Source organism: Streptomyces sp. KL116D, assembly GCF_030766975.1.
Taxonomy (GTDB): Bacteria; Actinomycetota; Actinomycetes; order Streptomycetales; family Streptomycetaceae; genus Streptomyces; species Streptomyces longispororuber_A.
The window spans coordinates 1-114,960 of sequence record NZ_JASERH010000126.1 but is presented as its reverse complement, the minus strand read 5'-3'; the positions used below and the strand labels follow the sequence as shown (position 1 = coordinate 114,960).

The 114,960-nt window shown below is 72.9% G+C and carries 91 protein-coding genes, 1 tRNA gene and 1 riboswitch (1 of these 93 only partly in view); of the genes, 51 read left to right on the top strand and 41 right to left on the bottom strand.

The genetic code is table 11. The features are described from left to right. Both RBJ77_RS46590 and RBJ77_RS46585 read left to right on the top strand, forming a co-directional pair. Positions 1-821, top strand: the 3' portion of a protein-coding gene (locus tag RBJ77_RS46590) for a LuxR C-terminal-related transcriptional regulator (RefSeq protein WP_372350509.1). Its footprint begins 127 nt before the window's first position; the window shows 821 of its 948 coding nt (coding positions 128-948); the start codon falls outside the window, past its left edge; its stop codon occupies positions 819-821. Between the two features lie 47 nt (positions 822-868). Further along, positions 869-1,774 (top strand): helix-turn-helix transcriptional regulator, encoded by a 906-nt coding sequence (locus RBJ77_RS46585; RefSeq protein ID WP_372350508.1) that lies wholly within the window; start codon positions 869-871, stop codon positions 1,772-1,774. Between the two features lie 93 nt (positions 1,775-1,867). Here the strand turns inward: RBJ77_RS46585 and RBJ77_RS46580 are convergent, their stop codons facing one another. The 3 genes from RBJ77_RS46580 to RBJ77_RS46570 all read right to left on the bottom strand — a co-directional run bounded on the left by RBJ77_RS46580 (position 1,868) and on the right by RBJ77_RS46570 (position 4,208). Then, positions 1,868-2,992, bottom strand: coding sequence for a sugar ABC transporter substrate-binding protein (locus RBJ77_RS46580; RefSeq protein ID WP_372350507.1), 1,125 nt, complete (start codon positions 2,990-2,992; stop codon positions 1,868-1,870). Between the two features lie 179 nt (positions 2,993-3,171). Next, the gene (locus RBJ77_RS46575) at positions 3,172-3,552 is read right to left on the bottom strand and encodes a nuclear transport factor 2 family protein (RefSeq protein WP_372350506.1); all 381 of its coding nucleotides are present in this window, start codon (positions 3,550-3,552) and stop codon (positions 3,172-3,174) included. A gap of 209 nt (positions 3,553-3,761) precedes the next feature. Continuing rightward, the gene (locus tag RBJ77_RS46570) at positions 3,762-4,208 is read right to left on the bottom strand and encodes an ATP-binding protein (RefSeq protein WP_372350505.1); all 447 of its coding nucleotides are present in this window, start codon (positions 4,206-4,208) and stop codon (positions 3,762-3,764) included. A 166-nt stretch (positions 4,209-4,374) separates the two neighbouring features. Between RBJ77_RS46570 and RBJ77_RS46565 the strand changes: the two genes are divergently transcribed. Together RBJ77_RS46565 and RBJ77_RS46560 are read left to right on the top strand one after the other, a co-directional pair. Beyond that, on the top strand, positions 4,375-5,226 hold the full coding sequence (locus RBJ77_RS46565) for a helix-turn-helix domain-containing protein (protein ID WP_372350504.1): 852 nt from the start codon (positions 4,375-4,377) through the stop codon (positions 5,224-5,226). Beyond that, positions 5,223-5,417 (top strand): DUF397 domain-containing protein, encoded by a 195-nt coding sequence (locus RBJ77_RS46560; protein ID WP_372350503.1) that lies wholly within the window; start codon positions 5,223-5,225, stop codon positions 5,415-5,417. Before RBJ77_RS46565 ends, RBJ77_RS46560 begins: the two co-directional genes overlap by 4 nt. A 1-nt stretch (position 5,418) precedes the next feature. Here RBJ77_RS46560 and RBJ77_RS46555 read toward each other — a convergent pair whose 3' ends face one another. From RBJ77_RS46555 to dnaK, 5 genes are all read right to left on the bottom strand, one after another. Further along, complete coding sequence (locus tag RBJ77_RS46555; RefSeq protein WP_372350502.1) at positions 5,419-5,937, bottom strand: GNAT family N-acetyltransferase; 519 nt, start codon at positions 5,935-5,937, stop codon at positions 5,419-5,421. A 107-nt stretch (positions 5,938-6,044) separates the two neighbouring features. Next, positions 6,045-6,494, bottom strand: a complete 450-nt coding sequence (locus RBJ77_RS46550; protein WP_255978107.1) for a heat shock protein transcriptional repressor HspR — start codon at positions 6,492-6,494, stop codon at positions 6,045-6,047. Between the two features lie 5 nt (positions 6,495-6,499). Beyond that, on the bottom strand, positions 6,500-7,684 hold the full coding sequence (gene dnaJ / locus RBJ77_RS46545; RefSeq protein WP_255978105.1) for a molecular chaperone DnaJ: 1,185 nt from the start codon (positions 7,682-7,684) through the stop codon (positions 6,500-6,502). 48 nt (positions 7,685-7,732) lie between these two features. Continuing rightward, positions 7,733-8,428, bottom strand: coding sequence for a nucleotide exchange factor GrpE (gene grpE / locus RBJ77_RS46540; RefSeq protein ID WP_255978103.1), 696 nt, complete (start codon positions 8,426-8,428; stop codon positions 7,733-7,735). Next, complete coding sequence (dnaK, locus tag RBJ77_RS46535; RefSeq protein WP_372350501.1) at positions 8,425-10,278, bottom strand: molecular chaperone DnaK; 1,854 nt, start codon at positions 10,276-10,278, stop codon at positions 8,425-8,427. Before dnaK ends, grpE begins: the two co-directional genes overlap by 4 nt. Positions 10,279-10,693: 415 nt before the next feature. Here dnaK and RBJ77_RS46530 point away from each other — a divergent pair, with 415 nt between their 5' ends. Beyond that, entirely contained in the window at positions 10,694-11,545 is an 852-nt protein-coding gene (locus tag RBJ77_RS46530; RefSeq protein ID WP_372350500.1) for a glycosyltransferase family 2 protein, read from the top strand. A 22-nt stretch (positions 11,546-11,567) separates the two neighbouring features. Here the strand turns inward: RBJ77_RS46530 and RBJ77_RS46525 are convergent, their stop codons facing one another. The 5 genes from RBJ77_RS46525 to RBJ77_RS46505 form a co-directional block, all read right to left on the bottom strand. Continuing rightward, positions 11,568-12,611 (bottom strand): LCP family protein, encoded by a 1,044-nt coding sequence (locus RBJ77_RS46525; protein WP_372350499.1) that lies wholly within the window; start codon positions 12,609-12,611, stop codon positions 11,568-11,570. Further along, the gene (locus tag RBJ77_RS46520) at positions 12,598-13,770 is read right to left on the bottom strand and encodes a glycosyltransferase family 4 protein (RefSeq protein ID WP_372350498.1); all 1,173 of its coding nucleotides are present in this window, start codon (positions 13,768-13,770) and stop codon (positions 12,598-12,600) included. The genes RBJ77_RS46525 and RBJ77_RS46520 overlap by 14 nt, the downstream gene beginning before the upstream one ends. After that, positions 13,767-14,171: a hypothetical protein gene (locus RBJ77_RS46515; protein ID WP_372350497.1), complete on the bottom strand. Its 405-nt coding sequence runs from the start codon at positions 14,169-14,171 to the stop codon at positions 13,767-13,769. The genes RBJ77_RS46520 and RBJ77_RS46515 overlap by 4 nt, the downstream gene beginning before the upstream one ends. A gap of 153 nt (positions 14,172-14,324) precedes the next feature. Then, a complete protein-coding gene (locus RBJ77_RS46510; RefSeq protein WP_372350496.1) occupies positions 14,325-15,374 on the bottom strand; it encodes an MraY family glycosyltransferase in 1,050 nt (349 codons plus the stop codon). 1 nt (position 15,375) lies between these two features. After that, complete coding sequence (locus tag RBJ77_RS46505; RefSeq protein ID WP_372350495.1) at positions 15,376-16,302, bottom strand: NAD-dependent epimerase/dehydratase family protein; 927 nt, start codon at positions 16,300-16,302, stop codon at positions 15,376-15,378. Positions 16,303-16,620: 318 nt separating this feature from the next. Here RBJ77_RS46505 and RBJ77_RS46500 point away from each other — a divergent pair, with 318 nt between their 5' ends. The 9 genes from RBJ77_RS46500 to RBJ77_RS46460 all read left to right on the top strand — a co-directional run bounded on the left by RBJ77_RS46500 (position 16,621) and on the right by RBJ77_RS46460 (position 30,756). Continuing rightward, the gene (locus RBJ77_RS46500; RefSeq protein ID WP_372350494.1) at positions 16,621-18,903 is read left to right on the top strand and encodes a (Fe-S)-binding protein; all 2,283 of its coding nucleotides are present in this window, start codon (positions 16,621-16,623) and stop codon (positions 18,901-18,903) included. A gap of 177 nt (positions 18,904-19,080) precedes the next feature. Continuing rightward, positions 19,081-20,637, top strand: a complete 1,557-nt coding sequence (locus RBJ77_RS46495; protein WP_372350493.1) for an esterase — start codon at positions 19,081-19,083, stop codon at positions 20,635-20,637. Positions 20,638-20,999: 362 nt separating this feature from the next. Continuing rightward, a complete protein-coding gene (locus tag RBJ77_RS46490; protein WP_372350492.1) occupies positions 21,000-22,391 on the top strand; it encodes an FG-GAP-like repeat-containing protein in 1,392 nt (463 codons plus the stop codon). A 134-nt stretch (positions 22,392-22,525) separates the two neighbouring features. Further along, on the top strand, positions 22,526-23,803 hold the full coding sequence (locus tag RBJ77_RS46485; RefSeq protein WP_372350491.1) for an FG-GAP repeat domain-containing protein: 1,278 nt from the start codon (positions 22,526-22,528) through the stop codon (positions 23,801-23,803). A gap of 84 nt (positions 23,804-23,887) precedes the next feature. Next, complete coding sequence (locus tag RBJ77_RS46480) at positions 23,888-25,306, top strand: FG-GAP and VCBS repeat-containing protein (protein ID WP_372350490.1); 1,419 nt, start codon at positions 23,888-23,890, stop codon at positions 25,304-25,306. A 182-nt stretch (positions 25,307-25,488) separates the two neighbouring features. Next, positions 25,489-26,979 (top strand): FG-GAP repeat protein, encoded by a 1,491-nt coding sequence (locus tag RBJ77_RS46475; RefSeq protein WP_372350489.1) that lies wholly within the window; start codon positions 25,489-25,491, stop codon positions 26,977-26,979. 88 nt (positions 26,980-27,067) lie between these two features. Then, positions 27,068-28,546 carry an FG-GAP-like repeat-containing protein gene (locus RBJ77_RS46470; RefSeq protein WP_372350488.1) on the top strand — a complete coding sequence of 493 codons (1,479 nt, stop codon included), beginning with the start codon at positions 27,068-27,070 and terminating at the stop codon, positions 28,544-28,546. Positions 28,547-28,634: 88 nt separating this feature from the next. Continuing rightward, entirely contained in the window at positions 28,635-29,771 is a 1,137-nt protein-coding gene (locus RBJ77_RS46465) for a VCBS repeat-containing protein (RefSeq protein WP_372350487.1), read from the top strand. A gap of 136 nt (positions 29,772-29,907) precedes the next feature. Continuing rightward, a complete protein-coding gene (locus RBJ77_RS46460; RefSeq protein WP_372350486.1) occupies positions 29,908-30,756 on the top strand; it encodes a Yip1 family protein in 849 nt (282 codons plus the stop codon). A 75-nt stretch (positions 30,757-30,831) separates the two neighbouring features. Here RBJ77_RS46460 and RBJ77_RS46455 read toward each other — a convergent pair whose 3' ends face one another. Further along, the gene (locus RBJ77_RS46455; RefSeq protein WP_372350485.1) at positions 30,832-31,338 is read right to left on the bottom strand and encodes a phosphoribosyltransferase; all 507 of its coding nucleotides are present in this window, start codon (positions 31,336-31,338) and stop codon (positions 30,832-30,834) included. 11 nt (positions 31,339-31,349) lie between these two features. Further along, complete coding sequence (gene dcd / locus RBJ77_RS46450) at positions 31,350-31,925, bottom strand: dCTP deaminase (RefSeq protein WP_255970835.1); 576 nt, start codon at positions 31,923-31,925, stop codon at positions 31,350-31,352. A gap of 514 nt (positions 31,926-32,439) precedes the next feature. On the opposite strand from dcd, the gene RBJ77_RS46445 reads away from it, so the two are divergent. Continuing rightward, positions 32,440-32,513: transfer RNA gene (locus tag RBJ77_RS46445), tRNA-Gly, on the top strand. Positions 32,514-32,533: 20 nt separating this feature from the next. On the opposite strand, the gene RBJ77_RS46440 is transcribed toward RBJ77_RS46445, so the two are convergent. The 4 genes from RBJ77_RS46440 to RBJ77_RS46425 form a co-directional block, all read right to left on the bottom strand. Next, the gene (locus tag RBJ77_RS46440; protein WP_372350484.1) at positions 32,534-33,109 is read right to left on the bottom strand and encodes a GNAT family N-acetyltransferase; all 576 of its coding nucleotides are present in this window, start codon (positions 33,107-33,109) and stop codon (positions 32,534-32,536) included. 101 nt (positions 33,110-33,210) lie between these two features. Beyond that, positions 33,211-38,310, bottom strand: a complete 5,100-nt coding sequence (locus tag RBJ77_RS46435) for a DUF5979 domain-containing protein (protein ID WP_372350483.1) — start codon at positions 38,308-38,310, stop codon at positions 33,211-33,213. Positions 38,311-38,404: 94 nt separating this feature from the next. Further along, positions 38,405-42,220: a GEVED domain-containing protein gene (locus tag RBJ77_RS46430; protein ID WP_372350482.1), complete on the bottom strand. Its 3,816-nt coding sequence runs from the start codon at positions 42,218-42,220 to the stop codon at positions 38,405-38,407. A 133-nt stretch (positions 42,221-42,353) separates the two neighbouring features. Continuing rightward, the gene (locus tag RBJ77_RS46425) at positions 42,354-42,965 is read right to left on the bottom strand and encodes a hypothetical protein (protein ID WP_372350481.1); all 612 of its coding nucleotides are present in this window, start codon (positions 42,963-42,965) and stop codon (positions 42,354-42,356) included. Positions 42,966-43,283: 318 nt separating this feature from the next. Here RBJ77_RS46425 and RBJ77_RS46420 point away from each other — a divergent pair, with 318 nt between their 5' ends. Next, positions 43,284-43,868: a DUF1062 domain-containing protein gene (locus RBJ77_RS46420; RefSeq protein WP_372350480.1), complete on the top strand. Its 585-nt coding sequence runs from the start codon at positions 43,284-43,286 to the stop codon at positions 43,866-43,868. 86 nt (positions 43,869-43,954) lie between these two features. Here the strand turns inward: RBJ77_RS46420 and RBJ77_RS46415 are convergent, their stop codons facing one another. Next, positions 43,955-46,303 (bottom strand): LuxR C-terminal-related transcriptional regulator, encoded by a 2,349-nt coding sequence (locus tag RBJ77_RS46415; RefSeq protein ID WP_372350479.1) that lies wholly within the window; start codon positions 46,301-46,303, stop codon positions 43,955-43,957. Positions 46,304-46,434: 131 nt separating this feature from the next. On the opposite strand from RBJ77_RS46415, the gene RBJ77_RS46410 reads away from it, so the two are divergent. Both RBJ77_RS46410 and RBJ77_RS46405 read left to right on the top strand, forming a co-directional pair. Then, the gene (locus RBJ77_RS46410) at positions 46,435-47,247 is read left to right on the top strand and encodes a hypothetical protein (protein WP_372350478.1); all 813 of its coding nucleotides are present in this window, start codon (positions 46,435-46,437) and stop codon (positions 47,245-47,247) included. A gap of 139 nt (positions 47,248-47,386) precedes the next feature. Next, a complete protein-coding gene (locus RBJ77_RS46405) occupies positions 47,387-47,767 on the top strand; it encodes a VOC family protein (RefSeq protein WP_372350477.1) in 381 nt (126 codons plus the stop codon). Positions 47,768-47,776: 9 nt separating this feature from the next. On the opposite strand, the gene RBJ77_RS46400 is transcribed toward RBJ77_RS46405, so the two are convergent. After that, positions 47,777-48,469 carry a 2-phosphosulfolactate phosphatase gene (locus RBJ77_RS46400; protein ID WP_372350476.1) on the bottom strand — a complete coding sequence of 231 codons (693 nt, stop codon included), beginning with the start codon at positions 48,467-48,469 and terminating at the stop codon, positions 47,777-47,779. A gap of 77 nt (positions 48,470-48,546) precedes the next feature. Here RBJ77_RS46400 and RBJ77_RS46395 point away from each other — a divergent pair, with 77 nt between their 5' ends. Beyond that, positions 48,547-51,036 (top strand): polysaccharide lyase family 8 super-sandwich domain-containing protein, encoded by a 2,490-nt coding sequence (locus RBJ77_RS46395; protein WP_372350475.1) that lies wholly within the window; start codon positions 48,547-48,549, stop codon positions 51,034-51,036. Between the two features lie 59 nt (positions 51,037-51,095). Here RBJ77_RS46395 and cobN read toward each other — a convergent pair whose 3' ends face one another. Beyond that, positions 51,096-54,773 (bottom strand): cobaltochelatase subunit CobN, encoded by a 3,678-nt coding sequence (gene cobN / locus RBJ77_RS46390; protein WP_372350474.1) that lies wholly within the window; start codon positions 54,771-54,773, stop codon positions 51,096-51,098. A 54-nt stretch (positions 54,774-54,827) separates the two neighbouring features. Further along, positions 54,828-54,897: riboswitch (cobalamin riboswitch) on the bottom strand. 102 nt (positions 54,898-54,999) lie between these two features. Between cobN and RBJ77_RS46385 the strand changes: the two genes are divergently transcribed. From RBJ77_RS46385 to cobJ, 3 genes are read left to right on the top strand one after another with little or no spacing between them, the layout of a single operon-like run. Continuing rightward, complete coding sequence (locus RBJ77_RS46385; protein WP_372350473.1) at positions 55,000-56,244, top strand: cobalamin biosynthesis protein CobG; 1,245 nt, start codon at positions 55,000-55,002, stop codon at positions 56,242-56,244. A 14-nt stretch (positions 56,245-56,258) separates the two neighbouring features. Then, entirely contained in the window at positions 56,259-56,900 is a 642-nt protein-coding gene (locus RBJ77_RS46380) for a precorrin-8X methylmutase (protein WP_372350472.1), read from the top strand. Then, positions 56,897-58,432, top strand: coding sequence for a precorrin-3B C(17)-methyltransferase (gene cobJ / locus RBJ77_RS46375; protein ID WP_372350471.1), 1,536 nt, complete (start codon positions 56,897-56,899; stop codon positions 58,430-58,432). Before RBJ77_RS46380 ends, cobJ begins: the two co-directional genes overlap by 4 nt. Here cobJ and RBJ77_RS46370 read toward each other — a convergent pair. Next, positions 58,412-59,185: a cobalt-precorrin-6A reductase gene (locus tag RBJ77_RS46370; RefSeq protein WP_372350470.1), complete on the bottom strand. Its 774-nt coding sequence runs from the start codon at positions 59,183-59,185 to the stop codon at positions 58,412-58,414. The genes cobJ and RBJ77_RS46370 overlap by 21 nt on opposite strands. Positions 59,186-59,196: 11 nt before the next feature. Here RBJ77_RS46370 and RBJ77_RS46365 point away from each other — a divergent pair, with 11 nt between their 5' ends. Continuing rightward, positions 59,197-60,321 (top strand): cobalt-precorrin-5B (C(1))-methyltransferase, encoded by a 1,125-nt coding sequence (locus RBJ77_RS46365; protein WP_372350469.1) that lies wholly within the window; start codon positions 59,197-59,199, stop codon positions 60,319-60,321. Between the two features lie 12 nt (positions 60,322-60,333). Here RBJ77_RS46365 and cobM read toward each other — a convergent pair whose 3' ends face one another. Both cobM and cbiE read right to left on the bottom strand, forming a co-directional pair. Further along, positions 60,334-61,083 carry a precorrin-4 C(11)-methyltransferase gene (cobM, locus tag RBJ77_RS46360; protein ID WP_372350468.1) on the bottom strand — a complete coding sequence of 250 codons (750 nt, stop codon included), beginning with the start codon at positions 61,081-61,083 and terminating at the stop codon, positions 60,334-60,336. Next, positions 61,080-62,327 carry a precorrin-6y C5,15-methyltransferase (decarboxylating) subunit CbiE gene (gene cbiE, locus RBJ77_RS46355; protein ID WP_372350467.1) on the bottom strand — a complete coding sequence of 416 codons (1,248 nt, stop codon included), beginning with the start codon at positions 62,325-62,327 and terminating at the stop codon, positions 61,080-61,082. Before cbiE ends, cobM begins: the two co-directional genes overlap by 4 nt. 111 nt (positions 62,328-62,438) lie before the next feature. On the opposite strand from cbiE, the gene RBJ77_RS46350 reads away from it, so the two are divergent. Both RBJ77_RS46350 and RBJ77_RS46345 read left to right on the top strand, forming a co-directional pair. Then, positions 62,439-62,849, top strand: coding sequence for a VOC family protein (locus tag RBJ77_RS46350; protein WP_255970896.1), 411 nt, complete (start codon positions 62,439-62,441; stop codon positions 62,847-62,849). A 113-nt stretch (positions 62,850-62,962) separates the two neighbouring features. After that, a complete protein-coding gene (locus RBJ77_RS46345; protein ID WP_372350466.1) occupies positions 62,963-64,831 on the top strand; it encodes a DUF6049 family protein in 1,869 nt (622 codons plus the stop codon). On the opposite strand, the gene RBJ77_RS46340 is transcribed toward RBJ77_RS46345, so the two are convergent. From RBJ77_RS46340 to RBJ77_RS46330, 3 genes are all read right to left on the bottom strand, one after another. Next, positions 64,822-65,262 carry a hypothetical protein gene (locus tag RBJ77_RS46340; protein ID WP_372350465.1) on the bottom strand — a complete coding sequence of 147 codons (441 nt, stop codon included), beginning with the start codon at positions 65,260-65,262 and terminating at the stop codon, positions 64,822-64,824. The two genes, RBJ77_RS46345 and RBJ77_RS46340, sit on opposite strands and share 10 nt — an antisense overlap. Positions 65,263-65,395: 133 nt before the next feature. Then, on the bottom strand, positions 65,396-66,358 hold the full coding sequence (locus RBJ77_RS46335; protein ID WP_372350464.1) for a S8 family peptidase: 963 nt from the start codon (positions 66,356-66,358) through the stop codon (positions 65,396-65,398). Positions 66,359-66,413: 55 nt separating this feature from the next. Next, the gene (locus RBJ77_RS46330; RefSeq protein ID WP_372350463.1) at positions 66,414-67,358 is read right to left on the bottom strand and encodes a LysR family transcriptional regulator; all 945 of its coding nucleotides are present in this window, start codon (positions 67,356-67,358) and stop codon (positions 66,414-66,416) included. An 83-nt stretch (positions 67,359-67,441) separates the two neighbouring features. Here RBJ77_RS46330 and RBJ77_RS46325 point away from each other — a divergent pair, with 83 nt between their 5' ends. Together RBJ77_RS46325 and RBJ77_RS46320 are read left to right on the top strand one after the other, a co-directional pair. Next, a complete protein-coding gene (locus RBJ77_RS46325; RefSeq protein ID WP_372350462.1) occupies positions 67,442-68,680 on the top strand; it encodes an MFS transporter in 1,239 nt (412 codons plus the stop codon). A 66-nt stretch (positions 68,681-68,746) separates the two neighbouring features. Beyond that, complete coding sequence (locus tag RBJ77_RS46320) at positions 68,747-69,553, top strand: DUF4389 domain-containing protein (protein ID WP_372350461.1); 807 nt, start codon at positions 68,747-68,749, stop codon at positions 69,551-69,553. 342 nt (positions 69,554-69,895) lie between these two features. Here the strand turns inward: RBJ77_RS46320 and RBJ77_RS46315 are convergent, their stop codons facing one another. After that, positions 69,896-71,812 (bottom strand): hypothetical protein, encoded by a 1,917-nt coding sequence (locus RBJ77_RS46315; protein WP_372350460.1) that lies wholly within the window; start codon positions 71,810-71,812, stop codon positions 69,896-69,898. A gap of 147 nt (positions 71,813-71,959) precedes the next feature. Here RBJ77_RS46315 and RBJ77_RS46310 point away from each other — a divergent pair, with 147 nt between their 5' ends. The 5 genes from RBJ77_RS46310 (at position 71,960) to RBJ77_RS46290 (ending at position 77,474) form a co-directional block, all read left to right on the top strand. After that, positions 71,960-73,015, top strand: a complete 1,056-nt coding sequence (locus tag RBJ77_RS46310) for an Lrp/AsnC family transcriptional regulator (protein ID WP_372350459.1) — start codon at positions 71,960-71,962, stop codon at positions 73,013-73,015. Between the two features lie 84 nt (positions 73,016-73,099). After that, positions 73,100-73,861, top strand: a complete 762-nt coding sequence (locus tag RBJ77_RS46305; RefSeq protein WP_372350458.1) for a ParA family protein — start codon at positions 73,100-73,102, stop codon at positions 73,859-73,861. Next, a complete protein-coding gene (locus tag RBJ77_RS46300) occupies positions 73,861-74,667 on the top strand; it encodes a ParB/RepB/Spo0J family partition protein (protein ID WP_372350457.1) in 807 nt (268 codons plus the stop codon). Before RBJ77_RS46305 ends, RBJ77_RS46300 begins: the two co-directional genes overlap by 1 nt. A gap of 28 nt (positions 74,668-74,695) precedes the next feature. Then, positions 74,696-76,102 (top strand): helix-turn-helix domain-containing protein, encoded by a 1,407-nt coding sequence (locus tag RBJ77_RS46295; RefSeq protein WP_372350456.1) that lies wholly within the window; start codon positions 74,696-74,698, stop codon positions 76,100-76,102. 82 nt (positions 76,103-76,184) lie between these two features. Next, complete coding sequence (locus tag RBJ77_RS46290) at positions 76,185-77,474, top strand: PP2C family protein-serine/threonine phosphatase (RefSeq protein WP_372350455.1); 1,290 nt, start codon at positions 76,185-76,187, stop codon at positions 77,472-77,474. Here RBJ77_RS46290 and RBJ77_RS46285 read toward each other — a convergent pair. Next, on the bottom strand, positions 77,402-78,037 hold the full coding sequence (locus tag RBJ77_RS46285) for an NAD(P)-dependent oxidoreductase (RefSeq protein ID WP_372350454.1): 636 nt from the start codon (positions 78,035-78,037) through the stop codon (positions 77,402-77,404). The genes RBJ77_RS46290 and RBJ77_RS46285 overlap by 73 nt on opposite strands. A gap of 114 nt (positions 78,038-78,151) precedes the next feature. On the opposite strand from RBJ77_RS46285, the gene RBJ77_RS46280 reads away from it, so the two are divergent. Next, the gene (locus tag RBJ77_RS46280; protein ID WP_372350453.1) at positions 78,152-78,568 is read left to right on the top strand and encodes a hypothetical protein; all 417 of its coding nucleotides are present in this window, start codon (positions 78,152-78,154) and stop codon (positions 78,566-78,568) included. 29 nt (positions 78,569-78,597) lie between these two features. Here RBJ77_RS46280 and RBJ77_RS46275 read toward each other — a convergent pair whose 3' ends face one another. After that, positions 78,598-79,038 (bottom strand): SH3 domain-containing protein, encoded by a 441-nt coding sequence (locus RBJ77_RS46275; RefSeq protein WP_372350452.1) that lies wholly within the window; start codon positions 79,036-79,038, stop codon positions 78,598-78,600. A gap of 122 nt (positions 79,039-79,160) precedes the next feature. On the opposite strand from RBJ77_RS46275, the gene RBJ77_RS46270 reads away from it, so the two are divergent. The 6 genes from RBJ77_RS46270 (at position 79,161) to RBJ77_RS46245 (ending at position 85,635) form a co-directional block, all read left to right on the top strand. Next, positions 79,161-80,135, top strand: coding sequence for an ATP-binding cassette domain-containing protein (locus RBJ77_RS46270; protein ID WP_372350451.1), 975 nt, complete (start codon positions 79,161-79,163; stop codon positions 80,133-80,135). After that, positions 80,132-80,983 (top strand): ABC transporter permease, encoded by an 852-nt coding sequence (locus RBJ77_RS46265; RefSeq protein WP_255979271.1) that lies wholly within the window; start codon positions 80,132-80,134, stop codon positions 80,981-80,983. Before RBJ77_RS46270 ends, RBJ77_RS46265 begins: the two co-directional genes overlap by 4 nt. A 70-nt stretch (positions 80,984-81,053) precedes the next feature. Then, on the top strand, positions 81,054-81,989 hold the full coding sequence (locus tag RBJ77_RS46260) for a hypothetical protein (protein ID WP_372350450.1): 936 nt from the start codon (positions 81,054-81,056) through the stop codon (positions 81,987-81,989). After that, positions 81,958-82,452, top strand: a complete 495-nt coding sequence (locus tag RBJ77_RS46255) for a hypothetical protein (protein WP_372350449.1) — start codon at positions 81,958-81,960, stop codon at positions 82,450-82,452. The genes RBJ77_RS46260 and RBJ77_RS46255 overlap by 32 nt, the downstream gene beginning before the upstream one ends. Before the next feature lie 81 nt (positions 82,453-82,533). Next, positions 82,534-83,571 carry an endonuclease/exonuclease/phosphatase family protein gene (locus RBJ77_RS46250; protein ID WP_372350448.1) on the top strand — a complete coding sequence of 346 codons (1,038 nt, stop codon included), beginning with the start codon at positions 82,534-82,536 and terminating at the stop codon, positions 83,569-83,571. Between the two features lie 81 nt (positions 83,572-83,652). Beyond that, complete coding sequence (locus RBJ77_RS46245; protein ID WP_372350447.1) at positions 83,653-85,635, top strand: FUSC family protein; 1,983 nt, start codon at positions 83,653-83,655, stop codon at positions 85,633-85,635. A 241-nt stretch (positions 85,636-85,876) separates the two neighbouring features. On the opposite strand, the gene snpA is transcribed toward RBJ77_RS46245, so the two are convergent. After that, positions 85,877-86,548 (bottom strand): snapalysin, encoded by a 672-nt coding sequence (gene snpA, locus RBJ77_RS46240; protein WP_372350446.1) that lies wholly within the window; start codon positions 86,546-86,548, stop codon positions 85,877-85,879. A gap of 148 nt (positions 86,549-86,696) precedes the next feature. On the opposite strand from snpA, the gene RBJ77_RS46235 reads away from it, so the two are divergent. Next, positions 86,697-87,683, top strand: a complete 987-nt coding sequence (locus tag RBJ77_RS46235; RefSeq protein WP_372350445.1) for a LysR family transcriptional regulator — start codon at positions 86,697-86,699, stop codon at positions 87,681-87,683. Positions 87,684-87,861: 178 nt separating this feature from the next. After that, positions 87,862-89,286, top strand: coding sequence for a hypothetical protein (locus RBJ77_RS46230; protein ID WP_372350444.1), 1,425 nt, complete (start codon positions 87,862-87,864; stop codon positions 89,284-89,286). An 85-nt stretch (positions 89,287-89,371) separates the two neighbouring features. On the opposite strand, the gene RBJ77_RS46225 is transcribed toward RBJ77_RS46230, so the two are convergent. Next, entirely contained in the window at positions 89,372-91,447 is a 2,076-nt protein-coding gene (locus RBJ77_RS46225; protein ID WP_372350583.1) for a PhoX family phosphatase, read from the bottom strand. Positions 91,448-91,698: 251 nt separating this feature from the next. On the opposite strand from RBJ77_RS46225, the gene RBJ77_RS46220 reads away from it, so the two are divergent. Together RBJ77_RS46220 and metG are read left to right on the top strand one after the other, a co-directional pair. Continuing rightward, positions 91,699-93,405, top strand: a complete 1,707-nt coding sequence (locus RBJ77_RS46220; RefSeq protein ID WP_372350443.1) for a VWA domain-containing protein — start codon at positions 91,699-91,701, stop codon at positions 93,403-93,405. Between the two features lie 184 nt (positions 93,406-93,589). Beyond that, the gene (metG, locus tag RBJ77_RS46215) at positions 93,590-95,311 is read left to right on the top strand and encodes a methionine--tRNA ligase (RefSeq protein WP_372350442.1); all 1,722 of its coding nucleotides are present in this window, start codon (positions 93,590-93,592) and stop codon (positions 95,309-95,311) included. On the opposite strand, the gene RBJ77_RS46210 is transcribed toward metG, so the two are convergent. The 4 genes from RBJ77_RS46210 to RBJ77_RS46195 form a co-directional block, all read right to left on the bottom strand. Continuing rightward, on the bottom strand, positions 95,304-96,242 hold the full coding sequence (locus tag RBJ77_RS46210; RefSeq protein WP_372350441.1) for an intradiol ring-cleavage dioxygenase: 939 nt from the start codon (positions 96,240-96,242) through the stop codon (positions 95,304-95,306). The genes metG and RBJ77_RS46210 overlap by 8 nt on opposite strands. Positions 96,243-96,346: 104 nt before the next feature. After that, the gene (locus RBJ77_RS46205) at positions 96,347-97,150 is read right to left on the bottom strand and encodes a hypothetical protein (protein WP_372350440.1); all 804 of its coding nucleotides are present in this window, start codon (positions 97,148-97,150) and stop codon (positions 96,347-96,349) included. Next, positions 97,147-98,562, bottom strand: a complete 1,416-nt coding sequence (locus tag RBJ77_RS46200; RefSeq protein WP_372350439.1) for an ABC transporter permease subunit — start codon at positions 98,560-98,562, stop codon at positions 97,147-97,149. Before RBJ77_RS46200 ends, RBJ77_RS46205 begins: the two co-directional genes overlap by 4 nt. Next, positions 98,559-99,488, bottom strand: coding sequence for an ABC transporter ATP-binding protein (locus RBJ77_RS46195; RefSeq protein ID WP_372350438.1), 930 nt, complete (start codon positions 99,486-99,488; stop codon positions 98,559-98,561). The genes RBJ77_RS46200 and RBJ77_RS46195 overlap by 4 nt, the downstream gene beginning before the upstream one ends. Before the next feature lie 189 nt (positions 99,489-99,677). Between RBJ77_RS46195 and RBJ77_RS46190 the strand changes: the two genes are divergently transcribed. Together RBJ77_RS46190 and RBJ77_RS46185 are read left to right on the top strand one after the other, a co-directional pair. Further along, positions 99,678-100,841: a sensor histidine kinase gene (locus RBJ77_RS46190; RefSeq protein WP_372350437.1), complete on the top strand. Its 1,164-nt coding sequence runs from the start codon at positions 99,678-99,680 to the stop codon at positions 100,839-100,841. Continuing rightward, positions 100,838-101,515 (top strand): response regulator, encoded by a 678-nt coding sequence (locus tag RBJ77_RS46185; protein ID WP_372350436.1) that lies wholly within the window; start codon positions 100,838-100,840, stop codon positions 101,513-101,515. The genes RBJ77_RS46190 and RBJ77_RS46185 overlap by 4 nt, the downstream gene beginning before the upstream one ends. Positions 101,516-101,590: 75 nt before the next feature. Here the strand turns inward: RBJ77_RS46185 and aspS are convergent, their stop codons facing one another. Next, entirely contained in the window at positions 101,591-103,357 is a 1,767-nt protein-coding gene (gene aspS / locus RBJ77_RS46180) for an aspartate--tRNA ligase (RefSeq protein WP_255974953.1), read from the bottom strand. 136 nt (positions 103,358-103,493) lie between these two features. Here aspS and RBJ77_RS46175 point away from each other — a divergent pair, with 136 nt between their 5' ends. Further along, positions 103,494-105,701, top strand: coding sequence for a SpoIIE family protein phosphatase (locus RBJ77_RS46175; protein WP_372350435.1), 2,208 nt, complete (start codon positions 103,494-103,496; stop codon positions 105,699-105,701). On the opposite strand, the gene RBJ77_RS46170 is transcribed toward RBJ77_RS46175, so the two are convergent. The 3 genes from RBJ77_RS46170 to RBJ77_RS46160 all read right to left on the bottom strand — a co-directional run bounded on the left by RBJ77_RS46170 (position 105,602) and on the right by RBJ77_RS46160 (position 108,446). Continuing rightward, positions 105,602-106,729, bottom strand: a complete 1,128-nt coding sequence (locus tag RBJ77_RS46170; protein ID WP_372350434.1) for an AI-2E family transporter — start codon at positions 106,727-106,729, stop codon at positions 105,602-105,604. The two genes, RBJ77_RS46175 and RBJ77_RS46170, sit on opposite strands and share 100 nt — an antisense overlap. A gap of 149 nt (positions 106,730-106,878) precedes the next feature. After that, a complete protein-coding gene (locus tag RBJ77_RS46165) occupies positions 106,879-107,844 on the bottom strand; it encodes a pirin family protein (RefSeq protein ID WP_372350433.1) in 966 nt (321 codons plus the stop codon). 137 nt (positions 107,845-107,981) lie between these two features. Further along, positions 107,982-108,446: an SseB family protein gene (locus RBJ77_RS46160; protein ID WP_372350432.1), complete on the bottom strand. Its 465-nt coding sequence runs from the start codon at positions 108,444-108,446 to the stop codon at positions 107,982-107,984. Positions 108,447-108,606: 160 nt separating this feature from the next. Between RBJ77_RS46160 and RBJ77_RS46155 the strand changes: the two genes are divergently transcribed. From RBJ77_RS46155 to RBJ77_RS46135, 5 genes are all read left to right on the top strand, one after another. Continuing rightward, positions 108,607-109,413, top strand: coding sequence for an alpha/beta fold hydrolase (locus RBJ77_RS46155; RefSeq protein WP_372350431.1), 807 nt, complete (start codon positions 108,607-108,609; stop codon positions 109,411-109,413). A 173-nt stretch (positions 109,414-109,586) separates the two neighbouring features. Continuing rightward, complete coding sequence (locus tag RBJ77_RS46150) at positions 109,587-111,425, top strand: acyl-CoA dehydrogenase (RefSeq protein ID WP_255974947.1); 1,839 nt, start codon at positions 109,587-109,589, stop codon at positions 111,423-111,425. 507 nt (positions 111,426-111,932) lie between these two features. Further along, the gene (locus tag RBJ77_RS46145) at positions 111,933-113,231 is read left to right on the top strand and encodes a M18 family aminopeptidase (RefSeq protein WP_372350430.1); all 1,299 of its coding nucleotides are present in this window, start codon (positions 111,933-111,935) and stop codon (positions 113,229-113,231) included. A gap of 90 nt (positions 113,232-113,321) precedes the next feature. Next, the gene (locus RBJ77_RS46140) at positions 113,322-113,543 is read left to right on the top strand and encodes a DUF6458 family protein (RefSeq protein ID WP_372350429.1); all 222 of its coding nucleotides are present in this window, start codon (positions 113,322-113,324) and stop codon (positions 113,541-113,543) included. Positions 113,544-113,649: 106 nt separating this feature from the next. Beyond that, on the top strand, positions 113,650-114,960 hold a 1,311-nt coding region (locus RBJ77_RS46135; RefSeq protein ID WP_372350428.1), incomplete at its 3' end, for a BTAD domain-containing putative transcriptional regulator.

Here is a 114,960-nt window from a genome sequence, read left to right as displayed (position 1 = left end):
TCCCGCCGGCCGTCGCCCTGCCCAAGCTGCTGCGCACGGTCGAGGAGGACATCGCCCTGCGCCGGACCCAGGAGGCGCGACTGGCCGAGTCCTTCGCACCGCTCATGGCGCTGGACGCCGAGCGCGCGGCCATCCCCGACGCCCCGATGATCAGCATCCTGCTCGGCTTCCAGCGCATCAACGACGCGATCGGCGAAGCCATCACCGCATCGTCGGAGGAGCTGCTCACCATCCAGCCCGGCGGCCACCGCCCCGCCCCCCTGCTCGCCTCGGCCCTGCCCCGGGAGCAGGAACTGCTCACCCGCGGCTGCCGGATGCGCACCCTCTACCAGCACACGTCGCGCCACTCGCCGGCCGTCCTCGGCCACTACGAGCAGCTGGACGGCGACGTCCAGGTCCGCACCCTCGACGAGGTCACCGAGCGGCTCATCATGCTCGACCGCACCGTCGCCTTCATCCCGGCGAACCAGGACCGCACGGTCGCCCTGGAGATCCGGCACCCGGCGCTGATCACCTACCTGGCGACCACGTTCGAGCGGCTGTGGCGGCTGGCCACGCCGATGTTTCCGCAGGACGGGAGCGCCGAGCCGACGACCGGCGGGGTCACGACCCGGCAGCGCACCATCGCCACCCTCCTCATCGAGGGCCACACCGACGCCGTCATCGCCGAACGCCTCGGCATGAACATCCGCACCGTCCGCGTCCACATCGCCAAACTCGCGGCCACCCTCGGCAGCGACAGCCGGGCCCAGCTCGGCTATCTCATCGGCCAGTCGGGACTCCTGGCGCAGGACCCCGCGGCCGTCGTAGGAACGGAATGACAGCGTCAACCGTGATGGCCGACCGAAGAATCTGAGGAGACCGCCCCATGCCCGCGCCCCGCGACGTGCAGGACTCCACAGCTCACAGGGACACCGGATTCACGCTGCGGATCCGCTCCCGGCACGACGACCGCGGCGCCGTGCCGGATGCCGATCCGGCGCCGCACCACGATGACGTCGGGGTCATTCTCGTCAAGCAGAAGGCGCCGGATCATCTGGAGCTCACGCTGCCTACCGCCGCGCTGCGGCGTCTCCTGCAGCACGAGACCGATCCGTCGACGACAGCCCCGGCCGCGGTGATAGAGGGCACGGTCCTCGAAGGCCTGGACAAGGTCAGGGAAGCCATCGAGAAGGCGATGGCCGAGGCCACGACGGAGCTCCTGACCGTTCAGCCGGGCGGCAACAGGCCGCCCGAAGCCCTCGTCGAATCCCTCGCCCGGGACCAGGCTCTCCTGGCCAGGGGCGGGCGCATCCGCACCCTCTACCAACACACGTCTCGCCACTCGCTGCCGGTGCTCGCCTACTTCGAGACCCTGGCCGGCGATGCGCAGGCGCGCAGCCTGAACGAAGTCACCGAGCGCCTCGTGGTGATCGACCGGCGGGTGGCGTTCGTTCCCGCGAGCAGCGACCGCAGCCACGCCCTCGAGATACGCAACCAGCCACTGGTCGGCTTCCTCACGACCGTCTTCGACCGGCTGTGGGACCTGGCGACCCCGCTGTACCCCGAAACCGCCCCCCAGCCGTCACTGGGCGGTCTCACCGTCCGCCAGCAGGCCATTGCGAACCTCCTTGTCACGGGCCTCACCGACATGGCCATCGCGGAACGCCTCGGCATGAACATCCGCACCGTCCGCGTCCACATCGCCAAACTCGCCGCGGCCCTCGGCAGCGAGAGCAGGGCTCAGCTCGGCTACCTCATCGGCCGGTCGGGGATTCTGGATTCGGAGCGCTGAGGCGTCAGACCCGGATCCGACCTCCCGAGGAAAGCAACGGGCCGGGTCCGCGGGAGCGCTCCCGCGGACCCGGCCACCAGGACCCGCCCCGAACTAGTGCGTGAGCCCCGCCTCCGCACAAGCCGTCGCGAACTTCGCGGTGCAGATCTCCGAGACCTTGAAGATCTTGTCCTTCACCACGGTCTGCTTGATGTTGTCCCGGGTCAGCGCGACCACGCTCACGCTCGCCGTACGGATCTGCTGCGTCGTCGGGCTGTCCGTGCGGTCCATCGCGAGGGCCTCGAACTCGATGGTGCGGCCCTGCGCGACCCGCACCGCCATCTCGGCGGCCGTCGCGGCCTCCTCCGGGTAGGGCTTGTACACGCTCATGTACTGATCGCCCGCCAGAATGCGCTGGACGGCGGCGAGTTCGGCGTCCTGGCCGGTGATCGGGGGCATCTTCGTGACCCCGGCCTCCTTCAGCGCCTCGATGATGCCGCCCGCCATGCCGTCGTTGGCGGAGTAGACGCCCGCGATGTTGTCCGCGCCGATCGCCGCGATCGCCTGCGCCATGTTGGCCTTGGCGTTCTTCGGCTTCCAGGCCACCGTGTCGTACGACTTCGCGATGGTCACGGAGTCGGCCAGTTCCGCGCGGGCGCCCGCCTTGAAGTCGGCGGCGTTCGGGTCGGTCGGCGAGCCGTTGATCATGACGATCTTGCTGGCCTTGGTCGCCTTGTCGCCGAGGGCCTCGACGAGCTCCTTGCCCTGGGTCTGGCCGACGAGCTCGTTGTCGAACCCGATGTAGGCGTCGACGGGGCCCTGCGCCAGCCGGTCGTAGGCGATGACGTGGATCCCCGCGTCCTTCGCCTTCTGCACCGACGCGGCGATGACCTTGGCGTCGACGGCATCGACCAGCAGCGCGTCGACCTTCTGGTCGATCATCTTCTGCATCTGCTGGTTCTGCAGGTCGGCGTCCTGGTCGGCGTTGGCGTAGAGAAGCTGTCCCTTGCCGTCGGTGAGTTCGGCGATCTTCTGCTTGATGATCGGCCGGTCGAACTTCTCGTAGCGCGCGGTCTCCTTCTCCGGAAGCAGCAGACCGATCTTGACATCGTTGCCCTTGCGCACGGGCGCGCTGCTGTCGCTCTCCCCGCCGGGCAGCACACCACCGCAGGCCGATAGCGAGACCACCAGGACGGATGCGGCACCGGCCATGGTGGCGGATCGCATTCGCGTGTTCATTACGGATACCTCCCTGACGTGGCCGCGACGGTGCGACCGAGGTGGCTCGAAGCCAACTCGGCCGCCCACACGGGGTCAAGAGGTGAAGCAACACCGCAATGAAACCGGGTCCATTACTTCCCTACATGAAGGCAGATACGGCTGATTCCGGACATCCACCCCCGGCCGTCACGGATTCTTCACGCTCCGGCGGGCACCCGGTCCAGGAAACCGTGCACCGCGCTGATCCGCCCGTCCTCGTCGAGCTCGACGACGTCGAACCCGGCGACCGGCGCGGACCCGTCCGCCTCCGACACCAGCTCCCAGCCGAACCGGGCCAGCCGGTGGTGCCCGTCCACCGCGCCGAGCTGCCGGAACGCGAACCCCGGGAACTGCTCGTGCGCCGCACCGATCACGGCCGCGATCCCCTCGTGCCCGGCGACCTCGGCCAGCGGGTCGGTGTACGTGCCCTCCTCGGTCCAGGCCGCGGCGACGGCCTTGGCGCGCTCCTCGGGGGTGCGCGCGTTCCAGGCCTCGAAGTAGCGGGCGACGGCGGCGGCGTGAATGTCGTGTCCGGTCATGGCGATCGGCCTCCAGTCGTGCGTCGTGGACGTGCGTCATGGGATGCGCGTCATGGGATGTGCGTCATCGGACGAAGGGGCCGGAGCCCGGTCGGAGTGCGCCGCCCGGGTTCCGGTGACTTCAGACTGCCGGGCGGCGGGCGGAGGTGCGATTACGCGCGAGGTAATGCGGAGCCCGCGGGCGCCGACCGGGACCGCGGCGGCATCGGCTACCGCGTCCGCCGGCCCTGAGCACGCTCCGGCCGTACGAGGTCGAGTTCGGCCCACACCGTCTTGCGCGGGCTCGGCCCGCCGGTGACGCCCCAGCGGTCGGCGAGAGCCGCCACGACGACGAGCCCCCGCCCCGACTCCCCCTCTCCAGCCCGGACCTGGGGCCGCCGATCGCCCCGGGCGTCGGCGACCTCGATGCGCAGGACGTCCCCGGCGACGTACAGACCCAGCCGGAAGTCACGTCCGGGCAGACGGCCGTGCGTGACGGCGTTCGCGGCGAGTTCCGCCACGACGTACGCCGCATCGTCGAGGACGTACACGAGTCCCCAGGTGCGGAGTTGTTCGACCGCGAGGAGGCGCGCGAGGCGGGCCGCGCGAGGCGTCGGCGACAGCTGTTGCGTGAAGTGGCGTGTGGTGTGCGGGAGTTCGGCGGTTTCCTGGTTCACGTCACTCAGCGTGGCCGGACGCTTCTACGCTCACCAGCGACACGGCCGTCGCGTACGGCGACTGTCCAGCTGCTGTCCAGAGCTGTACAGGCTGTCCAGCGGTACGTACGGGTACGGACGCTGACGGAACGTGGGCGGGGAGTTCGGCGGACTGGAGGTGCGCGGGATGACTGGGGCGGCGACGGACGGTGACGGCTGGGAGATCGAGCCCGGCGACGAGCAGGGGGCCGCGGTGATCGCGCTGGTGGGGCGGTTGCTGCGGGCGCGGCGGGAGGCGGTGGGGATGCGGGTGCCCGAGCTGGCGTCCGCGATGGGGTACGGCGAGGGGATCGTCTACAAGGTCGAGAGCGGGACGCGGATTCCCCGTCCGGAGTTCCTCGACAAGGCGGACGAGGTGCTGGCGGCCGCCGGGCTGTTCAGGGAGATGAAGGCCGACGTGGCGGAGGTGCGGTACCCGAAGAAGGTGCGGGACATCGCGCAGATGGAGGCGAAGGCGGTCGAGCTGACGTCGTACTGGAACCACAACCTGCACGGTCTGTTGCAGACGCCCGAGTACGCGCAGGCGCTGATCTCCATGTGGCGCCCGGCATTGGCAAGCGAACAGATCGAGCGAGGAGTGTCCGCTCGCGCGGCCCGCAAGTCGGTCTTCGAGCGCGACCCCGCGCCCAACCTCAGCTTCGTTCAGGAAGAGGTGACCCTACGGCGCCCGATCGGAGGGAGGATGGTGTTGCGGCGACAGCTCGAACACCTCCTGGAACTCGGCCAGTTGCAGCACGTCGAGATCCAGGTGATGCCGACGAACCGCAGGGACCATGCCGGGATGAGTGGGGAGATGGAGGTGCTGAAGTTCAGGGACGGAACCGCGATCGGACGCTGCCACGGCCTCTACGCCGGACGGCCCGTCTCCGACCCGAAACACCTCCGCGTCATCGAACTCCGGTGTGGCATCATCCGGGCTCAGGCGCTCTCACCTGGAGAGTCGCTGGCCTTCATCGAGCGAGTGCTGGGAGAGGTATGAACCGCGAACCCGAACTGGCCTGGTTCAAGAGCAGCTACAGCAGCGGCAGCGACGACCCCAACTGCGTAGAGGTCGCCCACACCCCCGGCACCACCCACGTCCGCGACTCCAAGCAGGACCCCCGCACCCCCCACCTCACCGTGTCCGGTGCGGCCTGGGCGGACTTCGTGGCGTACGCGGGCGGCAACTGAGCTAGCCCTGGTACTCGGTCAGGTCGATCGCGTACAGCCGGGACCCCCCGGCCTCCCCGGTGAAGTCCATCCCGAGCTTCTCCAGCACCTTCGCCGACGAGGTGTCGCCCTCCGCCGTGACCGCCACGACCCGGTCGATCCCGCGGTCCTGGAGGGCGAACTCCAGGGACGCGTGCGCGGCCTCGGACGCGTAGCCCTGGCCCCAGAACGCGCGGCCGAGCCGCCACTGGATGCCGATGTGGCCCGCCACCGGCGCGGGCGCGTCCGGCACGTACAGGCCGACGGCGCCGATGAGCTCGCCGGGCCCGAGCAGCTCCACGGCGAACAGGCCGAACCCCTCGTCGTCCCACTCCTCCTCCCAGCGCTCGATGTCCTCGGCGGTCTCGTCGAGGGAGCGCGGGTCGCCGTCGCCGACGTAGCGCATGACGGCCGGGTCGGCCTGGATGTCGGCGAGCGGCGCCAGATCGTCGTCGGGCAGCCAGCGGCGCAGGAGGAGGCGAGGGGTGCGGATCTCGGTCATGGGTCCATCCTGCGGCATGCCGTGCGAGGACTCCGCCACGAGGTCGGCTGACGCGCGAAGGGGCCCGGAGTTCGGGAAGAACTCCGGGCCCCTTCGACGACACGACGTCAGTCCTGCGGCCTCTTCGGCCGCCAGACCACGAGCGCGCTCGTCTGCTGGACCTCCTGGTAGGGCACCAGGTCGCGGCGGTACGAGGCGTGCACCGCCGCCTCACGTTGCTGCATGGCCGCGGCGGCTCCCTCCACGGCGGCGGAGAGCTCCGCCACCCGGGACTGCAGCGCCGCCACCTGGTTCTCCAGCTCGATGATGCGCTTGATGCCGGCCAGGTTGATGCCCTCGTCCTGCGACAACTGCTGGACGGTGCGCAGCAGTTCGATGTCGCGGGCGGAGTAGCGCCGGCCCCGGCCCGCGGTGCGGTCGGGGGAGACCAGGCCGAGGCGGTCGTACTGGCGCAGGGTCTGCGGGTGCAGGCCGGACAGTTGAGCCGCCACCGAGATCACGTACACCGGGGTCTCGTCGGTCAGTTCGTACGGGTTGCTTCGTCGACGGCCGTCCATCTGGCTCAGGCTCCCTTCGCGGCCTGGAACAGTTCTGCCCGCACATCGGTGTCCTCAGTCGCCTTGCGGTACGACTCGAGGGCCGAACGGGCTTCGTCGTCAAGGTCCTTGGGAACCGCGACCTCGACGGTGACCAGCAGGTCGCCGCGCGTGCCGTCCTTGCGGACCGCACCCTTGCCACGGGCCCGCATCGTCCGCCCGTTCGGCGTGCCCGGGGGCAGCTTCAGGGTGACCGGCGGACCGCCGAGCGTGGGCACCTTGACCTCGCCGCCGAGCGTCGCCTCCGGGTAGGTGACCGGGACGGTCACCGTGAGGTTGTCGCCCTTGCGGCCGAAGACCGGGTGCGCGTCGACGTGCACGACGACGTACAGGTCGCCCGCGGGGCCGCCCCGTTCGCCGGGAGCGCCCTTGCCGCGCAGGCGGATGCGCTGGCCGTCGGAGACGCCGGCCGGGATGCGCACCTGCATCGTGCGGGAGGACTTGGCGCGGCCGCTGCCCTTGCAGACCTCGCAGGGGGTCTCGGCGATGAGGCCGCGGCCCTTGCAGTCCACGCAGGGATCGGTGAGGGAGAAGCCACCGCCGCCGCCCCGCGAGACCTGGCCGGTGCCGACGCAGGTCGGGCACACGCGCGGCGTGCCGTTCTTGTCGCCGGTGCCGGAGCACGCCTTGCAGGGGGCCTGGGAGGACATCCGGAGCGGGACCGTGGCCCCGTCCACCGCCTCGGTGAAGCTGAGCGTCACCTCGGACTCGATGTCCTGGCCGCGGCGCGGCTGGGTACGGGTGCCCGTGCCCGCGCCGCCCCGGTTGAACAGGCCGCCGAAGACGTCGCCTATGCCGCCGCCGAAGCCGCCCTGGCCGCCCTGGCCCTGGGCGCCGCCGCCGAAGAGGTCGCCCAGGTCGAAGTTGAACGAGCCGCCGCCCGCGCCGCCGGGACCGGGGCGGAAGCCGCCGTTCCCGAAGAGCGCGCGCGCCTCGTCGTACTCCTTGCGCTTCTTGGGGTCGCCGAGGACGTCGTTCGCCTCGGAGATCTCCTTGAAGCGCTCCTCCGCCTTGGGGTTGCCCTTGTTGGCGTCGGGGTGGTTCTCCCGGGCGAGCTTGCGGTACGCCTTCTTGATCTCCGCGTCGGTGGCGTCCTTGGGGACGCCGAGGACCTTGTAGTAGTCCTTCTCGATGAAGTCCTTGGTGCTCATCGGCCTCGACGTCCCTCCTCACTCACATCAGTTGCCGCGTCTGCGATGTCAGCCCTCGTCCGGGCCACCGCTCTCCTTCTCGTCGGCCTCGGTGTCGGCCGACTCGGCGGCGGTCTCCGGCTTGACGGTCTGCGCACCCGGCTGCGGCTCGGCGACCGCCACCCGCGCGGGGCGGATGGTGCGCTCGCCGATCCGGTAACCCGGCTGCAGGATCGCCACGCAGGTCGTCTCGGTGACGTCCGGTGCGTAGCTGTGCATCAGGGCCTCGTGCACGGTCGGGTCGAAGGGCTCGCCCTCCTTGCCGAACTGCTGCAGGCCCATCTTCGCGGCGACCGTCTCCAGGGATTCGGCCACCGACTTGAAGCCGCCGACGAGCTCGCCGTGCTCACGGGCACGGCCGATGTCGTCGAGGACCGGGAGCAGCTCGGTCAGGAGGTTCGCGACGGCGATCTCCTTGACCGTGACACGGTCCCGCTCCACCCGGCGCCGGTAGTTCTGGTACTCGGCCTGCAGGCGCTGGAGGTCCGTGGTGCGCTCGCTGAGTGCGGTGCGCACCTGGTCCAGCTGTGCCGTCAGGGCAATGTCCGATGCGGACTGCGCGGAGGCTGCTGAGTCCCCGGCCGGGGCCGCCCCCTCCCCCTTCTCGGGGGAGGCGGCGGTCTTCGGCTCGGCGTCGTCGGAGGTGGCGCCGGAGGGGACGTCAGGCTCTTCGCTCTCGCTGAAGCCCGGGGTCTCCTCCGTCACGCGGCACCGTCCTTGCGGTCCTCGTCGACGATCTCGGCGTCGACGACGTCGTCGTCAGCGGCCTTGGCGTCGCCCTGCGGGGCACCGCCCTCGGCGCCACCGGCGGCCTGCGCGCCCTGGGCGTCGGCGTACATGGCCTGGCCCAGCTTCTGCGAGACGGCGGCGACCTTCTCGGTGGCGGTGCGGATCTCGGCCGAGTCGTCGCCCTTGAGCTTCTCCTTCAGCTCGGTGACGGCCTCTTCGACCTCGGTCTTCACGTCGCCGGGGACCTTGTCCGCGTTGTCCGCGAGGAACTTCTCCGTCTGGTAGACGAGCTGCTCGCCCTGGTTGCGGGACTCGGCGGCCTCGCGGCGGGCGTGGTCCTCCTCCGCGTACTTCTCGGCCTCTTCGCGCATCCGGTTGACCTCGTCCTTCGGCAGCGAGGAGCCACCGGTGACGGTCATCTTCTGCTCCTTGCCCGTGCCGAGGTCCTTCGCGGTCACGTGCATGATGCCGTTGGCGTCGATGTCGAAGGCGACCTCGATCTGCGGGACACCGCGCGGGGCCGGCGGCAGACCGGTCAGCTCGAACATCCCGAGCTTCTTGTTGTACGCCGCGATCTCGCGCTCGCCCTGGTAGACCTGGATCTGCACGGACGGCTGGTTGTCCTCGGCCGTCGTGAAGATCTCGGAGCGCTTGGTCGGGATGGTCGTGTTGCGCTCGATGAGCTTCGTCATGATGCCGCCCTTGGTCTCGATGCCAAGAGACAGCGGGGTGACGTCGAGCAGCAGGACGTCCTTGACCTCGCCCTTGAGGACACCGGCCTGCAGGGCGGCGCCGATGGCGACGACCTCGTCCGGGTTCACGCCCTTGTTGGCCTCGTTGCCGCCCGTCAGTTCCTTGACGAGCTCGGCGACGGCCGGCATGCGGGTCGAGCCACCGACGAGAACGACGTGGTCGATCTCGGAGAGCTGGATGCCCGCGTCCTTGATGACGTTGTGGAACGGCGTCTTGCAGCGCTCCAGCAGGTCGGACGTGAGCTGCTGGAACTGGGCGCGCGTGAGCTTCTCGTCCAGGTGCAGCGGGCCCTCGGCGGACGCCGTGATGTAGGGCAGGTTGATCGTGGTCTCCGTGGAGGAGGACAGCTCGATCTTGGCCTTCTCGGCCGCCTCGCGCAGGCGCTGGAGCGCCATCTTGTCCTTGCCCAGGTCCACGCCGTGGCCGTTGTTGAACTGCTTGACCAGGTAGTCGACGACGCGCTGGTCCCAGTCGTCACCACCGAGGTGGTTGTCACCGTTGGTGGCCTTCACCTCGACGACGCCGTCGCCGATCTCCAGGAGGGACACGTCGAAGGTGCCGCCACCGAGGTCGAAGACGAGGATCGTCTGGTCGTCCTTGTCGAGGCCGTACGCCAGGGCGGCGGCGGTCGGCTCGTTGACGATGCGCAGGACGTTCAGGCCCGCGATCTCGCCGGCCTCCTTCGTCGCCTGGCGCTCCGAGTCGTTGAAGTACGCGGGGACGGTGATGACCGCGTCGGTCACCTTCTCGCCCAGGTACGACTCGGCGTCGCGCTTCAGCTTCTGCAGGATGAAGGCGCTCATCTGCTGCGGGTTGAAGGTCTTGCCATCCAGGTCGATCTTCCAGTCAGTGCCCATGTGGCGCTTGACGGAGCGGATGGTCCGGTCCACGTTCGTGACCGCCTGGCGCTTGGCGACCTCGCCGACCAGCACCTCGCCGTTCTTCGCGAAGGCGACGACGGACGGCGTGGTCCTGGCGCCCTCCGCGTTCGTGATGACGGTGGGCTCGCCGCCTTCGAGAACGCTGACGACGGAGTTAGTCGTGCCCAGGTCGATGCCGACCGCACGTGCCATTTCAATTCCTCCAGCTGACTACTTGAGTGGATCTGACTCAAGACTGCAACACCACCCCCCTCGCCGTCAACAGACCTGAGTCCCATCCGCTCAACTTTTATCCTGCGCTTATGGGCAGACTTCCAGGAAAACGGCTCTGAGCTGCGGTTTCATCGCGACCCTACGGTCACTTTTCGCCCGCCAGATACGACAGCGCGGGCTTCGCGGGGGAGCGCAGAGCCCGCGGACGGGTCCCCCGACGCCTCGATCGAAACCGGGCGATCAGCCCGAGCGGGATGCGACGGAGATCCATGGGCGCGTCCTGGGTTTCATGGCCGGCCCGACGGAGGACGGCCGGGTCGTTGGGCGGTTCCGCCAGGCCGAGAATAGAGACTTATGCGCTGAATGTCCGTAAAGCGCAACGTAGGGAGGACGCGTGGAAGCACCCCGGGTAGCCGTCCTGATGACCAGTCACAACCGGCGCGCCGACACCCTCGCCGCCCTCGACGCCCTCACCGCGCAGCGCGGCCTGCCGCCCGGCACCCGCGTGCGCGCCCACCTCGTGGACGCGGGCTCGACGGACGGCACCCCCGAAGCGGTCCGCCGCGCCCACCCCGGCACCCAGGTGACGGTCGTCGGACCCGACGTCTACTGGGGCCACGGCATGCGCCTGGCCAGCCGCAACAGCCGCGCCGCCGGCAGCCCCGAACCCAGCCACCAGCTGTGGCTGCACACCGGGGTCCGGCTCGCCCCGGACGCCCTCGCCCAACTCCTCGACACCTCGCGGAAGTTCGCCGACCGCGCGGTGATCGTCGGAGCAGTCCGGCACGACGGCGCCACCACCTACTCCGGCCGGCGCGGCCACTCCCTCGCCCTGGTCGAACCGAGCGGCCGGCCCGAGCCCTGCGACACCTACAACGGGCACGTGGTGCTGCTCCCCTGGGCCGTGCGCGAGCGGGTCGGCGACATCGACAAGGTCTTCGTGCACGGCATGGGCGACTACGACCACGGGTTCCGCGCGCGCCGGGCGGGCGTCGCCGCGCACGTCGCCCCGCGCCACGTCGGCGACTGCCCCGCCGGCCCGGCCGCCGCCCTGCACGGCTCCCGCGAACCGGGCATCGGGGTGCGCGAGGCGCTGCGCCGCCGGACGTCGCCGCGGGAGCTGCCGGTGCGGCCGTGGTGGGTCTACTGCTGGCGGCACACGGGCGTACGGGCGCCGGTGCTGATGGTCTCGCCGTACGTGACGACGGTCGTACGGGCGCTGGCCGCGAGCCGCGCCGCACCGTGACGGCGCGGCGCGCGGCGGCCGGTCACAGCTCGTCGTTCTCCGGGTCGTACGCGTTGTACAGGTGCTTCGGCAGCGGCTCGTCCTCGCGCAGCGCCTCGAACAGCGCCTCCGCCTGGTCCTCGACCGGCGTGTACCGGCCCCAGTAGTCGGGGTGCTCGACGCTCGGCACGGTGACGATGGCGGTGCGGCCCTCGGGGACCTGGCCCGCGCCCTCCGCGAGGCCGTACAGCTCGCTGAGCGAGTCGAGGCCCTTGTCGGCGGTGAGCGAGGACGTGACCGCGTGCAGCGCCGGATACAGCCGGGTGGTGTGCGAGAGCAGGCCCTCGTCCCGCACCCGGTCCATCAGATCGCGCACGAACTCCTTCTGCCGCTCGATGCGCTGGAGGTCGCTGCCGTCGCCGACACCGGTCCTGCCCCGCACGAAGACCAGCGCCTGGGCACCGTCGAGGTGCTGCTCGCCGCGGTCCAGGACGAGGTCGCCGCCCGGCACCCGCATCCGCTCGGGCACCTTCACGTCGACGCCGCCGAGCGCGTCCACCACCTTCTTGAACCCGGTGAAGTCCAGCACGAGGTGGTGGTCGACGCGGACGTCGGTCAGGTCCTCGAAGGTACGGATCGCGCAGGCCGCGCCGCCCCGCTCGAACGCCCAGTTGAACTGCGCGTACTCCGGTTCGCTGCGCTCCCCGTCGGGCAGCCGGCAGTCCGGGATGTCGACCATCAGGTCGCGCGGCACGCTCACCAGCGCGGCCCGCTTCCGGTCGGCCGACAGGTGCAGCAGCATCGTCGTGTCGGAGCGCTGGCTGTCCTTGGTGGCCTCGATGTCCGAGCCCATGATCAGGATGTTCTGCGCACCGGGCCGCAGCGCGGCGGGCCGTCTGCCGTGGTCGGCGTCGAGGGCCTGGTCGGTGGCCTCGTCGGTACGGATGTTGCCGTTCAGCCGGGCGTACGCGAGGGAGCCCGCGCACAACGCCGTCACCAGGAGCACCGCGGCGCCCAGCGCGCTCCGGCGCACCCACCGGCGGGCGAACAGCCTCCTGCGCAGCAGCCGCAGTTCACGCAGTGCCATGGAGCAGCCCTTCCGCGCCGTGCGCCGGCGCCAGCGATGCGTACAGGGCCGTGGTCCGCTCGACCCATGCCTCCTCGCCGTACCGCTTGGCGTAGACGCCCCGGCAGTGCGTGCGCAGCGTGGGGAAGATCCGCTCGGCGGCGGCCAGCGCGGCGGGCAGCGAGGCGTCCCAGCCGGTGACGGTGCCGGTGCCCTCGGCGCGCACCACGCGCGGCAGCAGGGAACCCTCGAAGGCGAGCACGGGCAGCCCCGCCGCCAGCGCCTCCGGATAGCCGAGTGGCACCCCGTCCGGGCGGCGGCCCGGGAGGACCGTCCCCCGGTACCCGGGCAGGGAGCGCCGCAGCGCCGTCCGCTCGACGGACCCGAGGAACCGCACGGACGACGGCGCCGCCGCCCGGCACTCGCCCTCCAGCGGCCCGGTCCCGAGCACGTCGAGGCGCTGTTCCGAGGGCCAGCGGCGCAGCAGGTCGAGGATGCCCCCGTCCTGTGTGAGGCCGCCCGCGAACACCCAGGCGTCACCCGCCTGATCGGGTCCGGCGTCCGGTGCGCCCTCCACGTCGGGAACGAAGTTGGGGACCAGCGCGATCCGCTCCTCGGGCAGCCCGGCGCGCACGTACGTCTCCCGGCTCCGCTCCGACAGGACCACCACCCGGTCGGCCCGCCGCAGCAGCGGGTTCTCCCGCACCCCGCCCCGCGACGACCAGGCGAGCGGCAGGGTCGCGAGCCGCGAGCCCCGGTAGCAGCCGTGCCGCAGCCCCGCCCACCGGTCGCCGTCCAGGCAGCGGGTGCACGGCGCCCCGTCCCGGTACAGGACGGCGGCGGCGCACAGCGGCCGGTAGTTGTGCAGGGTGGCGACCAGCGGTCCGGTCCACTCGGCGGTCCAGGCACGCCCGAAGTTGGGGAACAGGTTGTGGACGTGCACCACGTCGGGCGCGAGGGCGCGCAGCACGGGCAGCGGGCTGCGGCCGTGCCCGGTGGCCACGGTGACCGCGCACCGGGCCGCGTACCAGGGCGCGTGCTGGAGGTCGTCGGTGCGGGCGGCGACGAGGTGCACGTCGTGGCCCGCGCGGGTGAGGGCGGCGGCCTGGTCGAGGACGGACTCGTTCGCGCCGCCGGGCACCGACGAGCCGTGGAAGCTGTGGACGAGCGCGATCCTCATGCGAACGCCGCCCCGGACCGCACGAGGGCCAGATCGGGCCCGAACTCACCCGCTCCCGCGAGGACCTCGGGCAGTTCCGGGGCGTGGTCCACCTGGAGCAGCACCCGCTCGCCGGGCGCCACGACGTCCTCCCACACCTGGTCGAGGCGGCGGGTCCAGGCGCCGTCCCGGTCGCCCAGCGCGTACGGCAGCACCTGCCAGGCCGCGTCGCGGGCGGCGGCCCTGCGGACCCCGGCGCGCACCCCGCCGAACGGCTCGAAGGACACGATCCGCCCGCGGTACCCGGACCGGCGCAGGGCCCGTCCGAAGACACCGTCGTGCGCGCCCGAGGCGAGCACCAGGTCGATCTCGTGCCGGGTGAGTTCACGCACCAGTGCGCGCGTCCGGCCGAAGTTCAGCATGTCTCGCTCCCTTACGAGTACGGCCCTACGAGTACTGCTCCTGCGAATGCGGCTCCTGCGGGGTACGGCCCCTGCGCGGCGGTCCGCCGGGAGCCGGCCCGGCGCCGCGCGCGGTGGTGCGCGGTCGTGCGCGCGGCAGGCGTCGGCGGCGGATCAGCCCCGCGCCAGATCGACGGACTCGGCGGTCCCCGCGGCCCGCACGCCCCTGACCTGTCTGCGGGCGCCGTAGACCGGCACCCGCAGCAGCAGCACGACGGCCACCGAGGCCGCGCCGACCAGCCCCCACACCACCGGCACGCCGACCGCGCCCCGGTGCAGCAGCACGGCCGTCGACGTGCCGACGGCCGCCGCGACGCCGAGGACCACCGCCGCCCCCGGCACGGTCAGGCCGAGCCGGCGCAGCCGGTGCGCGATGTGGTCGGTGCCGCCGCGCAGCAGTCCGCGCCCGGCCCGGCGCCGCGAGACGACGACCAGGACCGTGTCGGCGGTGGCCACGACGGTCACCGCGAACAGGGAGGCGAGCGAGGCGGACGCCTCGTGCTCGACGTTCACCAGCAGCGCCGAGCAGGCCACGAGGAACCCGGTGAACAGCGATCCGCAGCCGCCGAGGACGATCCGCGCCGGATGCCAGTTGTGCATGAGGAAACCGGTGAGCGAGGCGGCGAGCAGCCCCAGGACCACCGCGAGCGGACCGAGCCCCTCCGCCCCGGCACACACGCACAGGCCCAGCGCGGTGACCACGCCGACCACGCCCATCGCCCCGTCGGAGTTGTCGAGCAGGTTGAAGGCGTTCGTCACGAAGACCACCCACAGGACCGCGAGCGCGCCGACGGCGAAGCCCAGGTGGGTGCCGTGCACGACCACGCTCGCGGCGCCCGCCTCGACGATGATCCGGGCCCGCGCCCCCATCGGCCGCAGATCGTCGAGGAAGCCGAGCAGGGCGACCGCGGCGGCCGCGAGCAGCAGCGTCCCCGTGGTGGAGCCGAGCGGTACCAGCCCGGTGGCGGCCCCGGTCGCCGCGACCGCGCCGGTCGCCGCCGCCACGGCCACCCCGCCGAGGTGCGGCGTGGGCCGGCTGTGGGGCCTGCGGCCGCCGGGCCGGTCGACGCCGAAGGAGGTGCGCAGCGCCAGGGCGCGCAGCCCGGCGGTCAGGGCGGCGGCGAGCAGCAGCGCGGTCGCGGCGGCCGCGATCCCGAACAGCACGTCAGGCCCGGGCCGCGGCGGGCGGGAAGGACATCGGGGTGGTGGGCGGGAAAGACGGCTGAGTGGTGGGCGGGAAGGACATCGGGGCGGCCGGTCCCGGGAAGCCGCCGCCCGTGCCGCTCACGTCGACGAGTGCCGCGTCGACCATCTCCTCGATCCCGGCCCGTGGCGCCCAGCCGGTGAGGGCGCGCAGCGCGCGGGTGTCGGGGACGCCGGCCCCGTACGGGACTTCGGCCCCGTCCTCGTCCTCGGCCCCGGTCTCGTACGGGACGAAACGGAGCGGCGACGGTGAGCCGGAGCGCTCGACGACGGTGCGCGCGAGGTCGGCGGCGGTGGTCTCCTCGGAGCGCGCGACGTCGAAGGTGCCGCCGGCCGCGTCCGGACGGGCGAGGAGGCGCAGCAGCGCGTCGACGACGTCGGCGACGTGGGTGAGGCGGTGGCGCCGGCTGCCGTCGCCGTGGACGGTCAGCGGCTGTCCGGCGACGGCCTGCGCGGCGAGCCGCGGCACGAGCGTGCCGTGCGTGGGCGACTCGCGCGGCCCGACGGTGTCGAAGAGGCGGACCACCGTCACCGGCAGGCCGTGCTCCCGGTGGTGGGCGAGCGCGAGCGCCGCGGCGTCGGCCGGTCCTGCGAGCAGCAGCGGGCGGCCGTGCCGCAGGGCGGCGGCGAGGACGGGGCGGACGTCGGCGGCGGCGAGGTGGATCACGTGGTCGCAGCGGCCGGCGAGTTCGTCGACGAGGCGGGCGTCGAGCGCCGAGCCGCGGACGAAGCGGAGCTTGGGGTTGGGCCAGGCGGCGGCGAGGCGGGCCCGGTCGCCGGTGGACAGGTCGTCGAGGACGACGACGGTGTGGCCCTGCGCGAGCAGCGCGTCGGTCAGGTGCGAGCCGATGAAGCCCGCGCCGCCGGTGACCAGATAGGTGGACGACATGTGCGTTCAGGGCCCCTCGGTGAGTGCGGTATCGGGGTGACACCGGCGGGGCACACCCGGCCGGAGCCCTACATAAGTTATTCCCTTATGTCCAAATATGGGGCGAATAACACGATCAGCTTTGGCTCGCCCACCGACGCACCCGGCGGACCACGGCACCGCGCCCTGAGGGTGCCCTCAGCGACACAGATCACGACCCGGGCGACTACATTGCGACCGGGTAAGTGGGTAGTCTCAGACGGACTCCATAAGTTACCGCTTAGTAATCACTAGTACGTCAACGACGAGACCACCCTCGCAGGCCCGAGGAGCCCCCTAATGCAACTCGCCGCGATCATCGTGTCGCTGGTTACGATCGTGGTCGGCGCGGCCCTGTTCGTCCGTGCCCTCCTGCAGATCTACAACTTCATGCGGCTCGGCCAGAACGTGCCCGCAGGCACCCGCACCGACGAACCGGTCCAGCGCACCGTCACCGTGGCCAAGGAGTTCCTCGGCCACACCCGGATGAACCGCTGGGGCATCGTCGGTGTCGCGCACTGGTTCGTGGCAGTGGGCTTCTTCTCGCTGCTGCTGACGATCGTCAACGCCATCGGCCAGCTGTTCCAGGCCGACTGGCTGCTGCCGATCATCGGCGAGTGGGCGCCGTACAACGTCTTCGTCGAGTTCATCGGCACCATGACGGTCCTCGGCATCGTGGTCCTCATCGTGATCCGCCAGCTGAGCAAGCCGAACAAGCCGGGCCGCAAGTCCCGCTTCGCCGGCTCGAACTTCGGCCAGGCGTACTTCGTCGAGGCCGTCATCCTCATCGTCGGCGTCTGCATCTTCATGCTGCACGCCCTCGAAGGCGCCCAGCACCACGTCGACGGCTACGAGGCGTCGTTCTTCATCTCGTACCCCGTGGTGAACGCGCTGGAGGGCCTGGACGTCTCCACGCTCCAGAACCTCACCTACTTCTTCGCCGGCCTGAAGATCGCGACCTCCTTCATCTGGATGATCACGGTCGCCCTGAAGACCGACATGGGCGTCGCCTGGCACCGCTTCCTCGCCTTCCCGAACATCTGGTTCAAGCGCAACGCCGACGGTGATGTCTCGCTGGGCGCGCTGCTGCCGATGACCTCGGGCGGCAAGGAGATCGACTTCGAGGACCCGGGCGAGGACGACGTCTTCGGCGTCTCCCAGGTCGAGCAGTTCTCCTGGAAGGGCCTGCTCGACTTCTCCACCTGCACCGAGTGCGGCCGCTGCCAGTCGCAGTGCCCCGCCTGGAACACCGGCAAGCCGCTCTCGCCGAAGCTCCTGATCATGTCGCTGCGCGACCACGCGCACGCCAAGGCGCCCTACCTGCTCGCCGGTGGCGGCAAGTCAATGGAGGGCGAGGAGAAGGCGACCGAGGAGCAGCTCAAGGACGTGCCCGCCGCCGCCCTCGCGGAGGCCGAGCGCCCGCTCATCGGCACCCTCGAGGAGAACGGCGTCATCGACCCGGACGTCCTGTGGTCCTGCACCACCTGCGGCGCCTGCGTCGAGCAGTGCCCGGTCGACATCGAGCACATCGACCACATCGTCGACATGCGCCGCTACCAGGTGATGATCGAGTCCGCCTTCCCGTCGGAGGCCGGCACGATGCTCAAGAACCTGGAGAAGAAGGGCAACCCCTGGGGCCTGGCGAAGAAGCAGCGCCTGGAGTGGCTCAAGGAGCTCGACTTCGAGGTGCCGGTCGTCGGCAAGGACATCGAGGACCTCACCGAGATCGAGTACCTCTACTGGGTCGGCTGCGCCGGCGCCCTGGAGGACCGCGCCAAGAAGACCACCAAGGCCTTCGCCGAGCTGCTCAACATCGCGGGCGTCAAGTTCGCGATCATGGGCGGCGACGAGAAGTGCACCGGTGACTCCGCCCGCCGCCTCGGCAACGAGCCGCTGTTCCAGCAGCTCGGCCAGGAGAACGTCATGGCGCTGAACATGGCGTTCGGCGAGGAGTACGACGACGACGGCAAGGTCACGGCCGAGTCCAAGAAGCCGAAGACGGTCAAGAAGATCGTCGCGACCTGCCCGCACTGCCTCAACACCATCGGCAACGAGTACCCGCAGCTCGGTGGCGATTACGAAGTGATCCACCACACGCAGCTGCTCCAGCACCTCGTCGACGAGGGCAAGCTCGTCCCGGTCACCCCGGTCGAGGGCATCATCACCTACCACGACCCGTGCTACCTGGGCCGTCACAACAAGATCTACTCCCCGCCGCGCGAGATCATCGCCAACGTGCCGGGCCTGCGCAACGAGGAGATGCACCGCCACAAGGAGCGCGGCTTCTGCTGCGGCGCCGGCGGCGCGCGCATGTGGATGGAGGAGCGGATCGGCAAGCGCATCAACAACGAGCGCGTCGACGAGGCCCTGTCCCTCAACCCGGACATCGTCTCGACGGCCTGCCCGTTCTGCCTCGTCATGCTGACCGACTCGGTCAACGGCAAGAAGAACGACGGCAAGGCCAAGGAGTCCGTCCAGGTCGTCGACGTCGCGCAGCTGCTGCTCGACTCCGTCAAGACGCCGGTCGACCCGGCGGGCGAGGCGGAGACCGAGGACGCGCCGGAGCCGGAGCCGGTGAAGTAACACCCCCCGGCAGACGCCCCGAGGGCACCCCGTCACGACGGGGTGCCCTCTTTGCTTCTCCCGTCCCGTACAACCCTTCCGGATGATCCCGTGTCAAACGGGGCGCCGGACAAGGAACGGGCCCTTTCCGGCCGTCCCCCCGCGCTGCCCGGCCTTCCTTCGCTACAGGAGCCGCACGTGCGCAAGAACCGTTCGGCCGCCCTCGCCGCGGCCTCGTTCCTCCTTCTCACCGGTACGTTCATCGCCGCCGCCCCGTCCGCGTACGCGGGCACCCCGGGCGGCACCCGCGCGAACGACCGCAACACCGACTTCAACGGCGACGGCTACGACGACGTCCTCGTCGGCGCCCCCGGGGCCACCGTGGGCGGCCACGCCGGGGCCGGGATCGTCACCGTCCAGTACGGCGGACCGAGCGGGATGGGCACGTCCCGCTCCGCCGTCTTCAGCCAGAACACGACCGGAGTGCCCGGCGCCGCCGAGGCGGGCGACGCGTTCGGGCAGGCCGTCGCCTCCGGCGACATCGACGGCGACGGCTACGACGACGCGATCGTCGGCTCCCCCGGCGAGGACCTCGGGACCGTGACCGACTCGGGCGGCGGCGTCGTCCTGTGGGGCACCCCCAAGGGGCTCGTCGGCACCGCCAGTACGGGCCTGGAGGCCGACGAGCCCGCCGACGGCGGCCGGTTCGGGTCGGCGCTCGCCGCCGCCCGGTTCTCCGACACGGGCGACGGCGACCAGTTCGCCGTCCTCGACTCGGTCGGCCTCGCGATCTTCCAGTACGAGGCGGCACCCGCCGCGAGATCCACCGCGGGCACCGCCAAGCGGCTGGTCCGCGCCTCCCGGACCGACTTCGCGGGCAAGGCACCGAAGGCGAAGGCCCCGGAGGGCGCGACGCCGAAGGCCGCCACCCGGTCCGCCCTGGCCGCGCCGACCGGCATCCAGCCGCAGTCCCTCACCACCGGCGACTACGACGCCAACGGCTTCGCCGACCTCGTCGTCTCCGGCACCTCCGTCGGCGACGAGCCCGGACACGGCTGGTCGTACGTGCTCCCCGGCACGGCCGCCGACGCCGACCCGCTGCCGGTGCTCACGCTGCGCGGCGGCCCGGTCGTCGCCTCCGGCGACGTCAACGGGGACGGCAAGGACGACGTCGTCACCGGTGAGCCGCACAGCCCCGACGACGGCGGCGAGTGGACGACCGGCGGCATGGTCGGCGTCTACTACGGCTCCGACACGGGTCCTAGCGGCGAACCGCAGTGGTGGACGCAGGACACCGACGGGGTGCCCGGCACCGCCGAGAAGGGCGACGGCTGGGGTGCCGACCTGTCCGTCGGCGACAGTGACGGCGACGGGTACGCCGACGTCGCGATCGGCGCGCCCGGCGAGGACATCGGCACGGTGGCCGACGCGGGCGCGGTGTGGGTGCTGCGCGGCTCGGCCCTCGGGCTGCGGACCACCGGGGTGCGGGACTTCAACCAGGACTCGGCGGACGTGCCCGGGGCGGCGGAGAAGGGGGACAAGTTCGGCGGGCAGGTCTCCTTCACCGACCCGAACGACGACGGCCGCTTCGGGCTCCTCGCGGCGGCGCCCGGCGAGAACACCGACGACGGTGTGGTCTGGGTCTTCTCGGCGGGCTCGACCGGCATCACGGCGACCGGTTCCTGGACGTACGGAGCGGGTTCACTCTCCGCCCCGTCCCTGAACGCCCGCTACGGCGCGGCCGTGGACGACTAGTCGCCGCAGGCCCGACCGGCACACTGTCGAGCCCAGCTGCTCTGTGGCTGGCCGCGCAGTTCCCCGCGCCCCTGAGATGCGCACTACGTGCACCATCTCAGGGGCCCCCGCCAGGGGCGCCCCGTCAGGGGCGCGGGGAACTGCGCGAGCAACCACAACGAGACCCGCACCCGGCGATCAAACAGCCGCAGCCACGGCGCGAAGCCGCGCCTTCAGGGGCGCGGGGAACTGCGCGAGCAACCAGCCACTACCCGCAGTCGCCCACCCCCACCACGAAGTTACGGCGCCCCGGCGTACAACCATTCACCGAACCCCATCCGTCACACCGGTGAACAACTACCCAACCCCACGCTGGAGTTGACGTGCGCCTCAAGAAACTCGCCATAGCCGCCGGGGTCGCCGCCCTGACCGCAGGCGGCCTCACCCTCCCCCTCGCAGGCACCGCATCCGCCGCGACCGCCCTCAAGGACGACTACAACGGCGACGGCTACCGCGACCTGGCCATCGGCACCCCCAAGGCCAACGCCGTGACCATCACGTACGGCTCGGCCTCCGGCGTCACCCCGGCCAGATCCGTGACCGTCACCCAGGAGACCCCCGGCGTCCCGGGCGTCACGGAGGCCGAGGACGAGTTCGGCGAGAACGTCTCCAGCGGCGACGTGAACCACGACGGCTACACCGACCTGATCGTCGGCGCCCCCGGCGAACAGGTCGCCGACTGGGCGAGCGGCTCCGTCACCGTCGTATGGGGCAGCGCCAAGGGCCTGACCACGGGCGCGCAGGTCTACCACGCGCCCACCGAGGACGACGAACGGTTCGGCGAGGGCACCGTCTTCGTCGACCTCGACGGCGACGACTGGGCCCAGCTCTCCGTCGTCAGCGCGAAGAAGTGGTGGTGGTACGGCGACGGCACGCCCGCGTCGGCGTACGCGCCCGAGGTCGAGTTCATCCCCTCCGACGTGACCCTGGAGGGCCAGACCGCCGCCCAGTTCCACGGCACCGGCGTCGGCCGCACCTACACCTACGTCCTGTACGGCAAGCACGCCGACGGCCGCCCGTACATGGGCTGGGTCGACGGCGGCGCGGGCGACATCGGCTACTACTCGGGCCAGATCGACGGCAACTTCACCGGCTCCACCACCGAGGCGGCCGCCACCGGCGACGTCAACGGCGACGGCTACCCCGACCTGGTCACCGGCCAGGCCGAGGACAACTCGATCTGGATCTTCTACGGCGGATCGTCCATCTTCACCGACGAGATGGAGGGCATGCACAAGATCACCCAGGACAGCACCGGGGTGCCCGGGGCCACCGAGACCGAGGACCGGTTCGGCGCGTCCGTCGCCGTCGGCGACCTCGACGCCGACGGCTTCGACGACATCGCGGTCGGCGCTCCCGGCGAGACGGTCTCGGGCGTCAAGGGCACCGGCTCGGTCGTGGTCCTCAAGGGCCGGTCCGGCTACGACCTCGACGGCCGCGCCTACCACCAGGCGACCACCGGGGTGCCCGGGGCCGCCGAGGCGGGCGACCGGTTCGGCTCGTCCGTCCGCTTCAAGGACGTCAACGGCGACGGCCGCGCGGACCTGGCGATCGGCGCGTCCGGCGAGGACATCGGCACCAAGGCCGACGCGGGCGCCGTCACGGTGCTGCGCGGCAGCTCCCCGTACCTGACGACGAGTGCGGTGACGTCGTTCAACGGCGCGGACTTCGGCCGGCCGGCCGCGGGCATCTCCTTCGGCGACGTGCTGCGCTGATCACGGCCCACAACGTGACCAACCCGGCACCTCCCGCCCCTTAACGATCCCCCGCCCCGTCGGCATCATGAACCGGAAGAGACTGTTCATGACAGACGGCGGGGCGGGTCGACGCGAATGACGGGTGTACGAGGATGACGGGCATACGGAGGCACGGCCGCAGGGGCGGCGCGCTGGGCGTCGTCCTGCTGGCCGCCACCCTCACCGCCTGCGGCGGCGCGGACGACACCGACGCCGACGCCACCGCCTCGCACCACCCCGTGGCGATGGCCGGCAAGGAGCGGGCGGCCGCTCAACCGGTACCGCGCGGCACCGGCTCCAGAACGGCCTCGGACTTCAACGGCGACGGCGCCCCCGACCTCGTCCTCGACGAACTGGCCCACGACGGGCAGGGCGACGACCCCGGCATCGGGATCGTGTACGGCAAGAAGGGGCACGGACTCGTCCCGGCGGCCCGGCAGTTGCTCTCCCCGCGCACGTACGCCGCGCCCACGAAGGGGCAGACGCCGGCCGCGTTCGGCTCCGAGGCGGCGTGCGACCTGAACGCCGACGGCTTCACCGACCTCGTCGTCTCCACGGACCCGCCCTACGACGGCCAGGGCCAGCCCCCGGTGCCGCTCCAGCTCCTCTTCGGCTCGCCGGCCGGCATCTCCGGCCAGGGAGTCAAGCTGCGCATCCCCGCGCAGGCACGTTTCGGCAACGACTGGCCCGACCAGCCGGTGTGCGGCGACTTCGACGGCGACGGCAAGGCCGACCTGGTGGTGCACGCGAGCGGGGGCCGGCTGACGTTCCTTCCGGGCCCGTTCACGAAGGCCGGCGCCTCGCGCGGCACCGCCCGGATCGCGCAGTCGTCCGGGAACGTCCCGGCGGCCGCCGCCGACGTGAACCGCGACGGCGCCGACGACGTCCTGGTCCGCGCCCACAACGGCACCGCCCGCTCGGCCGTCGTCCTCGGCGGCCCGACCGGCCCCGGCCGCCCCGGCGGCGCCTACCCGGCGGGCACGGACGTGGCGTTCGGCCGGTTCGGCACCGCCGTGCTGACCGGCGGCGGCCTCAAGGTGTACGCGGGCCAGGGCGCCGCCCCCCGCACGGTCCCGGCCGCCGGGGAGACGCTCGACACGGGCGACCTCGACGGCGACGGCCGCACCGACCTCGTCGTGTCCGGCGGCGACGGGGCGAAGGTCCGGCTGGTGCGGGGCGGCACGAAGGCGGTGCCCGGATCGCCGGGTGCGGGCCGCGTCGTGGCGGTGGCGGACTTCGACGGCGACGGCCGCGACGACCTGGTGCTGCAACGCACGTCGGACACGGGGACCAAGGACACGGTGACCGTCCTCCCCGGCGCCCGCACCGCCGCCCTGCTGTCAGCGAAGCCCCAACTCACCTTCACCACACTGGAGTTCACCTCCCGCTAACCCGAACACAACCATCCGTACGCCTCACCCGTCACACCCGGGGAACGAACAGCACCCCAGCCACCAGACCCCGGGAGCCCGACCGTGCGCGTGCGAAACCTGGCCCTCCTGTGCGCCGCCGCCCTCGCCGCGGCAGGCCTGAGCCTGCCCCTCGCGAGCCCGGCGGGCGCCCAACCGTGCGGCACCCGGGGCGACTTCAACGGCGACGGCTACACCGACCTCGCCGTCGGTGTGGCCGACGCGAGCGTGGGCGGCCGCGCGAAGGCCGGGTACGTGAACGTGGTGTGGGGCGGCAGCGGCGGCCTCGGCAAGCACGGCTCGACGACCATCAGCCAGAACTCCCCCTCCGTACCCGGCACTTCGGAGACGGGCGACCGCTTCGGCTACGCGGTCGCACCCGCCGACCTCAACGGCGACGGCTACGCCGACCTCGCCGTCTCCGCCCCGGACGAGACCCTCGACGTACCCGACGAGCAGTACCAGGGCGCCGTCTACGTCCTGTGGGGCTCGGCGAAGGGACTGACCTCCGGGACCACGACCGTCAAGGGCGGCCACGAGGAGGCCCACGTCGGCGCGCTGCTCACGGCCGGCGACTACGACCGGGACGGCCACGCCGACCTCGTGTACAGCAGCAGCTCCGAGGAGAGCTCCGCGCTGCTCCTGCGCACCATGGCCTCCACCACCCCCACCACCGTCCGCACCTGGCACTTCGCGGGCCCGGCCGCCCTGGCCACGGCAGACTTCGACGGCGACGGCGGCGACGACCTCGCGGTCACGTACCGCGGGATGGAGGACCAGGGCACGTTCGTGACGACGAAGGCGGCGGACGGCTGGCGCACCACCTGGTCGACGAGCGACCACGGCGCGGCGCTCGCCGCGGGCGACTTCGACGCGGACGGCACGCAGGACCTCGCGATCGGCCTCGTCCAGCCCAACTCCGAGGTGGAGACGACCTACTGCGAGCAGCGGACCGGCGGCGCCGTCGCCCTCGTCACCGGAAAGCCCGGCACCACGCTCGGCGGCCCCGTGGGCTGCACCACCCAGGACACCCCCTACGTCGGCGGCGCGGCCGAGCCCGAGGACGACTTCGGCGCCTCCCTGGGCACGGTCCACGACACCGTGCACGACGGCCACGACGCCCTCCTCGTCGGCACCCCGCACGAGGCGGTGGGCACGGCGAAGGCGGCGGGCGCGATCACGTACCTGGAGAAGGCCTCCGGCGAACCGCACTTCGTCGGCGACCAGATCACCCAGAACAGCCCCCAGGTCGACGGCACCGCGGAGGCGGGCGACCGGTTCGGCGCGGCGGTCGCGGCGGCCGACCACGACGGCGACCGGTACGCGGACCTCACGATCGGCGCCCCCGGCGAGAACGCCTCGACCGGCGGCGTCTGGTTCCACAAGACGGACGAGGAGCCCCCGTTCCCCGACACGGTCTCCGTGACACCGAAGAAACTGGGCCTTTCGGGCGCGGCGGGCTACGGCGCGGCACTCGGCCGCTGACCCCCTCCGAAATTCCCGGAAAACCTCACCTGCCCCGTACAACCATCACGCCCCACGAGGTGTCTCCTGTTCGCCGACCGGCGAGCTGCGCCCGGGACAACTCCCGGCAAACAGCGGCCGAACGGCACCTATCGACGCGGGATGTCCGCCAGACATCCCCTTCTTGCCGCAGGAGCCACCACATGGCCAAGCACAGGCGCGTACCGGCGCCCTCTCCCACCCGCCTCCGCGTCGCCACGGCGACGGCGGCGGCGGCCGCGCTGACGGGCGGGCTGTTCGTCGCCTCCACGGGTGCCGCGACGGCGGCGACCCCGGGTGTCGCGGCGTCGGACGCCGACTTCAACGGGGACGGGGCCGCGGACGTCGCCGTGTCGGCGCCGGGCGCCTACGTGGGGGGCCAGGCCCAGGCAGGGCTGATCAGCGTCCTGTACGGCGGCGGCCGGCACGCCACCATCAGCCAGAACTCCGCGGGCGTCCCCGGGTCGGCCGAGAACGGCGACCACTTCGGCGCGGACACCGCCTACGGCGACTTCAACGGCGACGGGTACGACGACCTGGCCGTCGGCGCGAGCAGCGAGGACGTGGGCACGGACAAGGACGGCGGCACCGTCGTCCTCCTGTGGGGTTCCGCGAACGGCCTCCAGGGCGGCACGACCGTCAAGGACCCGCGCCCCACCAAGCACGACAACTTCGGCGTGCTCCTCGAAGCGGCGGACCTCGACGGCGACGGCAAGGACGACCTCGCCGCGGCCACCGGCAACTCCGCGACGGTCGACATCGTCCGGGGCGGGTTCACCGCGGCGGGCGGCACCGGCGGCGCCTACACCCTGGTCGCGCCGCTGTCCGCCGGCCCCAAGGCGTCGGGCGACGCGTACGGCGTCAGGAACCTCCACTCCGGCGACACCAACGGTGACGGCATCGACGACCTCCTCGTCAACGGCTGGGGAACGTACGCCGACAGCGCCAACTACTGGTTCCCCGGTACTCCCACCGGCCCGAAGTCCAGCAGCTGGCAGGACCTGCCCGACGGCGTCATCACCGACATCGGTGACATCAACGAGGACGGCTACGGCGACATCGTCTTCGGCCAGGACGCCGACGGCAGCGGCAGCTACGGCCACAAGGGCGGCGCCGTACTGATCAACTACGGCAGCTCCGTCGGCCCCGAGAACAACGGCGTCCACGCCATCCACCAGGACACCGCCGGCGTGCCCGGCAGCGGTGAGGCCGGCGACGGGTTCGGCTTCGAGCTCGACCTCGGCGACATCAACGGCGACGGCCACCTCGACCTCGTCGTCGGCGCCCCGGGCGAGGACCTGACGGGCAAGGGCACCAACGACGGCTCGGTCACCGTCCTGTACGGCGCCGCGGACGGCTCCGGCATCAACAACGGTTCGGGCGCCGAGTTCTACAGCCAGAACACCCCCGGCGTCCCCAACACCGACGAGAAGAACGACTACTTCGGCAACGACGTCCACATCGACGACCTGGACGGCGACGGCCGCGGCGACGTCGTCATCGGCGCCTCCGGCGAGAACGGCGGCAACGGCGCCGTCTACGCCCTGCACTCCAACACGGACGACACCCTCTCCGCGTCGGCCGGCATCTACACCTCCACGCTCGGCATCTCCGCCTCCGGCACCCCGAAGCTCGGCGTCAACTACGCCGACTGACACGCCGGTTCGCCACCGGGTCCGCGCACCGGCCGTGCCGCGCGGCGCCGACCCCACCCCTACACGTACATCCCAAGGAGCCCACCACATGGCCAAGCACAGACGCGTCCCCACCCCGTCCCCGACCCGCATCCGCCTCGCCACGGCGACGGCCGCGGCGGCCGCCCTGACCGGCGGTCTGTTCGTCGCCGGGGCCGGCGCCGCGACCGCTGCCACGCCGGGCGTCGCCGCGTCCGACGCGGACTTCAACGGCGACGGCGTCGCGGACACCGCGACGTCCGCGCCGTTCGCCTACGTCAACGGCAAGGCCGGGGCCGGTGTCGTCAGCGTCCTCTACGGCGGCGGCAAGCACGTCACCATCAGCCAGAACTCCACCGGGGTGCCCGGAACCGCCGAGAAGAACGACTACTTCGGCTCCGACACCGCGTACGGCGACTTCAACGAGGACGGCTACGACGACCTGGCCGTCGGCGCGCCCGGCGAGGACGTCGGCAGCGACGTCGACGGCGGCACCGCCGCCATCCTGTACGGGTCCGCGAACGGCCTGACCACGGGCAAGACGGTCACCGACCCGCGCGCCGCGAGCCACGACCGCTTCGGCTCCATGCTGCAGGCCGCCGACCTCGACGGCGACGGCTCGTCCGACCTCGCGGTGGCCACGCCCAACTCGGCCACCGTCGACGTGGTCCGCGGCGGCACCGGCAGCGCCTACACGGTGGCCGCACCGGTGTGGAGCGGCGGCGGCGACGGCATCCGCAACCTGCACTCCGGCGACATCAACGGCGACGGCATCGACGACCTCCTCGTCAACGGCTACGAGAAGGACTCCCCCGAGGGCTGGAACGCCAACTTCTACCTCCCCGGCACCGGTTCGGGCGTCACCTCGACCGGCTACGTGAAGCTGCCCGCCGGCATCATCACGGACGTCGGCGACGTGGACGGCGACGGCAAGGGCGACGTCGTCCTCGGCCTGGCCTGGGACCCGGACCCCGAGGCCCCCTCCGACGTCCCCGGTGTCCAGAAGGGCGGCGCCGTCCTGATCGCCCACGGCACCGAGTCGGGACCGGACGCCTCCGCCGTCCAGACCATCGACCAGGACACCGCGGGCGTGCCCGGGTCCGGCGAGAGCGGCGACTACTTCGGCAACGAGCTCGACCTCGGCGACGTCAACGGCGACGGCCGGCTCGACCTCGTCGTCGGCGCCTCGGGCGAGAACCTCGACGGCATCACCGACGCGGGCTCGGTCACCGTCCTGTACGGCGCGGCCGACGGCTCCGGCATCACCGGCGCGGGCGCCAAGTTCTACAGCCAGGACACGCCCGGCGTGCCCAACGCCAACGAGAAGAGCGACCACTTCGGCTCCGACGTCCACATCGACGACCTCGACGGCGACGGCCGCGGCGACGTCGTCGTCGGCGCCTCCGGCGAGAACGGCGGCAACGGCGCCGTCTACGCCCTGCACTCCAACACGGACGACACCCTCTCCGCGTCGGCCGGCATCTACACCTCCACGCTCGGCATCTCCGCCTCCGGCACCCCGTACCTCGGCATCAACTTCGCCGACTGACCTGCCACCGAGCGCAGTTCACCGGTGCCGTGCCCGTCCGTGCGGGCACGGCACCGGCCCCGCCCTCTCCCCGGAGCCCGGACAGTCGGTGGCCACGGCCGACCTGGACGCCGACGGCTACGCGGACCTTCTGGTCGGCGCCCCGTACGAGGACGTGACCGGCGCCCAGAACCGCGGCAGCGTCACCGTGCTGTGGGGTGGGTCCCAGGGGCTGAAGGGCGGGGCGCTGCTGTCCACTCCCAGCCCGTCGTTCGGCGGCGGGGGCTGCACCTTCGGCACCGGCCTCGCCGCCGCGAACCCGAAGGCCGCGCCGGGCACGGCGCGGGTGTCCGTGGCCGGCTGGTGCGCTTCACGCCGCCTCGCGGGCCCGTTCACCCGGACCGGCAAGGCCACCGCCTCGGGCCTGGAGGCCAACACCCCGTCCGTCGACGACACGCTCCTCGGTGACCTGAACGGCGACGGCCGGCCGGAGATCGTCGACATCAGCGTGGGCCTGTCCGACCACCCCGCGGGCGGCATCTACGTCGACCCGCCCACCGACCGGATCCCGCAGCCGCTGCCCACCGACGGCGACAACGCGGCGATCGGTGACGTGAACGGCGACGGCTACGGCGACCTGGTCGTCGGCGATCCGGCCGACACCGTGATCGACGGCAGCCCGCAGGCCGGCACCGGCCACCAGGGCGGTCAGATCGTGATCTGGCCCGGCGGCCCCACCGGCGTCGACCCCACCGCCACGCCCCTCCTCATCCACCAGTCCACTCCCGGTGTCCCCGGCTCCTCTGAGTCCGACGACGGGTTCGGCAGCGACGTCGCCGTGGCCGACACCAACGGCGACGGCTACGCCGACATAGCCGTCGGCGTCCCCGGCGAGGCCCTGGGCTCGAAGCGGAACGCCGGCACCGTCGTCCTGATCCCCGGCGGGCCTCAGGGACCGACCGGCGCTGGCTCGCGCGCCATCAGCCAGGACACCTCGGGCGTACCCGGCACCGCCGAGCGCGGCGACCGGTTCGGTTCCACCGTCCGGCTCGTCGACCTCAACCGCAACGACCGCCCGGAGCTGGTGGTCGGCACTCCCGGCGAGAACAACGACACCGGGGGCCTGTGGGTCCTCAAGGGCACCACAACGGGCCCCACCACCACGGGCTCGTACAGCGTCATGGGCACGACGGTGGGCCTCCCCTCGGAGCACTACACCAACTGGTCCTCCGTACAGGCGAACTGACCCCCGCGCCCTGACACATCCCTTCGGGCCGTCCCCTCGGGGCCGCCCCTTAGGGGATGTCACAGGTCAGCCGCAAAGCCGGGCCCGATCCCCGGGCCCGGCAATAGGACCGGCAAAACCAGGTACGTTCGAGTACGTGGCTGGATTCAGGAACGGACGCGGCCGGGACAACCGCGAAGCGCCGCAGGGGCAACCGCACCCGCCGTACTACGGGCAGCAGCAGTGGCCCCAGGCGGGCGGCGGGCACCACGGGGGCGGTGGGCACGGCGAGCCGGAGTACTTCGGGAACCACCAGGGCCAAGGCCAGGGCCAGGTCCAGGGCGGTGGCTACGACCCGTACGCGGCGAACAACCCGGGCCACACGCAGGCGTTCTCGGTGAACGACGACCCCTACAACCAGGGCGCCACCTACCAGGCGGGCTCGACCCCGGCTGGCCCCATCGGCCCCCGGCTGCACTGGAAGGAGCTGCTGAGCGGCGTCGTCCTGCGCCCGGCGGCCACGTACCTCCAGATGCGGGACTACGCGATGTGGGCGCCGGCCCTCATCGTGACGTTCCTCTACGGACTGCTGGCGATCTTCGGCTTCGACGGCGCCCGCGAGGACGTGATCAACGCCACGCTCTCCTCCGCGATCCCGTACGTCCTGACCACCGGCGTCGCGGTCACGCTCAGCTTCTTCATCCTCGGCATCGTCACCCACACCCTGGCCCGCCAGCTCGGCGGCGACGGCGCCTGGCAGCCCACGGTCGGGCTCTCGATGCTGATCGCGTCTCTCACGGACACGCCCCGCCTGGTCGTCGGCATGTTCCTCGGCGGCGACGAGATGTTCGTGCAGCTCCTGGGCTGGGCGACCTGGCTGGCGGCCGGCGCGCTGCTCACCACGATGGTGTCGAAGTCCCACGACCTGCCCTGGCCGAAGGCGCTCGCGGCGAGCGCGATCCAGCTGATCGCCCTGCTGTCGATCATCAAGCTGGGCACGTTCTAGCAGGTCCGCGCGCGGACGGAACGAGCACGCGAAAGGGGGCCCCGAGGGGCCCCCTTCTTCACATCCTCGGGTTCCTCAGGCGTCGAGCACCTGACCGCTGCGCTTCACCACGGGGGGCTCCACGCTCCACGGGAAGTTGATCCAGTCGTCGGTCCGCTTCCACACGTACTCGCACTTCACGAGCGAGTGGGACTTCTCATAGACCACGGCGGACCGGACCTCGGCCACGGTGTCGAGGCAGAAGTCGTGCACCAGCTTCAGCGTCTTGCCGGTGTCGGCGACGTCATCGGTGATCAGCACCTTCTTGTCGCTGAAGTCGATGGCGTTGGGGACGGGCGCCAGCATGACCGGCATCTCCAGGGTGGTCCCGACGCCGGTGTAGAACTCCACGTTCACCAGGTGGATGTTCTTGCAGTCCAGCGCGTACGCCAGGCCGCCGGCCACGAAGACACCGCCGCGGGCGATGCTGAGCACGATGTCCGGCTCGTAGCCGTCGTCGGCGATGGTCTGGGCGAGCTCGCGCACCGCGACCCCGAACTTCTCGTACGTGAGGTTCTCGCGCACGGGGCTGACGTCACTCATGTCGCTGCTGCTCACACCTGGGTCCGATGGAAGTTGAGGAAGGAACGGGAGGCGGTCGGTCCGCGCTGGCCCTGGTAGCGGGAGCCGTAGCGCTCGCTGCCGTAGGGGTGCTCGGCGGGCGACGACAGCCGGAACATGCACAGCTGACCGATCTTCATGCCCGGCCACAGCTTGATGGGGAGCGTCGCGAGGTTCGACAGTTCGAGCGTCACGTGGCCGCTGAAGCCCGGGTCGATGAACCCGGCCGTGGAGTGCGTGACGAGGCCGAGGCGGCCCAGCGAGCTCTTGCCCTCCAGGCGCGAGGCGATGTCCTCGGGAAGGCTGATGACCTCGTACGTCGACGCGAGCACGAACTCGCCGGGGTGCAGGATGAAGGGCTCGTCGCCCTCCGGCTCCACCAGCCGCGTCAGATCGCTCTGCTCGACGCTCGGGTCGATGTGCGGGTACTTGTGGTTCTCGAACACCCGGAAGTAGCGGTCGAGCCGCACATCGATGCTCGACGGCTGAACCATGGATTCGTCATAGGGATCGATCCGGACCCGCCCGGCGTCGATCTCGGCCCGGATGTCCTTGTCTGAGAGAAGCACGCACCGAGGATACGCAGAGCGCGCGGGCCCGCCACAATCGGCGGGCCCGCGCGCTGAGAGCCGTTGCTGCTGGTTACCGCTTGTCGGGTCCCACAGGAACCGCATGACGCAGCCGCGCGCACCGCGGACACCTGATGAGCCGGCTGGGACCGAGGCGGTCGGCCTGCTGCATCGGGAACGAATTGGTGCTGAACACGTGCCCTTCGGCACAACGGACGACAGTGCGCTCCAACGAGTCCATCAAGTCCCGGAGTCCCTTCCCCACGAGCCATTTGGGCCAGTTTCCTGACCGACGACGAGGGGTCACATTACGGGATGAAAGGGACGCCGATCCAGGCGACTCCCCGACCCTGGACAACCCTCTCGCGGTCCCCCCACCGTACGCCCCAACTCCCTTCACCCGCAGTCACATCCACGCCCACGGAACGCAGCCGGACCCCGGGGCAGAAGCGCCCGGGGTCCGGCATGGGGTACAGTGTCCGGCAGTACGAAGCCGCTCAAACGGCCGTACTACGCGGGTGTAGTTTAATGGTAGAACATAAGCTTCCCAAGCTTAGAGCGCGAGTTCGATTCTCGTCACCCGCTCCACAGCAACCTCAGGGCCCAGGTCATCGACCGGGCCCTTTTTGGTGCAGGTCGAGCAGCATCACGTCATAGCCGACCAGGCCGGCCCCCGGGCGGGACTCGCCGATTCTCCGGTAGCCCCAGGAGCGGTAGGCGGACGAGGCCGGCGTGGCGGACTGGTGGACGTTCAGGAGGATGCGGTCCGTCGTGATGCCCGCGGTGAGCGTGTCGTGGAGGCGGCGGGCGATGCCGCGGCCGCGCCACGGGGCGCGGACGCCGAACTCCATGAGGCCGAAGGTGCGGCGGCCGTCCTCGCGGCGCAGGGCGGCGGGGGCCGGTTCGGTCAGTTCGTCCCACCAGCGGGTGTCGGGCGGCACCGCGTGGCCGTACGCCATGCCGACCGGGTCGCCGTCCGCGGTGCGGGCCAGGGCGGCGCGGAACAGGGGGCGGGCGGTCTGCGCGGCGAAGCGCTCGAAGGCCGTGGTGACGTCGTCGGGGGTCTCGTCGTACGGCGGCCGGGCGAAGACGTCCGCGTAGACCAGCCGGAACGCGGCCGCCGCCCGGGCCGCGGCCGGGCCGTCCATGGCCTCCACTGTGATGGTGCCCGCGGTGGGTGTCATGGCTTCTCCCTCTCCTTCTTCGCGGCGGACTCTAGGGGCATGACGAAGCCCCGGGCCGGAGACCCGGGGCTTCGTCACGCCGTCGTTATGCCGTCAGGCCGTCACGCCGTCCTCCTGCGGACCACGACGAGTCCGGTCGCCAGGGCCAGCACCGCGAGCAGGATGCCGAGCAGCGTCCAGTCCCGCGAACCGGTGTCGGCCAGTTCGCCCTTGTCGTGGCCGTCGGGGGTGACCGGCGCCTTGTCGAAGGTGTTGGTGACGTCGACCTTCGTCGCGCCGTCGACCAAGACCTCGCCGTCGTCGCCGCCGTCCGACGCCCGGTACGTCACCGTGTCACCGGTGGGCACGTCCCGCTCGGTCACCGTGCACGTGGCGCCCTTCGGGACGCTGATCGTGCGGCTCTCGCCGTCCTTGAGGGAGAAGGACCGGTCGGCCGGTGCCAGCGGGACCGCGCCCTGGTCCGTGGTGCAGGCCAGTGCGAAGTCGTACGGGCCCGCGCCGCCGTTCACCACGTGCTTGGTGACGGTGATCTCGGCCGCCGGGAAGGTGTTGGTCACCGTGATGGCCGCGCTGCCGTCCGCCGAGATGACGACCGGGTCGTCGGCCGAACCGTGGTCGACGACCGCCTTCTCCGCGCCGCCCGTGTCCACCTCCTCCGCCCAGCAACGGGAGTTGACCGGCAGCGGCCTGATGGTGACCGGCTCGTCCGCCCCCACCTCGTACGACTTGTGGAGCACGAGGTCGGAGGCACCGCCGGCGGCGTTCGGCAGGGCGCAGGAGACGTCGACCTTGTAGGTGCGGCCGTCCGCGTACTGCGCGGCGTCGCCGTCGACCGACTTGATCAGCTGGAGCGCGCCGAACTCGAAGGCGTTCGTGATGCGGGCCGTCTGCACCGACGTGGTGCCGAGGCCCGGCTCGATGGTGATCTCGACCGGGTTGCTCTGCGGGTGGTCGGAGGTGCCGCCGCGGGCCGCCTCCTCCCACACCTGGCAGTCGGCGCCGGCCGGGATGCCGGTGACGGTGACCGGCTTGTCGACGGAGACCCGGTAGGTCTGGTCGATGACGGTCTGGTCGGCCCTGCCCTGCGGGTGGATGACGCAGGTGACGTGGAACGGGAAGCGCTCCCGCTTCAGGACGCCGTCCAACTGGTCGGGGTGGGCGCCCAGATGCTTGACCAGCTTCAGGTCGCCGTAGGCGAGGGCGACGCCGACCTGGATCGGCTCGTTCGCCTGGAGCACGCGCGGGTTGGCCGAGGGCACGGCCCGCTTGCCGTCGGTGGCGGTGGCGCCGCCGCGGTCCGTGGTCTCGTTGTGGGCGTAGGAGTTCCAGGCGATGGTCGGGTCACCGTTCTTGGTGACCTTCAGCGGGGTGTCCATCGCGTACGTGATGTCGACCTTGCCGCCCGGCGCCAGCGGCGGGTCGAAGTCGAGGTCCATGTTGGCGCCCGCGGCGTTCCTGCTGAAGCCGTCGTCCCACACGGTGCTCGGGCAGGTGGGCGCGCTCGACCCGTTGCCGCCGCCCATGTCCAGGTCGTCGGTGCACAGCGGTTCGTCGTTCTCGTAGCTGACGTTCATCGTGCCGGGCCCGTTCAGGCTCGGCCGCGTGGCCAGGGCCGGGTCGTCGTCCCAGGCGGTGCCGCGCTGCTGGTCGATGATGACGCCCTTGTCGCCCTGGGTCGGGAACCGGTCGATGATCCTCATGTCGGTGCCGGCCTCGGTGCCGGCGTTCTGCACCCGCAGCAGGTAGTGGTAGCGGTCGCCCGGGTTGACCAGGGCGATGCACGGGTTGGCCGTGTAGCGGCGGCCGGTGGCGTCCGTGGTCAGCAGGCAGGAGGAGTCGCCGACCGGGACCGTCTCCTTGGAGAGCGTGTTGTACCAGCCGAGTGCGTCGTTGCCGGAGACCCACTTGCGGGCCTGGAACGCGGCGCCGGACTTGGCGGTGAGCGTGGCGTCGGCGACGCAGTACAGGCCGCTGCCGAAGTCCCCGTCGCGCTGCGACGTGCCGTCGCAGGCCAGGTCCGGGTCGGAGGAGGTGGCGCCCATCGTGTTGGTGACGACGTCACCGGCCTTGATGCCGGCCTCCAGCCGCACGTGGATCTCGATGGTGAAGGTCGCGCCGGGCGCGAACATCCACGCCTTGCCGTCGTCGTCCTTGGAGAAGTCCCAGGTGAGTCCGGAGATCCGGTCGCCGTCCGACGTCTTGTCGAACACCGGGGTGGGGACGGCCGGGGTGCCGTCGGGCACCTTCGCGTCGATGATCTTGTACGGCTGTCCGTCGTCGCCCTTGAAGGTGTCGACGAAGGCGATGCCGGGCGGCAGCGCGTCCTTGACGACGAGGTCGGGGACGTTCGCCGTGCCGGTGTTGGTGACCTTCAGGTAGAAGGGCGCGTCCTCGCCGGGAGCGAGCACGGTGTCGGGCGTCTTGCTGACGTCCAGGACCGGGTCGCCCTTGACCAGGTCGAGGGTCGCGTCGACCGGGTCGATGGCCTTGGGGCTGTCCTCGGACTCCAGCTTGGTGAGGAACTCGCCGCTGACCGTGTCCTCCAGGTGGGTGGGGACGGGCCCGCCGGTGGAGCGCAGCTTCTCCCGGGGGCTGATGTCGAGGAGGAGGATGCCGGAGCAGCTCTGGCCCGCGCACTCGGGCTTGATGACGTAGCCGTCGTTGCTGGTGCTGGTGGAGCTGTAGGTGGCGCGGATGCCGGTCACGTCGGCGGCGTCCACGCCGGACGGCAGGGCCGCCGACGAGGCCGGAGTGCCGTTCACCCAGGCGCCGTTGACGTACGCGTCGATCTGTACGCGGTTGGCGCCGGCCGGCATCTGGTTCGACTTGATGGAGACGAGGTCGACGGCGTCGAAGAAGTCCTCGTCGCGGTCGGTCATCTTCAGGTACTTCGCCGACATGTTGCCGGTGTTGGCGACGGTGAGCCGCATGTCGGCGTGCTGGCGCGGCAGTCCGGGCACGTACTCGGGCAGGGTGCCCGGGCTGATCGACTTGTTGAGCGACGCGGAGTCGGACGCGGGCGCGGTGTCCATGGAGGGACCGCAGACCGGGGAGCCGGGCGTGTAGTCGCCGCCCGCGTCGATCGAGTAGCAGTTCTGCAGCGTGGTGCCGTCGGGCACGCCGGGGCGACGCTCGGCGACGATGGTCACGGTGAACGTGGACTGCGGCTTCATCTCGCCGTCGTAGCTGCCGCGCACGCCGGTGGCCCGCTCCAGCAGCGCGGCGTCGTCCGCGTCGTACGCGACCCAGGCGCCGCTGCCGCCGCCGGCCGTCGGGTCCCACAGCTCCAGCTTCACCGGGGCGTCGGACGGGCTGACGGTGACCGACGTGATCTGCAGGACGTCGAACGGCGAGGTGGAGGCCGGGGAGCCGTCCGGGCCCGCCGACGGGTCGGTGACGACCGGGGAGACCAGCGGCTTGTTGCCGTTGTTGGTCACCTTCAGGTTCATCGTGATCGGCTGGTCGGCCGGGATGTCGTTCTGCGAGGAGTCCTTGGTGCCGCTGCCCGAGGTGTTCGGCGCCTCGATCGGCAGCGTCTTGCAGGCGTCGCCGGACGCGGTGCCGCTGCCGTCGGTGCGGCCCGCGTCCCCGGTGTAGGAGGCGCAGTTGTCGACGCCGGGGCTGCTGCCCGAGGGCAGGTCATCGGCGGTGACCGCGTCGGTCAGCGTGCCGTGCACGTCGAGGCCGGCGGTGGCGCCCTCCGCGATGGTCGGGTTGCCGTCCGCGTCCACGCCCGTGTAGGTCACCTCGACCTTGGTGACGGTGGTCCCGGCCTTCGCCACGTCGACCGTCTGGTTCGCCGTGTAGTCCTGCTCGAACGTGGAGCCGTCCGCGTACGTCACCGTCAGGTGCGCCGTCGTGGCCCCTTCGGGGAAGCGCAGCCGGACCTTGTCGACGTCGATCTTGTCGAACTCGTTCGTGGTGTCCGCCGACGGCTCCGTGATGGTGATCGTCTTCACCGGGAACGGCGACGCGTTCTTCACGTCGACCTCGGCACTGACCGGCGAGTTCTCCCCGAGCACCGCGTGCTCGCCGGTGTCCTGGCTGAAGTTGCCGTCGGTGTCCGGGTAGAACCGCTTGGTCGGCTGGAGCACCAGGATGTCCGGCAGGATGTCGTACGGGGCACAGACCTGCGTCCCGTTCACGTCGCCGTCGGTGGTCTCCTTGGCGGCCGGGACCGCGCAGTTGTTCACCGTGATCTTGTCGGTGGGGCGCAGCGGCGAGCCGTCGGAACGCTTGGTGTCCCGCAGCTTCATCGTGACCTCGACGGTGCCGCCGTTCTCGTCGTACGGCAGCGGGTCGCCGTTGCTGTTGGTGAAGACGACCTCGAAGCCGGTGACCTGCCCGGGCTCGACGCCGTCCGGCAGCGGCAGCCGGCCGGGCTCCGTGATGGTGGCCCCGGTGTGCGTGGCGCCGTCGGCCGTCGTGACGACGATGTGGGCCTGGTCGGCGCCCTTGGGGAACGCGGTGACGGTGGCGTAGCGGTAGTCGAAGTACTCGAAGGTGTCGCCAGTGGTGTCGGAGACCGACAGCTCGGTGACGTTCGCCGACGACGAGGAGTTGTTGCGCACGTCGAGCGTGATGGTGGACGTCTCGCCGCTGCCCGCGACCGCGGAGCCGTCCTTCCACGTCTTGGTCGCCACCGGCTTGACCACGCGCGGGATGGTGACGGTGACGTCGGTGTCGGAGGTCTTCGGGTCGGCGTTGTCGGCGCTCACCTCGGCGGTGTTCGTCACGACGGCGCCGTCGTCGAGGTCGGTGTCGGCCGGTACCCGCATGCCGATCTCGACGGCGCCGGCCTGCCCGGCCCGCAGTCCGGTCTTGCCGGCCGGGTTCTGCAGGTCCTGCTTGTAGACGACCGTCAGCTGCCGCGTCGCCTCGTCGTACGTGACGTCGCGAGAGGTGGTGGACTGCGGCAGGCTCGTCACGTCGAACCCGGCGGGCAGCGTGTCGGTGACGGTGAAGTCCACGCAGTCGACCGTCAGGCCCGAGCACTGCCCGTTGATCGTGTAGATGAAGTCGTCCCCGGGCTCCAGGGGGTCCCCACCGGTGTTGTTCGTCTTGGTGATGCCGACCGTGCTGCGCGGGTCGTCCGCCCCGGGGGCGAGCGGGACCGCCGCGGCCTGAGAGCCGAACAGCAGGCTCAGCGCCGCCGCGACGGCCAGCGGCCACCGGGCGAGAGGGAACCCATGTCTGGACATACCAGTCCTTCATCTACGGAGTACGAAGTTCCGGTGACGGTAAAAGGCGAAGGACCGCCCAGAGGGCGGCCCGCGCCGAAAAGCTGATGATCTGTCACATGGTTGACTCGTTCGGCCCACTGCGCGGCCTGCGCGAGACGATCACCAGCAGGGCTCCGACGGCGACCAGCATCGCGGCCGACAGCCCCCACCGCAGTCCGCCGCCCGGCGCGCCGGTGTCCGGGAGCTGCGCGTGCGGCCGGCCCGGGGCGGCCGGCGGAGCCGGGGGCTTCGGACCGGCCGGCGGCCTCGCAGCGGCCGGGGGCGGCACGTCGGCGGTCGTCGAGCAGCCCGGACCGGCGCTGCCCGCGGCGCAGTTGGAGCCCTCGGGGCCGGTGACCGCGTTGGTCAGGACGCGGTCGCCGCGGACCGGGTCGTGGACGGTCACCGAGTAGGTGACGTGCACGGTGCCGCCCGCGGGGACGGTGCCCTGCCAGCTCAGTCTCGGCTCGCGGTACGTGACGGTGCCGGTGGTGGCCCGTGCGTCGCCCTCGTACGCCGCGTCGTCGAGGACCTTCGTCAGGTCGTCCGTGAAGCTCGCCCCCGCGTACTCCTCCGGTGCGCTGCTGGTGACGGTGACGGTGTAGGTCACCCGGTCGCCCGGCCCGGGCGCGGACGCGGACGCGGACTTGGCGATCACCAGATGGGCGGCCTCGACGGCGACCAGGTGGTCCTCGACCTCGCCCGGCCCGCCGAAGCCGGTGGGCGACGGGGCGGCCACGGGAGCGCGCGGAGCCCGCTCCAGGCTGCTGTCGCCGTACAGGCGCAGCCGCAGGAAGGTCCGGCCGGGCTTGATGTCCCGGAGGCCCGTCCAGGTGAGGGTGGCGCCGGTGCCGCCGTCGGGGACGGTGGCCGTGACCAGTTCGGTGCGGTCGAACGTGCCGTTCTGGTCCCGGTCGAGCCAGCCCGCGAGGACGGCGTCCCTGCCGGTGGTGTTGACGACGGTGACGGCCGCGGAGGCTGTGTCGTCGTGGGTGTACAGGACGCGGGCGGTGACGGCCTCCTCGTCCCTGTCGCCGTCGGCGTCGCCGTGCGGCGCGCCGTTGGTGTCCTCCTCCACTGCCCCGCCCAGGCGGAGCCCGTCGACGATCTCGTGGCGGGGCCCGTTCTCGGCGAGGGTGGTGCGGTAGGAGTCGGGGGCGTCACCGAAGTCGTAGTCGGGGGCGGGCAGGACGGTCCGGCAGTCCGGATCGGCGCTTCCCGGCGGGCAGTTGGAGCCCGGGCCGCCGACCACGCCGTTGATGAACTCACCGTCCCCGGCGCCGGGCGGACCCACGGCGACGGTGTAGGTGACGGTGGCGGAGGCGCCCGTGGCGAGGTCGCCGGTCCAGGTCAGCCGGGGTGCGGTGTAGGCGACGGCGCCGGTGGTGGCCGCCGCGTCCTCGTTGTAGGCGGCGTCGTCGAGGACATCGGTCAGGTCGTCGGTGAACGTGGCGCCGGGGTAGGCGGCCTCGCCGTCGTCCGTGACCGTCACGGTGTAGGTGATGGTGTCGCCGGGCCGGGGGTCGTCCGGCGTCGCCGTCTTCCTGATCTTCAGGGAGGGCAGCGGGGTGGTCGTCGTACAGGCCGGATCCTTGCTGCCCTCGGGGCAGTTGGTGCCGGGCACGTCGCCGCTGACCGCGTTGGTGAGCAGCTTGTCGCCGGGCGGCGGGTCGCCGACGGTGACCGAGTAGGTGAGGGTGACGGTGCCGGCCGCGGGCACGTCACCGCGCCAGCTCAGCCTGGGCGACGTGTAGGCGACGGTCCCCGAGTCGGCGGTGGCGTCCCCGTCGTACGTCGCGTCGTCGAGGACCTTCGTCAGGTCGTCGGTGAACGCGGCGTCCTCGTAGGGGGCGGTGGCGCTGTCGTTGGTGAGGGTCACCGTGTAGGTGACGGTGTCGCCGGGGAGCGGCCGGGAGGTGTCGGTGGTCTTGGCGAGGGTGAGCGTGGGCACGTCGTGCGTGGTGGAGCACTTCGGGTCGGCCGAGCCCGCCGGGCAGTCGGTGCCGGGCGAGTCGGAGACGACGGCGTTGCCGAGGGTGCGGTCGCCGAACGCCGCCGGGTCGGTGAAGGCCGTGACCGAGTAGGTGACGGTGACGGTGCCGCCCGCGGGCACGTCACCGGTCCAGCCGACCTCGGGCGCCGTGTACGAGACGGTCCCGGAGGTGGCCTTCGCGTCCGCGCCGTACGTGGCGTCGTCGAGCACGCCGGTCAGGTCGTCGGTGAACGTGGCCCCCTTGTAGGCGCCCTTGCCGGTGTTGGCGACGGTGACCGTGTAGGTGACCTTGTCGCCCGGCTTCACGGCACCGGTCGCGTCGGAGGTCTTCCTGATGTCCAGGCCGGCGACGCCGACGGTGGTGGTGCAGCCGGGCTCGGTCCCGTCGGCGCAGTTCGACCGGCCGGTGCCGGTGACGGCGTTGGTCAGCAGCCCGTCGCCGTCCGGCGGATCGTGCACCGTGACGGAGTACGTGAGGGTCGCGCTCGCGCCGGGGGCCAGGGTGTGGGACCAACTCAGCTCGGGCTCGGTGTAGTTGACGGTGCCCGCGCCGGCGGTCGCGTCCCCGTCGTACGTCGCGTCGTCGAGGACCTTCGTCAGGTCGTCGGTGACGGCGGCGTCCACGGGCACGTCGCCCGGGTTCGTCACGGTGACCGTGTAGTCGACCTTCTGGCCCGGCACGATCGGCTCGCCGGCGGCCGGGGACGACGTCTTGGTGATCGTGTAGCGCGGGTCCTGGAACTCGACGCTCGCACAGCCCGGCGGGTTCACGCCGACGAGGTCGGTGACGTTCTCCGCGCAGTTGCTGTACGTGCCCCGGCCCGCGGTGACGTCGACGCTGAGCGTGCACGACGTCTGGCCGGCCCGCAGGTCGCCGCGCAGCCGCACCGCGGTGCCGCCCGGGTCCGCGTCGACGGCACCGTTCGTGCAGGTCGTCGAGGTCGCGGCCGGGTCGGCGACGGTCAGGCCCGCGGGCAGCTCGTCGGTGAAGGACCAGCCCGGCTTGGCGTACAGGTCGGACGTGTTGGTCACGGTGAACGTCAGCGTCGACGTGCCGCCGGCCGGCGCGACCGCCGGGCCGAACGCCTTGTCGACGGAGGGGGTGACGTCGAGGACCCGGATGTCGTCGAACGCGGCGTCGTTCCCGCTGCCCGACCCCTGCGCGTTGACCATCCGGACGCCGAGGGTGTCACCGCCGAACAGGATCGGGGTGTCGGCGGCCCGGTTCACGACCTTCGTCGAACCGACGGTCCGCGCGTCCGGATCGGTGCACGGGTTGATGCCCCGGTCGGAGGCGGGGATCGCGGTCGCCCCGTCCATCAGGAAGAACTTCAGCGAGGGGCCCACGGCGAAGCAGTTCATCGCCGCCGAGTCGACGGAGAAGGTGATGAACCGGTTCGGGGAGGCGAGCGCGATCGGCCTGCTCGTCTCGAACTCGACCTTGTTCGCGCCCGGGTCGGCGGCGGTGAACGCGGTCACCGCCTGGTTGTGCTCCGGGTCCGCCACGCCGTTGAAGGTGCCGAGCGCCTCGGCGAGGCTGCGCGAGGAGTCCCACCACTTGGCCTGGCCGCCGCAGTCGGTGATGCCCGGCCGGAAGTCCGCACTGGCCGCGCTGTTGTCGACGACCCAGCCGTTGCAGTTGTCCAGCCAGGCGGCGTCGGCGGTGTACGTGTCGGCGAGCGGGCCGGCGCCGGTGTAGCCCGTCAGCCGGACCGGCGCCGCGGTCTGCTCGAAGTCCTCCGTGAACACGGGGACCGGGTCCTTCGGCACCCCGGGCGCCGACGCCCGGGCCCGCTCGATGCCGTGCGAGTGCGGGGCGGCCGTCGCCGGGAGCGCACCGCTCAGGGCGAGCGCGGCGCTGAGCACCACCGCCGCCGTCCGTCTGCTGCTGTCCATGGACGCAGGGTCACATTGAAGATGAACAGAATGTGACACCGCGTCACGTTGCGTGAGAATTGCATGATCGACTTGACCTGTCCGGCCCTACGCGGACGTTCTCCCGCTGCGGGCCCGCACGGTGCCGGGCCGCTCAGCCCTCGGCGGCCCGCCTGCGCCGCCGGATCACGAGGAGCCCAAGACCGGCGAGCCCGGCCGCGGTGACGCCGCCCGCCAGCATCCCCGGGGCCGACGTGCCGGACGACGCGACGGTTTCGCCCCGCGGTCCTCCCGCCCCCGCCCCGAGCGTGTCGAGGTCGCTCGCGCACACCGCCGGCGCCTTCGCGTTCCCGAGGTAGGCGCACGCGGTGGACGCGGCCCGCAGCGCGCCGTCGGCCGGGGTGCCGAGGCGGGTACGGGAGGTGAGCGTCGTCTTGGCGTTCGGTTTCACGTCGGCCGTCCACACGACCTTGCCGCCCGCGCCGGTCCTGCCGCCCTCCGACGCGTCGGTGCCGGAGGCGCCCGCCGGCAGCTTCTGCTCGACGCGCAGTGCCTTCAGGGGGACGCCGCTCTGGTTGTGGACGGTGACGGTGTAGCCCAGCTTGTCGCCGCCGGCCGCCGTGTCGACGCCGTCCGTGAGCTCGATGGACATCGGGGGTGCGGCGGGCGCCCCGGCCGCCGCCGGGTCACCGTCGTCGGCCACGGCGGCGTACGCGGCACAGCCGAGCAGCAGCGCCGCGGCGGGCAGGGCGAGGACAGTGCGCACGCGGGGGTCCTTTCCTCCGGGCACGCCGAAGCGGCGTGGCGGCGCCCATGCCAGCACGGGGGCGACCGCCCGCTCCCGTGGGCGTGCCGCCGGACCGGGCCGATTCACCCGCCCGTCGCACGAGGGCCGGCGGCGGCCCGAAAAGCGGTGGAGGGGCGGTGCGGTGCGCCGTTACCGTGCTGCCCGGCCGATTCGTCGAGGCAAGGGCGTGCCGTTGTACACCGTGTGAGACCCCCCGAGAGCTGATCTGTCGCGCGTCGCGCCTGTGCGCCGCGCTCCTTTTTGCTGCGGACTTCTCACTGAAACCGGTGTCCTCCTGTGCTCACCAGCTGGGTGGTCATGCCCACCTGCCTGCCCACCGTGCTCCGCCGCTGTCACGCGTGCCCGTCCGACCGCTTCCGGGCGAACGGAAAGTTCCGCGTGAACGCGCACCACAAGCTCCTCGACGCCTGGCTCCTCGTGCGATGCGCCGGCTGCGGGGACACGGCGAAGATCGCCCTCCTGGAGCGGACGCACGTCCGCTCCGTCCCGCCCGGGCTCCTGGACCGCCTGCACGCCAACGATCCCGTACTGGCCGCCGAGTTGCTCCAGGACCCGGCCGTCCTGCGGCGCAATCGCATCGCCCTCGACTGGACGGGTGCCTGGCGTCTCGACACCGGCGCACCGGTCCCGCCGGACCGCGCGGCCATCACCGACATCAACGACATCGCCGCCATCGATGTCATCGACGTCTCGGTGCGCTTCGCGGCCCGCATCCCGGTCCGTCCGGTACGCCTCATCGCCGACGGCTGCGGGCTGTCGGGGGCGGAGGTCGTGCGTCTGGTCGAGGCGGGGAAGCTCGTCTCGGCGGTTCGGCTGCGCGGCCGCCTCTCCGGCGACTTCACCTTCACTCTCAAGCTCTGAGGCGCTGAAGCGCTGAAGCGGCGAACCTGCCAGGGGCCTGCCGGGCGACTCCCCGGCAGGCCCCTCTGCTCCCCTACAGTGCTCCCCTACAGTCCCTCGCCCGCCAGCTTCACCCCGATCCGGCCGCGGGAGCCGATGCCCAGCTTGGCGAGGACACGCTCCATGTGGGCGTCCACCGTGCGGCGGGAGATGAAGAGGCGCTCGGCGATCTCGCGGTTGGACAGGCCGTCGGCCGCGAGGCGCGCCACCTCGTGCTCGCGCTTGGTGAGCGCCTCGCCGTTGGCGCGGCGCTGGCCGGGCACGTCGGGTTCCGGGGCGGCGAGTTCGTCGGTGCCCGCGAGCGCCGCCTCGAAGAGGGCCTCGGCGGGGGCCGTCGCGCCCTGCTGCCACAGCCGCTCGTACGCGTCGGCGCCGAGCGCGGCCCGCGTCGCCTCCGCGCCCGCCCGGTGGTTCTCCACCGAGACCGGCGCACCGCTCAGCAGCTCGCCGCCGGTGGACTGCCACAGCGCGTCGGAGCCGCCGAACAGCCAGGCGGCGCGCTCGTGCCGGTGGTTGCCCGACGCGACCCAGGCCAGCACCTCCACCGCGTAGCCGCAGCCGATGGCGTCGCCGAGGTCCGCCTTGAGCGGCAGCGCGCGCTTCAGCGCCACCTCGCTCGCCTCCGGGTCGCCCTTCGCGAAGTGCGCGAGCCCGGCCACCGTGTACAGGAAGCCGCGCAGCCAGCACTCCTTGGAGCCGGCCCCGAGGCGGGCGAGCCCCTGCACGGTCCGCTCCAGCGCGAGGTCGGCGTCGCCGGAGAGGTGGTACTGGTAGCCCGCCTGCACGTCGAGGGAGACCAGACCGGTCAGGTCGCCGATCGCCGAGAGCCGTTCCTGGGCCTGGGCGCGGGCGAGTTCGGCCCGGTCGAAGTCGCACAGGAACGTGTACGCGCACTGCAGGTACAGCCAGCCGCGGGCCCTGATCAGGGACTCCCCCAGCCGGTCCGCGATGTCGATGCCCTCCCTGATGGCGGGCACCGCCGCCGCCGGGTCGCCCTGGAACACCGTGATGAACCCGCCGACGATCAGCGCCCAGGCCCGCTCCGGGGTGCTCCCGGGGAACGCCTCCGCCACCTTCTGCTGCCAGTACCTGCCCTCCGTGAGCAGCCCGGAGATCTGCCAGTACCCCCACAGGGCGCCCGCCAGACCGGCCCCCTTCTGCACCCGCTCACCGCTGCCGAGCGCGTACTCCAACGCGAGCCGGATGTCCGGGTGTTCGCGGCGCAGCGCGCGGCAGCGGGGCATCTGGTCGTCGCCGATGAAGTGCCGGTCGAAGGCGTCGGCGGCCGTCACGTAGCGGTCGAGGTGGCGGTCGCGGGCCGCCGTCTCCTCGCCGGACTCGGCGAGCCGCTCGGCGCCGTACTCCCGGATGGTGTCGAGCATCCGGTAGCGGGTCGCGAAGTCCCCGTCGTCCGGCCCCGGTCCCGGCCCCGCGCCCGCCTCGTCGACCCGCTGGACGACGGACTTGTCGACCAGGTCGATCAGCACCTCCATCACGTCCGCCGGGGTCAACTCGCCGAATCCGCAGACCTCTTCGGCCGCCGCGAGGTCGAAGACGTCACCGAAGACGGACAGCCGCGCCCACAGCGTCCGTTCCCGCTCGTCGCACAGCTCGTGGCTCCAGTCGATCGCCGTACGGAGGGTCTGGTGGCGCGGGAGCGTCGTGCGGCGGCCCCCGGTCAGCAGCCGGAAGCGGTCCTCCAGGCGTTCGATGAGCTGGCGCAGCGGGACGGCGCGCAGCCGTACGGTGGCCAGCTCGATGGCGAGCGGGATGCCGTCCAGGCGGCGGCAGAGCCGGACGACGTCGTCCCGGTTGGCGTCGGTCACCTCGAAGCCGGGCACGACGGCGGCGGCCCGCTGCTCGAAGAGGGTGACTGCGTCGCCTCCCTCGTCGTCCACGGCCAGCGGCGACACGGGGAAGGTGTGCTCGCCGGGGACGTCGAGGGGCTGCCGGCTGGTGGCGAGGACCCGGACGCCGTCGGTCTCGCGCAGCAGGATGTCGACGAGCTCGGCGCACGCGTCGACCAGGTGCTCGCAGGTGTCGAGGATGATCAGCGCCGGCTGCTCCCTCAAGTGGTCGAGGATCACGTCGAGTTGGGTGCGGGTGTCCTGTTCGGGCAGGCCGAGGCAGGCGGCGAGGGTGTGCGGGAGCAGGTCGGGGTCGCGCAGGGCCGAGAGTTCGACGAGACAGGCCGGCGGCGTCGGGGCGTCGGTACGTGTGGCCACGGCCCGCAGGGCGAGCCGGGTCTTGCCGACGCCGCCGGGGCCGAGCACGGTGACGCAGCGCTGGGTGCCCAACGCCCGTGTCAGGTGCGTCAGTTCGATGTCGCGGCCGATGAAGCCGGTCAGTTCACGGGGGAGTTCGCCGGGGCGGCGGCGCACGATGCCGAACGTCATGGAGCGGATTCTTCCGAGGCCCCCCGGGGCCCGGGGTGCTTCCCCGAAGGTGCCCTCCAACGGGTGACGGTGCGCGTACGCTGGGCGTTTGCTCGGGCGGCGCGGCCCGGCCCCGTGTTTTCGTGACGCGCATGCCGACCGGACACGAACAGCAGCTGGACCGCGACCAGGACCGCGAGCGGGACCAGGCCAGGTCGGTCGACCGCAAGGGCGGACCCGGGCACACCGTGCTGCTCGCCCTGGCGCTCGCCGTGCCCGCCCTGAAGGTCGCGTACACGGTCGGCGGCGGCTCCCACGTACGGGACGTCTTCGTCGGGATGGAACCCGGCAACTGGCCCGACGTGCTGCTCGGCATGGTGCTGACCGAGCCGCTCCTCGGCTGTGTCCTCGGCGTCGTCGTCTCCCGGGTCGTGTTCGCGCTGTTCGCGGCGCGCGGGGCCGTGCCCGGGGGCGACGGATTCGTGCGCACGCTGCGCCGGATCGCGCTGACCGTGGTCAATCCGCTGGCCGTCGGCGTGATCGCCGCCTGCTGCTACGGAGGGTGGTGGGGCCTGGCGACGGGTCTCGCCGCGTTCGCGCTGCGCGAGGGCGTCGTCGTCGAGTACCGGGCGGGCCGGCGCGGCCACCACCACGACCCCGCGTACGAGCCGCCGGGCTGGCTGCGCCGCGCCGCCCGCTCCGAGCAGTGGGTCGCCGCGGCGCTGACCGTCGTCGTGCTGCCGCTGCTCGCCGTCGGGGTGTCCCTGGACGGGCGGGCGTGGACGTCGGTCCTGGAGTGCCAGGTGCAGGACGGCACGGAGACGGGCGCGCAGCGGCTCGTCGAACTGGGCCGCAAGGGGAACGGTGTCGTGGGCTGGAGCCTCGACCGCGAGGAGATCGTCAACGGCACCGGCTGCACCGACACGGGTTCCCTGCGGGTGCGCGCCGCGTGGTGGAACTCCTGAGCCGGCTGGAAGGGCCCTGAGCCGGGCGGAAGGGCTGGTCGGCCCGTGCGCGGCCCCGAAATTCCTTCCCCCCTGCGCGGCCCGCCCGGTACGGTCTCGACCGAGTCACCCGTTCCCCCGTAGAGAGAAGGTCCCGTCCATGGCGTGTCGCATCAGTGAACTCGTGCTCGGCTGCCGCAGCCCCGAGGTGCTGGCGCGGTTCTGGTGCGAGGTCCTGGACTTCGTGGTGCTCGACCGCGAGGGGGCCGACATGGTCGAGATCGGCCCGCGCGAGGGCTTCGGCGGCGCGCAGCCGACGATCATCCTCAGCCGCCGGGACGAGCCGGAGCCCGGCAAGACCCGCCTGCACATCGACGTCAACGCCACCGACCGCGACCAGGACGCCGAACTGGAGCGCCTCCTGAAGCTCGGCGCCCGCCCGGCCGACATCGGCCAGACCGGCGAGGAGCAGTGGCACGTCCTCCAGGACCCGGAGGGCAACGAGTTCTGCCTCCTGAAGGCCCGCCTCAACCCGCTCTGACGGGGCCGGTCAGTCCGCCGGCACCGCGCACGCCCGCAGCACCATGAGCGCGTCCTCCCGGGTCGCGGTCATCGCGAAGGGGAAGCGGTCGAGGTCGAGGCAGAGGGGGACGTCGTCGGGGTGGGATCCCTCGCGTACGCCCTCGGTCAGTTCGGCCGCGGCGCGGGAGCCGGCGGCGCGGCGCAGGAAGCCGGCCGGGTCCGTGGGGGTTCCGGTGGCCCGGTGCGCGATGTACTCGGCGCAGGCCAGGTCCTCGTCGGCGCGGCCGTCCTCGCCGGTGACCACGAACGTGACCGCGTCGGCGCCGTGCCCGCGCAGGAGGCGGGCGGTCGCCTCCGCCACCACGAAGCCCGCGCACAGCACCAGTCGGGCGTCGCGGACCGCGAGGGCGCCGACCGTGCCCGCCGTGGTCTTCTGCACCACGGTCCTGCCGGTGAGGTCGGCCGAGCGCAGCAGCGCCGGGGAGTTGACGGCGTCGAAGCCGGGTGCGGGTGGGCCGTCCTTGAGGGCCACCCAGTCCGGGTGCCGGGACTTGAGGGCGAGGGCCTCGTCGAGCGAACCGGCCAGCACGATCTTCTCGGCGCCCCGGCCGAAGGCCCAGGCGGCGACGGTATAGGCGCGCATGACGTCCACCACGACGGCCACGGAGGGGACTTCGGTCAGTTCGGTGAGCTCGGGGATGCCGAGGAAACGGGTGTCCATGGCGATCATGATGGGCGGAGCCGTGATCCCACGCCACACCCTTGTCGCGTCCACGCCCCTCTGCCATTCTCCGGCGGATGGACATCACCCGAAGACGTCTGCTCAGCGTGCTGGCCGCCGCCGGAGTGCTCGCCACCGTGCCCACCGGGTGGGCGAGCGCCGCCGAGGTGGCGGACGGGGTGGAACGGCTGCTCGCCAACACCGTCGCCGTGTTCGCGGGCACGGCCGACTCCAACTCCCGTACGGAGACGGCGGGCAAGGTCGCCGCGATCGAGAAGACGGCCCGGACGAACCTCGCCGCCCTGGACGCGGCGTCCGGCGCCGACGAGCTCTTCCCCGGGCTGCCGCTGGGCACCAGCGACCCGAACCTCAACACGACGTACCAGCGCGTCTACGAGATAGCCCTGGCCACCCGGACATCGGGCGTCTCCGCTGATCTGTACGGGAGTCCGGCCGTCCAGGACAAGGTCGTCGACGCCCTCACCTGGCTCCACGAGCACTACTACGGCGACCAGTCCGCCGGCTACTACGGCAACTGGTTCTACTGGGAGATCGGCCTCTCGCAGCACATCAGCAAGACGCTGGTGCTGCTCGCCGACCGCGCCCCCGCCGACCTCGTCCGCACCTACGTGGCCTCCATGGACGCGTACCTGCGCAACGGCAAGGACGGCGACGTCGACCTCGACTCGCGGTTCCACACCGGCGCGAACCTCGCCGACATCACCACGAACCGCATCCTCCAGGGCGCCCTCACCGCGGACGAGGCCCGGATCCGCAAGGCGCTCACGGACCAGCTCACCGTCTTCGCGACGATCGACCCCTACGCCCTGGACCACGGGGTGACGGACGGCTATTACGCCGACGGCTCGTTCATCCAGCACGCCTCCGTCGCGTACACGGGCTCGTACGGGAAGGGCCTGCTCAGCCGGGTCGTGCAGACGCTGAAGATCCTCGACGGGACCGGGTTCGCGCACGGCGGCGAGCTGGTGCCGACGGTGTTCGGGTGGGTCCGCGACGGGTTCGCGCCGCTCATCTTCGAGGGCTGGATGATGGAGGCGGTGAAGGGCCGCGCGGTGTCCCGCACCGGCACCGGCTACGCGGACGTGGCGACGGTCGTCGAGGCGGTCGTCGACCTGGCGTCGCTGGCCGAGGGCGAGTCGTCGACGGCGCTCAGGGCGTACGTGAAGCACATCCGTGGCACGTCGCGGGCCGCGCTCGACCCGACGTCGTTCGTCTCCCCGCAGAGCGTCGTCCGGTACGCGGACATCCTCGCCGACACGACCGTCCCCGCAGCCGACCTGAACCCGCCCGCCCGCTCGGCCGCCCTCAACGCGATGGACCGCACCGTGCACCGGCGCCCCGGCTACGCGTTCGCGCTGTCCCGCAGCTCGGCGCGGATCAGCAAGTACGAGTACATGAGCGGCGAGAACCTGATGCCGTGGTTCCAGGGCGACGGCGCGCACCACCTCTACCTGTCGGGCCAGGACCAGACGCAGGCGTTCGGCGTCGACTACTTCACGACCGTCTCGCCCTACGGCCTCGCGGGCGTCACCGCGCCGGTCGAACACCGGGGCACGGTACCGGAGTTGTACGCGGGCAAGCTCTTCTACGACAACCCGTCCCACCCGCTGAACTTCACGGCGTCGTCCGAGTCGCAGAACGCGTACGTCTACTTCCCGACGGCGACGCAGGCCCACTCGGGCGGGGCGGTGCTCGACGCGTACGGCGCGGTCGGCTGGGTGGCCTCGGACGACGTGCCCTGGCGCGACAAGCAGGCCGGGATCCTGCCGGACGACTTCGTCGTCTACCGCGGCGCGCGGGCGACGAAGTCGTGGTTCCTGCTGGACGACGAGATCGTGGTGCTGGCGGCCGGCGTCGGGGACGCGCCCGGCGGGGGCCGGGCGGTGACGACGACGCTCGACGCGCGGATCGCGGCGGCGGGCGACGCGGTGACCGTGACCGAGGGCGAGAACTGGGTGCGCTGGGCGAACGCGACGAGCGGCGTGGCCGTCGGCTACGTCCACCTCGGCGGACCGCGCCCGAAGGCCCGCCTCGACACGGTCACGCGCAGCCGCCGCGTCGTGCGCACCTCGAACCCCGACACGGCGGTGACGAAGCAGGTCTTCTCCCTGACCGTCGAGCAGCCGGCGGGCTCCCGCCCCGCCGCGTTCGCCTGCGCCCTGCTCCCGAACGCGACCTCAGCGGCGGTCCGCGCCACCACTCCCGTCGAGGTCCTCACCAACACCCCGCGCCTCCAGGCCGTCCGGCACCGCGCGCTCGGCCTGACGGCCCTCAACACCTTCGCCTCCGGCACCCACCACACGGCGGGCCTCGCCGTCGAGGGCCCCGCGTCGGTCCTGGTCAGGCGGCAGGGCAAGGAGGTGACGGTCGCCGTGTCCGATCCGACGACCGGGCGGGACGAGGTGAGCGTGGTGCTGCACGGCCCGGCGCTGCGCAAGGTCACGGGCGACGACGCGGTACAGGCCACCCGGGTCCCCGGCGGCACCCGCCTCACGGTCCGCACGCACCACGCCTACGGCCGGAGCTTCTCGGCGACCCTGCGGTAGCCGGGGGCCTCAGAACTCGGCCGTCTCCAGGTCGAGGCACGTTTCCCCAGCTCAGCGCCCTACTCGTCCGCCTCCAGGTCCCCCTCGGTCTCCAGGTACACCTGGCGCAGCGCCGCCAGGACCTGCGGGTCCGGCTTCTCCCACATGCCGCGGGACTCGGCCTCCAGGAGGCGTTCGGCGATGCCGTGGAGGGCCCAGGGGTTGGCCTCGGAGAGGAACTGGCGGTTCGTCTCGTCGAGGACGTACGTCTCCGTGAGCTTGTCGTACATCCAGTCGGCGATGACGCCGGTCGTCGCGTCGTAGCCGAACAAGTAGTCCACGGTGGCGGCGAGTTCGAAGGCGCCCTTGTAGCCGTGGCGGCGCATCGCCTCGATCCACTTCGGGTTGACGACGCGGGCGCGGAAGACGCGGCTCGTCTCCTCGACCAGCGTGCGGGTGCGGACCGTCTCGGGACGGGTCGAGTCGCCGATGTACGCCTCGGGGGCCGTGCCGCGCAGCGCGCGCACGGTGGCCACCATGCCGCCGTGGTACTGGAAGTAGTCGTCGGAGTCGGCGATGTCGTGCTCGCGGGTGTCCGTGTTCTTGGCGGCGACCGCGATGCGCTTGTAGGCCGTCTCCATCTCGGTACGGGCCGACCGCCCCTCCAGACCGCGGCCGTACGCGTAGCCGCCCCACACCGTGTAGACCTCCGCCAGGTCGGCGTCGGTGCGCCAGTCCTTGGAGTCGATCAGCTGGAGCAGGCCCGCGCCGTACGTGCCCGGACGCGAGCCGAAGATGCGGGTCGTGGCGCGGCGCTCGTCGCCGTGCTCGGCGAGGTCGGCCTGGGTGTGGGCGCGCACGTGGTTGATCTCGGCGGGCTCGTCGAGGGACGCGGCGAGCCGGACGGCGTCGTCGAGGAGGCCGATCGTGTGCGGGAACGCGTCGCGGAAGAAGCCGGAGATGCGCAGCGTCACGTCGATGCGCGGCCGGTTCAACTCCTCGTACGGGATGGGCTCCAGGCCCGTCACCCGGCGCGACGCGTCGTCCCAGACGGGGCGGATGCCGAGCAGCGCGAACGCCTCCGCGACGTCGTCGCCCGCCGTGCGCATGGCGCTCGTGCCCCACAGCGAGAGGCCGACGGAGGTCGGGTACGCCCCGTCGTTGTCCTGCCGGTACCGCTCGACGAGGGAGTCGGCGAGCGCCTGGCCCGTCTCCCACGCCAGCCGGGAGGGGACCGCCTTCGGGTCGACCGAGTAGAAGTTGCGGCCGGTCGGCAGGACGTTCACCAGTCCGCGCAGCGGCGAGCCGGACGGTCCGGCCGGCACGAACCGGCCGTTCAACGCCCTTACGGTGTGGTCGAGTTCGTCGGTGGTCCGGTCGAGCCGGGGCACGACCTCGCGGGCCGCGAAGTCGAGGATCGCGGCGACCGGTTCCAGCCCCTGCGGCGACTGAGGAGCGGGGTCCGGGGCAGCGCCCCGGGGCGTGGGCACGACTGACGCCAGCACGTCCGGGACGGCCGTCGCGTCCCAGCCGGCCGCCTCCATCGCCTCGACGAGGGCGCGGGCCTCCAGCTCGATCCGGTCCGCCTCGGTGCGGGTCGCCGCCGACTCGTCGAGACCGAGCGCCTCCCGCAGCCCCGGCAGGGCCTGCGTACCGCCCCAGATCTGCCGGGCACGCAGGATGGCGAGGACCAGGTTGACGCGGGCCTCGCCCTGCGGGGCGCCGCCGAGCACGTGCAGGCCGTCGCGGATCTGGACGTCCTTGATCTCACAGAGCCAGCCGTCGAGATGCATGATGAAGTCGTCGAAGCCCTCGTCCTCGGGCCGGTCCTCGACGCCCAGGTCGTGGTCGAGCTTCGCGGCCTGGATGAGGGTCCAGATCTGGGCGCGGATCGCCGGGAGCTTCGCCGGGTCCATGGACGCGATCTGGGCGTGCTCGTCGAGGAGCTGTTCCAGGCGGGCGATGTCGCCGTAGCTGTCCGCGCGGGCCATCGGCGGCACCAGGTGGTCGATGAGCGTGGCGTGCACGCGGCGCTTGGCCTGGGTGCCCTCGCCCGGGTCGTTCACCAGGAACGGGTAGACGAGCGGCAGGTCGCCGAGGGCCGCGTCGGGGCCGCAGGCCGCGGACAGGCCCGCGTTCTTGCCGGGCAGCCACTCCAGGTTGCCGTGCTTGCCCAGGTGGATCATCGCGTCGGCGCCGAACCCGCCGTCGTCCGCGGCCGCGGCGATCCAGCGGTACGCCGCCAAGTAGTGGTGGGACGGCGGGAGATCGGGGTCGTGGTAGATCGCGATCGGGTTCTCGCCGAAGCCGCGCGGCGGCTGGATGAGGATCAGCAGGTTCCCGCGGCGCAGCGCGGCGAGGACGATGTCGCCCTCCGGGTTGCGGCTGCGGTCGAGGAACATCTCGCCGGGCGGCGGGCCCCAGTGCCGTTCGACGCCGTCGCGCAGCTCCTGCGGCAGCGTCACGTACCAGCGCTTGTAGTCGGCGGCCGGGATGCGGACGGGGTTGCGGGCGAGCTGCTCGTCGGTCAGCCACTCCTGGTCGTGGCCGCCGGCCTCGATGAGGGCGCGGATCAGCTCGTCGCCGTCGCCGGAGACGAGGCCGGGGATGTCCTCGGCGGGCCCGAAGTCATAGCCCTCCTCGATCAGCCGGCGCAGCAGCGCCACCGCGGACGCGGGGGTGTCGAGGCCCACCGCGTTGCCGATCCGGGAGTGCTTCGTCGGGTACGCGGACAGCACGAGCGCCAGCCGCTTGCCGGCGGCCGGGATGTGCCGGAGGCGGGCGTGCCGCACGGCGATCCCGGCGACCCGGGCCGCGCGCTCGGTGTCGGCGACGTACGCCGGGAGCCCGTCCTCGTCGATCTCCTTGAAGGAGAACGGGACGGTGATGAGGCGGCCGTCGAACTCGGGCACCGCGATCTGGCTCGCCGCGTCCAGCGGGGAGACGCCCTCGTCGTTCTCCTCCCAGTCCGCGCGGGAGGACGTCAGGCACAGGGCCTGGAGGATCGGCACGTCGAGCCCGGTGAGCGCGCCCGCGTCCCACGACTCGTCGTCGCCGCCGGCGCTCGCCTCGGCCGGGCGGGTGCCGCCGGCCGCGAGGACCGTCGTGACGATCGCGTCGGCGGCGCCCAGCGCCTCGATCAGCTCGGCCTCGGGGGCGCGCAGCGACGCCACGTACAGCGGCAGCGGCCGGGCGCCCGCGCGCTCGATCTCGTCGCAGAGGGCGTGCACGAAGGCCGTGTTGCCGCTCATGTGGTGGGCGCGGTAGTAGAGCACGGCGACCGTCGGGCCGTCGGCCGCGGCGGGCGTGCGCTCCAGCGGGCCCCAGGTCGGCGCGGCGGCCGGGGGTTCGAAGCCGTGGCCGGTGAGCAGCACCGTGTCGGAGAGGAACCGGGCCAGCTGCTCCAGGTTCGCGGGACCGCCGTGCGCCAGGTAGGCGTGCGCCTCGGCGGCGATGCCGACCGGGACCGTGGAGGCCGCCATCAGCTGGGCGTCGGGGGCCTGTTCACCGCTGAGCACGACGAGCGGGACGCGGGCGGCGGTCAGCCGGTCGATGCCGTCCTGCCAGGCGCGGACGCCGCCGAGCAGCCGGACGACGACCAGCTCGACGCCGTCGAGCAGCGCGTCCAGCTCGTCGAGCGGGAGCCGGGACGGGTTCGCGAAGCGGTACGTGACCGGGGCGCCGGCGAGGGAGTTCGCCGCGCGGGCGCTGAGCAGATCGGTGTCGGACGTCGACAGGAGCAGAAGCTGCTGGGGCATGCGTCGTCTGGCCTTCCTCGGGGTGTCCGCGCCCCGGGTGGTGTCGGACGGCGGGAGTTCCTGGCTCACCCCCGGTGGGGGTTCACAGTGGCGGGACCGCGCCGGAATCGCACCGGGCTTCCTCCCCTGTCGCCGTCGCTGGCGATGTTGTTCCCTGCATCGTACGGGTCCGGGCCATGACCTGGTACGGGACGCCCGTCACAGGGCGATGGGTATGCTCCCCGGCATGCCCGACTCCCCCATACCCCCTGATCCCGGTACGTCCGTTACGTCCCGGGGCGACGCCTGCCCGGGCGCGCTGCGGCTGCACGCCGCGGACGACGGGTTCCTGGCGCGGGTGCGGATACCCGGCGGGGTGCTGACGGTGCCGCAGGCGCGGGCGCTCGGCGCGGCGGCGGGGCGGCTCGGGGACGGCGTGCTGCACCTCACCTCGCGCGGCAACGTCCAGCTCAGGGGCCTGCGGGACGGCTGCGGCGGTGAGTTGGCCGAGCGGCTCGGTGCGGCCGGGCTGCTGCCGTCGGCCGCGCACGAGCGGGTCCGCAACGTGGTGGCGTCGCCGATGTCCGGGCTCGACGGGCGCGGCCACGTCGACGTACGGGGCTGGCTGACCGGGCTCGACGCGGCGCTGTGTGCGAGTTCCGTCACTCCGGAGCTGTCCGGGCGGTTCCTGTTCGCGCTCGACGACGGTCGCGGGGACGTCGCCGCGCTGGCTCCCGATGTCCTGCTGCGGGGCCTCCCCGACGGTTCGGCCCTCCTCCGCCTCGCCACGGAGCCGGCCGGCCTCCGCCTCCCCTACGACACGGCTGCCCGGGCGGCGGTCCTGGCCTCGGAGGTCTTCGCGGAATCGGCCCGCGAGGTGACCGGTCGGCGGGTGTGGCGTGTCCGCGAACTGGGCCTGGCGGAGGGTGAGTTGATGGCGAGAGTGGGTGACCGGCTTCATGGGGCCGGCTTGGCATGGGGCCCCGCAAGGGGCGCGGGGAACTGCGCGACCAGCCACGACGGCGCGGCAGCCGCCGACGGATCAGCAACCGGCAACGGCGCGAAGGCCACGGGGCTCCGCCCCGGACCCCGCTCCTCAAACGCCGGAGGGGCTGAAGTGTTCCCTCCGTTCGGAACCATCACCGGTGACCAGTGGGCCGACCTCACCGACCGGGCCGCCCAACTCCCGCAACAAGAACTCCGGTTGACCCCCTGGAGGGGCATCGTCATTCCCGGCGCCGAGCCGACCGCAACAGAACCGACCCCCTGGACCCGCGTAGCGGCCTGCATCGGACGCCCCGGCTGCGCCAAGTCGCACGCCGACGTCCGCGCCGACGCCACCGCCCACCTCGCCGACGCCCACCCCGACCTCCCCACGTACTGGTCCGGCTGCGAGCGCCGCTGCGGCCGGCCCACCGGCCCGTACGTGGACGTCGTGGCCCGCCCCGACGGCACGTACGACATCAACCACCCCCACCCCGCAACCAGTTGAGAGAGCCGAACCTCGTGTATGACTACGAGAAGGACGGCGCGGCGATCTACCGCGAGTCCTTCGCCACCATCCGCGCCGAGGCCGCGGACGGCCTCGCGGGCCTGCCCGCCGACGTCGCCCAGGTCGCGGTCCGCATGATCCACGCCTGCGGCCAGGTGGATCTCGTACAGGACATCGGCCACTCGGCCGGCGTCGTGGCGAAGGCCAGGGCCGCCCTGCGCGCCGGTGCGCCGATCCTCTGCGACGCCCACATGGTCGCCAGTGGCGTCACCCGCAAGCGGCTGCCCGCCGACAACGAGGTGATCTGCACGCTCCGGGACGACGCGGTCCCCGGCCTGGCCGCGGAGCTGGGCACCACCCGCAGCGCCGCCGCCCTCGAACTGTGGCGGGACCGGCTCGACGGCGCCGTCGTCGCCATCGGCAACGCGCCCACCGCCCTCTTCCACCTGCTGGAGATGATCGGCAAGGGCGCGCCCCGGCCCGCCGCCGTCCTCGGCATCCCCGTCGGCTTCGTCGGCGCCGCCGAGTCGAAGGACGCGCTCGCCGCGAACGACCTGGGCCTGGAGTACCTGGTCGTCCGGGGCCGCCGCGGCGGCAGCGCCATGACGGCCGCCGCGCTCAACGCCATAGCGACCGAGGTGGAGATCCAGGCATGAGCAACGCACCTGTGGCCAAGGGCCGGTTGTACGGGGTCGGGCTCGGGCCCGGCGACCCGGAGCTGATGACGGTCGCCGCCGTGAAGGCGATCGCGTCGGCCGACGTCATCGCCTACCACTGCGCGCGCCACGGCCGGTCCATCGCCCGCTCGATCGCCGCGGAGCACATCCGCGAGGACCAGATCGAGGAGCGGCTGATGTACCCGCTCACCGTGGAGACCACCGACCACCCCGGCGGCTACCGGGGCGCGCTCGACGACTTCTACGCGGAGGCCGCCGCGACGCTCGCCGCGCACCTCGACGCGGGCCGCACGGTCGCCGTGCTCGCGGAGGGCGACCCGCTGTTCTACGGCTCGTACCAGCACATGCACAAGCGGCTCGCGGACCGGTACGACGCGACCGTGATCCCCGGGGTGACCTCCATCAGCGCCGCCGCGGCCCGCCTCGGCGAGCCGCTGTGCGAGGACAAGGAGACCCTCACGATCATCCCGGGCACGCTGCCCGAGGACGAGCTGGCCGCGCGCGTCGCCGCCGCCGACTCGGCCGTGGTGATGAAGCTGGGGCGGACCTTCACCAAGGTCCGCGCGGCGATGGAGAGTTCGGGCCGGCTGGACGACGCCCGGTACGTCGAGCGGGCGTTCATGGCGGGCGAGCGGACCGGCCGCCTCGCGGACATCGACCCGGACTCGGTCCCGTACTTCTCGGTGGCCGTGCTGCCCTCGCGGATCGACGCGACGCCCGTCGTGGACCCCGACCCGGCGCGCGGCGAGGTCGTCGTCGTCGGCACGGGCCCGGCCGGCGCGCCCTGGCTCACCCCCGAGTCGCGCGGCGCCCTGGCGAACGCCGACGACCTGGTCGGCTACACCACGTACCTGGACCGCGTCCCGGTCCGCCCGGGGCAGACCCGCCACGGTTCGGACAACAAGGTGGAGTCGGAGCGCGCCGAGTTCGCGCTCGACCTGGCGCGGCGCGGGCGGCGGGTTGCGGTCGTCTCCGGCGGCGACCCGGGCGTCTTCGCGATGGCCACGGCGGTCCTGGAGGTGGCGTCGCAGGACGCGTACACGGACGTGCCGGTGCGCGTGCTGCCCGGGGTGACCGCCGCCAACGCCGCGGCGGCGAAGGCGGGTGCCCCGCTCGGCCACGACTACGCGACGCTCTCCCTGTCGGACCGGCTCAAGCCGTGGGAGGTGATCGCGGAGCGGCTGCGCGCGGCCGCGGCGGCGGACCTGGTCCTGGCGCTGTACAACCCGGGCTCCCGCAGCCGTACCTGGCAGGTCGGCAAGGCCCGCGAACTGCTCCTCGAAGTGCGGCTGCCCGACACCCCGGTGGTCCTGGCCCGCGACGTCGGCGGCCCCGAGGAGTCGGTCCGTGTGGTGAAGCTGGCCGACCTCGACCCGGCCGTCGTCGACATGCGGACGCTACTGATCGTCGGCTCGTCGCAGACGCAGGCGGTCGTCCGTGCGGACGGCCGGACGGTGGCGTGGACGCCGCGCCGGTATCCGGAGGTGGATTCAAGCCCCTCCGGCGCTTGAGGAGCGGGGTCCGGGGCGGAGCCCCGTGGCGTCGAGCCACGCGGCCGCTTCCGGCACGGTGGCCGCCACCGGGATCCCCGGCGGAGCCGGTGGGCGGCGGACGACGACGACCGGGATGCCCGCCTCGCGCGCAGCGGTCAGCTTCGGCGCGGTCGCGGCGGCACCGCTGTCCTTGGTGACGAGGACGTCGATGCGGTGCCGCGCGATGACGTCGCGTTCCCCGTCGAGGGTGAACGGGCCGCGCTCCAGCAGCACCTCCATGTGCGGCGGGAACGGCGGCTCGGGCGCGTCCACGGACCGTACGAGGAAGTGGGCGTCGTCGACGTGCGCGAACGCGGCGAGGCCCATCCGCCCGGTGGTGAGGAAGACCCGGCCCGCGCCCCGTACGGCCTGCGCGGCGTCGGCCAGCGAGGCGACCTCGCGCCAGTCGTCGCCGTCGCCCGGCACCCAGCCGGGCCGGCGCAGCGCGAGCAGGGGAACATGGGCGGTGGCGGCCGCCGCGGCCGCGTTGAAACTGATCGTCTCGGCGAAGGGATGGGTGGCGTCGATGACCGCGTCCACCGCGTGCGCGCGCAGCCACTCCGCCAGCCCCTGGGCGCCGCCGAACCCGCCGATCCGCACCTCGCCGGGTGGCAGCCGGGGCGCGGCGACCCGGCCCGCGAGGGAGCTGGTGACCTGCGTGCCGGGCTCCGGGACCAGTGCTTCGGCGAGCCGCCGCGCCTCGGTCGTCCCACCGAGGATCAGAACGTGCATCGGGGAACTCCATGGGTGACAAGACTGAGCCGAAAGGGGGTCGCGGGGCCCAACTCAAGCACACGGGTCTGCGGCCCGGCTGGACGACCGGGGCCTGCGCGACGGCGGCGACCACGGCCGCCTACACGGCGCTGCTGACCGGCGACTTCCCCGACCCGGTGACGATCACGCTGCCGAAGGGCCAGACGCCGTCGTTCGCGCTCGCGGTGGAGTCCCGGGACGCGGCGTCGGCGACGGCGGGCGTGGTGAAGGACGCGGGCGACGACCCGGACGTCACCCACGGCGCGCTCGTCCGCGCCACGGTCCGCGCCCTGCCGCCCGGCTCGGGCGTGGTGTTCCGCGCGGGCCCCGGCGTCGGCACGGTCACCCGCCCCGGCCTCCCGCTCCCGGTCGGCGAACCGGCGATCAACCCGGTGCCCCGCGAGATGATCCGCACGCACGTCGCGCAGGTCGCGGCGGCCCACGGCGGCACCGGGGACGTGGAGGTCACCGTCTCCGTGGACCACGGCGAGGAGATCGCCCGCTCGACGTGGAACCCGCGCCTGGGCATCCTCGGCGGACTGTCGATCCTCGGCACCACGGGCATCGTCGTGCCGTACTCCTGCTCGGCGTGGATCGACTCGATCCGCCGGGGCGTGGACGTGGCGCGGGCGGCGGGCCGCACCCACGTGGCGGGCTGCACGGGCTCCACGTCGGAGAAGACGGTGGTCCGTGAGCACGATCTGCCGGAGGACGCGCTGCTGGACATGGGCGACTTCGCGGGCGCCGTCCTCAAGTACGTCCGCCGTCACCCGGTGGACCGGCTCACGCTCTGCGGCGGCTTCGCGAAGCTGTCGAAACTGGCGGCGGGCCATCTGGACCTGCACTCGGCCCGCTCCCAGGTCGACAAGGGCTTCCTGGCGGAGCTGGCCAGGCGCGGCGGCGCGTCCGAGGCGCTGGCCCGCGAGGTGGCCGAGGCCAACACGGGCCTCGCCGCCCTCCAGTCCTGCGTGGCGGCGGGCGTCCCGCTCGGCGACCTGGTCGCCGCCGAGGCCCGCGACCAGGCCCTGCTCGTGCTGCGCGGCGCCCCGGTCGCGGTCGACGTGATCTGCATCGACCGGGCCGGGAACGTGGTGGGCCGCAGCGCCGTCCGGTAGGGACGGGCCGGTTCAGCAGACGTGCCGGTCGCGCTCCGCCGAGTAGAGGTGGCTGTCGCGGAACTGCGAGGCGGCCAGGGTCCGGCCGACCAGGATGACCGCGGTGCGCAGCACGCCCGCCGCCTTCACCTGGTCCGCGATGTCGCCGAGCGTGCCGCGCAGCACGAGTTCGTCGGCGCGGCTGGCGTAGGCGACGACGGCGGCCGGGCAGTCGGCGCCGTAGTGCGGGAGGAGTTCCGCCACGATGCGGTCGGCGTAGCGGGCACCCAGGTGCAGGACCAGGAGCGCGCCGCTCGCGCCGAGCGTCGCCAGGTCCTCGCCGGGCGGCATCGGCGTGGCCTGCTGCGCGACGCGGGTGAGGATCACCGTCTGGCCGACGGTCGGGACGGTCAGCTCCCGCTTCAGGGCCGCTGCCGCCGCCGCGAACGCGGGGACGCCGGGGACCACCTCGTAGGGGATGCCGTGGCCGTCCAGGCGGCGCATCTGCTCGGCGACGGCGCTGAAGACGGACGGGTCGCCGGAGTGCAGGCGGGCCACGTCGAGGCCCGCCTCGTGGGCGGCGACCAGCTCCCGCTCGATGGCGTCCAGGTCGAGGTTCGCCGTGTCGATCAGCCGGGCGTCCGGCGGGCACTCGGCGAGGAGTTCGCGCGGGACGAGCGAACCGGCGTAGAGGCACACCTGGCAGGACGCGAGGGTGCGCGCGCCGCGCACGGTGATCAGGTCGGCGGCGCCGGGGCCCGCCCCGACGAAGTAGACGGTCATCGTTCCTCAACCCCAAGCTTCGTTACGGACCATTGCGTGACCGGCATCGCCTGCCGCCATCCCGTGAACCCGCCGACCGGCACCGCGTGCGCGACGGAGAGCTTCGTCAGGTCGCCGCCGTGGCGCCGGTACCAGGTGGTGAGCAGCGCCTCGGATTCGAGCGTCACCGTGTTCGCGACGAGGCGGCAGCCCGCGGCGAGCGCCGCCCAGCACGCGTCCAGGAGGCCGGGGGCCGTGAGGCCGCCGCCGATGAACACCGCGTCGGGGGCGGGCAGTCCGTCGAGCGACGCCGGTGCCGGGCCCGTCACGACGTGCAGGCCGGGGACGCCGAGCCGGGCCGCGTTGCGGGCGATCCGGTCCGCCCGGCGCGGGTCCCGCTCCACCGCGTACGCCCGGCACGACGGGTGGCTGCGCATCCACTCCACGCCGATCGATCCGGAGCCGCCGCCGACGTCCCACAGCAGCTCCCCGGGCGCCGGGGCGAGCGCGGCGAGGGTCGCGGCGCGGACGTGGCGCTTGGTGAGCTGGCCGTCGTTCTCGTACGCGGCGTCCGGCAGGCCGGGCACCGCGCCCAGGCGCAGCGCCCCGGCGGCCAGCACGCAGTCGACCGCGATCACGTTCAGCGGGTCACCGGGCCCGTGCGTCCACTGCTCGGCGACGCCCTCGTACGCCGACTCGGCCTCCGCGCCCAGCTGTTCCAGGACGGTGAGGCGGCTCGGCCCGAAGCCCCGGTCGGCGAGCAGCGCGGCGACCTGCGCGGGGGTGTCGGCGCCCGCCGACAGGACGAGGATCCGGCGGCCGTCGTGCAGGGCGGCGGCGAGCCGGTCGGCGGGGCGGCCGACCAGCGTGACCACCTCGGTCTCCTCCACCGGCCAGCCGAGCCGCGCGCAGGCGTACGCGACGGAGGAAGGATGGGGCAGGACGCGCAGGGCGGATGCGCCGACGGTTTCGGTGAGGGTCCGGCCGATCCCGTAGAACATGGGGTCCCCGCTGGCGAGGATCGCGAGGCGGCGCCCCCGGAACCGGTCGAGGAGGCCGGGCACCGCGGGCCGCAGCGGCGACGGCCACGGCACCCGCTCGGCCGGGCACTCGGCGGTGGGCAGCAGCGCGAGCTGACGCGGGCCGCCGACGACGGCGTCCGCCTCCCGCAGGGCCGCCCGGGACGCCTCCGGCAGTCCCGGCCAGCCGTCGGCGCCGATCCCGACCACGGTCGCCGCGGGTCGGGCGGGGTTCGCGGGAGTCACTGCCTGGTACCTCGTGCGGGGTGCGTCATGCTCGGGAGGGTGACGAGAAGTCAAGGGAGCCGCACTCTATCGGGCGACAGCGGCGCCCCCGCCGACGCCCCTGGAGCGCCGATGTCCCGCACCCGCCTCACCGGCCGTCCCGCGCCGATCATGCCGAGCCGTGACCTCGCGCTGACGATCTCCTTCTACGCGGACCTCGGCTTCGCGGTCGACGGCCACTACCCCGACGACGGCTATCTGATCCTGCGGCGCGACGACGTCGAACTGCACTTCTTCCACGCCCCCGACACCGATCCGCTGAGCACGGCGCACGCCCTGTACCTGCGGCTCGACGAGGGCGCGCACGTCGTGGACGCGCTGTGCGAGGAGTGGCGGGCGACGGGTCTGAGCACCGACCCGTACGCGACGCCGCGGCTCGTCGAACCCGACGACACGGTGTACGGGATGCGGGAGTTCGCGCTCGTCGACCTCGACGGGAACCTGCTGCGGGTCGGGTCGGGCCTGGAGGCCACCGAGGGCTGACGCGGGGCCGGGAAGGGGCCGGGGCCGACGCGCCGCCCGGCCGCCCGGTCCCCGTGCGGGCCTCCTCCACGGTGTTACCTCAGGGGACCACCGAGCGGGAGGAACGGACGGACATGGCGAGGTACGGGGCGGCGCGGGCCTGGATCGTGTCCGCCGTGGTGCTGGGGGCGTCGGCGGCGCTGCCGGGCACGGTGACACCGGCGAGCGCGGCGGACGACGACGCCACGGTGCACGCCTCCGTCGTGTGGCCGGTCGTCGCGACCCCGCACATGACGGCGGCGGCGCTCGGTTCCGGCTCCACCGCACAGGCGGTCTTCGACGCCGACACGCTCGCCGGGCTGTTCGCGGACGGCGGGCGGCTGCGCGAGGTCGTCGACGCGGGCAAGGGCCGCGAGGTCAGCTGGGTCGTCGACCCGGACCTGGTGATCGCCGCGCAGGCGATGGCGAACGGCTACCGGGTCGCGGACAGCGCCGGCTCCAGCAATCCGCAGGACAGTTCGCAGGGCGCCGGCCAGAACGCGGCGCGGACCTGGCTGGCCCATCTGAAGGACGCGGTCGAGGGCCGTGACGTGTGGCTGCTGCCGTACGCGGACACGGACCTCGCCTCGCTCGCCCATCACCCGGGACCCGACACCGACGATCTGACGGAGGTGGTGGCGGGGCTCGCGGACGGCGCGAAGGAGCAGGTCGACCGGATCCTCGGCACCGGGACGCGGGCGGGCCTCGGCTGGCCGGCGGACGGCGCCCTCGACACCGAAGTGACCGCGCTGAGCGCCAAGTTGGGGGTGACGCGGCTGCTCGCGTCGGGGACGGGGCTCGCTCCGGCGGGCGCCGACCCGGTGACCCTGGGCAGCGGCGACGACGCGCAGACCGCGCTCCCGTACGACCCGGACCTGACGACGGCGCTGTCCCGCATCGAGGACGAGGGCCCGACGGCGAGCCCGTCCCCGAGCCCGTCGCCCTCGCCCTCGCCGACCGGCACCGACGACGCGTCGCCGTCCCCCTCCCCGTCGCCGGCGGAACCGGGCGATCCCGACAGCCCCGACCCGGCGGCGGTCACCCGGATCACCGCGCTCCTGAAGGCGAACACCCGCCCCGTCCTCGTACCGCCCCGCGACCTGTCCGGCACGGCGGCGCAGACGCTCGGTGCGGCGCTCGACGCCGGCACCGACGACGGCTGGCTCGACCTGGAGGGCATCCGCACCTCGGACGACGATCCGGTGGACGGCACGGCCGACGCGAGCGCGGACTACCCGGCACGACTCCGGTCCACCGAGCTGACGGCCGCTCAACTCACGGCCGTGGCAGGCGATCTGGACGGCCTGGAGACGCTGTCGAAGGTGCTCGCCGACCCGAAGACCACCACGGCGTCCGTGCACGCGGCGATGGCCCGCGCCCTGTCCACGGCCTGGCGGGACACGGACGACGGCGCGCAGGAGACGTTCCAGCAGCGCACGTCCGCGTTCCTGTCGACGTCGGTCGCGTCGCTGCGGCTGGTCCCGAAGACCACCGTCACGCTCACCTCGGGCGACGCGACGATCCCGGTGACGGTCGACAACGGGCTCCAGCAGCCGGTGTCCGGGCTCGAACTGCGCCTGACGTCCAGCGACGCGGAGCGCCTGCGGGTCAACGACGGGAAGCTGGCGGTGGAGGCGGCGGGCTCGGCGAGCCACACCTCGCCCATCCGGGTCACCGCGAAGGCCAACGGCAAGGCGGAGCTGACGGCCCGCCTCTACACGACCAGCGACGGCCGGCCGTGGGGCGAGCCGATGACGTTCGACGTGGACGTCACGTCGGTGTCGTCGGGGGCGATCGCCGTGGTGGCGACGGGGATCGGGCTGATCGTGCTGGCGGCGGCGTTCCGGATGCGGCGGGTGCGCAGGCGGCGCGGGGCGCAGCAGGCCGGGGGCCCGCAGGGCACGGGCGGCACAGGCGACACGGGCGGCTCCGGGGGCTCCGGGGGCTCCTCGGGTCAGGACTGAGTCCGGGCCTTCGCCTCGCCGCGGCGCAGCGTCCGCAGGATCACCCACTGGTCGCCCCACCCCATGGCCGTACCGAGCACGGCCATCACGATGCCGACGGCGACCCCGCCGGCGGCCGTGCCCAGGGCGAAGCCGAGGGCGCCGAGCGCGGCGCGCACCGCGAAGCGGACGGCGATCAGGCCGACGGCGAGGAACCGGGTGCGCTTGTTCTTCCACAGGGCCCGCATCAGCCGCATCCGGGTCCGCAGCACGGTCAGCGTGAGGGTGAGGTTGACGATCAGCACGATCGGGATCACCCAGTACACGGCCGGGTAGGCGCGGGCGACGTCGAAGACGCCGGCCAGGCAGCCCATGATCGGGAAGTACCAGGTGGGCAGCCCCTTGAAGTCGGTGCCCCGCATGACCTGACCCGTAGCCGTCTCGCCGCTCATGTCCCAGCCCCCTGTGCCGTCCGTGGTGTGTGGTCCGTTTCCGGTACCACCGAGCTTCGTGGACGGGGGGCGGGTCCCGGCAGAGCGAGGCGTCCTCACCCTGCCGGTACAAATGTCACCGGGCGCCGGCCCGTCAGTCGGCGTCGTCGGCCTTCTGCACGGCCGCCTTCGCGTCCACGATGCCGAGGCCCAGCTTGGCGTTGTCCTTCGGGTTGACGGCGGTGTCCCGGATCGTGGCGATGATCTCGTCGGGCTCCAGGCCCTCGTCGTGCAGGAGCGCGGCGACGGCCGCGACGTAGGGCGAGGCCATCGAGGTGCCGGACAGCTCGCCGTACCCCGAGGTGTCCTTCAGGGTCTCCTTGGTCCGGTACGTGGGGAGCGTGGAGAGGATGTCGACTCCGGGGGCCGAGACGGCCTGCTCCGCACCGAAGTTGGAGAAGTCCGCGGCCGTGCCCGCCTGAGTGCTGGCGCCGACGACGAGAACGGGGGTCTGCACCTTGTACGGCTGGGTGTCCGCGCCGTCGTTGCCGGCCGCGGCGACGACGACCGCGCCCTTGTCGTGGGCGTGCTGGATGGCCTGGTTGAGGATGCCGCCCTGCAGCAGGTTCGACATCAGCGGGCCTTCGCCGAGGGAGAGGTTGATGACGTCGGCGCCGTGGTCGGCGGCCCAGACGATGCCCTTGGTGATGTTCGCGTTGGAGCCGCTGCCGTCGGCGCCGAGCACCCGCACCGGCATGATCTTGGCGCCGGGGGCGCCGCCCGCGATGCCCACGCCGTTGTCGGTGTGCGCGGCGGCGATGCCGGAGACGTGCGTGCCGTGGCCGTTCAGGTCCTTGGGCTCGTCGTCGTTGTCGACGAAGTCGTAGCCGTCGACCAGCCGGCCCTTGAGGTCCGGGTGGTCGAGGTCGGCGCCGCTGTCGACGACCGCGATGACCGTGTCGTCGCCCTCGGACGTGTCCCAGGCGTCGGGCAGCTTGATCGCGTCGAGCGCCCACTGGTCGTCCCGCATCGGGTCCGGCTCGCTGTCGTCGCCGCAGGCGGTGGCGAGGAGGAGGGTGGCTGCCAGGCAGAGGGCGAGAGGTGTACGGGTGCGCATGCTCCGAGCGTGCGGTCGGCCCCCGCCTCACGCATGTGGGGGCGGGCCGTGTGGGTTACCGCCGTGCGGCCTGCTCCCAGTCCGGTGTCCAGTGGTCCGCCGGACGTGCGCCCGCGTACTCCCGCGCCAGGTACGCGCGCAGCGCCGTCAGGCCCGGGTGCGGATTGTCCGCGCGCCACAGCAGGGAGTGCGGGTACACCGGCATCGGATCGCGTACGGGGATCGTCCGCAGGTCGAGGCCCGCCGGGTACGCCAGCGGGGTGCGCGGCCCCATGAACGTGGCCGCCGTCGCCGACCCGGCGACCGTCTGCAGCAGGTAGTCCGAGCCGAACGAGGGGCCCGACGTGTCGATGTCGAGCCGGAACTCCCGCGCCAGCTCGGCGTAGTACGCGGCCCATTCGCTGCCCTCGGCGAGCCCCGGCATCGCGATGCGGTGCCCGGCGAGGTCCGCCATCGCCACGGTCTGCGCGCCGGCCAGCGGATGCCCGGTGCCGGTGACGAGCAGCATCGGCTCGTCGTACACGCGCGTGCTGCGCACCCCGGACGGCAGCTGGTCCTCGGGGACGCGGCGCGCCCAGAACCCGGCGTCCAGGCTGCCGTCGCGCACGGCGGCGAGCACGGCCCGGCCGTCGGCGGCGGTCGCCACCACGTCGAGGGGGACGTCGGGGTGCTCGCGGTGGAAGTCCTGGACCAGACCGGCGACGCTCACCCGGGTCCCCATGACGTCGACCCGCAGCGGCCGCCGCCCCGGCGCCACCGCCCCGGCCGCCCGCTCGACGGCGCGCACCACGGCCTTGGCGTGCGGCAGGAACGCCTGCCCGTCGAGCGTGAGCCGGGCGCCCCGCGGGGTGCGGGTGAACAGGCGGACGCCGAGCTGCCGCTCCAGTGCGGCGATCCGCTTGGAGGCGGCCTGCTGGCTCACGCCGAGCTCCTGCGCGGCGATCTGGATCTGTCCCTCGTCGGCGACGGCGACGAAGGTGCGTACGGCTTCGACATCCACCTCGCCATACAACCACGGGTTGTACGGTCCGGCCGTGTCGGTTGTTTGCTCGGGCCCCTGCCGCGCCGCTTGGATCGCAGCTCATGAGAGTGAGGCTCGGGCGGGACTTCGGATGGCTGTGGGCGGCGTACACCGCGAGCACGGCGGGGACCTGGCTGGCGCTCGACGCCTTCCAGCTGATCGCGGTGCTGGTGCTGCACAGCGGGGCGGCGCAGGTGTCGTTCCTCGCGGCGGCGGGGCTCGCGATGGGGGCGCTGGTGGCGGTGCCGCTCGGGCCGTGGGTGGAGTTCCGCCACAAGCGTCCGGTGATGATCGGCGCGGACCTCGTCCGGTGCGCGGCGCTCCTGTCGCTGCCCGCCGCGTTCGCGCTCGGCGCGCTGTCGTTCGGCCACCTCGTGGTGGTGTCCGTGGTCGTCGCGGCGTCCGACATCGCCTTCAAGGCGGCGAGCGGCGCGTATCTGAAGCAACTCCTGGGCGGGGAAAGGCTCCTGGTCGCCAACGGCCGGTTCGAGTCGACGCAGTGGACGGCGACCGCGGTCGGGCCGCCGCTCGGCGGGGCGCTGATCAGCGCGTTCGGACCGCTGACGACCGTCGTCCTGGACGCCGCCAGCTACGTCCTGTCCGCGCTCGGCCTCCGCGCGATCCGCACCCCCGAACAGCCGCCCGCCCCGCCCGCCGCACGGGGCGCGCTCGGCCTCGGCGAGGGCTGGCGGCACATCCTCGGCCACCCGGTGCTGCGCCCCCTGTTCCTCAACACGGTCCTCGTCAACGGCCTGATCATGGTGGGCGCGCCGCTGGTCGCGGTCCTGATGCTCGGCGACCTCGGCTTCGCGCCCTGGCAGTACGGGCTCGCCTTCGGCCTGCCGTGCCTCGGCGGCCTCGTCGGCTCCCGGCTCGCCCGTCCGCTGGCCGCCCGGTTCGGGCAGCTGCGGGTGCTGTGGGTGAGCGCGGTGGCGCGGGTGGTCTGGCCGGTGGGCCTCGCGTTCGTCGGCCCCGGCGCGGGCGGCCTTGCGCTGGTCGTCGTGATCGAACTGGGCCTGATCACCTGCTGCGGCGTCTTCAACCCGGTCTACGCCACGTACCGCCTCCAGCAGACCGAGCCCGGCACGGTGGCCCGGGTCCTCACCGCCTGGTCCGTCACGGGCAGCGCGACGACCGCGACGCTGACCCTGGCGTGGGGCGGTCTCGCGGCGCTCGTCGGCATCCGCCCCGCGCTGGCGGCGGCGGGCGTCCTGCTGCTGGCCACACCGCTGCTGCTGCGGCCGCTCGCCGGGGGCCGGGCGGCCGCTGAGCGGCTGGCGCCGCCGGTCGACCGGGTCTGATTCCCGCCGCCACCCCTTCGGACCTCAGCGGATGCCCTGGCCTGCGGGTTTGTGCACAGTGGCGGCATGGCTGCCCCCTCCCCCCACGCCGGCCACTACGGGACCGTGCCCCTGGTCCCCGGCGCCGAGCCCCTGCCCGAGCTCGACATCCCGCCGCCCGGCCGGCAGAACCGCGCGGCGGTCCTGCTCCGCCTGCTGCTCCTCCTCCCGCACGCCGTCGTCCTGCTCGTCCTCTCCCTCGCGACGTTCTTCGTGGCGATCGGTGCGTGGTGCGCGGCCCTGCTCCTCGGCCGGCTGCCCGATCCGACGGAGCGCTGGCTGGGCGGATTCCTGCGCTACGACACCCGGGTCAACGCGGCGGCGATGCTGCTGACGGGCCGCTATCCGCCGTTCGAACTGGCGGAACGGTCCGGCTACCCGGTGCAGGTGCGGCTGCACTCCACCGCGCTCAACCGGGCGGCCGTCCTCTTCCGGCTCCTCCTGGTGATCCCGGCGGCGCTCGTGTCGGCGCTGGCGACGGCGGGGTGGTGGGCGGTGTCGTTCGTGTCGTGGCTGGTGGTGCTGGCGCTCGGCCGGATGCCGCTGCCGCTGTTCGAGGCGACGGCGGCGGTGCTGCGGTACCGGATGCGGCTGGGGGCGTACGTGCTGCTGCTCACGTCGTCGTACCCGAAGCGGCTGTTCGGGGATCAGGGGGCGGCGGATGCGGTGCTGGGCACGGTGCGGGGGCCTTCGGCGACTCGGCCGTTGTTCGTGGGTGGGGTCGGGAAGGTGCTGGTGGGGGCGTTCCTGGTGCTGGGGCTGGCGGGCTGGTCCACGAACACGCTGCGCTCGGCTACCCCGACGGAGGTCGCCACGGCGGTCCAGTCGCCGTAACTCCGCCCACCACGTGCCGCGCGCGACTCTCGCCGTGGTTGCTCGCGCCCCTGACAGCACGGCTACCCGCCGTAGCCATCACTGGTTGTCTGCCGAGTGCGACTTTCGTCGTGGTTGCTCGCGCAGTTCCCCGCGCCCCTGAGATGCGCACTTCGTGCGCCATCTCATGGGCGCCCCTGGGGGCTGCGGCGAAGCCGCATGCCCTCCAGGGGCGCGGGGAACGGCGCGAGAAGCCCCACCCGCCCGCAGCCCGCGACGAAACCCCCGTACGGCAGACGCAGTCGGCATTTCAGGGGCGCGGGGAACTGCGCGACCAGCCCCCACCGGCCCGCACACGCGCCCTCACCCCAGACCCACCAGACCCGCCAACCCGATGCGGCCCCCGGCCGCGTACGCCGTCGCCCAACCCGTGCCCGTGAGCGCCGCCTCGATCCGCCGCCGCACCGGCTCCCGATACGGCGCCGGAGGCGTGGTGCGGCACAACGCGTCGACCGCGCCGAGGAGTTGCGCGGCCTCCAGGACGTCACCGCGCAGCACCGCCGCATCGGCCAGCAACTCCCCCGCGCACACCGCCCCGACCACGTTCCCGTAGTCCAGGAACGTGCGCAGCGCGGAGAGCGCGAGCCGCGCGGCCCCGGCATCCCCCTCCCAGCGCAACACCTCGGCCCGCGCGTACCGCACCCACGCCTCCGCCCACGCGTCCCGCACGAGCCCCGGCCCGCCGGGACCGCCCAGCGCCGCGTCGAGCGCGGCCTCCGGGTCCGTACGGACCAGGGCGAGCGCGAGCGAGGCGCGGCAGCCGGCCGGCCCCGGCCCGAAGTCCGGTATGTCGCCGAGGAGTTCGAGGGCGTCGCGGTACTCGGCGACGGCCGCGTCGGGCCGGCCCTGCCAGAGCGCCACCGACCCGCGCAGGTGCGCGAGGAGGCCGAGGCAGTGCTCGTCGCCCTCCCGGACGGCCGCCGCCCAGGCCGTCGCGAGCAGCGGATCGGCGGCCTCGGGCGAGCCGAGGTCGAGCTCCAGCCAGGCCGCCAGCCACAGCGCCCTAGGCGGCGCCGGGGCCTGGTGCAGGGCGAGGGCGTGCCGGAGCCGTTCGCGGCCCTCGGCGGTGCGGCCGCACGCCGTCCACAGGAACCAGAGGCCGACGACCACGTCGAGGGCGGTGCCCGATTCGACGTGCGGGGAGAGCGGCCCGGTCGCCGGGTCCATGGCCGCCCGCAGATCGGGGAGTTCGCGCAGCGCGAGGGCGCGGGCCTCGTCCTGGCGGCCCGCGCTCCACCACTCGGCGGCCTGCCGGGCGACTCCGGCGGCCCAGCGCCGGTGGTGCAGGACGACCGACCAGCGATCGCCCTCCAGGTCCGACGCGCGGGTGGCCACCGTCCGCTGGGCGGGCGGCAGCCGGTAGCGGCCGGTGTCCGGATCACGCAGCAGGACGTGCGGCGCGATGCGGTCGAGGATGCCGAGCACCTCGGCCGACGGCAGCGCCCCGGAGCCGCAGACCGCGCGGACCGTGTCGCGCTCGAAGTCGCCCTCGAAGACGGCGAGTCGGCGCCACAGCAGGCGTTCGACGCGGGAGCAGTGCGCGTAGGAACGCTCGGCCGACTCCAACTGGCCCGGGCCGGGCGGGATCCCGGCCGCGGCCCGGCCGCCCGGCAGCCACTGCGCCGCCGCTTCGAGCAGCGGCCCCGGCACCCCGCCGAACCTCCGGCACAGCTCCGCCGCCCCCTGCGGGTCCCGGGCCACGGCCGCCTCGCCGAACGCGTCGGCGAGCAGCTCCACGGCCTCGTACCGGACGACGTCCGCGGGGGCGCAGCCGGCGGGCGGCACCGCCAGGGGCGGCAGCACGACCACGGACTCGCCGCGCAGATGGCGGGGGCGGTCCGCGACGACCAGGACCGTCAGACCCGGCAGGTCGATCAGGAGCGAGGCGACGAAGGCGGTGCCCGCCCCGCCGAGCGCCTCCCAGTCGTCGAGCACGAGCAGCGCGCCCCGGCGCCCGCCGAGCCGGTGGCGCAGCCGGGCGGCGACGCCGTCGAGCTGTTCCGGCTCGTAGCCGGCGCCGGTCTCCCAGACCAGCTCGCGGCGCGTCTGGGCGGCGGCCTCGCGGGCGAGCCGGGTGCGGCCGGCCCCCGGCAGGCCGGTCAGGGACACCAGGCGGGCCGTGGCCAGGCGGGCGAGCAGCGCCGCCAGTTCCTTGCCACGCCCCACCAGATGACCCCCGCCGTGCCCAGGACGTCGCTGATCCGAGTCGTCCAGTGCCATGGATCCGTGCCCCCAGATTCCGCGATTAAGGCACGCTTAGTGGTCATGGGTACTGCGTGCCCGATTGAATGCATATGCCTGAGGCCCATGTTCGTACCGTGCGGCGAACCGTCCCGGGGTTGTCGGGATTACCGCCGAGGAGAGTTCGTGGGTACACGGGAATCCGCCGTTTCCGAGGTCGATCTCACCCTGATCCACGCATTGCAGATCGCCCCGCGGGCCGGCTGGACCCAGCTCTCGGCCGCGCTGGGGCCCGCCGCCGACACCCTCGCGCGGCGCTGGGCCCGGCTCACCGCACGCGGTCATGCCTGGTCGGGCGTGCTGCCGGGGGCGCTCGTCACCGGCAGCCCCGCGCTGTGCGCCGCGTGGGTCCTGGTCGAGTGCGCGGCCGGCACCGTCCCGGCCACGGCCGCCGAACTCGCCGAGGACCCCGGCACCCTGACCGTGCACCAGGTCGCCGGCCGCGCCGACCTCGTCCTGTACGTCGCCCGCCCGGACGCGGCGGCCCTCGACCGCTACCTCATGGAGCGGCTGCACCGGCTGCCGGGCGTGCGTGCCACCCGTACGCACGTCATCACCGGGATGTACGGCCCGGCCATTCCGCCCCGCCTCAACCAGCTCTCGCCCCAACAGCTGCGCCACGTAAGGGAGTTGACCGGCCGGCTGGTCCGCTCCGTCCGCACCGCGGCCCGCCCGGGGCCGCCCGACCAGGTCGACCAGCGGCTGCTGCTCGCCCTCGCCGACGACGGCCGCGGCGGCGTCGCGGCGCTCGCCCAGCGGGTGGGCACCAGCGAGTCGACCGTGCGCCGCCGGCTCAGCCGGCTGGAGACGACCGGCGCCGTGCTCTACCGCACCGAGGTGACCCCGCGTCACTCGGGCTTCCCCGTCTGGTGCCTGGTCTGCGCCGACGTGCCGCCCGACCAGCTCTCCACCGCCGCCGCCTCGGTGTCCCGGCTGCGCGAGACCCGCACCGTCACGGCGGTCACCGGACCGCACAACCTGTTCGCCTGCGCCTGGCTGAACCGCGTCGAGCAGCTGCCCGAGTACACGCAGAAACTGACCCGCAAGGTCCCCGGACTGCGCGTCGCGGACACCGTGCTCTCGCTGCGCGTGCACAAGCTCGGCGGCCACGTGTTCACCCCCGACGGGCTGCGCGAGCGGCTCGTCCCGCCGGACATCTGGGGCATCAACCCGCGCGCCTGACGGCGTGTACACCGGCCCGCGGACCGCCGCGCTGCCACAGTGACCACGAACACCCGCCCCAAATAACCCTTTTAGGGAGCATTCGTGGCCCACGTACACGTGATCCTCAACCAGAAGGGCGGCGTCGGAAAGTCCACGCTCGCCGTGAACCTCGCCGCCGTGACGGCGGACGTCCTCGGCGGCGCCCCCGACGCGGGACAGCCGCCGGTCGTCGCCGTCTCCATCGACCCGCAGGGCTCCGCCGTGTGGTGGTCCGAGCGCGTCGGCGACGGCCTGCCCTTCGACTTCGTGCAGGCCCACGACGACCTGGCCGGCCTCGCCGCCCTGTCCCGGATCCCGTCCGCCCAGCACGTCTTCGTCGACACCCCCGGCTGGCTCGACCTCGCCGAGGACGACGGCGCCGACCCGCTCGGCAAGGGCGCCGCCGCCGACGCCCTGCGCGCGGTCCTCTCCAACGCCACCGACGTCATCGTCCCCGTCGAGCCCGAACCGCTCGGCTTCCAGCCCACCCAGCGCACCGTCGAACGCGTCGTGAAGCCGCGCGGCCTGCCCTTCCGCGTCGTCATCAACAACTGGGACCCGCGCGACGGCAAGGCCGACCTGGAGCAGACCCGCGCCTTCGTCGAGGGCCAGGGCTGGCCACTGGCCCGCACCGTCGTGCGCCACTACAAGCTGCACACCCGCGCCAGCGCCGACGGCCTCGTCGTCACCCAGTACGGCGCCAACCGCGTCGCCCTCCAGGCCCGCGAGGACTTCTTCCGCCTCGCCCTGGAGGTCGGCCTCGCCGCGATCCCCAAGCCCGCCCGCCGCGCCAAGAAGAACGCGAAGAAGAAGGTGACCGTCTGATGGGCCGCCGCACCGACCTGTCGTCCCTGCTGGCCACCGACGCCAAGGACACCGCGCCCGCCCCGCGCAGGGCGCGCGACAGCAAGCCCCTCACGGTCGCCGTCACCGACCTCACCGAGAACCCCGACAACCCCCGCCACGAGCTGCGCGACCTCGACGGCCTCGCCGAGACGGTCCGCGAACGCGGCGTCCTCCAGGCCCTCGGCGTCGTCCCGGCCGCCGTCTTCCTCGCCGCCCACCCGCACCACAAGGAGGCCGTCGGCACCGCCCCCTACGTCGTCCTGCACGGCCACCGGCGGCTGGCCGCCGCACGGATGGCGGGCCTGGACGAGGTTCCGGTGCTGGTCAGGGAGGACGCCAGCCGCTCCGACGAGGACGCGCTCATCGAGAACGTCCAGCGCGACGACCTCACCGAACTGGAGCAGGCCCAGGCCATCCAGGGCCTCATCACCGCGTACGGCTACTCGCAGCGCCAGGTCGCCGCCCGGATCGGCAAGACCCAGGGATTCATCTCGCAGCGCCTGTCCCTGATGAAGCTGCGCGACGACATCCAGGAGGCCCTCGCCGACGGCCGCGTCTCCATCGAGGACGCCCGCCGCATCGCCCGCCTCCCGAAGGACGACCAGGCGCTGCCCGGCGAGGAGCAGGGTCCGACGGTCCCCGCCGCCCGCAAGGAGAAGCGCGGCCGCGATTACGGCGTAATCACGATCGACAGCCGGGGCACCCCCGAGGACGTGGTGGACGCCCTGCGCCGCCACCTCGCACCGGCCGCCCTCGACCGCGTGGTGGCCCTGCTCAGCCGATAGCGCCGCCCGGGTCGCTTACGGTGGGCGCGTGCTCGAAGTGCCGACCGTGCCGACCGCGCCGACCGCGCCGTCCCCGTCCCTGACCGATCCGCCCGCCGAGGCCGTCGCCCCGCTGATCCGCGGCCTCGACGTGCTGCGGCACCTCACGGACGCGGACGGCACGCTCGCCCTCGCCGAACTCGCCCGGGTCAGCGGCCTCGCCCGCGCCACGGTCGACCGGATCTGCGCGACCCTGGACCGGCTCGGCTACGTACGCCTCGACGGGCGGGACGCCACGCTCGCCCCGCCGCTGATGGCCGTCGCCAACGCCTGCCTCGACGCGCTGCGGCTGCCCGGACTGCTCGGACCGCTCGCCGACCGGCTCGCCGACGACCTCGACGAATCGGTCTCCCTCGCCGTCCCGGACGGCCCCGACATCCGCTTCGTCCACCAGGTGCTGCGCCGCCGCGCCCTGTCCATCAGCTTCCGGGTCGGCGACCTGCTGCCGGGCGAGGGATCGGCACCCGGCCTCGTCTTCGGGCGCGGGCTGCCGCTCGCCGTGGACGACCAGCTGGTCGAGCCGGGGCTGGTCGCGGTGGCCGTCCCGGTGCGCGACCCGTCCGGGCGCGTGGTGTGCGCGGTGAGCGTGGTCAGCCACACCAGCCGGCACACGGCGGCGGACCTCGCCGGTGCGGTCGCGGAGCCGCTGGTCGCGTGCGTCCGGGCCATGGAGTCGGTGCTGGCCGAGGCCGCCCCGCCCGCCGCCGAGCCGCCCCGGCGCGGTCCCGCGGCCGACGAGGAGCCCCCCGCGGCCGTGCGGTCGCTCGCCCGCGGCCTGCGCGTCCTCACCGCCTTCGACGCCGCCCGCCCCGTCCTCACCCTCGCCCAGATCGCCGAGGCGACCGGCCTGGCGCGGGCCACGGCCCGCCGCGCACTCATCACGTACGAGCACCTCGGCCACGTGGTCCGGGAGGACCGCGGCTACCGGCTCACGCCCCGCGTCCTCGCCCTCGGCTGCGCCCCGCTGTCCCGGACGACGCTGCCGCGCATCGCCGCCCCGCACCTGGCGGCGCTCTCCGAGCGGATCGGCGAGTCGGTGGGACTCTCCGTGCCCGACGGGGAGTCCGTGCGCTGCACCGCGCGGGTCGCGCCGCGCCGCGTCATGAGCGTCGACATCGGCGTCGGCACCCGGCTGCCCGCCGACGCCACGGCCGCCGGGCGCGTGCTGGCCGACGGCGCCGACCCGGCCGTCACGGACGGTCCCGAGGACGGGCTGCGGTCGGTCGCCGTGCCGGTCCTGGACCGGGCCGGACGGGTCGTCTCCGCGCTCGACGTCACCGCGCACCGCCGGCGCGGCGAGCCGGACGCCTGGGCGGCGGCGCTGCACGAGACGGCCGGGCGGATCGCGGCCGACCTGCACGTCACCTCGCGGTTCGTGGCCGTACCCGCGCACTGAGCGGTGAGACGGGGATCTCACCGCCCGCACGGACTTTGGGCCCTACTCCCGACGACGAAATCCCCGCAACCTGGACCCTGCCATGCCCTTCCGCAGCTCCAGCAGCTACTGCCCGCCACCGCACCCTGAGACCCGGCTCGGCGCCGACCGTCCCACGGGCGGCTGGAGTGCGCTCGTGGGGCTCGTCGTGGTGCTGGTCGCCGGGATCGTCGCCCTCGACCTGGCCACGCCCACCGACTTCCGCTCGCGCGCCCTGTTCGGCCTCGTGCCCGTGGTCGTGGCGCTGCTGGCACCCGTCATGGCCACCGCCGTCGTCAGCGGGGCGCTGCTGCTCACCTACCTGGGGCTGCAGACCCTCTCGCCCTCGCCGTCCGGGGGCATCGCCGTGCTCGGCCCGCTGATGATCGGCACCGGCGGACTGCTCGGCGTGCTCATCGCGCGCCGCAGGGAGGCCCAGCAGAGCCGGCTGCAAGCCCTCACGGACATCGCGGAGGCCACCCAGCGCGCGGTGATGCGGGTGCTGCCCGACCGGGTCGAGAACGTGCACATCGCCGACTTCTACCAGCCGGCCGCCCGCTCGGCCCGGGTCGGCGGCGACTGGTACGACTTCCAGCCCTCGCCGTACGGGCTGCGCGCGGTGCTCGGCGACGTCAGCGGCAAGGGCCTGCCCGCCGTGTCCGCGTCGGCGTCGCTGCTGGGCGCGTTCCGGGAGGCGGCCTACCACGAGGAACCGCTGGCGGAGGTGGCCCACCGCCTGGAGATCGCCATGCAGCGCTACAACGCGTGGACCCGCGTCACCCAGGACAGCGAGCGCGCCGACGCCTTCTCCACCGCGCTGCTGCTGCACTTCCCGCCCGACCCCGCCGCGGAGTACGTCGACGTCGTCGACTTCGGGCACGAGCCGCCGCTGCTCGTCTCCCCCGACGGCTCCGTGCGCACCCCCGAGCTGCCGCCCGGCCTGCCGCTGGGCATGGGCCCGCTGGGCGGCGACGCCCCGGAGACGGTGCGGCTGCCGCTGCGCCCCGGCGACACGCTCGTGCTGTTCACCGACGGCGTCACCGAGTGCCGGGACGCGTCCGGCGCGTTCTATCCCGTACGGGAGCGGATGGCCCGGCTGATCACCCCGGAGATCGCGCAGGCGCCGCCCGGCGCGCTGCTGCGGCTGCTCGCCGAGGACCTGCACGCGCACCGGCACGGCCCGCCGTCCGACGACGCGGCGGTCACCGTGATCCGGCGGACGGCGTCCCGTACGAGCGCCTTCGCCAGCGCCGAGGACGCCGCCCTGTACGACGGCCGGGGTCAGTACGCGACGGACATCCGGCCCCTGGAGTGGGCGTCCCGCTCGATCTCGTCGACGAAGGCGACGGCGTAGTCCTCGGCGCTGATCCGGCTGTTGCCCGCCGGATCCGTCATGAGCCGGTCGCCGCCGATCCGGAACTCGCCGGTGCGCTCGCCCGGCGCGATCTCGGCGGCCGGTGAGATGTACGTCCAGTCCAGGTCGTCGACCGTGCGCAGATAGGCGAGGACGTCGCGGTGGGCGAGCGCCTCGCCGAGGTAGGCGTCCGGGAAGCCGGGCTGCTCGGCCAGCGCCTGCCCGGGAGCGACCTCCAGGCTGCCCGCGCCGCCCACGACGACCAGCCGGGACACCCCTGACCTGCGCACCCCGTCGACCAGGATCTGGTTGAGCGCGAGGAACGGCGCCTGCGGGTCGGAGCCGTCGCGCGGCGGTGCGATCGCGGAGCCCACGGCGTCGTGGCCGGCGGCCAGCTCGCCCACCTTCAGCGGGTCGGTGACGTCGGCGGCGGCCGCCGTGACGCCGGGCACGGGGGAGCCGCCGGAGCGGCTGACGGCGGTGACCCGGTGGCCCCGGCCGACGGCCTCGGCGGCGATGCGGCTGCCGACCATGCCGGTGGCGCCGAGCAGCAGGATGTTCATGGCCTCAGCGAAACACGGCGGCCCGGCTCCCGCATGTTGCGGAACGTACGCCACCGGCGGTCAATGGAAGACGGGACGGGGGGTACCAGGGGGGCACGCAGAAAGGAGCCAGTCATGGCTCAGCACGCGGCACCCGCACCCCGACGTCGCACCGGCGGCGCGGCCCTCTCCCCGACCAGTGCCGCCGTCGTCCTGCCGGTTCTCGCCGGCATCGCGTACGGCTTCTGGGCGGCGAGCATCCAGCGGTTCGGCGGCGAGGTCACCGGCGGCAACATCGCGCTGGGCTTCGTCACCGGCATCCTCGTCGCGGCGCTCTGCTTCGGCATCCACCACTGGTCGAAGCAGCAGGCGGGCCGGCACTTCCTCGCGCGGGCCGGCGCCTGGGCGGTCTTCGCGGGCGTCGCCGTCGGCTTCCTGCACAGCCTGTCGAACCCGGCGATCCTGTGGTCGGTGGTGTTCGGCGCGATGATCGCGGCCGCCACGTTCACGGCGACGTACTACCGCTACTACTCGGCGAGCGAGTACGTGTGACGGTGCCCGCGTGACCAGGGCCCGTCGCCCTAGTACGTGACCCCGAACTCGACGCGGTAGTCCGAGCGGAACCACCAGCCGCTCGGGCTGCCGCCCTGCTGCTGTCCGTCGGGCGGGCACGGCACCGAGGAGCCGTCGCAGCTGGGCACGGAGCGTCCGCCGGTGTCCACGTAGGCGGCGCTGGCCCAGCCGTGGGCGCCGGTGAACCAGTACCAGGTGGAGTTCCCGTGCACCGACGAGCCGCCGGTCGCGCACTCGATGCGGTCCACGCTGCCCGGCGCCATCCGGTAGACGACGGCGTCCGAAGTGCTCGGTCCCGAGCGGAGGTTGAGGTCGGACCGGGAGACGACGGTCCCCCAGACGACGTCGCCACCACTGTTCGCACTGGCCGGGACCGCGGCGGTGACGGCGAGCACGCCGCCCGTCAGCAGGGTCGCCGCGGCAAGAGCGGCCGGAGTCGTTCGGCGCATGATCGGCCTCCTAGCTCCCCACGTCCAGGAAACACCCGTTCGGCCCAGTGCTCCACCGGAGCGATGAGTTCTGGCGGCGCCGCGGGTCTTCCTCTGTGACGTGACCGAGAGGGGCACCCGACATGAGCACGAGCACCATCGCCATCGAGACCGCGGGCCTGGTGAAGGTCTTCGGAGACACCCGCGCCGTCGACGGCGTCGACCTGACCGTCCCGGCCGGTACCGTCTACGGCGTGCTCGGGCCGAACGGCGCGGGCAAGACCACCACCGTCAAGATGCTCGCCACGCTGCTGCGGCCCGACGCGGGCGAGGCCCACGTCTTCGGGCACGACGTGACGCGCGAGGCCGACGCGGTCCGCTCCCGGGTCAGCCTGACCGGGCAGTACGCGTCGGTGGACGAGGACCTGACCGGCCACGAGAACCTGGTCCTGCTGGCCCGGCTGACCGGCCACGGCCGCCGGGCCGCGGCGGCCCGCTCCGACCAACTCCTCAGCGCCTTCGGCCTGTTGGACGCCGCGGGACGCCAGGTGAAGAACTACTCGGGCGGCATGCGGCGGCGCATCGACATCGCCGCGTCCATCCTGAACACCCCCGATCTGCTCTTCCTCGACGAGCCGACCACCGGACTCGACCCGCGCAGCCGCAACCAGGTGTGGGAGATCGTCCGCGCGGTCGTCGCCCAGGGCACCACCGTCCTGCTGACCACCCAGTACCTGGACGAGGCCGACCAGCTGGCGGCCCGGATCGCCGTGATCGACCGGGGCCGGGTGATCGCCGAGGGCACCAAGGGCGAACTGAAGTCGTCGGTCGGCGCGGGCTCCGTCCACGTCCGGCTGCGCGACGCGCACCGACGCCCGGAGGCGGAGCGCCTGTTGAGCACGGCCCTGGACGCGCACGTGCAGCTGGAGCCGGACCCGGTGGCGCTCACCGCGCGCGTCTCCGACAGCGACCGCGGCGCCGCCGAGCAGGCCTCGCGCGCCCTCGCCGAGCTGGCCGCGGCCGGCATCACCGTCGACAACTTCTCCCTCGGCCAGCCCAGCCTCGACGAGGTGTTCCTCGCCCTGACCGACCGCACGCCCGAGGAGGCGACAGCATGAGCACCACCACCCCCACCGTCGAGGCGCAGGAACTCGCGCCGGTCAGCGCCGAATCCCTCGCCGCGCTGCTCGTCGCCACCGAGCGCCCGCCGCGGCCGAGCGCCCTGTCCGCATCGCTCACCTTCGGCTGGCGGGCGATCCTGAAGATCAAGCACGTGCCGGAGCAGCTCTTCGACGTCACGGCGTTCCCGATCATGATGGTGCTGATGTACACGTACCTGTTCGGCGGCGCCCTGGCCGGCTCTCCGAGCGAGTACATCCAGTACCTGCTCCCCGGCATCCTCGTGATGTCGGTCGTGATGATCACGATGTACACCGGCGTCTCGGTCAACACCGACATCGAGAAGGGCGTCTTCGACCGGTTCCGTACGCTGCCGATCTGGCGGCCCGCGGTCATGGTCGGCTATCTGCTCGGCGACGCCCTGCGCTACACGATCGCGTCCGTCGTGCTGCTCGTGGTCGGCCTGGTCATGGGCTTCCGGCCGGACGGCGGGGTCCCCGGCGTGCTGGCGGGCGTGGCGCTGCTGCTCGTCTTCTCGTTCGCGTTCTCCTGGATCTGGACGATGTTCGGGCTGCTGCTGCGCACCGAGAAGTCCGTGATGGGCGTCAGCATGATGGTGATCTTCCCGCTGACGTTCCTGAGCGACATCTTCGTGAAGCCGGAGACGATGCCGGGCTGGCTGCAGGCGTTCGTGAACAACAACCCGGTCACCCACGTCGCGTCCGCCGTGCGCGGCCTGATGGAGGGCGACTGGCCCACGTCCGAGGTGCTCTGGTCGCTGGGCTGGGCGGCGCTGCTCGTGGCCGTGTTCGGGCCGGTGACGATGCGGCTCTACAACCGCAAGTGAGCGCGGCGGCCGGTAGGCCGTATGCCCGTCCCCGGTCGCGTCCGGCGCGGCCGGGGCCTTGCCTGGAACGGTGATCCGACGAACCGCCTCGACCGTCCTCCTCGTCCTCGCCTGCCTCCTGGTGCCGCTGGGCACGCTGTCCACCTGGGCGAAGTACGAGATCGGCGACGGCGACCGGTACGTCGCCGCGATGGCGCCGCTCGCCGAGGACCCGGCGGTGCGGAGCGCGGTCGCGGACGCGGTGACCACCGGGATCCTCAAGAACATCGACGTCGGCCCGCTCCAGTCGACGCTGGAGCAGTACCTGCACGACGCGGTCGTCTCGTTCACCGACACCGCCGCGTTCCGCACGGCGTGGAACACCGCGAACCGGGCCGCCCACGACGCGGTGCAGCAGGCCCTCGACGACGGCAGCACCGACGCCGTCACCATCGACCTGGCCCCCGTCACCGAGCAGGTCAAACGGCAGCTGGAGGCCGACGGCGTGCCGTTCGCGGCGCAGATCCCGGTCACCCACACCGAGATCACCCTCATGTCGGCCGGTGACCTCGACACGCTGCGCAAGGGGATCCGGATGCTCCAGGTCGCCGGTCTGTGGCTGCCGCTGGCCGCCGTCGTGTTCGCCGTCGCGGGCCTGGCGCTCGCCGTCCGCCGGCGCACCGCGGTGACCTGGACCGCGCTCGGCGCGGCGCTGGGCGCGGCCGCCCTCCTCCTCGCGCTGACGATCGCCCGCTCGCTCACCCTCGACGACCTGTCCACGGCCTCCGACAAGGCGGCGGCGGGCGCCGTCTACGACGCGCTGACGTCGTCGATGCGGACCGCCTCGTGGGTGATCGTCGGGGTGGCCGCCGCGGTGGCGCTCGCGTCGTGGCTGACCGGCAGGTACGGGCTGCCCGGCACCCGTTCGGCCGCTCCTGACGTGCCGTCGGACGACCCCGGAGCGAACATTCCGGTGACGCGAGGAGGCACCCACCATGAGCCAGACCACCCCCAACGCAACACCTGACCCGGGCCCCGACCCCGCCGCCTGGTCCGCCGACCACCGCAAGCGCACCCCCGACCCCACCCGCGGCGACGGCGCGGGCAGCGGCTGGGCCACCGGCGGCACGGTGTTCGCCGGCGTCCTCATGCTGGTCAGCGGCGCCCTGGGCATCCTCAACGGCATCTCGGGCATCGCCAGGGACGACGTCTACGGCCGCGTCGGCGACTACCTCTACTCCTTCGACCTCACCACGTGGGGCTGGATCCACCTGGTCGTCGGCATCCTCGTGGCGGTCACCGGCTGGGGCATCCTCAAGGGCTCCGACTGGGCGCGCGGCGCGGGCATCGGCCTCGCCGCGCTCTACATCGTCGAGTACTTCATGTTCCTGCCCTACGCGCCGATCTGGTCGGTCATCTCCATCGGCATCGGCGTCTTCGTCATCTGGGCGCTGGCCACCGACACCGGCGGCAGCCGCCGGACCGCCTGAGAACCTTCTGGCCCGCCCGGCCGTCTTACCGGGAGGATCCAGCTGACATCCCCAGCTGAACTCCCGACGGAAGGCCGGACCTTGGACCAGGGCCACATCACCGACGAAGCGCCCGACGCCCTGGGGTACGCACCCCAGGACGCCGGGCGCCGCCGCGTGGGCAGGGCCGGTGCGTGGGCGGCCGGGCTGCTGCTGGCCGGGGTCAGCGCGGTCGCCGGCTGCCGCGCCGCGGACACCGACGGCATCACGCCCGTGCCGCAGCTCCTCGCGTTCCTGCCCTGGCTGACGGTGCCGACGGTGGCGGCGCTGCTCATCGCCCTGCTCTCGCGGTGGCGCACCGGCATGGTGTGGGGCGTCGTCGTGCTCGGCTCGCTCGCCTGGTTCATGGAGCCGTACGGATCGGACTCCGAGCCGAGCAGCGCACCCGTCTCCGGCATCCGGGTGCTGGCCTCGAACGTGCAGTTCGGCCGCGGCACCGACGCGCTGATCGACGCGATCACCCGGCACAGGCCCGGCATCGTCTTCGTCGAGGAGTGCGACTACGAGTGCCAGGACTCGCTGGCCCGCGACTCCCTGGAGACCGCCTACCCCTACCGGCAGGCCGTGCGGGCGGGCGGCTCCGAGGGCTCCGTGATCCTCAGCGTGTTCCCGCTGAAGGCGGCGCCCGGGGTGGCCGGGACGATGGGCATGCCGGGCGCGACGGCCGACGTGCGGGGGCACTCCGTGCGGCTCCAGCTGGCGCACCCGATGCCGCCGCTGCCGGGGCAGACCGGGGTGTGGCGGCGCGAGCTGGGCCGGCTCGCGGACTTCGCGGCGCACGGCGCGGACGAACCGACCGTCGTCGCCGGGGACTTCAACGCGACGCAGGACCACGCGGCGTTCCGCCGGATCCTCGCCGCGGGTTCGCTGCGCGACGCGAGCCGGCTGGCCGGTGCCTCCCGCACCCCGAGCTGGCCGTCCTCGGCCCCCGCCCCGCTCGGCACCCAGATCGACCACGTGCTGGTGGGCCCGGACTTCTCTGCGGAGGACGTGCGCTTCCTGGAACTGGCGGACACCGACCACCGGGCGGTACTGGCGGACCTGACGCTGCACACACCGCCGAGCACCTCCGGCGACTGATCCGGCGGCTGATCCGGCGGCTGAGGAGCGAGGTCAGGGGCGGCATCCCGTGGGCTGACCGAAAGATCGCATAATGACCGCATGCCGCCCCACCTCACGCCCCCGGACTGGCTGGCCAGAACCCTGAAGCCGCAGCGCGCGCCCGTCCCGTGGGCCGCCGTGGCGAGGGCGGCCGTGGCGATGGCCGCGCCGCTGGCGGTGGGCCTGGCCACGGACCGGTTCGCCTACGGCGCCCTCGCCTCGATGGGCGCCCTGTCCGGCGTCATCGGCGACACCGCCGACGCCTACCGGATGCGCATCTTCAACATCGCCGTGCCGCAGCTGTTCGGCGCGCTCGGCGTGACGGTCGGGTCGCTGGTCTTCGGCCAGGGCTGGCTCGCGGTCGTGGTGGTCACGGCGGTCGCCCTGGTGTCCGGGATGATCTCCACGATCGGCGCGGTCGCCTCCGTCTCCGGACTGCTCCTGCTGCTCAACTGCGTGGTGGGCGCGGGCCTGCCGATGCCCGGCGCATGGTGGCTGGCGCCCCTCCTGATGACGAGCGGCGGCCTGCTCGTCCTGCTGCTCACCCTGCTCGCGTGGCCGCTGCGCGGCGGTGTCCCGGAGCGGGCCGCGGTCGCGGCGACGTACCGCGGTGTCGCCAACCTCCTGGAGGCCGCCGCCGGCGACCCCCTCCCGTACGCGGAGACCCGGATCGCGGTCACCCAGTCCCTCAACCAGGCCTACGACCTGGTGCTCTCCCGGCGCACGCTCGCGCACGGCCGCAATCCGGAACTGGTGCGCCTGGTCAGCCAGTTGAACGCGGTGACCCCCGTCGTGGAGGCCGCGCCCGCCGCCCACCAGTGCGGGATCCCGCTGCCGCCCGCCGTGCCCGCCGCGGTACGCAGGATCGCCGACGCCATCGCCGCCGGGCGGCCCGTCGGACCGGAGCCGCTCGGCCTGCCCGAGCCGGAAGGGCCCGCGTCGCGCGCCGTCAACCACGCGCTGCGGCACGCCGCCGAGGTCGCCTCCCGGCGCGGCGACGCCGACTTCACCAACGTCGACGACCGGCTCGGCCGCCCGGCGGCGCTGCGGGTGCGGCTGCGCCGCGGCGTCCGCAACGTCCTGCTGTCCGGCGCCTCCTGGCGGTACGGGCTGCGCCTTGCCCTGTGCATCGGCATCGCGCAGGCACTCGTCTCGATCGTCCCGGTGCCGCGCTCGTACTGGGTGGCGCTGACGATCACGTTCGTCATGAAGCCGGACTTCGGGTCGGTGTTCTCGCGGGCCGTGCTGCGCGCGCTCGGCACGGCGGTGGGCCTGGTCGTGGCGGCGGCCGTGCTCTCGGAGGTGCCGCTCGGCTGGTGGGACGTGCCCGCGATGGTGCTGCTCGCGCCGCTGATCCCGGCGCTCACCCCGCGCGGTTACGGCTTCCAGACGGCGGCCATCACCCCGGTGATCCTGCTCCTGTCGGACATCCTCAACCACCAGGGCACGGCCCTGCTGTGGCCGCGGCTCCTGGACAGCCTGATGGGGTGCGCGATCGCGCTCGTGGCGGGTTATCTGCTGTGGCCGGAGAGCTGGCACACCCGGATCGGCGACCGGCTCGCGGACGCGGTCGCGGACACGGCGGCGTACGTGGAGTGCGCGTTCGGCTCCGCCTCGGGCGGGGACGTGGACGCGGCCGACCGGGCGCGGATGCGGCGCCGCCTGTACCGGGACCTGTCGGTGGTCCGGGCCGAGTTCCAGCGGGCACTCACCGAGCCGCCGCCCACGGGGAGGCGGGCGGCGGCCTGGTGGCCCCTCGTCGTCGCGGTGGAGCGCATCGTGGACGCGACCACCGCGGCGCGGGTCCGGGTGCGGCACGGTTCGGCGCCTCCGGGGTCCGGGGAGGTGGCCGAGGTGGCGGTGCAGTTGCGGGAGCTCGCGGACGGGATCCGGTCCTCGGTGACCCTGGAGGAGGTCCGCGCCGAGTTCGGCCCGGCCGGCCCCCGGGACGGAGTCCTGGAACACGTCCGCCAGGAGGTCGCGGCCGCCCGCGCGATCGGCGTCCGGGGAGGGCCCACCGCCGAGCTGCCGACCGCGGGCTGAGTGTGGCTGGCCGCGCAGTTCCCCGCGCCCCTGAGATGCGCACTGCGTGCGCCATCTCAGGGGCGCCCGATGGAGCTGCGGCGGAGCCGCATGCTCCAGGGGCGCGGGGAACTGCGCGAGCAACCACGACGAGAGCCGCGGCCCGCGACGAGAACGCAACCCGGCAGCCGGGACCGGCTTCAGGGGCGCGGGGAACTGCGCGAGAAGCCCCACCGCCCCGCAGCCGGCGGCGTCACACGGCCTACCCGATCGTCACCCCCGCCCCCCGGAGGGCCTTCGCCAGACCGTTGGCCCAGAGCGAATTCACCCGGGCCCGCTCGTTCGCGTCCGGGTTCGGGTTCGTGCAGGACGGCCCGGGCCCGCCCCCGGACATGAGCTCGCTGCACGGACCCTCGTAGTGGTCCGGCAGCCCCAGCACGTGCCCGGTCTCGTGCGCCGTCACGCGCGTCGAGTCGTACTGCTGGTTCTGCGCGTAGTCCAGGAAGATGTAGCCGCCGCCGTGCCCGTCGGTGGAGGCGTACGACCCGCGCGCGTCGTTGCCCTCGTAGTACGCGAAGTCACCTCCGCCGGACGACGCCTGGAGCTTCACGTTCGACACGGACGCGTTCCAGATGGACGCGCTGTTCGCTATCTGCTGCTGGAAACTGGGTGCGCCGGACGCGTCGTACGTGACGGTGACGGCCGCGGCACCGGGGTGCGCGGCGCGCTTGGCCGCGACGGACTTCACGACCGCCTCGAAGAACGCCTTGTTGGCGGCGGCGTCCTCCGCGGACCCGGTGTAACGGGCCTGTGCGGGGGCGGTGGCCTGGGGGGATGCGGTCGCGGGCCCGGCCGCGAGCGCGGTGACGGTGAGCCCCGCGCCGAACGCGCACGCGAGGAGACGGACGACCTTGGACGTGGGGGGTGGTGTCATGGTCATGCAAGAGAGTGTGGGGGCGCGCGGGGCCCGTGGGAATGATGGCACTTGGCGATAACACGGGGTTATCACCCACCAACGCCGTTCCGGGAGCGGCCAGTTGCCGCCTGGCGTGGCCGCGACACCCGCCCTACCCTCGACCTCCATGGAGCTGGAGGTGCGCCACCTGCGCGTCCTGTGCGTGATCGAGGACACCGGCAGCCTGCACAAGGCCGCCCGCCAACTGGGCATGACCCAGCCCGCGTTGAGCACACAACTGCGCCGCGTGGAGGAGTTCCTCGGCGGCCGGCTGTTCACCCGGGAACGTACCGGCTGCCGCCCCACCCCGCTCGGCCGCGTCCTGCTCACCCGGGCCCGACCGCTCGTCGAGGGGCTGCGCGGCCTGGTCGACGAGACCCGCGCGGCGGCGGCCGCGGCAGCCGAGGCAGCGGGCCGGCTGCGGATCGGCTCCACCGCGAGCCGCGCCCTGCCCGGCTGGCTGCGCCGCCTGCGCACCGGCCCGCCCGGCGACGCGGACGAGCCGACGCTGCGCATGGACGTCTCCGCGCACGCCCTGCTGCGCATGGTCGACGAGGACCGCCTCGACGTGGCGTTCGTGCACGAGGTCGAGGGCCATCCGCTGCGGATCCCGGCCGGACTCGTCTGCCGGGTCCTGGTGGAGCGCGAGCCCCAGTTCGTCTCCCTCGCCACCGACCACCCCGCCGCCCGCCAGCCGGTCGTCCGCCTCAGCGATCTGGCCGACGACCGGTGGATGGTCGACCCGACGGTGGACGGCGAGTGGGACGGGCTGCTGCGGGCCCTGCGCGCGGCCGGCCTCAACCCCCGTGTCCTGCAAGGCGATTACCTCACCGCGGCCTCTCTCGTCGCCACCGGCGAGGTGGTCACGCTCTGCCAGCCCACCTCACGCTCCCGCCCCGACATGGCGGTCCGTCCGCTGCACGGCGACCCCGTCGGCGTACGCCTGCTGCTGGCGGCCCGCACCGAGGCCGTGCTCGACGCGGTCCACCCGCAGCTGCGGGCCGCGTACTGGGAGGCGGCGCGGCAGTCCCCCGCCTACCGGGAACGCCTCGCGCACCTGGGCACCGACCTTGGTCCCACGACAATCGGGCCCAAGGTCCAGGACCCGGCCTGACCTGCGGTTTCGCGCCAGTTACCGGAGCGCGGGCGAGTGTCGGCACGGCTGTTACACGACCGACGGACCACGCACATGTGGCGGCTCTAACTTCATATCCGTCGACGCCGCAAAAGGCGCAGACACGGACATTGAGTCACTGGCCGCAAGGCCGGCACGAGCCACGAGGGAAGCACCCATGCGCGCCACCCGACGCACCTTCCGCACCGCCGCCATCGCCACCGGTGCCATCGCCGCACTGGCCGTCCCCGCCACGGCCGCGTTCGCGGACACCACGCCCCAGCCGGTCGCCTCCGACGACCAGTCGCAGAACCAGAACCAGAACCAGAACCAGAACGAGGACCAGGGCCAGAACGGCACCGACGGCCAGGACCAGGCCACCCCGGACCAGAACGGCACGGACCAGAACGGCACGGACCAGAACGCGCGGCAGCTGATCAGGTCGACCGACCTGGCCGAGGGCTTCTCCGCCAAGGTCTACAGCGTCGGCGGCAACGGCGCGGAGGCCGACATATTCAAGGCAGGCGCCCTGGTCACCACCCTCAAGGCCAACGGCTCGACGGCCACGACCACCACCGGCGGCTACGTCTTCCAGCTCACCCCCGACGGGCAGCTCACCGCCGACCAGGACTCCAGCGGCGACCGGACGCAGCCCCCGGTCCCGGGCGGCTGGGAGTCCAAGGGCACCACGGACCTCGGCCACGGCTGGACCGCGGACGTGAAGGTCAACGCGTCGGCACGCACCGCCAAGGCCGACCTCTCCCGGAACGGCACGGTCAAGGGCCACCTCACGGCGTACGTCGACGACGCCACGAAGAAGATCGACGGCTACACCTTCACGCTGACCAGCGACGGCAAGGTCACCGCGAAGAAGGACGCGAAGGACCCGGTCGTCGGCGGCTGGGAGTCCAAGGGCGTGCAGAGGTTCGCCGACGGCTGGTCCGCGAAGGTCCAGGTGAACGCGTCGGCGCGGGCCGCCAAGGCCGACATCTCGCACCACGGCACGGTCAAGGGCCACCTCACGGCCTTCGACGGCAGCAAGTCCACCAAGATCGACAACTACACGTTCACGCTGACCAGCGACGGCAAGGTCACCGCGAAGAAGGACGCGAAGCCCGCCCCGGACCACAAGCGCCAGTACGTGAAGACGGTCCGGCTCGCCGACGGCGTCTCCGTCGCCAAGGTCTACAAGCTGGACACCTGCCACTACCAGGCCGACGTCTTCGCCCACGGCCAGCGGATCGACACCCTCGACGCGAACAACAGGACGGCGTACGGCCAGAACAACGGCCTGCACGTCGCCCTGAAGCCGAACGGCGCCGTCACGTCGTGGCTGGACGCCGCCCACAAGAAGACGCAGCACACCGAGCCGGCCCCGCGGACGCACTCCGGCAGCGGCACCAGCGGCAACACCGGCACCGGCAGCAGCACCGGGACCCGCACCCTCCCCCAGGGCGGGGTGAAGGCGGGCGCGGAGAACGTCTCGGCGCACACCTCGGGCGGCACCGACAGCACCCCGCTGATCGCGGCGGGAGCCGGCGCGGCGGCGGTCGGTGCGGCCGGCCTGGGCTTCGCTATGTACCGCCGCAAGAACCACAACTGACGCGACACACGCGGAGCACGTAACTCACGGACACGGACCGGCTGTTGGGGCGCCCACGGGGGAGCGCCCCAACAGCCATGCCCGCTCAGACGCCGATGTCGCGGCCGTCCTCGCGCCACACGGACACCACCGAGGGCCGCACGATCCGGCCCGGTCCGTCCGGCCAGGCGCTCGCGGGCTTCTCGACGGAGGCGCCGTCGACCTCGCCCGGGTGCTGCACGGCGACGATCACGCGCCGGTCCTGCACGAGCGGGCCGCAGGTCTCGGCGCCGTTCGGCATGGTGAGGAACTGCTTCAGCTCACCGCGCCGCTCGCCGCGGGTGGCGACGCCGAACAGGCCGTCGTGGGAGCCGAGCTGGTTGCCGTCCGTGGAGATCCACAGGTTGCCGTGCGGGTCGAAGGCGACGTTGTCCGGGCAGGAGATGGGGCTGACCTGCTCCTTCGGGAACCCGGCGAAGTACGTCGCCGGGTCCTCCGGGTCACCGGCGACCAGGAAAAGCGACCAGCCGAAGGACAGCGCCTCCGCGCGGTCGCGGTGCTCGGTGAGTTCGAGGACCTGGCCGTGCTTGTTGAGGTTGCGCGGATTGGCCTCGTCGGCGCCGGCCTTGCCCGCCTTGCCGCGGTCGGTGTTGTTGGTGAGCGCGACGTACACCTTGCCGGTGCGCGGCGACGGCTCGATGTCCTCGGGCCGGTCCATCTTGGTGGCGCCCGCCTTGTCACCGGCGAGCCGCGTGAAGAGGTAGACCTCGTCGGCGGTCATGCCGTCGACGTGCGAGACGGCCCGGCCGCCTGCGTAGGCGGTGGCGAGCGGGATCCACGTACCGGAGCCGTCGAACTCCCCGTCGGAGGGAAGAGTCCCGCTGCCGTCGATCTCGCTCGCGGGCGAGTTCCCGCTGAGCCTGGCGACGTAGAGGGTGCCCTCGTCGAGCAGCGACAGGTTGTGCTCGTGCGCGGCGCGCGAGGTGCCCTTGGCGACGCGCTTGCTGCTGACGAACTTGTAGAAGTAGTCGAAGCGCTCGTCGTCGCCCATGTAGACGACGGGCCGCCCGTCGTCGGTCAGCCGGGGCTGCGCCGCCTCGTGCTTGAACCGGCCGAGCGCCGTCCGCTTGCGGGGTGTGGACTCCGGGTCGTACGGGTCGAGCTCCACGACCCACCCGAACCGGTTGACCTCGTTCGGCTCCTTGGTGAGGTCGAAGCGCTCGTCGAACCGCTCCCACTTGCGCTCGGAGGCGCCGCCCGCGACGCCGTACCGCTTGAGGCGGGCGGCGGTCGTCGGGTCGGTCACGTCCTGGGCGTTGGCGAAGTACTGGTTGAAGTTCTCCTCGCCGTGCAGCGTGGTGCCCCACGGGGTGGTGCCGCCCGAGCAGTTGTTGAGCGTGCCGAGGACGGTGGTGCCGCGCGGGTCGGCCTTCGTGCGGACGAGCGCGCTGCCCGCGACCGGACCGGACAGCCGGAACGGGCTGGTGGCGGTGAGCCGGCGGTTGAGGTGGTGCCGGGTGACCGCGTTCAGCGCGCCGCTCCTGCGGCTCTCCTCGACCACGACGACGGACAGACCGTGCGCGGCCCACGCCACCTCGACCTGCTCACGCGTCGGGTTGGCCGGGTCGTAGCCGCGGAACATCAGCACTTCGTCGGTGTACTCGTGGTTGGCGACGAGCACCTGCCGGCCGCGCTCCCCGCGCAGCGGCAGCAGGCTCAGGAAGTCGTTGTTGTAACCGAACTGCCCGGCCTGCGCCCTGGCCGTCTGCTTCTCCGGGTCGAACGCGGGCGCGCCGCGCAGGATGGGCTCGCCCCACCGGATCACGACGTTCTGCGCGTGGCCCGCCGGGACGGTCACGGTGTCGGCGGTGTTCGGCGCGACGGGCGTGAACCGCAGGCCGCGCGCTCCGCGTTCACCACCGCCGTGCCCGTACGCCGACGGGGTGGCGGCCCGCGCGGGGGCGGCGCCCGTGCCGACGACGGCCGAACCCGCCGCGGCGGCCACGGTCACCACGGCGGCCGTGCGCATCAGGGAGCGCCGGCTGAGGGCTCCGGCGATGACGTCGCCGACGTATTCGTTGTCGCTGGTGTTCGGCACCTCGCCGAAGCAGGCGTCACCGCACCGGAACCGGCAGGTCATCGCCGAACGCCCCCCGGGATGCCCGCCGTTGACCTCGACCATCGGCAGCGTTTTGCGCACGCTTTTCCTCCCCTTTGCGATCCGTGTGGGCGTGACGCTAGGCGCGTAGAGGTGCGGCGAGGGGGACGTCGGATGAACGCGGGGTGAACCTGTGCGGGGCGGGCGGCAGTTGCGCGCTCCCCCGATCGGGCCGACCCTTCCCAAGATCACGGTCGGCGGCGGCTAACCTTACGTGTCCGCCCTGGCCAGGGGTTCCAGGGACGTGGGGACAACTCATGCGGAAGGTTGCGCACATGGGCATTCTGGATCTGCTGCGGAACGCGTTCGGGCGGTCCCGCAAACGGGACGAGACCGCACCGGCCGTCACCGAGCAGGAGCCGACGCCGGCCGCGTCCGCATCCGCGGAACAGCCGAAGGTACCCGCTCCCGCGAAGGGCGAGACACCGGCCGAGCCTGCGGCGAAGGACGACGAGGCCGCGGACGACCTGGTCGCGGCGGCCTTCGACAACGTGACGGTCCCCAAGCCGTCCCGCACCACACCGGACCCGATCCCGGAACCCCGCACCCCGGCGTCCGCCGAATCCACCACACCCGAGGTCCCGGCCCAGGCGACGGAACCGGAGCCGACCCCCGAGGTCCCGGCCCAGGCCGACGAGCCCGCCGCCGAGACCGAGCCCCCGGCCCAGGCCGACGAGCCCGCCGCCGAGACCCCGGCGCAGGAGCCCGAGCCCGAGACGCCGCTCGCCACCGAGGTCCCGCCCCAGGCGACCGAACCGGAGCCCGAGACCCTGGCCCCGACGGCCGAGACCTCGGCCCAGGCCGCCGAGACCCCGGCCCCGACCGCCGACACCCCGACCCAGGCCGAGAAGCCGGAACCGGAGGCCGAGACCGAGGCTGCTCCCGCTGCCGAGGCCGAGGCGCAGGCCGAGCAGCCGGAACCGGAACCGGAGCCGGAGGCCGAAGTCTCCACCGCCGCCGACACCCCGGCACCGGCCGAAGACGCGGAGGCCGAAGTCTCCACCGCTGTGGGCAATCGTCCCGCAGGGCGGGACGGGTGGGCACAGCCCCCGGTGCCGCGCACCGAGGACGAGGGCGCCGACCCCGTCGCGGCAGAGACCCCCGTCCCGGCACAGGCCGAAGAGACCGCACCCCCGGTGCAGGCCGAGGAGAGCGACGACGTCGACCCCGTCGCGGCAGAGACCCCGGCCCCGGCCGACGCCGAAGAAACCGCAACCCCGGTACAGGCCGAAGAAACCGCAACCCCGGCCCACGCCGAAGAGAGCGACGACGTCGACCCCGTCGCGGCGGAAACCCCCGCCCCGGCCCACGGCAAACCCGCTCACCCGGCCACCCGCGTGAAGACCCGGGCCCCGGGCCTGGCCACGGCCTACAAGGCGGCCGGCGCAGAGCTGAAGAAGCGCGACCTCACCGGCACCCGAGCCACGGTCTACCTCGTACTGGACCGCTCCGGCTCCATGCGCCCGTACTACAAGGACGGCTCCGCCGCGGCCCTCGCCGAGCAGACCCTCGCCCTCGCCGCCCACCTGGACGCCCGCGAGACCCCCACCGTCCACACCGTCTTCTTCTCGACGGACATCGACGCCACGGGCGACCTCACGCTCGACGACACGTACGAGACCAAGATCGACGAGTGGCACGCGGCCGCGGGCCGGATGGGCCGCACCAGCTACCACCGCGCGATCGAGGAGGTCGTCGCCCACCACGAGAAGAGCGCCGACCCGACCGCCCCGGCCCTGGTGGTCTTCCAGACGGACGGCCCCCCGGACGTCCAGCGCCCGGCGAACGAGGCCCTGGCGAAGGCGGCGAGCCGCCCGATCCACTTCCAGTTCGTCGCGTTCGGCGACCCCGACGCCAAGGGCTTCGACTACCTGCGCAAGCTGAAGGCGGACAACGCCGGCTACTTCCACGCGGGCCCGGCCCCGCGCGAGCTGACGGACGCCGAGCTGTACAAGGGCCTCCTGGCGACCTGGCGCCCGTAAGGCACACCGGCGACCACGGGCAACCGCGAGCAACAACCACAAGAAGGCCCACGGCCGTCCGCACGGTAAAACACCGCGCGGGCGGCCGCGCCATGTCGGCTACGATTTCTAGATTCAGCGGACGGAAACCCTTACTCCGCGCCACTCCGCGCAACGCATCGTCACGACTTGGGAGCAGCCCCCGATGGCTCGACACCTCATCACCAGCGCCCTTCCGTACATCAACGGGATCAAGCACCTGGGCAACATGGTGGGGTCCATGCTCCCGGCCGACGTGTACGCCCGCTACCTGCGCCAGCGCGGCCACGACGTCCTGTACATCTGCGCGACGGACGAGCACGGCACCCCCGCCGAGCTCGCCGCGAAGGAGCAGGGCCTGCCGGTCGCCGAGTTCTGCGCGCAGGCGCACGACGCGCAGAAGGCGGTCTACGACGGCTTCCACCTGGCCTTCGACCACTTCGGCCGCAGCTCGTCGGAGCAGAACGCGGAGCTGACCCAGCACTTCGCCCGCAAGCTGAACGAGAACGGGTTCATCGAGGAGCGCGCGATCCGGCAGGTGTACTCGCCCGCCGACGGCCGCTTCCTCCCGGACCGCTACGTCGAGGGCACCTGCCCGCACTGCGGCTACGACAAGGCCCGTGGCGACCAGTGCGAGAACTGCACCCGCGTCCTGGACCCGACCGACCTGATCAACCCGCGCTCGGCGATCTCCGGCTCCACCGAGCTGGAGATCCGTGAGACCAAGCACCTCTTCCTCCTCCAGTCGAAGCTCCAGGGCGAGGTCGAGGCGTGGATCGACGAGGTCGCCGACGAGTGGCCGCAGCTGTCGTCCTCCATCGCCCGCAAGTGGCTGACCGAGGGCCTGAACGACCGGGCGATCACCCGTGACCTGGACTGGGGCGTCCCGGTCCCGGCCGACACGTGGCCGGAGCTCGCGGCCGACGGCAAGGTCTTCTACGTCTGGTTCGACGCCCCGATCGAGTACATCGGCTCGACGAAGGAGTGGGCGGACGCCACGGGCAACGACTGGAAGTCGTGGTGGTACGAGCCGGCCGGCGCCTCCGACGTGCGGTACACGGAGTTCATGGCGAAGGACAACGTCCCGTTCCACTCCGTGATGTTCCCGGCGACCGAGATGGGCGTCCGCGAGCCGTGGAAGAAGGTCGACTACCTCAAGGGCTTCAACTGGCTGACGTACTACGGGGGCAAGTTCTCCACGTCGCAGAAGCGCGGTGTCTTCACCGACCAGGCCCTGGAGATCCTGCCGGCCGACTACTGGCGCTACTTCCTCATCGCGAACGCCCCGGAGTCCGACGACTCGTCGTTCACCTGGGAGCACTTCACGGCGACGGTGAACAAGGACCTGGCCGACACCCTCGGCAACTTCGTCAACCGCGTCCTGTCCTTCTCCCGCAAGCGCTTCGGCGACGACGTCCCCGAGGGCGGCGAGCCGGGCGAGGCCGAGCAGAAGCTGGGCGACGAGATCGCCCGGCTGCTCGCCGAGTACGAGGAGCAGATGGAGGCCCTCCAGTTCCGCAAGGCCGCCGCGGCGCTGCGCGCCCTGTGGTCCGCGGGCAACTCCTACCTGGAGGAGAAGGCCCCCTGGCTGGAGATCAAGACGAACAAGGAGGGTGCCGCCCTGACCCTCCGTACGGCGATGAACCTCATCCACCTGTACTCGGTGGTCTCCGAGCCGTTCATCCCGGCGTCCGCCGCCGCCATGCGCGCCGCGTTCGCCCTCGCCGACGACACCCGTACCTGGGTCACCGCCGACGAGGCGAAGGCCCTGACGACGGTCCCCGCGGGCACCGCCTTCACGGTCCCGCCGGTGCTCTTCGCGAAGATCACCGACGAGGACCTGGAGTCCTACAAGGAGCGCTTCGGCGGCGAGCCCGCCGCTAGCTGATCGCTGACGACGACGGCGCCGACGACGGTCCCGAGCCGGGGAACGTGTCGGTGCTGTCGTGCGTCTCGTCGGGTGCGACGCCCATCGTGAGCCGGGCGCGCACCCCGCGGGCGATCTTCCTGCGGTCGTACGCCAGGTACAGCAGCCCGCCCTCGTGGCCGTTGTCCGGGTAGATCGTGTCCTGGTCGAGCGTGGTGCGGACGGTGTCGTTCGACGCGTACGGCTCGACCTCGGCGGCGGCCAGCACCGACTTCTCGTCGAAGAACAGCTGGCCGGTGTGGCAGGTGTGCCCGCCCTCGTAGCCCGCGTCGGTCCACTCGCCGTCGACGTGCACCTTCACGTGGACGTGCACGCAGCGCCCCTGGTACCAGCCGGGGAAGACCGTTCTGAAGGTGACCTCGCCGTGCCGGTCGGTGCGCCAGGTGCCGCGCAGGTAGCGCTCGTCGTCGGTGGGTTCCTGGTGGCCGCCCCCGCCCCCGCCGGGGCCGCCGGTCGGAGCGCCGGTCGGCGGCTCGCCCGTCGGCGTGCCGGACGGCGGGGTCCCGCCGCCCGGTCCGCCGCCGCTCATCGCCTCGTACCCGGAGTAGATGCCGACGGCGTTGCAGTGCCAGATGTCGACGGCCGCGTTCCGCAGCGGCCTGCACGTGTCCGCGTCGATCACCTTGAGGGTGAGGGAGAGCGGGATGCCGTCCTGGTCCTCGGTGATGTCCCGGCGGATCTTGTCCGCGTCGATGTAGTACGGGCCTTCGGTGGTCTCGGTGGTGAGGACGTAGCAGGCGTCGTCGGAGCCGCCCCGCGGCTCGTCGGCGAAGGCACCGCCGGCGGCGGCCGTGCCGCCCACTCCGACGGCGGCGACCGCCGCGCCACCGACGGCGAGCACCTTGCGGCGCGTCAAGTCCCGCTGCTGAGAAGGCTCTTGAGTATCAGTCATGCGGCGGGACGCTAGGAGCCGAAGCTGTCAGGAGCATGGGTGCGGACTGTGAACGGACACACAGGGACGCACAGGAACGCACCATGGCTCGAAAGCGCCCCACGTCACGCGTCCCGCCACCGCAGCGCCGCCCACCCCAGCAGCAGCGCCCCGGCCGCGTACGCGCCGAGCACCGCGATGCCCGTCCACGGCGCGAGCGGCGCGGTGCCGGTGCCCGTCGTGGTCTGCACGGCGAGGCCCGCCGACATCGGGGAGATCTTCTGCACCCGGTGCAGGGCGTGCACGGGCATCCTGACGATGAGGGTGACCAGGTACGGGCCGTAGAGCAGGGCCATCACCGCCCCGGCGGCCGACGCGGCGTGCCGCACGAGCAGCGCCACCCCGGCGCCGAGCAGCGCGACGAGCACCAGATAGACCAGCGTGCCGGCGCTCGCCCGCCACAGCATGTGCGAGGAGTACGGGAGTTGGGCGACGCTGGCGGGCAGCGCCGTCCGGCCCACGAGCAGCGACGCGGGCACCGCGACCGCCGCCGCCACCAGCACCGTCACCACGACCAGCGCGGTCTTGGCCAGGAACACGGTGTCGCGGCGCGGGCTCGCGGCCAGCGTCAGCCGGATCACCCGCGGATACTCGCCGCTGACCACGCCGATCGCGAGCAGCGCCGCCACGGTCTGCGCCAGGTACACGCCGGACAGGGTCACCGCGGTCGGCGCGAGCGTGCCCTGCTGGCCCGGCTCGGCGGCCGCGGCGACGACCGCGGTGAGACCGGCCATCGCCACGGGCAGCCCGGCCAGGGTCCACACCTGGCCGGGCAGGGTGCGCAGCTTGGTCCACTCGCCGTGCACCGCCCGGCGCAGCGCGAGCGCCCCCGTACGTCCCCCCGCCCGCCGGCTCGTCCGGCCGCTCATACGTCCCTCCGCGCGAGCCGCCAGCCGGCCGCGCCGAGCACCACGGCCACGTACGCGCACAGCACCGCGAACCCGGTCCACGGCGCCACCGCGTACTCGATGAGCTGGCGGGTCTGCTGGATGGCGAGGCCCGCCGTCGGCGTGGCCCCCTCGACGAAGTCGCTGAACGCGATGGACGTGCTGGACCCCACGATCGGTACCACGATGACCAGCGTCAGCATCAGTACGACCGCCGGCACGGTCCGCCGCAGGAGCACGCCGACGCCCATGCTGAGCACGGCGATCAGGGCGAGGTAGGCGGCGCTGCCGACGACCGCGCGCAGTGTCGCCGGGTCGGTGAGCGAGATGTCGGGGAACAGGGGTGGCCTGAAGCCGTTCTCCCGCTGGTAGGGCCGGGCGACGTAGGGCGAGGCGACGGACGCCGCGAGCCCGACCGCGAACACCACCCCGGCCAGCACCACGGCCTTCGCCGCGAGCACCCGGCCGCGCCGCGGGCTGGCGGTGAACGTGGTGCGCACGGTGCCCGTCTTGTACTCGGACGTGACGGACAGGACGCCGAGCGCGATCACGGCGATCGCGGCGAGCCGCGTGCCCGTCTCCAGCGTCTCCTTGACCTGGTCGGGCGGTGCCGGTTCGAGGCCCACCCCGGCCGTGCCGAGCGCACCGAGGTCACCGCTGCCGGTGACGGTGAGACGGCCGTCGGCCCGCGTGTACGGCTGGGGTTCGGTGGTCGGGTTCCGCATGCCGCCGCGCGCGTACTTCTGGAAGATGTCGGTCTGCCGCCACGCGCCGTCCGTGCCGGGGAAGGCGACGTGGTCGAAGACGGCCCGCCCGGTCGTCGCCACCGGATGCACGGCGGCGGCCCCGGGACCGATCCGCCGCTCGACCGTCCTGGGCGGCGACGTGACGAAGAGCCCGGCCTCGGTGCGTGCGGACAGCCGGGACGCGGTGAGGGTGGCCACCTCGTCCCAACGCCGGCCGTCGGCGGACTGGTAGCCGGTGATCCGGTCGCCGTCCCGGGTGAGCCGCAGCCAGCGGGTCGCGCCGGAGACGTCCGCGGTCTTCTCGTTCTTCCCGTCCACGAACATCCGCACCCCGTGCCCGGACGTCAGCAGGATCGTCGCGTACGCGGCCCCGCCCTCGGTCGAGCCGCGCAGCATCAGCCCGGCCTTGGCCCAGTTCCCGGAGTCCTTCTGGTCGGCGACCCGCACGGTGAACGTGCCGTCGCCGGCCGCGGTGCGGTGCACGAACGTCCCGCTGTCGAAGGCCTCGGGACCGTCGTAGCCGAAGTGGCTGCCGCTCGCCGACACCACGGTCATCAGCAGGGCCAGGACGAACGTCGCGACCAGCGCGAGCCCGGTGCTGCGGACGGTGCGCAGCTTGACCCATTCGGCGCGCAGCGCCCGCGTCATCGGACGGCCTCCGCTCCGGCCGTGAACTCCCCGACGCTGCCGGTGAGTTCCATGTACGCCTCCTCCAGCGTGGCCCGGTGCCGGGCCAGTTCGGAGAACGCGACGCCGTGCGCGCCGAGCCGGGCGACGATGTCCTCGCTGCTCAGCCCCGCCACGGTGAGCGTGTCGGCCCCGGTCACGGCGACGGCGACGTCGTCCCCGGCCAGCACGGTCATGGCCTCGGCCCGCTGGGTGGTGCGCAGGGTGATCCGCCCGCCGGACGCCTCGTCGAGGAGCTCGCCGACGTCGGTGTCGGCGAGCAGCCGCCCCCGCCCGATGACGACGAGGTGGTCGGCGGTGTCCTGCAACTCGCTCATCAGGTGCGAGGAGACGAGCACGGTCCGCCCCTGCGAGGCGAGGGACTTGAGGAATCCCCTGATCCACTGGATCCCCTCCGGGTCGAGCCCGTTGACCGGCTCGTCGAGGATCAGCACGGGCGGGTCGCCGAGCAGCGCGGCCGCGATCCCGAGCCGCTGCCGCATGCCGAGCGAGAAGCCTCCGGCCCGCTTGCGGGCGGCGGACGTCAGCCCGACCAGGTCGAGGACCACGTCGGCCCGCCGCACCGGCAGCCCGCTGTAGTGCGCGAGCCACCGCAGGTGGTCGCGGGCGCGGCGCCCCGGATGCAGCGACTCGCAGTCGAGCAGGGCGCCCACGGTGGCGAGCGGCTCCGCCAGCTCGGCGTAGGGCCGCCCGCCGATCAGCGCCTGTCCGGCGTCGGGCCGGTCGAGCCCGAGCATCATCCGCAGCGTGGTCGACTTCCCGGCCCCGTTGGGCCCCACGAACCCGGTCACCTTCCCCGGCTCCACCCGGAAGCTCAGCCCGTCCACGGCCACGTTCCCGCCGTACCGCTTCCGCAGCCCCCGGGCCTCAAGCGTCATGTCTGTCATGCCCGTTGACGCTAGGGCCGGCCGCTCCGCGGTGCGTCACGCCGGGGAGGGGTCCCCGGGCGGTGGCCGTCCCCCGCCCGGGGGACCGGCCGTGCGGGAGCGCCGCTTCAGGGGCGGGCGGCCCGGTCGCGCACGGCTCCCCCCGCAGGGGGACGCCCGACGAACCCGCCCCCGCCGATAATGACCGCCATGACCAGGCCCGGAGCAGCCGCGACCCGTCACCTCCCGCTGCTCGGCGCCCTCGTCCTCACCGTCATCGCCCTCGCGGAACCCCTGCCTCTCCCGGACCCCGCGCGCCCCACGGACCTCGCCGGTCTCCTCGCCCTCACCCTGGCCGCCACCGTCCCGCTCGCCTTCGTCCGCGCCCAGCCCCTGCTCACCGCCCTCGCCCTCACCACGGCCACCCTCCTCGCCCCGCTCGTCTACCACCGCACCCTGTACACGGCGCTGGTGACCACGGGCATCGCCCTGTTCCTCGTGGGGCTGCGGCACCCGGCCCGTACGGCCGTCCTGTTCGCCGTCCCGTACGTCGCCTTCGCCCTGATCTCGGCCGAGGACGTGCGGGCGTACGGCATGGTCCTGCTCACGATCGCCGCGGCGGCGCTCGGCGCGGGCTCCGCCCGGCGGGCGAACACGGAGGCGGCCGACCGCACCGCCGCCGACCACAGCTACGCGGACACGGCGCTCGCCCACGCGGCCCTCGGCGAACGGGCGCGCATCGCCCGGGAGTTGCACGACATCGTCGCCCACCACGTCTCGACGATCTCCGTCCAGGCGGAGACGGCCCGGTACACCACGCCCGGCCTGTCCCCGGAGGGCGCCGCGACGTTCCTGGCGATCGGCGACACCGCCCGCCTCGCGCTCACCGAGATGCGCCGTCTGCTCGGCGTGCTCCGTGAGGACCTGCCGGCGCACACGCCCGCCGCCCGCGCCCCGCAGCCCGGCCTCGCCCAGCTCGTCGCGCTGGTCGACGAGGCCCGCGAGACCTCCGGCGGCGCCGTCCGCCTCCTCGTCCGCGGCCGCGTCACCCCGCTCGACCCCGGTCTGGAACTGACCGCGTACCGCATCGTCCAGGAAGCCCTGACGAACACCCGCCGCCACGCGCCCGGTGTGGCCGTCGACGTCGAACTCGATTACAGGGAGACCGAGTTGAGACTCCGCATACGAGACTGCGGCCCCGGCCCCGGCGCCGCGACCGGGGGACCGGGCGGGACGAGCGGCCACGGGCTGCTCGGCATGCGCGAACGCACCGCGATGGCGGGCGGCACCCTGGCCGCGGGCCCCGGCCCGGCCGGCGGCTTCGTGGTCGAGGCGACCCTGCCCCTGCCGGCGGCACCGGGCACCGCGCCGTGACCCGGATCGTCGTCGCCGACGACCAGGACGTCGTACGGGCCGGGTTCAGCGCCCTGCTCGCCACCCAGCCCGACTTCACGGTCACGGGCAGCGCCGCGAGCGGGGCGGAGGCGATCCGGGTGTGCCGCGAGAGCCGGCCCGACCTGGTCCTGATGGACGTCCGGATGCCCGGCATGGACGGCATCGAGGCCACCCGCCGGCTCACCCGCGAGGCGACGGCGCCGCGCGTCGTGATGCTGACGACGTTCGACCTCGACGAGTACGTGTACGACGCGCTCGCCGCGGGCGCCAGCGGCTTCCTGCTCAAGGACATGCCCGCGGAGCGGCTCTTCGAGGCGGTCCGCGTCGTCGCCGCGGGCGAGGCGCTGCTGGCGCCCACGGTCACCCGCCGGCTGATCGCCGAGTTCACCCTGCTGCGCCCGCGTGCCCTGCCCGAACAGGCCCGTCGCATCGACGCGTTGACCCCGCGCGAACGCGAGGTGCTGCGGCTGATCGCCGAGGGGCTGTCCAACCAGGAGATCGCCCGGCGTCTGGTCGTCGGCGCGGAGACGGTGAAGACCCACGTCAGCCGCGTCCTGACCAAACTCGGCGTCCGGGACCGCGCCCAGGCGGTGGTCGCCGCGTACGAGTCGGGCCTGGTGGTGCCCCGGTCCGGTGAGGGCCGCACCCCGTGACGGAAGAAGGCAGAAGGAAGAAGGCCCCGCTTCCGGCGTACCGGAAGCGGGGCCCACACGCGGCGGCTTCGGCCGCTACTTCTTCTCCACCGGCTTGCGCAGCTGGATGTTGAGCTCGCGCAGCCGCGTCTCGTCCAGCTCGGTGGGGGCGCCCATCATCAGGTCCTGCGCGTTGCCGTTCAGCGGGAAGGAGATGGTCTCCCGGATGTTCGGCTCGTCGGCGAGGAGCATGACGATGCGGTCGACGCCGGGGGCGATCCCGCCGTGCGGCGGGGCGCCGAAGCGGAACGCGCGGAGCATGCCCGCGAACTCGGCCTCGACCGTCTCGGCCGCGTAGCCCGCGATCTCGAAGGCCTTGAGCATGATGTCGGGCTCGTGGTTCCGGATCGCGCCGGAGGACAGCTCGATGCCGTTGCAGACGATGTCGTACTGCCAGGCCAGGATGTCCAGCGGGTCCTTCTCCTCCAGGTCCTGCATGCCGCCCTGCGGCATGGAGAACGGGTTGTGGGAGAAGTCGATCTTGCCGGTCTCCTCGTCCTTCTCGTACATCGGGAAGTCGACGATCCAGCAGAACCGGAAGACGCCCTCCTCGAAGTGGCCGGCGCGCTTGGCGGCCTCGACGCGGACGGCGCCCATGATCTTGGAGACCTCGTCGAACTCGCCCGCGCCGAAGAACACGGCGTGACCGGCCTTGAGGCCGAGGCGCTCGGTGAGGACCTTGACGTTCTCCTCGGTGAGGAACTTGGCGATCGGGCCCGCGAAGGCACCGTCCTCGCCGACGCGGATCCAGGCCAGGCCCTTGGCGCCCTGCTCGACCGCGTAGTCACCGAGACCGTCGAAGAACTTGCGGGACTGCGACGCGGTGTCCGGCACCGGCAGCGCACGCACGTGCTTGCCGGCGAACGCCTTGAACTCCGAGCCCTCGAACACGTCGGTGATGTCGACGAGCTCCAGCTGGGCGCGCAGGTCGGGCTTGTCGTTGCCGTACTTCAGCATCGACTCGCGGAACGGGATGCGCGGGAACGGGGAGGTGACCTCGCGGCCGCCGCCGAACTCCGTGAAGATCTCCGTCATGAGCTTCTCGATGGGCTGGAAGACGTCTTCCTGCTCCACGAAGCTCATCTCGACGTCGAGCTGGTAGAACTCGCCCGGCGAGCGGTCCGCGCGCGCGTCCTCGTCGCGGAAGCACGGCGCGATCTGGAAGTAGCGGTCGAAGCCCGAGATCATCAGCAGCTGCTTGAACTGCTGCGGGGCCTGCGGCAGCGCGTAGAACTTGCCGGGGTTCAGGCGGGACGGGACGACGAAGTCGCGGGCGCCCTCGGGGGAGGTCGCGGCGAGGATCGGCGTCGCCATCTCGTTGAAGCCGAGCGCGACCATCTTCGAGCGGATCGAGGCGATGACCGCGCTGCGCAGCATGATGTTCTTGTGCATGCGCTCGCGGCGCAGGTCGAGGAAGCGGTACTCCAGGCGCCGCTCCTCGTTCACGCCGTCGTCCGCGTTGATCGTGAACGGGATCTGCTGGGCCGCGCCGAGCACCTCGACCTCGGCGGCCTCGATCTCGATCTCGCCGGTGGGCAGCTCGCCGTTGACGTTGTCGGCGCCGCGGGAGACGACCTTGCCGTCCACGCGGACGACCGTCTCCTTGGTCAGCTTGTCGAGGACCTCGGCGGCCTTCGTGCCCGGGCGGGCGACGAGCTGCGTGATGCCGTAGTGGTCACGCAGATCGATGAAGAGGATGCCGCCCAGGTCTCGGCGATTGTGCAGCCAGCCGCTCAGTCGGACGTCGGTGCCGACGTCGGAGGCGCGGAGCTCGCCGCAGGTGTGGGACCTGTACCGATGCATCGTCGTTCATCCAGCCTTTGCGCTTGGGGTTCCCGGGGAGACAACCCGGATCTCCCCAAGGGTACCGGCCGCCCCAAGATCGCTCCGCGAACAGTCTCGGTGGCCGTTTGCGATCTCCTCTTCCTACAGTGGGGCCATGCGCACTGGTGAGCCCCTCCCTCCGGTGGAGGACGTCCTCGCCGCTCTCGCGACCGGCCTGTGGCGCTGGGACAACCGGGCGGGCCTCGTCACGTTCGACGTGGAGGCCGCCCGGCTCATCGGCATGCCCTCGCCGGACGGGAAACCGGTCACCCTGACGGAGGCCGGGGTCAGGTCCCGATTCCACCCGGTCGACTGGAACGAGATCGACGGCATCGTGCAGCTCGCCGTCGCCGAGGGCACCGTCGCCGAGGCCCGGCTGCGCATCATGGACGAGCAGGGCCACGTCATCCGTACCGTGCGCAGCCGCTCCAAGCCGTTCGTGCACGGTGACGCCCCCGGTTCGTACGAGCTGATCGGCACGCTCCAGGAAGTGACCGAGCCGCCGCCCGAGGCCGCGTCCCGCACCCCGGTGACCGGCGACTGGCGGCGCTCGCGCGAGGCGTTCCTGCTGGACGCGGGCCGGGCGCTCGCGGAGGCCGGGTCGACGGCCGAGGTGCTGCGGGTCGCGGCGGGTCTGTCGATGCCGGGGTTCTCACCGAGCGGGCTCGCGGTGTTCGGGGTGGCGGGCGACCGGCTCACCGTGATCGGGCACCACGGGCAGCAGGACGGGGACGAGGGCCCCTTCACGGACATGGACCTGGCCACGGACTATCCGGCGGCCGAGGTCGTGCGCCACGGCCGGGCCGTGTACCTGTCGTCGCCGGAGGAGTACCGGAACCGCTATCCGGCGGCCTGGCCGCTGGCCGCGCGCTTCGACCGGCAGTCGTGGGCGTTCCTGCCGCTGGTCGTCGCGGGCCGCACGATCGGCGCGTGGATGGCGGGCTTCGACTACCGGGTGTCGTTCACCCCGGACGAGCGCTCGGTCCTCACCACGGTCGCCCGGATGCTGGCGCAGGCCCTCTCGCGCGCCGTGGTCGCCGAGTCCGAGCGGGAGCTGACCGACGGCCTGCAGAAGTCGATGCTGCCGACGCTCGGCCCGCAGATCCCCGGCATGGCCATCGCGGCCCGCTACGTGCCGACCGGCGGCGGACTCCAGGTCGGCGGCGACTGGTACGACATGATCCCGCTGCCCAGCGGCCGGATCGCGCTCGTCATCGGTGACGTCCAGGGCCACGACGTGCGGGCGGCGGGCCTGATGGGGCAGCTCCGCATCGCCCTGCGCGCGTACGCCTCGGAGGGCCACCGCCCCGACGCGGTCCTCTCCCGCGCCTCCCGCTTCCTGCACGGCATCGGCGACACCGGCCGCGACACCGACCGCGACACCGACCCGGCGGACCCGCGCTTCGCGACCTGCCTGTACGTGGAGGCCGACCCGGCCACCGGCATCCTGGAGATGGCCCGCGCGGGCCACCCCGACCCCGCGATACGCATGGCCGACGGCACGGTCCTGATGCGGCCGACCGCCGGCGGCCTCCCCCTCGGCATCGACCCCGACGCGGACTACCCGACGACCCGGCTCGTCCTGGAACCCGGCGAGACGCTGCTGCTGTGCACGGACGGCCTGATCGAGACGGGCGGGCACGACCTGGACACCGGCTGGGTCCGGGTCCGTACGACGCTGGAGTCGGCCGCCGCCGAGCAGCTGGAGGAGCTGGCCGACGCCCTCGTCCAGGCGGTGCACGGCCCCTCCTCGCACCACACCACGGGCCCCCTCGCGGATCGCAGGGAGGACGACATAGCGCTGCTCCTGCTGCGCCGGACGACCCCGGCGACCGTGCCCGTCACGGCGCGGCGCACCGCGATGACCATCGCGCAGGCCGAGCCCGAGCGGATCGCGGCCGCCCGTCAGCAGCTGCGCGAGATGCTGCACGACTGGGCCGACGAGGACCAGGTCGACTCGGCGGTGCTGCTCGTGTCGGAGATGGTCACGAACGTGCTGGTGCACACCGACGGCGACGCCCTGATGATCGCCGAGGTGACCGGCGACGGCGCGGGCCCGCGCCGGATGCGGGTGGAGGTCGCGGACGCCTCGGACGACCTGCCGCACAAGCGCAGGCCGGGCGAGCTCGCGTCGTCCGGGCGGGGCCTGGTCCTCATGGAGCTCCTCGCCCAGCGGTGGGGCGTGGACCCCAGGGGCGAGGGCAAGAGCATCTGGTTCGAGCTCTACGAGCCCTCGGACAGCCCGGACGGCCCGGACGACCCGGACGACCCGGACGCCGGTGCCGGTCCTGTTTCACGTGAAACGGCGCCCCCGGGCCCGTAGCGCTCGCGCAGTTCGCTGACGACGCCGAACGCGGCCGCCGTCAGCGGCACCGCGAGCAGCATGCCGAGGATCCCGGCGACGGAGGCGCCCGCCGTGATGGCGAGCAGCACCACCGCCGGGTGCATCTGCACGGTCCTGGACTGGATCATCGGCTGCAGCACGTGCCCTTCGAGCACCTGCACCGCGAGCACCACGCCCAGCGCCCAGAGGGCGATGACGAACCCCCGGTCGGCGAACGCGACCAGGATCGCCACGGCGCCGGAGATGAAGGCGCCGAGGTAGGGGATGTAGGCGCCGACGAAGACCAGGGCCGCGAGGCCGACCGCGCCGGGCACCTGGAGGATGAGCAGCCCGATGCCGATGCAGGTCGCGTCGATGAGGGCGATGATCGTGGTGCCGCGCATGAAGCCCGAGATCGCCGCGAAGGCCCGCCGGGCGATGGCCTCCAGGACCTCGCCGCCGTCCCCCGGGACGGCCTGGCGGAGCGCCACCCGGAACCGTCCGGCGTCCCGCAGGAAGAAGAAGCAGAGCAGCAGCGCGAGCACCGCCATGGCGGCGATCTCCCCGGCGACGCTGAGCCCGCTGATCACGCCGGACGCGGCGTCGCCGCCGTACTTCTTGAGCAGGTCCTGGGCGTTGTCGGCGAGGTGGTCGAGGTCGAGCGCGCCGGTGCCGAACTTCTCGGAGAGGTCCTGGGCGGCCTGCTTCACGGAGGCCACGATCTGGTCCCCGGTGTCGATCAGGGCCTTGACCACGATGTATCCGGCGCCGCCGACGACGACGAGGATCAGCGCGCAGGTGAGCCCGGACGCGAGGGACTGCTGCACCTTGGCCCGGCGCAGCGCCAGGTAGACGGGTCGCAGCAGCGCGGTGCCGAGCAGGGCGAGCAGCACCGGCACGACGGCCGTCTTGAGCTCGACGCACACCCAGATCCCGACCGCGGCCACCCCGGTGACGAGCAGTGCGACGGCGCACCAGGCGGCGACGCGGCGGGCGGGGTCGGGGAGGAGCTGTTTACCGGTCTGCACCCGGCCAGTCGACCATGCCCGTCAAGCGGGCACCCCCCGAGGGGGTACGGGAGGGTGACGGGAAGTCAGCTGCCCGGCGGGCGGCCGGACATGGTGACGGCCCGCCGGGTGCAGAGTCGGCGGGCCGTCACGATCGGTGCGCACACGGCTTACGTGTGCGGCAGGCGCTCCACGGTGGGGATGACGCCCAGGCGGCCGGCCTGGAAGTCGTCGAAGGCCTGCTGGAGTTCGGCCTTGGTGTTCATCACGAAGGGGCCGTAGTGCGCCATGGGCTCACGGATCGGCTGCCCGCCGAGGATGACCACTTCCAGGTCCGGGGTGTTCGAGTCCTGGGACTCGTCGGCCCGCACGGTCAGGGACGAGCCGGCGCCGAAGACGGCGGTCTGCCCCATGTGGACGGGACGCCGGTCGGCGCCCACGGTGCCGCGTCCGGCGAGCACGTACACCAGGCCGTTGTAGTCCTCGCGCCAGGGCAGGGTCGCCTCGGCGCCGGGGCGGACGGTGGCGTGCACCATCGTGATCGGCGTGTGCGTGATGCCGGGGCCCTCGTGGCCGTCGAACTCACCGGCGATGACGCGGAGCAGCGCGCCGCCGTCCTCGGTGGTGAGCAGCTTGACCTGGCCGCCGCGGATGTCCTGGTAGCGCGGGTCCTGCATCTTGTCCTTGGCCGGCAGGTTCACCCACAGCTGCAGGCCGTGGAAGAGGCCGCCGGACATGACGAGCGACTCCGGCGGCGCCTCGATGTGCAGCAGGCCGGAGCCCGCCGTCATCCACTGGGTGTCGCCGTTGGTGATCGTGCCGCCGCCACCGTTCGAGTCCTGGTGGATGAAGGTCCCGTCGATGATGTACGTGACGGTCTCGAAGCCGCGGTGCGGGTGCCAGGGCGTGCCCTTGGGCTCGCCCGGCGCGTACTCCACCTCGCCCATCTGATCCATCATGATGAACGGGTCGAGGTACTTGTAGTTGATTCCGGCGAACGCGCGGCGCACCGGGAAGCCCTCCCCTTCGAAGCCGCTGGGCGCGGTCGTCACGGCCAGCACCGGGCGGGCCACGGCGTCCGCCGGCGCGGCCACTCGGGGCAGGGTCAGCGGGTTCTCGACGGTCACAGCGGGCATTTTGGGGACCTCCTCGCGTCCTCGTGTCTCCACTTTAGTTGAACGATGAACTTCTCGCCACCCGGAACGCGGAACGCCCGGAGGGAATTCCCTCCGGGCGTCGTCGTGGGGTGGCTCCGCTACGAGGAGCAGGGGGCTCAGCCGTACATGCGGCGCATGGCGAAGTCGACCATCTGCTCGACCGCCTTCGCGTCGAAGACCATCCGGTGCTCGCCCTCCATGTCGAGGACGAAGCCGTATCCGGTGGGCAGCAGGTCGATCACCTCGGCACCGGTGATCACGAAGTACTTGGACTCCTTGCCCGCGTACCGGCGCAGCTCCTTGAGCGTGGTGAACATCGGGATCACCGGCTGCTGGGTGTTGTGCAGCGCGAGGAATCCCGGGTTGTCGCCGCGCGGGCAGTAGACCTTCGACGAGGCGAAGATCTGCTGGAAGTCCTCGGCGGACATCGAGCCCGTGGTGAACGCCCGCACCGCGTCGGCCAGGGACGGGGGCGACGGCTCCGGGTACAGCGGAGCCTGCTGCCCGTACCCGCCCTGCTGCGGCGGGGCGTACTGCTGCCCGGCAGTCGTGCCCCCTGCGTGCTGGTCATAGCCGTACATGGGGGCAAGCGTACCGAGATCCGGCCGGGGCGTGGGGCCGGGCCGGATTTCTGTATCAAACACTAGAGAAATGAGGGCGGATGCTGCTACGGTTTTTCTGTAGCCAGCGATACAGAAAGGGTGCGGGCCGCGGCGCGCGCACCGAGGGGGAGGAACGGCCATGACGGGTACGCCACTTGACGCCACCACCACGAGGCGGCCGTTCGCCCGCACCGTGCGCGGATCGGGCCCCGGCCTGCTCGTGGCGCACGGCGCGGGCGGTTCGGTCGAGGCCAATTACGGCCCGGTGATGGCGGCCCTGGCCGCCGCGCACACGGTCGTCGGCGTCGACTACCCCGGCACGGGAGCGACCCCGCGCGCCGACGCCCCGCTCGACGTGGACGAGCTGGCGGACCAGCTGGTGGCCGCGGCCGACGCGGAGGGGCTCGACCGGTTCGCCGTGTCGGGGTACTCGCTGGGCGGCGCCGTGGCGATCCGGATCGCCGCGCGGCACCCCGAGCGCGTGACCGCCCTGCTCCTCACGGCCTCCTTCGCGCACGCCGACCACGACCTGCGCCTCGGCGCCGAGCTGTGGCGCGCCCTCGCCGAGTCGGGCGACCGGGAGACCCTGGCCCGGTTCGTCGTGCCGCGCGCCCTGAGCGAGGCGGCCCTGCGCTCCCTGTCCGGCGAGGCACTGGCGGCCCTGCTCGCCGAGGTCGGGGCGACGGCGCCGCCCGGCACGGCGGACCACGTCGACCTGGTCACCCGGGTGGACGTGCGGGCCGACCTCGGACTGATCAAGGCCCCCACACTGGTGGTGACGGCGACGGGCGACCGCCTGGTGCCGCCGGCCCTCCACCGGGCCCTGGCCTCGGCGATCCCCGGCGCCCGGACGGCGGAGATACCGACGGGCCACCTCCCGTTCGCCGAACTGCCGCAGGAGTGGGCCGCGTTGATGACGGAGTTCTTGCGCGACACAAGGATGTGAGGGGACCGTGGGGCCTCGGACCCGCGGCGACCTCCGCCCGCCCGGGCCGCAGCGTTCGTCACAGTTGACCCGATGGGGTTGATTCTTATTACCGGCGGGTAGCATCCTGGTGGTTACTAGTTAGTACGCGTACGAGGACGATCCCCCTCCCAAGCCATTACGGAGCCGTCGCCATGGGGCACTACAAGTCGAATCTCCGCGACATCGAGTTCAACCTCTTCGAGGTGCTCGGCCGCGACAAGCTGTACGGCACCGGCCCGTTCGGGGAGATGGACGTCGACACCGCCAAGAGCATCCTCGACGAGGTCGCCCGCCTCGCGGAGAACGATCTGGCGGAGTCCTTCACGGACGCCGACCGCAACCCGCCGGTCTTCGACCCGGAGACGAACACGGCGCCGGTCCCGGCGTCGTTCAAGAAGTCCTACAAGGCCTTCATGGACTCCGAGTACTGGCGTCTGGGCCTGCCCGAGGAGATCGGCGGCACCACCGCGCCGCGCTCCCTGATCTGGGCCCACGCCGAGCTGATCCTGGGCGCCAACCCGGCGATCTGGATGTACTCGTCCGGTCCCGCGTTCGCCGGCATCCTCTTCGAGGAGGGCACCGAGGCGCAGAAGAAGGTCGCCGAGATCGCCGTCGAGAAGCAGTGGGGCTCGACGATGGTGCTGACCGAGCCGGACGCCGGTTCGGACGTCGGCGCGGGCCGCGCGAAGGCCGTGCAGCAGGCGGACGGCTCCTGGCACATCGAGGGCGTGAAGCGGTTCATCACGTCCGGTGAGCACGACATGTCGGAGAACATCCTCCACTACGTGCTGGCCCGCCCCGAGGGCCACGGCCCCGGCACGAAGGGCCTCTCGCTCTTCCTCGTCCCGAAGTTCGAGTTCGACTGGGAGACCGGCGAGCTGGGCGAGCGCAACGGCGTGTACGCGACGAACGTCGAGCACAAGATGGGCCTCAAGGCGTCCAACACGTGCGAGATGACGTTCGGCGACCAGCACCCCGCCAAGGGCTGGCTGATCGGCGACAAGCACGAGGGCATCCGCCAGATGTTCCGCATCATCGAGTTCGCCCGCATGATGGTCGGCACGAAGGCGATCTCGACGCTGTCGACCGGTTACCTGAACGCGCTGGAGTACGCCAAGGAGCGCGTCCAGGGTCCCGACCTGGCCCAGTTCATGGACAAGGCGGCCCCCAAGGTCACCATCACGCACCACCCGGACGTGCGCCGCTCGCTGCTCACGCAGAAGGCGTACGCGGAGGGCATGCGCTCCCTCGTGCTGTACACGGCCTCCGTCCAGGACTCGATCCAGGTCAAGGAAGCCGCGGGCGAGGACGCGAGCGCCGAGCACGCGCTGAACGACCTGCTCCTCCCGATCGTCAAGGGCTACGGCTCCGAGAAGGGCTACGAGCAGCTCGCCCAGTCGCTGCAGACGTTCGGCGGCTCCGGCTTCCTGCAGGAGTACCCGATCGAGCAGTACATCCGTGACTCCAAGATCGACACGCTCTACGAGGGCACCACGGCGATCCAGGGCCAGGACTTCTTCTTCCGCAAGATCGTCCGCAACCAGGGCGCCGCGCTGAACGGGCTGGCGGAGGAGATCAAGAAGTTCCTCGCGGTCGAGACGGGCGGCGAGGAGCTGGCCGGCGCTCGCGAGTCGCTCGCCCGTGCCGCCGGTGAGCTGGAGGCCATCGTCGGCGTCATGCTGACGGACCTGGCCGCCACGGAGCAGGACCCCAAGAACATCTACAAGGTGGGTCTGAACACGACCCGGCTGCTGATGGCCTCCGGTGACGTGGTCGTCGGCTACCTCCTCCTGAAGGGCGCCTCCGTCGCCGCGGAGCGCCTGGCGGACGGCTCCGCCGGCAAGGACGCGTCGTTCTACCAGGGCAAGGTCGCCGCGGCGAAGTTCTTCGCGGCGAACGTCCTGCCGGGGGTCACGGGTGCGCGGAAGCTGGCGCAGGGCACGAGTGAGACCGGGCTTGACGTCATGACGCTGGACGAGTCGGCGTTCTAGCCTCCGGCGACCCGGACACTCCCCGAGGCCCGGCGTCCCGTCACGGGACGCCGGGCCTCGTCGTGTGCGACCCCTTTCGTCCGCAGGTGCGCGGGGGCTGGTCGCGCAGTTCCCCGCGCCCCTGAAGGCACGCGCTACGCGCAGCCTTCCCCCGCCGGGGAGAGGCCACCCGAAGGACGTGCCGCCCAGGGGCACGGGGAACGGCGCGAGAACCCCCACCGACCCGCAGGTCGCGACGAAACCCCACCCGGCAGACGCAGCCGGCCTTCAGGGGCGCGAGGAACGGCGCGAGAACCCCCACCGGCCCGCAGGTCGCGACGAAAGCCCACCCGGCAGACGCAGCCGGCCTTCAGGGGCGCGGGGAACTGCGCGAGAAGCCCCACCGGCCCGCAGGTCGCGACGAAAGCCCGCCCGGCAGACGGAGTCGGTATGTCAGGGGCGCGGGGAACTGCGCGACCAGCCCCACGCACCCGTCACCCGCCCACCCCCAGGGCCTACCCTGGCCGCATGCGCACTCCCTCCGGCCCCTTCGACCGCGGCCACACCGACGACCTGATGACCTTCCTCGCCGCGAGCCCCACGCCGTACCACGCCGTGGCCACCGTGGCCGCCCGCCTGGAGAAGGCAGGCTTCCGACAGGTCGCGGAGACGGACGCCTGGGACGGCGAGGCGGGCGGGAAGTACGTCACGCGGGGCGGCGCGATCATCGCCTGGTACGTGCCGGAGGGCGCCACCGCACACACCCCGTTCCGGATCGTCGGCGGCCACACCGACTCCCCGAACCTGCGCGTGAAGCCGCAGCCGGACATGGGCAGCCAGGGCTGGCGGCAGGTCGCCGTCGAGATCTACGGCGGCCCGCTGCTCAACTCCTGGCTCGACCGCGACCTGGGCCTCGCCGGACGGGTCTCGCTGCGCGACGGCACCGAGCGCCTCATCGACATCGACCGCCCGCTGCTGCGCGTGCCGCAGCTCGCCGTCCACCTGGACCGCTCCGTCACCACGGACGGCCTCAAGCTGGACAAGCAGCGGCACATGCAGCCCATCTGGGGTCTGGGCAACGACGTCCACGAGGGCGATCTGCTCGGCTTCCTGGAGGACGAGCACGGGCTCGACCGCGGCAGCATCACCGGCTGGGACCTGATGACGTACGCCGTCGAGGCACCCTCGTACCTGGGCCGCGACAAGGAGCTGGTCGCCGGGCCGCGCATGGACAACCTGCTGTCCGTGCACGCCTGCACCGCCGCGCTCGCCGAGGTCAGCAAGCGGGAGTCGCTGCCGTACATCCCGGTCCTCGCCGCCTTCGACCACGAGGAGAACGGGTCGCAGTCCGACACCGGCGCGGACGGGCCGCTGCTCGGCGGCGTGCTGGAGCGTTCGGTGTTCGCGCGCGGCGGCTCGTACGAGGACAGAGCGCGGGCCTTCGCCGGGACCGTCTGCCTGTCGTCGGACACCGGGCACGCCGTGCACCCGAACTACTCCGAGCGCCACGACCCCACCCACCACCCGCGGGCCAACGGCGGTCCGATCCTCAAGGTGAACGTCAACAACCGCTACGCGACGGACGGTTCGGGCCGGGCCGTGTTCGCGGCGGCGTGCGAGAAGGCGGGCGTGCCGTTCCAGTCGTTCGTGTCGAACAACGCGATGCCGTGCGGGACGACGATCGGCCCGATCACCGCGGCCCGGCACGGCATCAAGACCGTCGACATCGGCACGGCGATCCTGTCCATGCACAGCGTCCGCGAACTGTGCGGCGCCGACGACCCGTTCCTGCTGGCGAACGCGCTGACCGCGTTCCTGGAGGGCTGACGGAAGAGCCGACTCCGGTGTGAGAGCGCGGGGTTCGGGGGTACCCGGGCCCCGCACGCACATTCGCACACACCTCAGGAGGCGGACCTCATGAGCATGGGGGGTTGCATCATCCTCGTCGCCGTCGGGGCGATCCTGGCGTTCGCGACCGACTGGCACATGAAAGGGGTCGACCTCGACGTCGTCGGCTGGATCCTGATGATCGTCGGGCTGATCGGGGTCTTCGTGTTCCGCAGCGTCGGACGGCGCCGTGGCGTCGTGCCGCCGGCCCGCACGACCGTCATCGAGGACGAGCGGGACCGCCGACTGTAGTTCCCCGGCGGGACCGCCCGGGGCGGCCGGATCCGTACTTGCCGGTAGCTCCCGCCCCGTACCCTGATCACATCGGTTTTCGGGGCATATGAGGGGGAGCACGGTCGTGGAGTTCCGGCTGCTCGGCACGGTCGGCGTCGCGACGGAGAGCGGTGAGCTCCCGCTCGGGCCCGCCAAGCGCCGCAGCCTGCTCGCGGCGCTGCTGCTGCGCCCCAACACGGCTGTCCCGCTGGGCCAGTTGATCGACGCGCTGTGGCCGGAGGGACCGCCCGCGCGGGCCAGGACCGTGGCGCAGGGACACGTGTCGCGGCTGCGGGCGCTGCTCGCGCAGGGCGGCGCCGACGAGTGGGGCGTCCGGCTCGTGACGCGCGGCGACGCGTACGTCCTGGAGATGCCCGAGTCGCTCCTTGACGCGCACCGCTTCGAGGAGCTGGTGCGGCTCGCCCACGACCAGCGCTCCCCCGACGACGCGGCCGCCCTGCTGCGCGAGGCGCTCGCCCTGTGGCGGGGGCCCGCGCTCGTCGGGGCCGCCACGGCCGGTCCGCTGCGGGTCGCGGCCGACGGCCTGGAGGAGGCCAGGCTCGCCGCGGTGGAGCAACTGGCGCGTACGTACGGTGAGTTCGGGGACCACGGGCGGGCCGCGTCCGTGCTGCACGCGGAGGCCGTCGCCCACCCCATGCGGGAGTCGCTGGCCGCCGCCCTGATCCGGGCGCTGTACCGCTCGGGCCGGCAGTCCGACGCCATCGACCAGTACCACCGCACCCGCACCCTGCTCGCCGACGAACTGGGCGTCGACCCGGGCCCCGCGCTGCGCGAGGCGTACGCGGAGATCCTCGCGGGCGACGGCGCCCCGAGGCCCTCCGCCGCGCCGGAGCCGGTCTCCGGGCCGGTCGCGGCGGAGCCCGTCGCGGCCGGGCCCGATCTGCTGCCCCGGCCCCCGCGCGGCTTCGTCGGCCGGGACCGGGAGCTGGCCGCGATCGGTGCGGCCGCCCTGCGCGAGCACGCCGTCGTCGTCATCACCGGCCCCGCCGGAGCGGGCAAGACGGCCGCGGCCCTGCACTGGGCGCACGCCGCGCGCGAGCGCTACGACGGCGTCCTCTTCGCCGATCTGCGCGGTTTCAGCGACGACGACGGCGAGAGCGGTCCCGAGCCCGCCGACGTGCTCCGCGAGTTCCTGCTCGCGCTCGGCGTCCCCGCCCGCGAGCTCCCTGACACCCCCGGCGCGCTGGCGGCCGCCTACCGCACGCGCACCGAGCACCGCCGCCACCTCGTGGTCCTCGACAACGCCCGCACCGCCGCCCAGGTCCGCCCGCTGCTGCCCGCCGGGCCCGGCAGCGCCGCCCTGGTCACCTCGCGGCTGCGGCTCGACGGGCTCGCGGTCAGCGAGCTGGCCCGCACGGTCGGCGTCGAAGTGCTC

What these genes read in the sequence shown, in the direction of transcription:
- RBJ77_RS46585 (WP_372350508.1), top strand. Translation starts at nt 869, where the DNA reads ATGCCCGCGCCCCGCGACGTGCAGGACTCCACAGCTCACAGGGACACC.
- RBJ77_RS46580 (WP_372350507.1), bottom strand. Translation starts at nt 2,992, where the DNA reads ATGAACACGCGAATGCGATCCGCCACCATGGCCGGTGCCGCATCCGTC.
- RBJ77_RS46575 (WP_372350506.1), bottom strand. Translation starts at nt 3,552, where the DNA reads ATGACCGGACACGACATTCACGCCGCCGCCGTCGCCCGCTACTTCGAG.
- RBJ77_RS46565 (WP_372350504.1), top strand. Translation starts at nt 4,375, where the DNA reads ATGACTGGGGCGGCGACGGACGGTGACGGCTGGGAGATCGAGCCCGGC.
- RBJ77_RS46560 (WP_372350503.1), top strand. Translation starts at nt 5,223, where the DNA reads ATGAACCGCGAACCCGAACTGGCCTGGTTCAAGAGCAGCTACAGCAGC.
- RBJ77_RS46555 (WP_372350502.1), bottom strand. Translation starts at nt 5,937, where the DNA reads ATGACCGAGATCCGCACCCCTCGCCTCCTCCTGCGCCGCTGGCTGCCC.
- RBJ77_RS46550 (WP_255978107.1), bottom strand. Translation starts at nt 6,494, where the DNA reads ATGGACGGCCGTCGACGAAGCAACCCGTACGAACTGACCGACGAGACC.
- dnaJ (WP_255978105.1), bottom strand. Translation starts at nt 7,684, where the DNA reads ATGAGCACCAAGGACTTCATCGAGAAGGACTACTACAAGGTCCTCGGC.
- dnaK (WP_372350501.1), bottom strand. Translation starts at nt 10,278, where the DNA reads ATGGCACGTGCGGTCGGCATCGACCTGGGCACGACTAACTCCGTCGTC.
- RBJ77_RS46525 (WP_372350499.1), bottom strand. Translation starts at nt 12,611, where the DNA reads ATGGCACTGCGTGAACTGCGGCTGCTGCGCAGGAGGCTGTTCGCCCGC.
- RBJ77_RS46520 (WP_372350498.1), bottom strand. Translation starts at nt 13,770, where the DNA reads ATGAGGATCGCGCTCGTCCACAGCTTCCACGGCTCGTCGGTGCCCGGC.
- RBJ77_RS46515 (WP_372350497.1), bottom strand. Translation starts at nt 14,171, where the DNA reads ATGCTGAACTTCGGCCGGACGCGCGCACTGGTGCGTGAACTCACCCGG.
- RBJ77_RS46505 (WP_372350495.1), bottom strand. Translation starts at nt 16,302, where the DNA reads ATGTCGTCCACCTATCTGGTCACCGGCGGCGCGGGCTTCATCGGCTCG.
- RBJ77_RS46500 (WP_372350494.1), top strand. Translation starts at nt 16,621, where the DNA reads ATGCAACTCGCCGCGATCATCGTGTCGCTGGTTACGATCGTGGTCGGC.
- RBJ77_RS46485 (WP_372350491.1), top strand. Translation starts at nt 22,526, where the DNA reads ATGACGGGCATACGGAGGCACGGCCGCAGGGGCGGCGCGCTGGGCGTC.
- RBJ77_RS46475 (WP_372350489.1), top strand. Translation starts at nt 25,489, where the DNA reads ATGGCCAAGCACAGGCGCGTACCGGCGCCCTCTCCCACCCGCCTCCGC.
- RBJ77_RS46470 (WP_372350488.1), top strand. Translation starts at nt 27,068, where the DNA reads ATGGCCAAGCACAGACGCGTCCCCACCCCGTCCCCGACCCGCATCCGC.
- RBJ77_RS46455 (WP_372350485.1), bottom strand. Translation starts at nt 31,338, where the DNA reads ATGAGTGACGTCAGCCCCGTGCGCGAGAACCTCACGTACGAGAAGTTC.
- RBJ77_RS46440 (WP_372350484.1), bottom strand. Translation starts at nt 33,109, where the DNA reads ATGACACCCACCGCGGGCACCATCACAGTGGAGGCCATGGACGGCCCG.
- RBJ77_RS46435 (WP_372350483.1), bottom strand. Translation starts at nt 38,310, where the DNA reads ATGTCCAGACATGGGTTCCCTCTCGCCCGGTGGCCGCTGGCCGTCGCG.
- RBJ77_RS46430 (WP_372350482.1), bottom strand. Translation starts at nt 42,220, where the DNA reads ATGGACAGCAGCAGACGGACGGCGGCGGTGGTGCTCAGCGCCGCGCTC.
- RBJ77_RS46415 (WP_372350479.1), bottom strand. Translation starts at nt 46,303, where the DNA reads ATGACGTTCGGCATCGTGCGCCGCCGCCCCGGCGAACTCCCCCGTGAA.
- RBJ77_RS46410 (WP_372350478.1), top strand. Translation starts at nt 46,435, where the DNA reads ATGCCGACCGGACACGAACAGCAGCTGGACCGCGACCAGGACCGCGAG.
- RBJ77_RS46405 (WP_372350477.1), top strand. Translation starts at nt 47,387, where the DNA reads ATGGCGTGTCGCATCAGTGAACTCGTGCTCGGCTGCCGCAGCCCCGAG.
- RBJ77_RS46400 (WP_372350476.1), bottom strand. Translation starts at nt 48,469, where the DNA reads ATGGACACCCGTTTCCTCGGCATCCCCGAGCTCACCGAACTGACCGAA.
- RBJ77_RS46395 (WP_372350475.1), top strand. Translation starts at nt 48,547, where the DNA reads ATGGACATCACCCGAAGACGTCTGCTCAGCGTGCTGGCCGCCGCCGGA.
- cobN (WP_372350474.1), bottom strand. Translation starts at nt 54,773, where the DNA reads ATGCCCCAGCAGCTTCTGCTCCTGTCGACGTCCGACACCGATCTGCTC.
- RBJ77_RS46385 (WP_372350473.1), top strand. Translation starts at nt 55,000, where the DNA reads ATGCCCGACTCCCCCATACCCCCTGATCCCGGTACGTCCGTTACGTCC.
- cobJ (WP_372350471.1), top strand. Translation starts at nt 56,897, where the DNA reads ATGAGCAACGCACCTGTGGCCAAGGGCCGGTTGTACGGGGTCGGGCTC.
- RBJ77_RS46370 (WP_372350470.1), bottom strand. Translation starts at nt 59,185, where the DNA reads ATGCACGTTCTGATCCTCGGTGGGACGACCGAGGCGCGGCGGCTCGCC.
- RBJ77_RS46365 (WP_372350469.1), top strand. Translation starts at nt 59,197, where the DNA reads ATGGGTGACAAGACTGAGCCGAAAGGGGGTCGCGGGGCCCAACTCAAG.
- cobM (WP_372350468.1), bottom strand. Translation starts at nt 61,083, where the DNA reads ATGACCGTCTACTTCGTCGGGGCGGGCCCCGGCGCCGCCGACCTGATC.
- RBJ77_RS46350 (WP_255970896.1), top strand. Translation starts at nt 62,439, where the DNA reads ATGTCCCGCACCCGCCTCACCGGCCGTCCCGCGCCGATCATGCCGAGC.
- RBJ77_RS46345 (WP_372350466.1), top strand. Translation starts at nt 62,963, where the DNA reads ATGGCGAGGTACGGGGCGGCGCGGGCCTGGATCGTGTCCGCCGTGGTG.
- RBJ77_RS46340 (WP_372350465.1), bottom strand. Translation starts at nt 65,262, where the DNA reads ATGAGCGGCGAGACGGCTACGGGTCAGGTCATGCGGGGCACCGACTTC.
- RBJ77_RS46335 (WP_372350464.1), bottom strand. Translation starts at nt 66,358, where the DNA reads ATGCGCACCCGTACACCTCTCGCCCTCTGCCTGGCAGCCACCCTCCTC.
- RBJ77_RS46325 (WP_372350462.1), top strand. Translation starts at nt 67,442, where the DNA reads ATGAGAGTGAGGCTCGGGCGGGACTTCGGATGGCTGTGGGCGGCGTAC.
- RBJ77_RS46320 (WP_372350461.1), top strand. Translation starts at nt 68,747, where the DNA reads ATGGCTGCCCCCTCCCCCCACGCCGGCCACTACGGGACCGTGCCCCTG.
- RBJ77_RS46315 (WP_372350460.1), bottom strand. Translation starts at nt 71,812, where the DNA reads ATGGCACTGGACGACTCGGATCAGCGACGTCCTGGGCACGGCGGGGGT.
- RBJ77_RS46300 (WP_372350457.1), top strand. Translation starts at nt 73,861, where the DNA reads ATGGGCCGCCGCACCGACCTGTCGTCCCTGCTGGCCACCGACGCCAAG.
- RBJ77_RS46290 (WP_372350455.1), top strand. Translation starts at nt 76,185, where the DNA reads ATGCCCTTCCGCAGCTCCAGCAGCTACTGCCCGCCACCGCACCCTGAG.
- RBJ77_RS46285 (WP_372350454.1), bottom strand. Translation starts at nt 78,037, where the DNA reads ATGAACATCCTGCTGCTCGGCGCCACCGGCATGGTCGGCAGCCGCATC.
- RBJ77_RS46280 (WP_372350453.1), top strand. Translation starts at nt 78,152, where the DNA reads ATGGCTCAGCACGCGGCACCCGCACCCCGACGTCGCACCGGCGGCGCG.
- RBJ77_RS46275 (WP_372350452.1), bottom strand. Translation starts at nt 79,038, where the DNA reads ATGCGCCGAACGACTCCGGCCGCTCTTGCCGCGGCGACCCTGCTGACG.
- RBJ77_RS46270 (WP_372350451.1), top strand. Translation starts at nt 79,161, where the DNA reads ATGAGCACGAGCACCATCGCCATCGAGACCGCGGGCCTGGTGAAGGTC.
- RBJ77_RS46265 (WP_255979271.1), top strand. Translation starts at nt 80,132, where the DNA reads ATGAGCACCACCACCCCCACCGTCGAGGCGCAGGAACTCGCGCCGGTC.
- RBJ77_RS46255 (WP_372350449.1), top strand. Translation starts at nt 81,958, where the DNA reads ATGAGCCAGACCACCCCCAACGCAACACCTGACCCGGGCCCCGACCCC.
- RBJ77_RS46245 (WP_372350447.1), top strand. Translation starts at nt 83,653, where the DNA reads ATGCCGCCCCACCTCACGCCCCCGGACTGGCTGGCCAGAACCCTGAAG.
- snpA (WP_372350446.1), bottom strand. Translation starts at nt 86,548, where the DNA reads ATGACACCACCCCCCACGTCCAAGGTCGTCCGTCTCCTCGCGTGCGCG.
- RBJ77_RS46235 (WP_372350445.1), top strand. Translation starts at nt 86,697, where the DNA reads ATGGAGCTGGAGGTGCGCCACCTGCGCGTCCTGTGCGTGATCGAGGAC.
- RBJ77_RS46230 (WP_372350444.1), top strand. Translation starts at nt 87,862, where the DNA reads ATGCGCGCCACCCGACGCACCTTCCGCACCGCCGCCATCGCCACCGGT.
- RBJ77_RS46225 (WP_372350583.1), bottom strand. Translation starts at nt 91,447, where the DNA reads ATGGTCGAGGTCAACGGCGGGCATCCCGGGGGGCGTTCGGCGATGACC.
- RBJ77_RS46220 (WP_372350443.1), top strand. Translation starts at nt 91,699, where the DNA reads ATGGGCATTCTGGATCTGCTGCGGAACGCGTTCGGGCGGTCCCGCAAA.
- metG (WP_372350442.1), top strand. Translation starts at nt 93,590, where the DNA reads ATGGCTCGACACCTCATCACCAGCGCCCTTCCGTACATCAACGGGATC.
- RBJ77_RS46210 (WP_372350441.1), bottom strand. Translation starts at nt 96,242, where the DNA reads ATGACTGATACTCAAGAGCCTTCTCAGCAGCGGGACTTGACGCGCCGC.
- RBJ77_RS46205 (WP_372350440.1), bottom strand. Translation starts at nt 97,150, where the DNA reads ATGAGCGGCCGGACGAGCCGGCGGGCGGGGGGACGTACGGGGGCGCTC.
- RBJ77_RS46200 (WP_372350439.1), bottom strand. Translation starts at nt 98,562, where the DNA reads ATGACGCGGGCGCTGCGCGCCGAATGGGTCAAGCTGCGCACCGTCCGC.
- RBJ77_RS46195 (WP_372350438.1), bottom strand. Translation starts at nt 99,488, where the DNA reads ATGACAGACATGACGCTTGAGGCCCGGGGGCTGCGGAAGCGGTACGGC.
- RBJ77_RS46190 (WP_372350437.1), top strand. Translation starts at nt 99,678, where the DNA reads ATGACCAGGCCCGGAGCAGCCGCGACCCGTCACCTCCCGCTGCTCGGC.
- aspS (WP_255974953.1), bottom strand. Translation starts at nt 103,357, where the DNA reads ATGCATCGGTACAGGTCCCACACCTGCGGCGAGCTCCGCGCCTCCGAC.
- RBJ77_RS46175 (WP_372350435.1), top strand. Translation starts at nt 103,494, where the DNA reads ATGCGCACTGGTGAGCCCCTCCCTCCGGTGGAGGACGTCCTCGCCGCT.
- RBJ77_RS46165 (WP_372350433.1), bottom strand. Translation starts at nt 107,844, where the DNA reads ATGCCCGCTGTGACCGTCGAGAACCCGCTGACCCTGCCCCGAGTGGCC.
- RBJ77_RS46160 (WP_372350432.1), bottom strand. Translation starts at nt 108,446, where the DNA reads ATGTACGGCTATGACCAGCACGCAGGGGGCACGACTGCCGGGCAGCAG.
- RBJ77_RS46155 (WP_372350431.1), top strand. Translation starts at nt 108,607, where the DNA reads ATGACGGGTACGCCACTTGACGCCACCACCACGAGGCGGCCGTTCGCC.
- RBJ77_RS46150 (WP_255974947.1), top strand. Translation starts at nt 109,587, where the DNA reads ATGGGGCACTACAAGTCGAATCTCCGCGACATCGAGTTCAACCTCTTC.
- RBJ77_RS46145 (WP_372350430.1), top strand. Translation starts at nt 111,933, where the DNA reads ATGCGCACTCCCTCCGGCCCCTTCGACCGCGGCCACACCGACGACCTG.
- RBJ77_RS46140 (WP_372350429.1), top strand. Translation starts at nt 113,322, where the DNA reads ATGAGCATGGGGGGTTGCATCATCCTCGTCGCCGTCGGGGCGATCCTG.